The organism is Ancylomarina subtilis (assembly GCF_004217115.1).
Taxonomy (GTDB): Bacteria; Bacteroidota; Bacteroidia; order Bacteroidales; family Marinifilaceae; genus Ancylomarina; species Ancylomarina subtilis.
In genome coordinates, this window is sequence record NZ_SHKN01000001.1 from 2,518,279 (window position 1) to 2,633,621 (window position 115,343).

Below are 115,343 nucleotides of genomic sequence, written 5' to 3' on the forward strand. Positions count from 1 at the left end.
TACTAATCATTTACTTGTAATAGATAAAATAGGACACAGCGCCTACATAACAATAAATATTATTACTTTGCATATCCTTTATCAAAATCAGAAGATATAACAGCCAAATAAAATCATTCAATGCAAAAAAATATCATTTAATATCATTTTAGGAGTATGCTCACCTCTGTTATCTCTTTGCCAAAGTCAAGACACGGTCTATTACGATAAAGGATGGAGAAAAACAGAAAAAATAAAAGCTGAATATTATACCATACCAGTCAGTACTCCCAAAGGATCTTTATATCATGTTAAAGATTATTTCATGACTGGACAGCTACAATCTGAGTATGCTAAAACTTACTGGAAACATTTAGATGAAGGAGCCTGTCTCTATTATTATCGAGATGGTAATAAAAAAAGTATATGCTCATACCACAGGGGCAAAAAAAATGGTTTGGAAATTAATTGGTACAAAAATGGCCAAATAAAATCACAAGGCTCATACAGACATTGTTGTAAAGATGGTAAGTGGCAATATTTTTATAGGAATGGAAAAAAAAGTGCAGAGGAAGAATATACAAGAGGACGCTTATTAAATAGCAAATACTGGACTCAAGCTGGAGATCTTTTACAAGACAAACCAAAAGCAAATATCCGACCTCAATATCCTGATGGTGAAGAAAACCTAAAGAAATTGATCTTAAAAAATTTCAAATATCCATATGTAAACTATTCTAGATCGGCAAGTCGAAAAGCTATTGTCTCATTCATAATTAATCAAAACGGAGAAATGAAAGATATTTGCATTTTAGATCACCCACATCCCATATTTGAAAAAGAAATTTTACGTGTAATGGATGTTATAACCAAAAAATGGTCTCCAGCAATAAATCAGTTTAGAATTGATGAAGCCTGCGTTGAAATAGCTTTTGAGATTAAAAAAGAAAAACTAGAAATAAGGGGAATATCCATTTATTAATACATTCCATATAAAAATGAAATTAAAATATTTGATCATTACTGTACTATTGATATCAGTAAAATTATCATCTTACGCACAAGACAAAACAAGTTTGGATAAGATGTTCCAAACCAGCCTTGAAAAATATAAAGCAAATCAATTTGAGCAAGCCAATGCAATTCTTGATTTCATACTTGAGTCAGATTCTACATATTACAAAGCTTATATTGGAAAAGCAAACATATCCATTGCAAAAAAACAATATAGAACAGCAGTCTTAAATGCCAATTGGGCACTCGATCTGAATCCTAATGACACTGACGCTCTTTGTACTAAGGCAAAAGCCATTTCCCGAACAAGAAATGTATCAGAAGCCATAGAGATCTATCAATCTATTCTTAAAAAAGACCCTAAATCAGTTGCAGCAATAAATGGACTTGCACGCATTGACTATCAACAGAAGAGGTATAAAGAAGCAGCTAAAAAGTTAAACAAGGCCATCAAATACCAATCAGATCATTCAGAAACTCTATTTAATTTAGCATCGGCATATTTCAAACTAAAAGATTATAGCCGAGCTGCCAAATATTGCAATAAGGTCCTAAAAATCAATCCAACTTTTAGGGATGAGAGTGTTTATACAATAAGAGGAGCTTGCAATAATAAGCTAAATAATCCAGTTGGCGCCATTCTTGATTACCGGGAAGCTTTAAAACTAAATCCAATGAATCCGAGCTTGTACAATAATATTGCTTTAATATTCACCAGACAGGGTAAATATGAAAAGGCAATCAAATATCTGGATGCATCCATTAAAATATATGCAAAATCAAGTGTCACTTATTACAACAGAGGTTTGGCTTATAATTTTCTTGGAAAACATAATAAGGCTTACGTCGATTTTAAAAAAGCCTGCGATTTGGGTGGTTATGATGATGCATGTGGTTACTACCAAAGCTTAAAAAAGAAATTGAAGAAATAATGATATAAAACTTATATATTAATTATTATCAACTCACAATGTTGGTTTTCTTTTGTTGATCAATCGATTTATTTCTAACTTCATGTTTGCTTTAATCTAAACACAAAAGCAATATGGTAACGACTCATATTCCCTTAGAGTTTGAATCCTATTATCATGTATATAATAGAGGTATCAACCGATGTGATTTATTTCAAGAGTCAAAGGACTACAAGCATTTCTTAAGGTTGTACGAGAAGTATATTGAGCCTATTGCAGATACTTTTGCTTGGGTCTTGATGCCTAATCATTTTCATTTGTTGATTAGAATAAAGTCTGAGAAGGAAATTGGGGTTTATAAAAATTTAAACTCTGAAGGGGCTAAAGACTCCGTCAGGTTTCAAACCGAACCAGATGGAAACCTATCAGAGTCCGAAGGACCTGATAGAGTTGGTATTAAAAAGCCAAATCCTACCAAACACTTTTCACACCTTTTCAATGCTTACGCAAAATATATTAACAAAAAATATCAGCGAACAGGCTCTCTATTTGAACATCCTTTCAGAAGAAAACAGATAGATGATGAAACTTATCTTATGACATTAGTGCTATACATCCACAACAACCCCATTCATCATGGTTTTACTGATATGGCACTAGACTATCCATGGAGTAGCTATCTGAGCTGTTTATCAGACAAACCAACAAGGCTATTAAAGAACGAAGTTGTTGGTTGGTTCGACGAAATAACGAATTTTAAGTTCATGCATCAGCAGCATATCGACTTTATGAAACTGGAAGAATGGTTAGAGATCTAATCTTATATCATTTTTAAAACTCTGACGGGTCTAAAGACTCCGTCAGGTTTCAAACTAAACCAAACAAAAACCTGACAAGTTTTATCTACATCTCGTAAATAAACCTGTCAGGTTTCTATATCTAATAAACGATAAGATTACTTCTTCAATCTCTCGTTTAGTTTTTTGATGATTTGCTTAGCATCTCCAACAATACCCAAGTCAGCTACCTGAAAAATGGGTGCGTGCTTGTCTTTGTTTACTGCGATAATCAAATCGGAATCTTCCATACCTGCAACGTGCTGAATGGCTCCTGAGATACCGAATGCAAAATAAAGGTCCGGACGTACCGTTTTACCCGTCTGTCCTACCTGACGTTCGTGTCCGATATAACCCGCATCAACCATAGCACGAGAAGCTGAAACTTCAGCATCAAGTGTTTTAGCCAACGAATCCATGGCTTCGAAACCTTCCTGGTTACCAATACCACGACCTCCTGAAACCAGAATACGTGCTTCAGTAATATCAATTAGATCGGTTTCTTCCTTAACGGTTTTAACCAATTTCACCTTAATCTTAGAGGCATCGAAATTCACCTTATAGTCAGTAATAACACCTTCGCGAGCAGCGTCAGCATCCATTGCAAACAATACACCCGGACGAACGGTTCCCATTTGTGGACGGTGATTTTTACAAACGATAGTTGCCATTAAATTACCACCAAAAGCCGGACGTGTCATCAACAACTCACGGTTCGCTCCCACTTCAATCTTAGTACAGTCAGCTGTTAAACCCGTTTTAACACGAGCCGAAACACGAGGTCCCAGGTCACGACCAATAGTCGTAGCTCCGATCAATACTGAATCTGGTTTTCTATCATTAATGATTTGGCAAATAGCCTGAGCATAAGGTTCAGTGGTATAATCTGCCAATTCCGGCGCATCAACAACCAAAACCTCGTCAGCACCAGCAGCAATCAATCCTTGTGCTTTATCGGCAATATTATGCCCTAAAAGCATCGCATAAACCTTATCGTTTAATTCATCTGCCAATCGTCGTGCTTGTCCCAAAAGTTCCAATGCCACATTCTGAACAAGGCCTTCGCGCTGCTCAATAAAAACATATATGCCTTTGTAATCTTCTAAATTCATAGTCTCAACGATTTATAGAATGAATTTTTCTTTCATCTTGTTAATAATGATTCCTACTGCCTCATCGGTTTCCACCTCGTAAAGTTCACCAGCTGGCTTCAAGCCACGAGCAAATGCTTTATGCACACTTGTTGGTGATCCTTTAAGACCCAATAGTGTTTCATCCACTTCAATTTGGTCTTTACCCCAAACTTCAACTTCTTTCTGGTAAGCATCTACAATACCGCCTACACTCATATAACGAGGCGAATTAGCTGAAGCAAGAACAGTTACCACACAAGGTGCTTCCACCTCAAGAATTTGATATCCCTCTTCGATATGACGTTTCATCGTGAACGTTTTGTCACCGTCAAATTTCAGATCTTCAAGGTAAGATACCTGAGGTAAATCAAGGTGCTCAGCAATTTGAGGTCCCACCTGAGCAGTATCCCCATCAATCGCCTGACGACCTGTAATCAAAAGGTCGAAATCAAGCTTTTTAAGCGCTCCTGCAAGCGCATATGATGTTGCAAGAGTATCAGCTCCCGCAAATTTTCTATCGGTCAAATGGATGGCTCTATCGGCTCCCATTGCGAATGCTTCACGAAGAATTAAATCCGCTTGAGGAGGCCCCATAGTAATCACGGTTACGTGAGCACCCTTTTCTTCTTTTAACTGTAGCGCCATTTCCAAACCACCCTTATCATCCGGGTTGATAATACTTGGTACGCCTTCTCTGATTAGAGTTCCTGTTTTTGGATCGATTTTAATCTCAGTCGTATCAGGAACCTGCTTTATACAGACAACTATTTTCATTTTCTTATTCTTTTAGATTCTCGTAACTAATCGCTTTTACCCCCTATGCTTATTTAAGCATGTTAGCTGAAATAACCATTCTCTGAACTTCAGAAGTTCCTTCGTAGATTTCAGTAATCTTAGCATCACGCATCATACGCTCAACCGGATATTCACGAGTGTAACCATAACCACCGTGCAGTTGAACGGCTTTGTTTGTTACCTCCATAGCTGTTTCGGCTGCATAAAGCTTAGCCATAGCTGCATCAACAGAATAAGCTATTTTATTATCTTTTTTATAAGCCGCTTTACGAACCAACATACGAGAAGCCTCAGTCTTAGTATTCATATCAGCCAACTGGAACTGTGTGTTCTGGAAAGCAGAAATGGCACGACCAAACTGTTTTCTTTCTTTCACATATTTCACGGTTTCATTAATAGCACCTTGAGCTAATCCAAGAGCCTGAGCAGCGATACCAATACGACCACCATCAAGGGTTTTCATCGCAATACCAAAACCTTTACTCAATTTACCCAGCATGTTTGCTTTAGGCAATACGCAGTTTTCGAAGATGAGTTCACAAGTTGCAGAACCTTTAATCCCCATTTTCTTCTCTTTCTTACCGATAGAGAAACCAGGTGTTCCTTTTTCAATGATGAATGCTGTAATTCCACGGGTTCCCTGCGACTTATCAGTCATCGCAAAAATCACATAAACATGTGCATATTCTGCATTGGTAATGAAAATCTTAGATCCATTAATGATATAGTTATCACCATCTTCAACCGCAGTTGTTTGCTGACCAGCTGCATCAGTACCCGCATTGGGTTCTGTTAAACCAAAAGCACCAATCCACTCACCCGAAGCAAGCTTTGGTAAATATTTTTGCTTTTGCTCTTCAGTACCGTGCTCTAAAATAGGTGCTGCACACAAAGACGTGTGAGCCGAAACAATAACACCAGTTGTACCACATACTGCTGAAAGTTCTTCAACAGCCATAGAATACATCAGGTTATTTCCACCTGCTCCACCATATTGCTTTGGAATTGGAATTCCCATAATTCCAATCTTCGCCATTTTCTCAACCGTTTCGATTGGGAAACGCTCCTGCTCATCAACTTCTGCAGCAAGTGGCTTCACTTCGTTTTCAGCAAAATCCCTAATCATTTGCTGGAACAACTCCTGTTCTTTTGTAAGGCTAAAGTTCATTAATGTATTATTTCAAAATTAAGTTTCAGATCAAGTTTGGGCTTAATCCGGAAAAATTTCTTTAATTGCTAATTTTCACTACAAAGAAAGCTTAGTAAAAACGAATTTCGATACAACATGATATGTTATATATCAGAAAATTAGAATTTTTCAACACAAACATTACAAGTTGTTAAATATTTAACAATACTTCACACAAATAACTCATTCATCCAAAATATAAAGATCTCCTCTCATTTAATCTTCAAGCGGCCAATTTTCGCAATTCCAAAAAAAATCGGTTGCTGATTTTTTTACAAACCAACAACCGATTATATATAATGCAGTTAAGACTTAAATTATCAGAGATTTAGTCTCAACAATTTATTAAACGTTTTTAAGGATCAAAGCTGTTCCCATACCACCACCAATACAAAGTGATGCCAATCCGAATTGCTTATTGGTACGTTTCATTTCGTGAATCAAACTCACTGTGATACGTGTTCCGGATGCACCAATTGGGTGACCTAAAGCAATCGCTCCACCATTAACATTACATCTTTCTAAGAAGAACTCAGGAGCAACACCATGATCTTCGCACAATTGCTTAACCACACCCAATGATTGAGCCGCAAAAGCTTCATTTAATTCCAACACGTCCATGTCAGTTAATTTCATGTCTGCCTTTTTCAATGCGCTAGCAATAGCTGGAACGGGTCCCATACCCATGATAGCTGGATCAACACCACCCTGACCAGTTGCTACAATTTCAGCAAGAGGTGTTAGGTTATGCTCTTTTACAGCCTCCTCAGAAGCAACCAATACGAAAGCTGCACCATCGTTAATACCAGAAGCATTACCAGCCGTTACCGTACCATCCTTTTTGAAAGCCGGACGTAAACCACCTAATTTTTCTTCGCTGGTGCGACGATTGATAAACTCATCCGCATCGAAAGTAATGGTCTCCTTACGTGATTTGATCTCAACTGGAACAATCTCATTCTTGAAATGACCAGCATCTTGTGCTGCCATAGCTTTTTGCTGAGACGCAAATGCGAAAGCATCCTGCTCTTCACGTGTCAAGTTGTATTTGGCAGCAATATTTTCTGCAGTGATTCCCATGTGGTAACCTTCGAAAGCATCGGTTAAACCGTCGAATACCATGTGGTCAACAGCTTTAAGATCCATCATTTTGTGTCCGCCACGAACTGAACCTGGCATAACAAAACCAGCAGCTGACATATTCTCAGTACCACCGGCAATAATCATATTCGCTTCACCTGATTTGATGTTTGAGTATGCTAAATTGATGGTTTTCATACCTGAACCACAAATCATGTTGATTCCGTAAGCTGGTACTTCTTGAGGCACACCTGCTTTAATTGAAGCCTGACGAGCAACACCCTGTCCTTGACCTGCCATAAGGATATTCCCTACAACAACTTCATCAAGTTTTGAAGCATCAATCTTTGTTTCTTCAATAATATTTTTGATAACACCTGCAGCTAAATCAGCAGCAGTAACCGGAGTTAAACTTCCTAAAAATTTTCCTAGAGCCGTTCTTTTGGCTGCAACGATATATACTTTACTCATGGTGATAACTATTATTTTGTGAGTTTTCAGTTATCAGCTGTCGGTTATCAGTTGATCAAAAACCGATAACAGAAAACCGATAACCTGTTCTTTAAATTAGGCTTGTTTCATTTCAGCTAAATCCTCTGCAATAATCAATTTTGCATCGGTTGCTTCCTGTACCTGCTCAACAGTAAACATTGGATTAATCTCTGTTAAAAGTATTCCTTTTGGAGTAATTTTCATCACGCCCATTTCAGTGATAATCATCTCAACTTGTCCTGCAGCAGTTAATGGTAAATTACACTCAGTCATAATTTTATGATTCCCTCTTGCCGTATGCTCCATCGATAGAATAACACGTTTAGCACCTACAATAAGGTCCATGGCACCACCCATTCCCGGCGTTTTCTTACCTGGAATCATCCAGTTAGCAAGATTCCCTTTTTCATCAACCTGAAGAGCTCCCAAAAAAGTTACATCAACATGTCCGCCTCGGATAATAGCAAAAGAAGCTGCTGAGTCAAAACTACTTGCACCTTGCTTATACGTAATGTGCCCGCCACCAGCGTTTACAAAATCCTTATCTTCTTCCCCTTCGGCAGGAACTGCTCCCATGCCAAGCAAACCATTCTCCGATTGAAGAATCACGTTAACATTTTCAGGTACATAATTAGGGATAAATGTAGGCAAACCAATTCCTAAGTTTACTACATCACCATCTTGTAATTCAAGAGCTGAACGCTTTGCGATAATCTCTCTGATTTCTTTTTTATCCATTGTGGTATGTTGTTTTGTTTATATTCTGTAGAGACGTCATGTATGACGTCTTTACAGAATTATAAGTCTATTGGTTGATTCTTCTATCAAGTTCTTGAGCCAAATACGAAGCCACGTCATCAGCATATTTATTCATACCGAAACCTGCATCATAACCAAGCTCTTTTGCTAATTCGTGAGAAATACGAGGACCTCCACAAATTAAAATTACCTTATCACGTAAACCTTCTGCTTCAAGCATCTCAACGAGTTCAACAAGGTTTTGAATGTGAACATCTTTTTGAGTAACTGTTTGCGAAACCAAAAGCACATCAGCTTTCATTTCGATAGCTTTAGCAATGAACTCCTCGTTTGGTACCTGAGATCCCATATTTAGAGCCTCAATCATTTCGTAACGCTCCAAACCGTAGTGACCTGCAAAACCCTTCATGTTCATAATCGCATCGATACCCACGGTGTGCGCATCAGTACCTGTACTGGCACCAACGACCACAACCTCACGTCCGATATGCTCTTTAATGAAATCATCAGTCTCGTGCATATCCATAGTAGTCGATTCTACCTTTGGTACAACAATACTGGTAAAATCAACAGTGTGAATTGAACTACCATAGCAGTTGAAAAAGGTAAACCCTTCCATTAGCTCCTGAACGAACACCACCTGAACGTCTTCGAAACCCATTTTTCTCATCATCTGCTTAGCAGCCTCAACAGCTTCCTCGCCTTTAGCTACAGGAAGTGTGAAACTCACCTGCGTCTTACCATCGTTCATGGTATCGCCGTAAGGCTTAATTTTAGTTAGATCTAAGGTCTTATCGAAATCATTCGAACTGGTAGAATAAAGTCCTCCACTCATTTTGCTTATCTCCTATATTTTATTTGAATCGATCCTTATTAATTATCGACTCTTTATCATTATCAAATAACTAGTTTTTCTTCATTAAAGCCACAAAAGGATTGAAGTAGTTGCTTCCCTTTTCCACAACACCATCAAGACCTTTACCACCATTCTTTGGACGCTTGATATCAGCGAAAATTCCTTTTTCAAGTGCGGTAAACATCCCTTCTTTTTCAATCTTCTCAAGCAATTCAATTGAATCAGCAAGAATCTTTTGAGCTCTCTTGCGAATGATACCATCCTCTTTAAACTCAACCTCATCACCAATATTTTTCATATTGTTGAAGATGTATTTAGCATTCTCAAGAGAAAGGTAACGGTCAGACATAAAAGGTGTGTGAATCGCTTCAGTCAACATACCCAAAAGTTGGATTCCCTGTCCTGTCCAGATTGAGATTTGGTTAAACAAAGCATCCTGTACGTTTCCTTTGAAGATATTACCTGTCATGAATTTTGTAGGAGGCATATATTTAAGAGGCGCCTTAGGGAATATCTCACGAGTCATTTGTGCTTGTGCCAATTCGTAAAGGAAACCATTCTCTAATCCTGGTTCCATTTCGAAAGCGTGACCCAATCCCATTTGCTCTTCAGGAAGATCAGCAATAAGCGCTAATTGCTCATTGATAAAGTCAGAAGCCAATACGGTATGAGCCTCGTCGAATGCATCAGCAGTTGTTAGGTAATTATCTTCACCTGTGTTGATGATTACACCTGCGAAACCGTTCAATACTCTTGAGAAATATTGATCGACAAGTGTACGTTGCATATTGATATCACGGAAAAGAATTCCATAAAGCGCATCATTCAACATCACATCTAAACCTTCCAATGCACCCATAGCTGCAATCTCAGGCATACATAAACCAGAACAGTAGTTACAAAGACGGATATAACGGCCTTCTTCTTCACCAATCTTATCAAGGTGAGTACGCATGATACGGAAGTTTTCCTGAGTCGCAACAGTACCACCGAAACCTTCAGTCGTTGCACCATAAGGCACATAGTCAAGCAATGACTGACCTGTTGTACGAATTACAGCAATAATATCAGCACCCTGACGAGCCGCAGCTTCAGCCTGAACCACATCTTCGTAGATGTTACCAGTCGCTACAATTACGTATAAGTAAGGCTTAGGACCTTCACCAATGGTTTGGATATAGTTATCTCTTTTGGCTTTACGAGCCTTGATTTTATCAATACAATCGTTGATATATGGCTTAAGAGCTTCATGAGCCTCTTCAACTGAATGACTAGGCAATTGTGTGATATCCAATTCCCCTGCTGCAATTTTCTCTGCAGCTTGTTGTGGGTTTAATCCCGCTTCAATCACTGCATTCCCAAGAAAATACATCACCCCCTGGTTAAGAACACCTTTGTCCTTAATCTCATCAACAACAACATTAGGAAGAGGTACTTCGTTGTTATCAACACCATCAATCCCCAAAAGACGACACAAGGTACGCTCTACAGCTACTGTTGTGTAGCCCTCAACAAACTCCTGAACGTTGTCAGCAATTTTTCTCGAAACGCCCTTTGCGTAGTTAACTTTATCAAAGTCAAGACCTAGTTTACTCCTTTGCATTTTTGTTCTATGTTTAGATATTTGATTCTGTTTTCTTTTCTTTAAAATCAAGCTTCACGGCTTTGATTTACATGACAGAAATAATGCTGTCAGGTTTAAGCAAATTTTCATTTGCCTTTTCTATAATTTGTTGGTTTATTCCTAAAATTCCGGCGATGCGTAGTGCTTCATGCGGCACTGTTGAGGCATCGTCTTCAATCAAGGAATAATCCATATAATCGTTTATATTGTTTTTGTTTATCTCACCAGACTTAAAGTCTTTATCCAAGCCTTTCACTCTCAATTTTCGACAACGGGAATCCAATCCACTGTAGTGAGTTGTAATCACCGACTGGGTTTGATTCTCATTGAAGATTTCAGCCACAGCATTCACAATAGCACGGCCCTCTGTTGGATTCGTTGTTCTGGCCAATTCATCTACAAGAATTAAAACATTCTCCTTTCTAATAGATGCTTCCACCATTTCGTTAATCTTCACCATTTCGGATGCAAAAGACGACAAGCCATTTTGTTCAGACTGATCATCCCCAACCGAAACTAAAACCCTATCAACTAATGCAATGCAAGCCGATTGTGCTGGTACAAAAAAACCAAATTGCAAAAGATATTGACAAAGGGCTAAGGTTTTTAAAATAACTGTCTTTCCAGCCATATTTGCACCTGTTATAAAACAAACAGATTGATTTAAAGCGATGTCTATGGCTTGAAATTTTCTCTTTGATAAAGATAATGTTTCCTTTATTTGCGGATGAAACATGCCCTTGTATTCTGTAATTGAATCACTAAGTCGGGCTCTGGTGAAACCCAAATTCTCAGCAAGAAGGGCTTTAGCCACTATCACATCGAGGTGTGCAACTTGATTCAAGGCTTTTTCAAGCTCAGTTGCATAAGGATACAGCCTCTCACAAATCTGAGCTCTGACATCAGCCTCAATTGCTTCAGCCTGGCTTTTTAGAGCTTCCAAAGACTGCCCCGCACTCATTTCTGGATCAGCTTTTATCGCTGACTTTAGTTCTTTAATTTCCTTTCGAACTTTTGCAAGCTCTTCTGAATAGGAATCATATATATAGAAAGATGGAATTCTGTTATTTTCCGGATCCAGAATTGAAATCATGGGATTCATGTCCGGAATCTCCATCAATGTGGTTTCAAACTCATTTTGAAGCTTCAATATCTCATCAGAAACCAGTGCGAAAGATTTGATCTCGAAAAGCTCAATATCATCCAAAATTAATTTGGCTTTCATATTTTTAATGCTCCCCTTGATGTCTCGCACCTGCATAAGTTTGGTCTGAACCTTACTAATCAGGCCTACCTTTTTCCCTCCTAAGATCGTGTAGATACGAGTCACCAAATCAAGCTCACAATTGATTTCATCAGCCTGATACAACATCGGCATATCAAGTAGGTAGCGCTTTCCCAAACTGGATTGCAGCTGCATACTCTCCACCAAATGTTGAAGGCCTTTGACTTGAGATATGGCAGTTCGTAATTTCATCTGTTCTTAATTCAATTTTCTCACATCATAAACAGGCAGTTTCAGCTTTTCTTCCATTGCTTGTTTTAATTCGTCTGAATTCAGACAATAACCATCAGGTGATACCGGATTAATACAAACCGCTATCAGCTTGGTTTTTTGGAGCACCTTAATGCGTCCTCCACGCTTGATAAAAGCGTAATACGTTTCGGGCGAGGCAAATATTCTCGTAAAATCCCGAACAATAATTTCAATATCTTTTATCTGTTTCTGAACCCTTAAAAAATTCAAAAACTTATCGGTAATCGCCCCGTTAACAAAGATTCGATTGCCTTTTGTAAATAACTTATCTTTTGCCTTTTCAATCAATAGAACCGATTCTATTTCTAAATCGAAAAATTCACCTTCATCTGAAATCGCCCAAATTCCATTCTGTTTTGGCAAAAGCTTTTCTTTTAAATCTTCTTCTACAGCCTCCAAACTGATCAGTTCGTAGGTGTAGTTGGTTTTATAAACCAGTTGCGGGATATTGGCCGAAAGAGCTGCACCTGTAGCCAAAATCATAGCATCGGTTACTGCTGGCGATCCCAAACTTTTCCGTGACAGAGCGCCATCAACCAGAGTCAGATCAACATCGAAGTTTTTCATCTGAGAAATCAAATCTTTTATAGCCGCATTGCTGGCCGGACCTGATATCATCACCTTATCGCTTGATTTTGCTTTTGCCGTTACCAAACGTCCCAAAGAGGTCGTTTGTGTACTAACATCCAAAACTTCAGCAATCAAATTTTTCTTGTGATAATGCAATTCAGAAGTCACAAAAATCATCCCCTCATAAACCTCAATTTCAGGCTTATGTGTTTGAGTCACTACGTCGGTATTTTCTCCATCAACACCTATGGACGTGAGAGCAATTTGTTTTGTGCTGCCGCTCAATCGCGACAGCACATAATTCAAACACTCGGTTTTCCCGGTATTCTTTTCAAGTCCAACAATAGACAGACTTTTGTATTTCTCTATTTCCTTTATGAAAGGCATTCAGTTTTCTTATTTCTCTCTTTACGTTGTAACAGAGATGGCTCAATTGCCAATCGACTACCTTCAAGCAAAGAAGCTACACCTTCTGGTTGTTTGTGATCAGAACATTCCGGACAGTGACAATTTTCGGTGTAACCTTTAGGTTCGGTATAAGTTGTAATTACCCCCTCGAAGTTACGCAAAATCACTTTAGTAGGACTCTGAGAAACAACATACTGAGGCATTACAGGAATCTTTCCTCCTCCACCTGGAGCATCCACAACAAAAGTTGGAACTGCAAATCCAGAGGTATGACCGCGAAGACTCTCAATAATCTCGATACCCTTAGAAACTGGTGTTCTAAAGTGTTCAAGTCCCATTGAAAGGTCGCACTGATAAATGTAATAAGGACGAATACGATTCATCACCAAGTTGTGAACCAATTTCTTCATTACGTGTACACAGTCGTTAATGCCTTTCAACAATACAGACTGATTACCCAAAGGTACACCTGCATTAGCTAAACGAGCAACAGCTTCCTTAGCCTCTGAAGTCATTTCATCTGAATGATTAAAATGCGTGTTCAACCATACTGGATGGTATTTCTTAAGCATATTAACCAAGCCTTCGGTAATACGCTGTGGCAATACAACAGGCGTACGTGAACCGATACGAATAATCTCAACATGTGGAATAGCGCGTAATGAGCTGATAATATATTCCAGTTTATCATCACCAATCAATAAGGCATCCCCACCAGAAAGAACAACGTCGCGAACCTGAGGTGTATTTTTAATATACTCAATTGCTTTCTCGATATTATCCTGTGGTGTAGAAGCATCAGACTGACCAGCGAAACGACGACGGGTACAGTGACGACAATACATTGAACACATATCTGTAATCAAGAATAATACACGATCCGGATAACGGTGTGTTAAGCCAGGAACCGGTGAATCTTCATCCTCGTGCAATGGATCTAAAAGATCGGCATCAGCATGATGAACTTCCAAACCTGTAGGAATAGCCTGCTTACGTATAGGACATTCCGGGTTATTTACATCTACAAGAGATAAATAATATGGTGTAATCGCCATACGCAATGTCGCTAACGATTTCTTAACACCTTCTTCTTCATCAGCAGTAAGGTTGATATACTTTTTAAGATCTTCCAGAGTTTCGATACGGTTTCTCACCTGCCATCTCCAGTCATTCCACTGCTCGTCTGTAACCTCAGGAAACATTTCCTTACGTCCCTTATTTTCAATCATCATATTTTGTTTTAGTCTCAAGATTTAGAATCAAGTATCAAGGAGAAATTCTCTGTTGTATCAAAAATTAAGTCTTGATACTCGATACTCTTATCTTAATTCTATAATCTACACGTATAATTTTTCAAATAACTCTCTAATTCCAGCTGATTCTCTAATGATTTCAAGTGTTAGATCGGCATGACCAATTGCATAACCATTTCCAACAATCATATCAACATCCTTACCTACTCCTTCAGCACCTAGAGCTGCCTTAGAGAAAGAAGTTGCCATAGAGAAGAAATAAACACAACCACGATCTTTAGTGATCAGGATAGATGACATTTCAGTAGAAGCAACGTTTACATTGTTGATCACCACATCACAACCTTCTTCGCCTGTAATTGCAGTCACCTCAGTGTAAACATTCATTACGTCCGTTGCATCGCCAACAATCACATCAGTAGCCAGACCCAGATCCTTAATACGTTTGGCATTCTCTTCAGAATACTCAACGACAATTACTTTTCCTTTAGGACCAACTTTTTTCATAGCCTGGTAGCAGCAAAGTACTCCCGATTTTCCACCACCACCGATGATGCAAACCGTATCGCCTTCCTTCACCAAACGATCAACCTGAGCAGGAGCACCCGCTACATCAAGAGCAGCTAAAGCTAATTTCTCTGGTAAATCAGATGGAAGAACAGCATATAAACCTGAAGCAAAAAGAATTGCCTGACCGTCGATATCAACTTGATCGTTTGATAAGTTGATGTTCTTGATCTTATTAATTTTAAGAGGTGTTAATGATAAAGAAACCAAAGTCGCCACTTTATCACCTACCTTAAGATCTTGATTAGGGAAATTTGGTCCAACTTCTTTAACAGTTCCGATCAACATTCCTCCTGAACCTGTAACCGGGTTTTGCATCTTTCCACGGCTGTTTACGATAGAAAGAATCATCTCTTCCATCTTAGCTGTATCCGCATCACAAGCCCCTTTTACCTGAGTAAAACTTGCTGAATCAATATTTAACGTTTGAACATCAATTAAAACCTCGTTGTCGTAAATTGACATGGTGTTGTCCAACTTTTGAGCTGGCTGTGGAAGAGTCCCTTTTGGCTCAAGGACTCTGTGAGTTCCGTATTTGTTTCCTGCTTTCATTCTATATTAATTATCTTGCTTTTAAACCTAAAATTTCTCTTGCTTCTGCTGGCGTTGCGATTTCGCGACCTAACTCATTGGCCATACGAACCACTTTCTCAACCAACTGACCATTCGATTCTGCCACAACACCTCTCGAAATCATGGTATTATCTTCAAACCCAACACGAACATGACCACCATCGATGATAGCAGCTGCAGCTAGTGGAAATTCGAAACGACCAATACCAGCAACGGTATAAGTTGCATCAGCAGGAATACTACCACGCATGAATACAAAATCGCGAAGTGTACCAGAGATTCCACCGTTTACTCCCATCACAAAATCAAAATGCATTGGCGATTTGATAAAACCTTTTTTACCTAAACGCAAAGCCATGTCGATCATCGATTTATCGAAAACTTCAAGCTCAGGCTTAATGCCTCTTTCAATCATTTTCTCACCGAAATACTTGATTGTATTTTCAGTATTCTCGAAAATCTCGTCACCTCCGAAATTCAATGTACCACAGTCAAGAGTTGCCATCTCAGGGTTCAACTCAGTTGGTTGAAGTCTTTCATCGTTTGACATACCAACGGCACCACCGGTTGATGGCTGGATAATAACGTCAGGATATTGAGCATGAATTGCATCCATCACCAATTTAAAACGGTTTTTATCTTGTGTTGGAGTCCCATCATCCTCACGAACGTGAAGGTGGATGATACTTGCACCCGCTTTGATAGCTGATCCTGCTTCGCGAACACATTCTTCAACTGTATATGGAACAGCAGGGTTATGCTCTTTTGTTACTTCGGCGCCACAAATTGCGGCCGTGATAATTAACTTTTCCATGGCTTAAGTATTTAAAATATGAGTCTAAAGTGAAAAAAATAGTTAGTCGGCATTTCTTTTGGTCAACACTTCAGACCCATATTAATAAAGTCTAATATTATTTACGTTGATTGGCTTTTGGTGTCACACAAGTACCCACTGCACGACAAGTCACGATAGGCTCTTCAAGCACATCACATGCTGAATCAGAAATATCAGTTCTTGGAACGATAACCTTACGCGCTTCAAATTTCATTTTACGGCTAGAGTTACCTTCTTTAATGATCTCACCTACAGCCTCAATATAATCGCCTGCATAAACAGGAGCCAAGAATTCAACGCTTTCGTATCCTGCAAACAAACCTTCATCGCCATCACGACGAATCAACAATTCCGTTGCAACATCTCCAAAAAGCTGAAGCATTTTTGCACCATCAACAAGGTTTCCACCATAATGTGCATCGTGTGAACTCATACGTACTCTAATAATTGCCTGTTCCATAATAGTATAGTGTTAGTATTTTATAGTTTCTAAATCATATGGAAGCTTAAAACTTCCATCAAAATCGAATTAGTTTGCTCTTACAATAAAGTCAACATAGATTGAAGGGGTTTTAACTTCCTCAGGTTTAAATGTTCCTGCCTCAACAATTTCTTCAGGCTCAACAATAACCAAATCCCCGGCAGTCGCCATTATTGGATTGAAGTTTTGAGATGTACCACGGTAAGTCAAGTTTCCATGTGTATCACTTACACTTGCACCAATTAAGGCAACATCAGCCTTTAAAGGTTTTTCAAGAATAAACTCCTTACCATCAACCGTAACAATATCCTTTCCTTCGGCAACCATGGTTCCTAATCCGGTTGGTGTTAGCACACCACCTAATCCAGCACCACCAGCACGAACGCGCTCAGCTAAGGTTCCCTGAGGACTAAACTCAACGATTAACTCACCATTGTTCATCTGCTCAATTGAAGCTGAATTCGCTCCTACATAAGAGGTAATTACCTTTTCAACTTGCTTATTTGCGATCAATTTTCCTAAACCTTTATCGGCAAAAGCAGTATCGTTACAAATGATTGTTAAATTTTTAACATTTGAGGCAACAATGCCATCAACCATTTGGTTGGCAGTTCCAACCGATAAAAAGCCACCAATCATGATAGTCATACCATCTTTAATCTTGGCAACAGCCTCTTCAAATGAAATTATCTTGTTCATTACAGGATTCGTTTTAAATTAATTGCAAAGCATTTCTTAACAGTCATTTACACTTACCTAATGTAAAATCACAGAGCAAATATAATCTTATTTTCCACGCTTTAAAAGGCTTCTAAATCTGCACTCTAAGCTAACTTATTCGGAATGATTCTAACTTATCAATTTAGCTTAAATCCATTCTAAATAGTATCGGAAACCTTTTCGAAATCCGTATCAAAAACAAACTCTATGTTTAGATATAAACACAATCAGGCATATTTCACGCAGGTGTATTTTAAAATGGTTGTCTTTCATCTGCTTAATAACATGGTGAATCAAGAAAAAAAACGAAATTTAGATTCATTCTTAAGTATGTTCCCTGCCTATCGACCTATTTTTCAGCCAAAGAGCCCCTTTGGTCATTTTTACAACTTTTCACATAATCATGATAAGTGCTTCATAATTATTTCCCTAAATTCGTTGACATAATTTGAATTCATCTTCACATGTCGAAATTTCAAAAACTCAATACAATTGGTGGCTGGTTCGTTTTTACTATCTCAGCTCTTGTTTACCTCTTTACAATAGAACCTTCAGTTAGTTTCTGGGACTGTGGTGAATTTATTACTGCAGCCTACAAATTGGAAATTGGACACCCTCCGGGAGCTCCTGTTTTTATGCTGTTGGGACGATTCTTTTCGCTTTTTGCATCAGATAAATCTCAGGTAGCCATGATGCTAAACAGTCTGTCTGCTCTTGCTTCAGCTTCTACAATTATGTTTTTGTTCTGGAGTATTACATATTTAGCTCGCAAACTGTTTAAACCTAAAAATGGTCAATACAATCCGATTCAAACAGGTAAAATTCTGAGTGCGGGTATCATTGGCGCATTGGCTTATGCATTCTCTGACACCTTTTGGTTTTCAGCCGTAGAAGCTGAGGTTTATGCACTTTCATCATTGTTTACAGCAGTCGTGTTTTGGTCTATTCTCAAATGGGAAAGCGAAGCGGATTCGCCACATGCAAACAGATGGTTGATTTTAATCGCATACCTGATGGGTTTATCCATTGGTGTTCACCTATTGAATCTTCTGGCCATTCCGGCCATAGCCATGCTCTTTTATTTCAAAAAATATCCAATTACACCCAAAGGAATTCTTATTGCCTTATCTGCTGCCATACTCATTTTGGCCGGCGTGATGTATCTGATTATCCCCGGAATTGTAAAAATTGGAATCTGGTTCGAATTTGCTTTTGTCAATGGGCTTTCGCTCCCCTTTAACTCGGGTCTAATCTTCTACTTGGTTCTTCTGTTTATCGGATTAATTTTTGCCATTCGATATAGCATTAAACATCAAAAGGTTCTGTTAAACATCTGTCTTACGATTGTCAGTGTCATTCTAATCGGCTATTCGTCGTATAGTCTGATTATGATTCGGGCGGCTGCGAATCCCGCTTTAAATCAGAACAATCCCGAAAATGTTTTTTCACTTCTATCCTACCTCAACCGCGAGCAATATGGGTCTAACCCACTGATTTATGGCCAATATTTCAATGCGCCCATTGATGAAGAGAATCCGACTCGGGTGGATAAGAAAATTTACATTAAAAAAGACGGCAAATATGAGCTTTCGTACAAACTTGAACGCAATAATTTTAGCTCAACTCACAAAACCCTCTTCCCAAGAATGTACACCAAAGGCATGTCAGGAAGGGCTCCTATTGAATATGCAAAATGGACGGGACTTAATCCCAAACAGAAGGAGAAACCAAGCTTTATTCAGAATTTAAACTTTTTCTTCTCCTATCAAATCAACCACATGTATATCCGTTACTTCATGTGGAATTTTGCCGGACGACAAAATGATGTGCAGTCCTATGGTGATAAAACAAACGGAGCCTGGGTTTCAGGAATTCCTTTTATCGATAATCTCAGGTTAGGCGATCAGTCGCTTCGCTCCGATGATATGAAATCGAATAAAGCCAACAACACCTACTACTTTCTGCCTTTAATTCTGGGACTTTTAGGTATGATTTATCAATACAGAAAAAGTAAAACGGGAAGAAATGATTTTTATGTCGTTCTGCTGCTATTCATATTTACGGGACTGGCAATCGTAGTCTATTTAAATCAACCTCCTTTACAGCCTCGTGAGCGCGATTACGCTTATGCCGGATCGTTTTATGCGTTTGCCATATGGATAGGTATAGGTGTTTTGGCTGTAATCAATAGTTTAGAAAAATACCTCAATCCCAAGCTAAGTCTGATACTTGCTACAGCACTTTGCTTTATGGGCATTCCCGCTTTGCTTGCCCAACAAAATTGGGATGATCATGATCGATCAGATCGCTACTTTGCTCACGATTTGGCCTACAATTATCTGAATTCGTGCGCTCCCAATGCGATTTTATTTACCATGGGTGACAACGACACTTTCCCGCTTTGGTATTTGCAAGAAGTTGAGGGCATCAGAACCGACGTTCGGGTTTGTAATTTGAGTTATCTCTCAACGGATTGGTATATCGATCAGATGAAACGGGATAATTACGATTCAGAAAAGCTGCCTATTTCGATGAAAAAAGAGAAATACCTGATGGGAAATCGTGATGTTGTTTACCTTGTGGATGATCCCCGATTTGAAGCCTGGGTTGAAAAGAATAAGGGACTGAATCTTAAAGACGCCTTAGACTATGTGCTTTCTGATAAAGAAAGTACAAAAACGATTTATGGCTACGATCAGAAAATCGATTACATTCCTGCTCGAAAATTCAGAATGCCGGTAGATAAACAACAGGTTTTGTCTACGCATACTGTCACCTTGAAGGATTCTGCTGATATCGTCACTCAAATGGAGTGGAAACTGGATCAGAATGCCATTGAAAAATCGGGTTTAGCGCTTTATGATCTGCTTTTAACCAATAATTGGGAACGTCCGATTTACTTCTCTCAAACGGTGCCTAAATCGGGTTATTACGGCCTTCAGGATTACTTCCGACTGGAAGGTCTGGCTTATCGGTTAATCCCGGTTAAAACAAAAGATTCGTCAGGCAATATGGGACAAATTGATAGCCATATCCTGTACCAAAATATGATGAATAAATTCAAATGGGGCAACATCAATCAAGAAGGGATTTATGCCGATGAAAACATCAAACGCATGTGCCTCAATCTGAGAAATAACTTTTTAAGCTTATCGAATGTATTAATCGCTGAAAACAAAAAGGATAAAGCCCTTGAAGTGCTGGATAAAAGCAGAGAAATACTACCTAATGAATTAAGTCCTTATGACTATATCGCCTTGCTGATGGCCGAAAACTATCTTAAACTTGGGAAAGAGCAAATTGCCATGGAAATGATGGCGAAAATTCGCAAGCGATTAAATCAGGAGATCACTTATTATGAGAGTTTAAAACCGACAAGTTTATCTGAATTCGTTCGCTCAGCAAGACGAAATCATGCTTTGATTCAAGAGATGAATCGGATTATTAAGGTGTATAAAAAAGAAGGAAGCGAACTATAGGCTCGATATAAAAAACAAAGTCGGAATGTTGATACATCCCGACTTTGTTTTTTTTTTAGATCTGATCCAACTCGCCAATCGCTTTCAGATAGACTGAATACTTTTGCTGACAGGCAATTTTTGCATCAATAAATTTGCTGTAGGACAATTGCCACGAAACCTGTGCATCCAAAACCTGAGTGACAGAAGCCACACCCACACTGAAATTATTACGAGTAACATTTAAATTCTCTTCGGCTTGTTCCAGTGAGGTTTCCATGAAACTCATCTTTGAAATCGCTTCCTTTAAGGCATATAAAGACTGTTGGACATCAAGAGCTATTAGATCTTTATTCTTCTCTAATTCAAGAACAGCCTGCTCACGCTGCATTTTACTGCGTTTCACAGCTTGTCTTTTCTCGCCCCAATGCAGAACCGGTATTTTAACCATGGCAGTTGCATTCCATGATTTTTCACCCTCATCAACACCAAAATGATTGGGGTTGCCATAATAGCCATTCACTCCAACATTCACACTGGGTAGTTGATCAGCTCGGGTCATTTTAACTCCCAACTCTCTCATATCAACGGCAAGTTGGCTCATCTTTAACTCTGGTCGTTGCGCCAAAGCTTTTTTATGTGCCACTTCAAAATCAGGAAGCGTGGCTTTATTCACCACAGAATCTTCTAGTTGAACTTTTTCCCAAAGAGGTAAGCCAATCAAACGATTAAGAGACATATTGGCCAAATCGAATCCATTTTCAGCTTCAATATTCGCTAGGGTCACATGATTGAGATTCACCTGAGCCTGAAGCACATCATTCTTCGTTGCCAATCCCACTTCATAAAAGTTGTTGATATCCTTTTTAAACTCTTCAAGGAATTTAATACTCTCACGGGTCAAAATCAATTTTTCCTTCAGGGAAACAATCGTCCAATAGGTCTCATCAGTTGTCAATAAAAGATCGGATTGCTCCAATCGCAGATTCTCTTTTGACAGATCGACTTGCTTTTGGCTGAGTTTATTCAAATTCCTCAATTTTCCTCCCATATATATGGGTTGAATCAGAGATAAATTCAATTTGTATAAATTCTCCGGAGCTTCGTAAAGTTTGCCGCCAGGAAAAAGAACCCCACTTGGACTGAAATCTACCTTGGGTAATTCAAAAGCCGGCATCTGAATCACCTGAGGATCTCCTAATCGAGTCAATGAAGCCGAGAAATCAAGTTTCGGCAATAAATTGGTCTTATTCGATTTCAGTTGGCTCTCGTAAATAGCAACATTAATTGCCGCATTTCTCACATCCTGATTGTGTTCCTTTGCCAGTGTTCTGCATTTATCCAAACTCAATACTTCTTGAGAGATTGAGGGCTTAGTCATGCAAATGGCAATCAGAACTGCTAATATTATTTTATGTCGCATTGTATTATCAATTTTAATGTAGATGTGAGACAATCCTGTCTCACATCTATCGCTTATATCCTATTAGTCAACAATCTTAATTTTGTAGAACAAACAAAAGAACAAAGGCACTACAAATAGGGTTAAGATGGTTGCGAAAAGCAATCCAAACATGATGGTTGCTGCCATCGATCCGTACATGGCATCGTTGATCAATGGGATCATCCCCAGGATGGTCGTTAAAGCGGCCATCATAACCGGGCGCATTCTTGAAATTGCAGACTCAACCACGGCTTCAAGCGGCGACTTATCCACAATCAAAACATTAACCTGATCAATCAGAACAACCGCATTCTTAATCACCATTCCCAATAGACCCAGGAAGCCAACAATAGCCATAAATCCAAAGGCCTTATCGAATACAAAGAGCCCATTGGCCACTCCAATAAACGAAAGAGGCAACATCAGGAATATAATCAAGGTTTGACGGAACGAATTGAACAGGATCACAATGATAATCATCATCAAAATAATTGCCAGTGGGAAAAATGCCCCCACATTTTCATTTCCCTCAACTTGTTTACGATGTTCGCCATCCCACATCATATAATAGCCTTCAGGCAAAGGAATCGCTTCGATTTTATCCTTCAATTTCGCCAACAACTGGTCTCCGGTCACATCTGAACTTATTGGATCGCACTGAGCTGTAATAGAACGACGACGATTGTAACGACGAATCACAGGATCTTCCCATCCCATTTTGGCTCCATCCAAAACCTGATCAAGTATGGTAGAAGTCGGACCACCACCCCAAACTGGCAGGTATTGCAACTGGTTGTTCTGATCATGCGTATCATCTACCATTTTCAGTAGAATACTCTGCGCACGCTCACCATCATAAAAACGCCCCACTACTGCACCATCATTAGCCGTTTGCAGCGCGATTGACATTTGCTGACGGGTTACATTGGCACGTCGGCCTTTTTCCTGATTGTAAACAGGCTCCCAGGTCATCACCTTTTGTCTCCAGTCGTCTCTAACATTAATCGCCAACTTTTCCTGACGCATGATGTCCTTAGCCTGATCGGCTAATTTGTGTAAAACTTCAGGATCAGGTCCCATAAACCGGGCTTCAATCTTAAATTCCAATGGAGGTCCACCCAGCAAGAGTTTAGAATGCTCAGTGGCAGCCGGATAATTCTCTTTGATATAGGTATCAATCTTCTTTCTGACTCCATCCAAATTGTCGAATTCATCGGTTCGAACCAATAATTGAGCATAAGACGAATTGTTTTTCACTACTTCAGCCATCAGGATATAACGAGGCAAAGACTCCCCAATGGCGGCAGTCACACTTGTTACGTGCTCTAAGCCCATCACATATTTCTCAATCTCTTTGATATCAGCTTCAACCTTTTGAATATCGGTTCCTTCAGGCATCCAGTAATTCACCGTCACCAAAGGTTTGGTCAGTTCAACAAAGAAGGGCTTCTTCACTTTAGTAAAGACCATTAAACTGCCAATCAAAACAAGGATAACAACTCCCAACGAAATAAAACGATGACTTAGCACTTTCATTAAAAGCTTCTCAAATATCTTATATCCTTTGCCAGAGAAAGGTTCCTTATCCTTAGAATTTTTACTCACCTTAAGGAAAACATCACTGAAAAGCACATTTTGGGTCACCGCAAAAAGCCAACTCAATCCTAGCGAAATAGCCAAAACCTGGAACATCGATTTACAGATTTCACCCACACTACCCGGAGCCATAAAAATTGGAAGGAAGGCTAAAATGGCAATTAGAGTTGCACCAAATAAAGGCCAGATGGTTGACTCAGCCCCCATTAAAGCTGATTTCCGTCTGGAATGCCCTCTTTGCAAAGCAACCAGAGCCCCGTCTGTCACCACAATGGCATTATCAACCAACATCCCCATCGCCACAATAATAGCGGCCAGTGAGGTTCGCTGAAGAGCAATATCTCCAGCCAACATGACAATAAAAGTTGCCAATATCGTAAGTATCAAACCACTCCCAATCAGTAAGCCCGATCGCAATCCCATAAACAAAAGAAGGATCAGAACAACAATGGTTACCGATTCCGCAAGATTGGTCATAAACAACCTGTTGGACTCGGCCACTTCATCTGATTGAAAATAAACCTTTTCAATATTTAAACCAACCGGCAATTGTGCATTCAACGCTTCCAGACGCTTGTCGATATCCTCACCAACATCCATCACATTCACCCCCCATGACATGGCTACGCCAATACCAATAGATTCTTTTCCGTTAAAACGCATCAGGTTTTTTACGGGTTCCTGGTAGGACTCTTTAATCTCAGCAATATCTTTCAATTTAATTTGCTGCTTACTGTAATCCTGAATCACAAGTTCCCCAACTTCTTCAACTGTTTTGAAACTGCTTCTGTCCCGAATCTTAATTCGCTGACCATCTACATCCATCTGACCATTATCCCATCTGGAATTCAAATCAGTTAAAATGCCAATGACCTGACCAGGATTAATTCCAAAACTAGCCATTCTAGAACTCAACAAATTAATCTCGATACTTTCGGTTTTGGCTCCGAATAGTTTAACTTTTGCCACCCCTTTTACGGTTAGAAGCTCACGCTTCAACATTGCCGAATAGTCGTGTAACTCCGCATACGAATAATCATCGCCTGAAAGTGAAAGAAAAACGCCAAACACATCACCAAAATCATCCAAAACCATCGGATAGGCGGTACGAGGCAGATGGACTCTGCAATCATTCACCTTTCGTCTCAAATCATCCCAAATTTGAGGCATTTCAGCGGTTTTCTTGTTCCCCTTTATCTCAACGGTAACAATGGATAATCCTTCTTTCGACTCCGATTCAATAAAATCAAGTCCCTGAGTCGCCTGCACCGCTTGCTCAATCACATCGGTAACCTCAAGTTCTACTTCATGAGGTGAAGCTCCCTTGTAAGACGTTACAACCAGTGCTGTTTTCAGCGTAAACTCAGCATCTTCAAGCTTTGCAAGTTTTGTGTAAGAGAAAACTCCTCCAACAAGACTAAAGAAAACGGCAACCCAAATAACAACCCTATTGTTTACCGAATACTTTGCAATATTCATAATAAGCCTCCTATGTTTGAGTTAGTCTTTTCTGTCAACAATTTCACGGCTTGTTTATCGATTAAGAAAGTGGCACCTGCAATCACAACTTGCTCACCTTCGTTAAGTCCCTTACGTACCAGGATTTTATCATTTGCCAGTAGACGAATCACATCAACCTCACGCTGATTCACCACCTGCTCCTTAGGATTATAAACCCAAACAATACTCTTTCCTTTATAGTTAACAACCGAATTCACAGGAATTTCGAAACCTGAATCGGTACTTTCTTCACTGATCTCGATATTTAAACTGGCATTCATGCCCGGACGTAGATTTTTAGCTTCATCCTTATTTAAATAAACAGTAATCGGATAAACCTGATTGTAACCAGCCGTCTTTTTACTAATCTCCTTAAGTTTAGCACCAACAATTCGGGTTCTGCCATTTTTTATCGTACAGCTAAATGATTTAAACTGATCAGAATGACTGGCAATACTTTCAGGTACACCAGATTTCACCTCAAGAACTGAAACATCAAGCAGGGTTAGAATTGGATAACCCGCAGCAACCTTTTCGTAGTTTTCAACTAATTTTGCTTGCACGTAACCATCAAAAGGGGCAAATAATTTGGTGTCATTTAAGGCATTCTTCACCTTATTATAATTCGATTCAGCCATAGCTGCTGCAACTTCAACCTTTTCTTTCGTGCTCTCAGGTACCGATTGTTTCTCATACAATTCCTGATAACGTTTGGCATCCTGCTTGGCATGCTCCCAATTGGTTTTTGCAGCTTCCAAACTAACCTGAAAATCGCGTGGATCAATTTGAGCCAATAAATCCCCTTTTTTCACAAACATGCCTTCCTTTACATTAAGCTGAACCAAAGGACCCGGAACCCTGAAAGCCAATTTCACCTCACGCGATTCCTGAACTTTTCCAGGGAAGGTGTGCGTTATTGTATTGTTTCTACTCTCAACAGTCATAACCTTTACAGGTCGTACTGGCTTTTCCACTGCCGTTTTAGGCTTGCATCCAAAAAGGAGGCTGGATAATATTAAGCCTGCTCCTAATAGTCTTATTGTTGTCATTTAATTCTGATTTAAATATTTCAGTTTATAAATTCGCTTCAACTAATTAAACGTTTGTTTAATTTGTGTTTCCAAAAAAAACACACAATATCATTGCGGTTTAGTTATCAATTCTAATTTGCCTTACCCAACTGTAAATCCAGATAATCCTGAACAAACAGATGTAAATATCTTCGGATCTCATTATTATTCTGACTTGAGAAACTCGAATTTCCAAGTGCAATATCCATTGCCCTGGGGGTTGACAAGGCTTTATTAACCATTCCCATCACCATTACGGGCAACATCCTGCAAATATCATCATCCAAATCAGGTTTACAAGCTTTTATACAATTGTAGATATAATCGTTGCTTCTCGATATTATAGCCAGGATAAGATCGACAATAGTCTGATTTCGATTCAACGATAATTCAGTACCAAAAACATAGCTCACCAAATCATGATCAACAAAATGATCCACATAAGTTCGAAACAACAGAGATATTCTCTCTCGAGGTTCCAAATCAAGATCCTTAATATGCTTTGTTTTTTCCTGCATGTTATTTGATGTTTGATTAATTAAATCAACCAAAACACCTTCCTTCGATTTAAAATAATAGGAGATCATCGCAATATTAACCCCTGCTTCCCTGGCAATTTGCCTCACACTGGTCCCATCGAAACCATTCTTAACAAATAACTGCGCCGAGGCATTCAAAATTTTACTTCTGCTATCTTCCATTATTTCTAAATTTGCCTCAAAGTTAAACGTTTGTTTAAATTCGACAAATATTTTTTTGAAATTTTAACCATTCCATCTAAATCACTCAATATAAAAGGACTAATCAAACCAATAACAAGCATCTCAATTTCTAAATAGGATCGATAGAAATGGTAAACTCACAATTTCAAAACCGATCTCAATTTGGTATTACAAGCAAGTCCATTACTTTTGAGGGATTCAAACAATTATATTTTATGCGATTTGTTGGCGTACCACAATTTTTAAAAAGACTTTTCTCCCGTCTCATTTGGGACTACAATACAGGAGAGAAAATTGTTTACATCACCTTTGATGATGGGCCTATTCCAGAGTCCACACCCTGGACCCTAAAGCTTCTTAGCGATAAGAATGTAAAAGCGACTTTCTTTTGCGTAGGCGATAATGTGAGAAAATATCCGGAAATTTATCAGCAGATTTTGAAGGAGGGTCATGCCGTTGGTAATCACACCCACAATCACTTAAGAGGTTTTACAAATCAAACGCAAAGCTATGTCAATAATGTAAGACTGGCGAGTCAATATATCAATTCCGAACTCTTTCGCCCTCCTTATGGCATGATTAAACGCTCCCAAGCCAAACAACTTTTAAAGAATTATAAAATCGTCATGTGGGATGTTCTGAGTCAGGATTATCGACAAGATATCAGCCCTGAGTCATGCTACAAAGCGGTATTAAAAAACATCAAGCCTGGTTCCATTATTCTTTTCCACAACCATGTGAAATCTGAGAAAAATATGCGTTATGCCTTGCCTCGCTTGATTGATGAACTAAGAAACAGAGGCTTTGAATTTGGGGTTTGTAAATAAAAAAAAGAGCAGAACCCAATTAAGATTCTGCTCTTCTTATATTTATCTCAACGAGATCTAATTCTCTGTCGTCTCTCCTCCAAATTCCATCAAGTAAGCTTTGATAGAAGCATCCAAATCGCCATCTAAAACAGCCTGTACATTTGAGGTTTCGTGGCCTGTACGCACATCTTTTAGCTTTTGTAAGTTTTTATCTGATGATTAAATAGGCGTAAAGAATATTCATCAGATAATTTATCTCAACAGTAAATCAATTTATCTGATGATTTTCAGGATGTAGACTATTCTTTGGATAAAATTAATGTCTCCCAAAGCTGCAGTTCAGATTTATCTGATTCATGAATGTTCATCAGATAATTTACATCGACCGTAAACGAATTTATCCGATAAATTTTCATCTTCTAAACGATTTATCGGATAAATAGACTCGGTTAATCCTTCTTAATTTTTCAAATCATAATCTTTTCTTAAGTCAAGAATTAAACTTATCTTCCTGTTAAACTTAAACATTAAGATATGGATTTTGAAAGTGGACATATCTATCATATCCTCAACCAAGGAAATAACAGAAGGAAAATTTTCTTTAAAAGAGATAACTACCTCTATTTTATTAAGAAAATAAGAACACACATTCTCCCATATGCAGATATTATTGCATGGTGTTTAATGCCTAACCATTTTCATTTAATGGTGCACGTCAATAACACAGAGATTACTGTTAATCCCAACACTGGAAATGAAAAATTAAGAAGTATCAACAGCTCTATAGCCATAATGCTTCATTCATATACAAGAGCTATTAATAAAGTTGAAAATACATCCGGTTCTCTTTTTAGAGCAAGAACAAAAGCTTATTGTTTGGATAAAATTGAATCTGCAGATCACGTCTGGTATTCTGATAATGGTATAAGCATGATAAATACAGATCACTCGACAAGATATCATCTGCAAACCTGCTTTAATTATATTCACAATAATCCAAGTGCAGCGAAATTGGTAGAGTGTAATACCGATTGGGAGTTTTCTTCTGCAATTGACTATGCCGACAGACGAAATGGTAATCTGGTGAATAAAGACATTGCTATAAAGCTAGGGCTAATATAATTGAGAGTTATCTGATGAATTGTTTTTTAAGTCTATTAATTCATCTGATAACTTTTATTTCTCAATATCAATATACTCTAATCTAGATTTATCCGATAAATTCTCATATTGTAAAAAATTTATCAGATAAATGAATTCGGTTAATCCTCCTTGTTCTCGCCTCCAAATTCCATTAAATAGGCTTTAATAAAACCATCCAGATCGCCATCTAATACGGCTTGTACATTTGAGGTTTCGTGACCTGTTCGAACATCTTTCACCATTTTGTAAGGCTGCATCACATAGGAACGGATTTGAGATCCCCACTCTATTTTTTTCTTAGTGCCTTCAATCTTATCTAGCTCTTCCTGACGCTTACGCAATTCCAGCTCGTAAAGCTGCGATTTAAGCAAGCGTAAAGCGTTCTCACGGTTACCAAGTTGCGAACGGGTTTCGGTGTTCTCTATGATGATGCCAGTGGGTGCATGCCGCAAGCGAACGCCCGTCTCCACCTTATTCACATTCTGACCTCCTGCTCCCCCCGATCGGAATGTATCCCAGGTGATATCAGCAGGGTTGATTTGAATATCAATCGTATCATCAATAGCGGGATAAACATAGACCGAAGCAAAGGTTGTCATTCGCTTATTGGCCGCATTAAAGGGCGATAAACGCACCAAACGATGCACGCCTGTCTCCGATTTTAAGAATCCGTATGCAAAATCACCTTCAAATTCGAGAGTTGCTGATTTAATTCCAGCCTCATCGCCTTCCTGATATTCCAATTGTCGAACCTTGTAACCATTAGCTTCACCATAGCGCAAGTACATGCGATAAAGCATGCCTGCCCAATCTAAACTCTCGGTTCCTCCAGCCCCGGAATTGATCTTTAGGATGGCTCCCATCTGATCTTCTTCCTTGCGAAGCATATTCTTCAACTCCAACTCTTCGAGCAATTTCTTTGTTAAAGCATATTGCGCATCAACTTCTTCCGGAGAGGCTTCCCCCTCTTTTGCAAATTCGTAAAGCACCTGTAAATCATCTTCTGAAGCTTTCACCTCATCATAGGATTCAACCCAGGATTTCAAACTTCTAACCTTCTTCATTTGCACCTCAGCCTCCTTAGGATTGTCCCAAAAACCGGGTGCCTGTGTGCGCAAGTCTTCTTCTTGTATCTGGATTAATTTGGCATCAATGTCAAAGATACCTCCTCAGCGCTATCGTGCGCTCCGCTAAATCTTTTAGCTGGTCATTTGTTATCATATGTATGTGATTTTATAATCGAGAATCAAAGTTAACAAAATTCATTTGTTATACCCCACAAGACGCGATTCATCCTCACTCTTTAAAAGTGAAGCGATGCAAAATTTAATCTTAAGAACTATGATTTTAAGGTACTGGATCGTGCCCGTGTCCGCCCCAGGGATTACAGGACAAAATGCGTTTTATAGCCAGGTAGCTCCCCTTAAATGGGCCGTGAGCCTTTAGGGCTTGAATAGCGTATGTAGAACAAGTCGGTGTGTATCGGCATGCCGAAGGAGTCATGGGGGAAATAAACATCTGATAAAACCTAATCGGCAGTATCATGACGAAAAGTATCGCCTTCTTCAATTTGCTTAACAAACTTGTCATATTCAGGTCCTATACGCCGAAGAGCTTTTACGAGTTTCGTATCCATCTCGGCTGATTTCAGAATTGTTTTAGGCAAATATACAATCATAAACGATATTTGTGCCTCTCTGTCATTCAAATCCTTATAAAGCAGGTGTTTATTCAAACGGTAAATTTCACGAATTCTTCGTTTCAATAAATTACGTTTAACCGCCTGCTTAAAACTCCTTTTAGTGACTGTAATAGCAACCTGAGCTGGAAAGTCAACATCAAGTGGTGTACTTTTCCACACGATACGGAAAGGATAACACGTAAAGCCTCTGCCTTCAGCAAACAAGCTCGAAATGCGCTTTTTGTGACAAAGGCGTTCCTCTTTTGTAAAACGATAGCGTACAGAATCGGTCATGTATAATGGATAAAAGGAGCTTGAAGCTTAAATTTACTAAAAAAGTATCTATATCAGAAAGATGCCTTGGGGATAATAAAAAAGGGGAAAGCAACTTTCCCCAATTCAGTTTGAAGAGATCTTCTACAATAGAAAAATCATCTTTCAATATTTTATTTGTCCTTGTTCTCTTTGTTGTATGCCTTAATAAATTGATCCAAAGCCATGGTCATTGATGGTGCCTGTGGCATTGGAGCTTGAATATCAAGACGAAGGTTTGCGTCTTTTACAGCTTTTGATGTTGCTGGACCAAAGGCTGCTATTACTGTCCCATTCTGTTCAAAATCAGGGAAGTTTTGTAATAGAGATTTAATTCCAGATGGGCTATAAAAAGCAAGAATATCGTAATTTACATCAGCCAAATCTGACAAATCACTACTGACTGTCTTATAAAGAATAGCTTTGGTGTATTTTATCTTATTTTTATTCAATAAAGCTGGAATAGATTGCTTATGAATATCTGAAAGAGGCAATAAGAATTTTTCTTTTTTGTGCTTTACGATTGTGTCAATCAGATCTTCAAAAACTCTTACTCCAAAGAAAATTTTTCTTTTACGATACACGATATATTTCTGAAGATAAAAAGCCGTTGATTCCGAAATACAGAAATATTTCATATCATCTGGAATCGTAACGCGCATTTCTTCAGCAATTCTAAAGAAATGATCAATCGCCGTTCTACTAGTAAAAATTACCGCAGTATGGTCTAGAATATTGATTCTCTCTTGTCTGAATTCTTTGGCACTTATACCTTCAACTTGAATGAAAGGGCGAAAATCAATTTTTAAGTTGTACTTTTCTGCCAGATCGAAATAAGGCGATTTTTCCGTTTGGGGCTTCGGTTGCGAAACTAATATTGTTTTGATTTTCAAGGCTATAATCTTTAATTAAAACATTATTTTCCACTCTTAGATTACTATCCTACTAATAATTTGTAAATCATTAGCAAAGGGAGTATTTCCAGAGCGCAAAGATACAAAATCATATAAAATATAGAAACATGTTTACGCAATAATATTTTTAAGCCCCTTGCAATTCTTAATATAAAGAAGAAGAAAACCATGAAAAGACCTATGTTTACGAGCCATTCCATCGCTTGAGGCCGCACAAAAGGCAGTGCAATAATCACCGGAAAGAGGAATAATCCAAGGTTCTTATTGTATAAAAACACCGTAAATAGGTATTCTTTACACTCATTTTTCCCCTTAAACACATAACCTAAACTCCTTATTACAATACTTTTCCCAACATATAAAAGAAGAATAGCAAGAAAAATTAAAGCGAATTCTTTAAACCCATTATCCAAACCCGAACTTAGGGAAACGTAGTTGAGAATGTTGACAGCAAACAATGAAATATTAACAACAAATAAAAGGTTAACGATCATTGACCCCTTCACCATATTGATATTCTTTTCCAGAAAAAGATTATTCGCTGTGTGGGAGTTAAAAATAGATTCAACAAGTTTCGACAAATATTTCCCAAACAAAAATTTAGCTGAAGCGAGTAAAAACAAAGAAAACAGAATAATCCCTACGAGCCAGTCATTTCCAAATCCAATATTCTGAAAGCGTGCAATTTCCTTACCCCCATACTTAGGCGCATGCTGAATAAATGCCTGCCTTGTACTATCAGCAAGAGCTAGAGAGTCCTTCACTAACAAACTTGAATCGTTTATAATTGAATCCGACTCATACAAAGCCGATTCTGCTGATAAGGAATCTTTAAGCATCAAGGTCCCTTGAGCCAGAGTATCACTATTGACAGATTTCTTTTGCGAGTTCCCAACCGTTGCAGTTGTATCAACACGTTCAGCATGTTTTTGAATAAAATCAGGGGAACAATTGGTCTTCATAGTTAATAAAAAATCTTTCAAAATTTGTTTTCACAAATATACGGGAATAAAAGAAATCTAAACTGGGAAATAACCCTTGAAATAACATTTCTTTGCTCAGTGCCCTATACATATTAAAAACACAACGAAACATCAGGTGAATGGATTAGCAAATCCTAATAAAATAAAAAGCATTTGGGTCCACCGATGCTCAAAATCCCTAACAATTTTAAAACAAGCTTTTCAGTTTGAAACTTTCTTTGGGTTTAATACCTCGGGCTGTTTTCTCCAATGAACAGCATTCGTTCTGAATATCGTGCTGAAAAAAGAGCGTGTAATTTTTCTCTACGGCTTCCTTCAAAAAGTCTTCTTTTTCCTTAAGAACAACAGTCGGAAAGAGATCGTAAGCTGCTATCCATTTCAAATTCACATTAGCCAAAGTCGGAATAAAGTCCGCAGTAAAAGCAATGGTTTTATCTGTATCATGAACAAGAACTGCCATCAAACCCTTTGTATGTCCATTAAACTGTCTAACTTCCACATTAGGAAAAAGTTCTCCATCCTTCTCAACCAGATTTAACTTACCCGCTTCGAATATTGGCATCATGTTTTCAGGGAAATAACTGTCACCTTCGCGAACATTAGGGTTTAGGTAATTCTCCCACTGTGCTTTGCTCACCCAATGTGTCGCATTCGGAAATACCAACTCCAATTCTTTTGTTCCCGCCTTATAACGAGTCGCACCACCACAATGATCAAAATGAAGATGTGTAAAAATCACATCTGTAATATCCTCAAAGTCACAACCCAATTTACTAAGTGACGATTGAAGCGTATCGTCTCCCCAAAGGTGATAATGGCTGGTGTAAGAGTCAGCCTGCTTGTCGCCTGTTCCATTATCAATTAAGATGCGGCGATCACCATCAACAATAAGCATACTTCTCAGGGCGCAATCACAAAGATTATTTTCATCAGCAGGATATTTTTTATTCCACATGAACTTAGGAACAACACCAAACATTGCACCACCATCGCATTTAAAATTCCCGGTTTCTATTGAATAGATTTGCATTTTCTTCATTATTTTTTTTCGAATTGCAGAAGCAAATAATACTAAAACAAGCCGCTTGATAAATCAACATTAAACGATTAATGCTTAAAGTAAGAAAGAAAAAATAATACTGCCAATCACAGAGGATTTGATTATATTTAACTTTCATTTGTTTTCAGTCAGTATTACTTCATAAAACCAATAAAATCCATTCAAAACAAAGGTTTTAATTTAAAGTAACAGATAAGACAGATCTTATTAACAACCTGAAAAAAAACACAAAACACATTTAAATACAATTCGTTCAAAATTTTTGATTGATGCCACCATTAATCAAGCTAAAAATATTATCAATGCGAGTACATTTTATTGCCATTGGCGGAGCTGCTATGCACAATCTGGCGCTTGCCCTACACAAAAAAGGATTTAAGGTTTCAGGATCAGATGATGAAATATTTGACCCTTCGAAAAGTCGATTGGAAAAATACGGTTTGCTCCCTGAAGAATGGGGCTGGTTTCCAAACAAAATTACATCAGATATTGACGCCATCATTTTAGGCATGCATGCCAGAATTGATAACCCCGAACTACTAAAAGCAAAAGAACTGGGGCTAAAAATCTACTCATACCCGGAATACATCTACGAACAAACCAAGGACAAAACCCGCGTTGTGATTGGCGGATCACATGGCAAAACGACCACCACATCGATGATTATGCATGTTTTAAAGTGCAATCAGATCGACTTTGATTATATGGTTGGAGCGCAAATAGAAGGCTTTGACACCATGGTAAAACTCAGTGAAGATGCAAAGATCGCTGTTTTCGAAGGAGACGAATACCTCGCCTCGCCTATCGATCCTCGTCCGAAATTCCATCTCTATCACCCGCATATTGCTCTGTTGACTGGTATTGCATGGGATCATATCAATGTCTTTCCTACCTTCGAAAACTACTTAAGTCAATTCGAGACCTTCATCAACTTTATTAAACCTGGTGGTAGCCTCATCTATTTTGAAAACGATCAGCATATTGCTAAGATGGTTCAAAAGAAAAGAGATGACATCTCATACAGACCTTACAAGTCGCACCCCCACAAAGTGGATAATGGCATCAGTTCATTAATTACAAAAAATGGCGAGTTTGAATTATCAATCTTTGGCGAACACAATCTCCAAAACCTACAAGGGGCCTACCTAATCTGCAAGGAATTAGGTCTAAGTGACGAGCAATTTTATTCCTCGATAAAAAGTTTTGGAGGAGCAGCCAAACGTTTACAAAAATTAGCCCAAAACAAACAGACCATCGTTTATCAGGATTTTGCCCACTCGCCTTCTAAACTTGAAGCCACGACCCAAGCTGTGAAAAATCAGTTTCCTGACAGAAAGCTTATTGCCTGTATGGAACTTCACACATTCAGTAGTTTGAAAGAAGAGTTTCTGCCTGAATACAATGGCAGCATGTCATTTGCAGATGTTGCCATGGTATATTTCAACCCCAAAACAGTTGAACACAAAAAATTGACACCCATCACCATTCAACAGGTTCAAGAAGCATTTGGCGGCGATAACTTGAAAGTTTATACGGACTCTCAAGTTTTATTAACAGATTTAATGCAATTAAACTTCGAAAAAACGAATCTCCTTCTAATGAGCTCTGGCAACTTTTCCGGTTTAAACCTAAAAGAAGTCGCTGATAAAATTATCATGAAGGCATAAACGACTCAGTCTTGATACGAATAATAGTGGGAGGTGCTAAAAACGGCACCTCTTATTTTTATCCTGCTTTTATGATTGATCTAAATTCTTCAAACATTGATGGTCCTACCACAAACAAAGGTCTTCTTACTTAATCTCTAAAAGTATTCCAACATCTCTTATGTCAGAATTAAGTACAACTGATAGTGATAACAGCACTCTGTACTCAATTTATAAAAAATCAAAAAGGACGCTAAATACCAGACTGTTAGAAAAAACAGTTAAAAAACATAGAGAATATTTCTCTAGATATACTTACATTTGCGCTCAGCTAATTTTTAAATACGACATCATGGTGCATACTATTGGGGACAACAATTCCCTTTTCAACCAATTTATAGCTGAAATTCGCGACGTAAATGTTCAAAACGATCCTTTACGATTCAGAAGAAACCTAGAAAGAGTAGGTGAAATCTTTGCTTATGAAATCAGCAAAACTTTTAATTACTCTGAAAAAGACGTTCAAACGCCACTTGGAACTGCAAAAATGAATCTTCCTGAAGATGAAGTTGTGGTTGCTTCTATCCTTAGAGCGGGTTTACCATTACACAATGGCCTGTTAAACTACTTTGATCGTTCAGAAAATGCTTTCATTTCAGCTTACCGTAAGTATAACGAAAAGGGTGAATTCGAGATTAAGTTCGAGTACATTTCATCTCCTTCTATCGATGGGAAAGTTGTTATTTTAGCTGATCCTATGCTTGCTACTGGTTCATCAATGGAATTAGCTTACAAAGCTTTATTCACCAAAGGAACACCTAAGCATGTACACATTGTATCCGTTATTGCAAGTGCTGAAGGAGTTGAATTTGTGAAAGAAAAACTTGCCGGAGAGAATATTACACTTTGGATGGGAGCTATCGATCCAGAATTGAACTCAAAATCGTACATTGTTCCAGGTTGTGGTGATGCCGGCGATTTAGCTTTTGGTGCAAAACTATAAGAAAAATCATTTATCAGATATAAAAAAAGACCTGCAAATTGCAGGTCTTTTTTTATATCTCAACACAAGCTCTTCAAGCCTATTTTTTTAATATCTCTTTATATTTCTGATGATCCTTGAGCGTATTCATTGCTTCTTTTAAAACCTTATCATCACGAAGTGCATACAAGATTCCTCCGGTTTGATATTGGTATCGCTTCACAATTTCATGTGCCAGGAGAGTCTTAATCTCTTTTTCAAACATATTCAAGTCGCGATCAAGATTTGGAGTCAATTTCGCCGTTATATGGTCAAACTCTTCCTCTGCTATCTTAAAATATTTTTCCTCTTTTGCGGCCTTTTTAAGTGCTTCTAAAATTTCTGTACTTTCTGATTCATATTCAAATTTTTCCGCTTTCAAAAACTGCTTAAAATCTTCATAATCTTCATCTGAAATCTCAAAAGAAGTCGCATCTGCAATCTCAGAATGCTTATTGGCATAAAGTGTTGCGTAATCGAAGATCTTGAACTTGCGAATTAAACCAACCGACAAGCTGCTATACAGATCAAGATCAACTTTCACATCTGGCAGAATACCCCCTCCGTCACGAACAATACGTCCATTTTTGGTTTTAAACTCGCTAATAAGCGTATCAGGTACTTTCCCTACACTCCCATCTTTATTTCGATGGGTATAATCCAATGCTTGAATACATCTTCCACTTGGAATATAATACTTTGCTGTTGTAACCTTCAACTTTGAGTTATAGCTTAAATTACGAGTTGTCTGTACAAGCCCTTTCCCAAAGGTGCGTTGCCCAACAATCACACCTCTGTCTAAATCCTGAATAGCCCCTGAAACAATTTCAGATGCCGAAGCCGACCCTCTACTAACAAGAACAGCGATTGGAATATCAGTATCCATAGGAACTTTCTCTGCTTTATAGTCTTTATCCCACTGGCTGACTTTTCCTTTTGTACTGACAATACTTTCACCCTTGGCAACAAAAAGATTAACAATATCAACTGCTTGATCCAATAAGCCCCCTGGGTTACCTCTCAAGTCAAGAATAATTGATTTTGCGTGCTGCTCCTCTAATTCACGTAAAGCATTTCTAACTTCACCGGCCGCCTTATTGGTGAACTGATTCAAATTGATATAACCAATTGAATCCTCCAGCATCCCATGATAAGGAACCGATTTTAATTGAATTTCAGCTCGAACAACCTCTTTTTCAATCAACTTATCCACACCCGGACGACGAATCTTAATGGTAAGTGGCATGTTAGCCTGACCTTTCAGAAGATTGCTAACATCAGCTGTTTCCTTTTTATCGATTTTAATCCCATTAATCTCAACAAATATATCACCCGCCTTTAGGCCTGCTTTATCTGCGGGAAGATCCTTATATGGTTCAGCAACAATAATATCATCCCCATGCTTACTGATTAATGATCCAATTCCAGCATACTCGCCCGTTGTCATCAACTTAAAATCTTCCATTTCAGACTCCGGAATATAGGTTGTATACGGATCAAGAGATGCAAGCATAGCATCCATACTTTTTTTAATCAGATCACCAGCATCAATCTCATCAACATAAAACATATTTAGCTCTCTAAAAAGAGTATGATAAATGTTTAGATTCTTACTGATTTCGAAATTCTTTTCGTCCCTGTTGAATCCATAAAAAGCCCCACTACAAAAGAGTATGGCAGCCAACATTATCAGGATTCCTTTCTTCTTAAATACCTTCATATTTCGAGATTTGAATTTGTAGATTTCTATAAGTGAATTCAGATGTTTAAATAGCAGGTGCCAAGAACAATTTTACAAAATATTCACCAAACATCTAATTCCACAGCTTCTGAGCAGCTGTAAGTCAAAGATAGAAAATATGATTAAAGCTTGGGGTTTTTATTAACATTTATTAATGATGCTGATAATGATACTAAAGTTAAAGGGAAATTTTCGCTACCATCCTACTAAACAAAAACTTAGCTCCCTTATCATGTGAAAGTTAATTTTCATCAAACAAATGAATAAATAATCTTTCAACATTCAATTTCAAATAAATACCCGAAAGTCTTATACTTAAAGGGCTCAGGTAGAAACGCCCATCACAAACAAGCCCTAAACACCCAATTCTCAGACAATTATATTTTGAAAACTCAAATATATTGCCTAACTTTTTTCTAGAATTGGATCATTATCTAATTCTTTGGGTTAGTATTTATTAACTCCTTACTTGTTCGGAAGTTAATAACGGTTAGTGGTTACAAAGCGATGAAGTTTCTTCATCGCTTTGGTACTTTATAACAGTCTGCAATATTTTTCACTAGAAATAACTAATTTTAGGGCAAATTAATTCTGATAATTAATCTATGCACAGCCTTCTTTCTTATCTCAAATATTTCCTTTTCCCCTTTAGTCTCATTTATGCAGTCATCCTTTCGGTTCGAAATTTAATGTTTGATTGCGGCTATTTAAAATCTAAATCATTCGATTTGCCAATTATTTCTGTTGGGAATATTTCTGTTGGAGGTACGGGTAAAACACCACACACTGAATACCTCATCAAACTTTTGCAAGACAAATACCGCTTGGCCAGTTTAAGTCGAGGTTATAAACGTCAATCGAAAGGTTTTGTATTAGCAGATCAAAACTCGAATTCACACGATTTGGGTGATGAGCCGATGCAAATGAATCGAAAGTTTCCAAAACTGAATGTTGCTGTTGATGCCGATAGAGTTAATGGGGTTAAAGAACTCCTCTCTGCTAAAAGAAATCTAAAATTGGATTGCATTCTCCTTGATGATGCCTACCAACACAGGTATATTAAACCCGGCTTATCTATTCTACTGATCGATTACAATCGCCCCATTACAACTGATTTTGTAATGCCCATGGGACGCCTTAGGGAAAGATCAGCCGGAAAGAAAAGGGCAGATATTATCATTGTAAGTAAGTGTCCGGCTAATTTAAGCCAGTCTGAAGCCGAAAAATTGAAAAAAGAAATCAGACCTCTTCCACATCAAAAGTTGTACTTTACCTGTCTGGATTATGCTCCCATAGAGTCTGTATTTAATGCCGATACTGAAACCCAAAGCTTAAGTGATTCGAAAAAAGAATCATTGGGCATTGTTCTGGTTACAGGGATTGCAAATCCTTCTCCTCTGAGAAAGTATTTGAAGCATTTTTGTTCTGAATTCGATGAAATTCAATTTCCGGATCATTACACATTTAAAGACAAAGATCTTGATCAGATCGAGAACACATTCAATCAGCTTAAAGCAAAAAATAAAATCATTATCACCACAGAAAAAGACGCTGTTCGCTTTCTGGATATGTCGATAAAATCAAATGTTCTCAAAGAAAACATGGCTTATATTCCTCTGCAAATCAAATTCCTGAATCAGACAAACACCATTTTTGACCAACAAATCACGGAATTTGTAGAGAGTTACAATTAAAAGCTGATTTTAATAAAGGCTCATTGGAAAAGGAAGCTTATCTAAAATAACAGCCCTCTGGCTTTGAAATATTTAATAAATCAAAACTCTTTCTTAGCTTTGTCGAAATTAATCAAAATTTAGACAAGCTTCTTGAACTATAGCGTAATACAAAACCAAGTATTACACTGGTGAATCATCATCGAGTTGAAGGACTAAAAACAAGTAAACATGTACGAAAATTTAAAGCAAAGCATCGAAGCTGCCTGGGAAGACAGAAGTCTTTTGAAGACCCCTGAAGTTCAGGAAAATATTAACACCATTATTGAATTGCTTGACAAAGGCACATTACGAACAGCCGAGCCTGTTGAAAATGGTTGGCAAGTGAACGAATGGGTTAAAAAAGCTGTCATCCTGTATTTTCCAATTCGCAAAATGGAAACCATTGAAGTAGGCCCTTTCGAATTCCACGATAAAATGGCTCTTAAAACCAATTATGCAGAGCTGGGTGTACGTGTTGTTCCTCACGCTGTATCACGTTACGGTGCATTCCTAGCCCGCGATGTGGTTATGATGCCTTCGTATGTGAATATTGGTGCTTACGTTGATGAAGGGACCATGGTTGACACCTGGGCAACAGTTGGTTCATGCGCACAAATTGGCAAACATGTACACTTGAGTGGTGGCGTGGGCATTGGTGGTGTTTTAGAGCCAATTCAAGCTGCACCAGTGATTATCGAAGATAACTGTTTCATTGGATCACGCTGCATTGTGGTTGAAGGCGTACATCTTGAAAAAGAAGTGGTTCTGGGAGCAAATGTTGTTCTTACAAAATCGACTAAAATTATTGATGTAACCGGTGAAGAACCCGTAGAGTATGATGGTTTTGTACCAGCTCGTTCAGTTGTGATTCCAGGTACCAGAACCAAGAAGTTCCCTGCCGGCGAATATCAGGTTCCTTGTGCCCTTATCATCGGAAAACGAAAAGCTTCAACCGATCTTAAAACATCATTGAACGACGCTCTGCGTGAGTACGATGTTGCCGTATAATTATTATCTGATAGAAAGATGCATAACGATATAAAACAAGCTTTAGAGGTCCTTAAAAAAGGAGGCGTAATTCTTTACCCAACCGATACGATTTGGGGTATTGGCTGCGATGCAACCAATGTGGAAGCTGTAAAAAGGGTGTACCAAATAAAGCAACGCGAGGATTCAAAGTCGATGTTGGTTCTAATGGAAAACCCAAACCGCATAAGCTCCTATGTTGATGAAGTTCCGGAGATTGCTTTGGATTTAATTGAAGTTGCAGAAAAGCCAACTACAATTATCTATTCAGGTGCCAAAAACCTTGCTAAAAATCTAATAAACTCAGATGGAAGTATTGGTATTCGAATTACTGAAGAAGCCTTTACGCAGCAGTTGATCCAACGCTTTCGCAAGCCAATTGTATCTACTTCGGCAAATATTAGCGGTGAGAAACCTGCACAAAATTTCACCGAAATCAATCAGGATATTATCGACGCGGTTGATTATGTGGTTGAATACCGTCAGAATGAAATGACAAAAGCTCAGGCATCAAGTATTATCAAAATTGGAGCCGATTGGGGGATTCAGATCATACGGGAATAAGGCATGCCCGAAAAATAAAAAAAACAACAAGCCCTTAACTTTCAAAAGTTAAGGGCTTGTTACTTGATGTAAATATCAAACTTAAATCAATTCATTTTAACGACTTTAATTCTGCGTTTTAAAAGAGAAACATTCAAATCTTGAGTCATTGCCATAGGTTCTCCATCAAGGTGATAGGTTTTTGAATTCGACTGGATATTCAGTTCACTCGCTCTTAAATAGGTCATATATTTTGAATTCTTAAGCTTACCTGTAAACATCTTGTAAACCAAAATTGGAGATAAAATCAATGGGTATTTCTTCATCAGCACCACCTCTAACAAACCATCGTCGTATTTTGCCTCGGGTGCAATAATGGCATTATTCCCAAACTGCCTTGTATTAGCCAAATAGATTCCCCAAAAATTTCCAGTAAGCTTAACCTGCCCTAAAGAAAGTTCAACGGCAATCGGCTTATAAGAAAAAAGGCCTTTTAAAGTACAGTAGATATATTTCTTAAGCCCACGAAACTTACTCCCATCAAAGAGGGACGCGACATGACTATCGAAACCCAAGCCGGCCACATTTATAGAATAATCATTATTGATCTTTGCAATATCAACCTCACGAATTTCCCCTTTTAGCATATTGCCAATAAGCTGTTCAACATTGTTTGTAAAACCCAGTTCTCTGGCAAATCCATTCCCCGATCCGTTAGGCAAAACAGCTAAAACGAGCTCATCATTGGCGACCAGATGTTTTAGAGTACAATTCACGCTACCATCTCCACCACAAATGACAACAATCTTATAATTCTTTATCTTATCGATAAAAAGATCATGAAACTCCTGAAGACTTTGGGTTAAAACATAATCGATATCATGCCCACTATTTTTTATTTGCCTGATAATACTATCTGGCTTCTGCTTTCCAGAATTTGGGTTGATAACAAAAAGGATATCACGAGCTTCGATTTGCATGGAACTGTTTTTAATTCAAAATATTGGGACTCAAACCCTCCTTGACATAGACAGAAGGGGCTTGTCTATTGACAATCAAGGCCAAAAATAAAAGATTTTTCAATTAAGTCAAGCTCAATTGGCTAATAAGAAATTTTAAACGGAAAATGAGATGCTTCTGCAGATTGGGATCGTAACGTACCTAATTTTTAACACGTACTTCTTTTTGCCCCACATAAATATTGTGATCAGAAGTTCTATACTTTGCAACAACATTCACAAGGGTATCAAGAACTTGCCCCTTATTAAAAAGGAAATCAATTCGACCAGATCCTTTTTCAGCAGATATGACTTTTGCTCTGACAGGAATGTATTTATTCTCAACCAAACGCGTGATGTAAAACTCCACATTCTTTGAATAATTATTCAGAAACATTTTCAACGTGACTCTATCGGACCGAACAAACTGTTGCGATTCTATTGATGGGAAGACTTTTCGTAAACTTCCATTACGTTTGTATTCTTTTAGTCCAATTCCTGGCTCCCCCCTTTTATAAGGCGTTTCAGCCCAAAGTCTCCCATTGGAATAAAACTTCTTTTGTATGCCGTCTTTTTTATCATTCACATAAGGAGTTAGGGAATAAACCTGTCCATTCTTATGATATTTTTTGGCCATTCCGTTCAACTCATCTCCTACATATATGACCTCATCACTCAGTTCTCCAGTATCATAATAAACACGGGCAACACCTTCTCTTATCCCATTTTTGTAAAAGGTCTCAGATTTTAACTTATCCCCATTATATCTTTTTACCCAACCTTCCAATACTTCGCCATCCTCATTTTTGATGACCGTTTCTTGTGCGTTCTTAGACTGGCAAGCAAATAACAGGAATATTGAGAGAATATAGAGTAACTGTTTCATTATTATAAATTCGGTTATTTCATAAAAATAAATAAAGCTAGTGAATAATAAAATTTAGGGATCGAATAATAGATTATCAATAAAGGATATAAGCATCAGAACTACAGCTTGAAACTTAACCTCACCCCATCCGTTTCCGCTTTATCAGATAAGCTTGTAAGACGTCTTTAAAGGGTTTATGGATATCAGCCTCAACAAAATCGATAGCAAATTGACTACACAGCAGTTTCATTTCATCGTAAAAAGCGGCTTGCTTTTGAATAAAAGCATCACGAACCTCTGATGGATTCAATTTTAAGCTCTCCCCAGTTTCCATATCAATAAACCTGGATGGACGATTGGCATATTTAAAGTCATTTTCCAAGTCATGATCCGTTACAGCAAACAAAACCACTTCATGCTTATTGTAACGCAAATGCTGAAGAGCTTCCAGTATTTCCTGAGGACTATCATCCCCCATCAAATCGGAAAAAATAACGATTAAAGAACGCTTATGAATGGCCTCAGCTAAGTGGTGAATATTTTCAGAAAACTTCGTATTTCGGTTTAAACCAATCTCTTCCTTATTATAAATCTTTAACAGCTCAGCATAAAGTCGCTGCGCGTGTGCAACAGATAGTTTTGCTGGGGTTAGCAATTCAATCTCATCTGAGAAAGTAGCCAGGCCTACAGCATCGCGTTGGTTCCGTAAAAGATGGATCAAAGCCGCAGAACAAAGCACCGAAAAGGCCATTTTAGAGACTTTCTTGTCCTGATAAGGGAAAAGCATAGATGATGAGGTATCAATCACTAAATGCGCTCTAAGGTTGGTCTCCTCTTCGAATTGTTTCACAAAAAGTTTATCACTTCGTGCATAAAGTTTCCAATCGACATGTTTCGTGGATTCGCCCTTATTATACTGGCGATGCTCAGCAAACTCAACCGAAAAACCATGATAAGGACTTCGATGCAAGCCTAGAAGAAAACCTTCAACAATTTGTCTGGCCATTAGCTCCAAATTGTCAAATGCTTCAAATTCTATTAAATCAGATAATTGCTTCATGATTGTACTTGCCTAATTGTGATAAACTCAACAAATCCTTTTCAGATTAATCATTCAAATTTGACAAAAAAAAGGCATAGAAAAGAATTCTATGCCTTAAATATGATTGCAATGTTTTACTATCGATTAAAGTAAAGCATTCATTTTTTCAGCTATTGCTGTTTTTGGTACAGCACCCACTTGCTTGTCAACAACCTCACCATTCTTTAAGAAAATAATGGTAGGAATGTTACGAATACCAAACTTAGCAGCAGTTGCAGGACATGAGTCAACATCAACTTTAGTTACTACAAATTTGCCATCGTAATCTTGAGCTAATTCATCAACAATAGGTCCAACCATTCTACATGGTCCACACCATTCAGCCCAAAAGTCAACCAATACAGGCTTATCAGATTTTAAAACAATCTCTTCGAAATTAGTATCATCTACTTTAATAGTCATGGTTTTTTTTATTTTTTGGTTTATATCCGCTAGATACATCCTATTGAAAGTCTCATATCTAGCTATCTAAAAATGTTAATTTTTAAAGACGCAATTTAGTTAATTTTGAAATCAATTTCAGAATTATTTTTAAAATATTCTATCAAATCAGAAGAAAGTTTCACTTTACAAGTGCGTGAAAACATTTTTAATTTCATCTTTCCCTCATCAACAATTACAAAATCAACAATCAAATTTCCTTTATTATCTTCGTGAGTCAAGCAATTCTCCATCTCGTTTACAATTTCCTGAGTCAGACTCATCACCGGAATTGTCAGAGTAATTCGTTTCACTCTTTGTTCTAAAACGTCAGATAGCAAGCCAATCGACTTGATTTTATATTCTAACTCAGTGGAATCCTTAGGCCAGGTTCGTTGCTGAACACGTCCGTTTATGAAAACCGAAAGTCCCTCAACAAAATAGTTGTTGAATTCCACAAAATCCTTCCCAAAGAAAGGCAACTCGTAGGAATCCGTAAAATCTTCGATATTAACGATAGCAAACGGGTTACCGGTACGTGTAATACCTCGTCGAATTGCCGTAACCATCCCCGCAATACTGATATCCTTATCTTTAAACTGAAACATATCTGTCGAAAGCTCAGCTAATGAAGCATTACAAAAAGAATCAATCTCCAAACGATAATCGTCAAGGGGATGAGCTGAAAGGTAAATCCCAATCAAAGCCTTCTCCTTATTCAATCGCTCAAGTTTATTCCACTCACCCGAACTCGGCACTTTAGGTGGTGTAACCACATAGTCCTCAACTCCTCCAAAGAGGGTTTGTTGAGCCATGGCCTTTTCAGACTGCAATTTATTTCCATATTTGGATAAAAGCTCAATAAAAGGCGTATCGAACTCATCGCATGCAAAATACTGGCTGCGATTCAATTCAAAACTGTCAAAACCTCCGGACATAGCCAGATTCTCAAGTGTTCGTTTGTTGACAGTTCTTAAATTGACACGTTCAACAAAATCGAATATATCCTTAAATTCACCATTTTCTCGTTCTCTGATGATATCCTCAACAGCAGCCTCTCCAACACCTTTAACCGCTGCCATTCCAAAACGAACAGCACCCTCCTTATTCACTGTAAAACGGAGATATGATTCATTCACATCAGGTCCTAAAACGGGCAAACGCATGCGCTTACACTCATCCATAAAGATGGTTACCTTTTCGATATCAGACAGGTTACGACTTAGCACTGCTGCCATAAATTCAGCTGGATAATGTGCTTTCAGATAACCTGTTTGATAGGCAATATAAGCGTAACAAACCGAGTGCGATTTATTAAAAGCATATTGAGCAAAAGCTTCCCAGTCGGCCCAAATTTTGTCGATCAAATCTTCGGGTTTCTCAATTTTACGCGTCACCTCTTTGTCATCGCCTCTGGCTGTGAATTTGAAGGTTTTACCTTTTCCTTTCACCTCCTTCTCAAAACCTTCGATAAACTGATCATTTGCCAAACAACCTTCGATAAACTTCTCTTTCAGCTTATCCATCTCGGCAATTTTTTTCTTACCCATTGCCTTACGCAATGAATCTGACATACCTCGTGTAAATCCACCTAAAGCTCTCGACTGGAGCATCACCTGCTCCTGATAAACCGTAATACCATAGGTATCCTTCAGGTATTTTTCCATCATAGGATGATCGTATATAATCTCCTCAGTACCGTGCTTACGATTCACAAAGTTAGGAATGTATTGCATCGGTCCCGGACGGTAAAGCGCATTCATGGCCACAAGGTCCTCAAAACGGTTGGGTTTAAGTGCCTTCAAGTGTTTCTTCATCCCGGGTGACTCAAACTGGAAAATACCCGTTGTTTCACCATGTGAGAAAAGTTCAAATGTTTTCTCATCCTTAATCGGAATGCTATCAATATCGATATCAATTCCCTTAGACAGCTTAACATTGGCCAGCGTATCCTTAATAATGGATAGGGTTTTCAGTCCCAAAAAGTCCATCTTTAGCATGCCAACATCTTCTACAAAACGTCCATCGTACTGTGTTACTAACAGGTTAACACCTTTTACCTGCATAATAGGAATATGCTCAGTCAGAGCATCACGGCCAATGAGAATACCACAGGCGTGCACTCCGGTCTGACGAACCGATCCTTCCAAATTTTCAGCAAACCCCAGAGTTTGAGAGACCAATTGATCATCAGATGTTCTCTCCCTTTCCAGCTCCGGTTCTTCCTTAAAGGCTTTAGCCAAACTAACTTTAGGCCCATCAGGGACTAATTTAGCCAAACGATTTGCCTCTGATAAAGGGAGTTTCAGAACACGCGCCACATCCTTAATGGATGATTTGGCCGCCATGGTTCCAAAGGTTACAATATGTGACACCTTTTCGTGTCCATATTTTTCAGTCACCCAATCCAAAACCTGCTGACGACCATCGTCATCAAAGTCGATATCGACATCGGGCATGGAAATACGATCCGGATTCAGGAAACGCTCGAACAGCAAATCGTATTTAATTGGGTCTATATTGGTAATTTTAATGCAATAGGCTACAGCCGATCCCGCCGCAGAACCACGACCTGGCCCCACAATAACGCCCATGTCACGGGCAGCTTTAATAAAGTCCCAGGTAATCAGGAAGTAACCTGGAAATCCCATCTTCTTGATGGTCTCAAGCTCAAAATCCAAACGCTCAACAATCTCTTTAGGCAGATCTTCTCCCCAACGCTCGTGAGCACCCTCATAGGCTAAATGACGTAAGAAACTATCGGCATTCTCAAAGCCTTCCGGAATAGGAAAATCGGGCATCAATGGCGGAACATTTAACTCATAGTTCTCCACCTTATCAGCTATTTCCTGCGTATTGGTAATCGCTTCAGGAACATCCGCAAAAAGCTCACACATCTCGGCTGTGGTCTTCAAAAATTCCTGTTTGGTATATCGCATTCGAGTGGGATCATCCAAATCCTTACCTGTATTCAAACAAATCAGAAGATCATGTGCATCCGCATCTTCTTCATTTAAAAAATGAGAATCATTGGTCGCAATTACCTTAACATCATGCTTTTTCGAAAGCTCTAATATCTTCTTATTACATAGCTCCTGATTATCGTATATATCGGCATTCTTTACGGGGTCATCCGTCTTGTGACGCATGATTTCCAAATAATAATCTTCCCCAAACAAATTCTTATACCAGGTAATGGTCTCATCCAACTCAGCCCATCGCTCATTCATAATATGCTGAGGGACTTCTCCTCCTAAACAAGCTGTTGAAATGATAAGGCCTTCATGATGTTTTTCCAAAAGCTCTCTATCGATACGAGGTTTGTAATAGAATCCATCCACATATCCCAATGAAGCCAATCGCATCAGATTGTGATAGCCTTCCTTGTTCTTAGCCAAAATTATTAAATGATAACCTGATCGATCTTGCCTTTCACTCTTATCGAAACGCGAACGACGCGCCACATAAGCTTCAATGCCCAAAATGGGTTTAATTCCACTAGACGTTGCTGCTGCATGAAATTCCTTAATTCCAAACATGTTGCCATGATCAGTCAGGGCAACAGCAGGCATGCCATCTTCCTTAACCTTGTCGATCATGCGTTTGATTTTTGACGCACCATCGAGAATGGAATATTGTGAGTGAACGTGTAAGTGTGTGAATTTGGTCATCGATTCGGTTTAATAAAATTTCGGTTCCCATCTGAATCTGTAGATATTCAAAACATTAGAAATATCATCTTTTCAAAATGGCCTTCCGACAAATTTAAGCTTTTCTACGGTTTTATTCCTGTGAAATCAATCGAAAAAATCAATCTCTTGATAGGTTCTACTTTAAAGAAACTTCAACTCGAAAATTAGGAGATTTCAATTGCTCCGGCATGTTTCGTAAATCGGCAGTTTTCACCTTGAATGACTCAAGATCAAGATTCAGGCTATCCTGCATATAGACCTGTAAAACAGTATTCCTTTTTTGCAGTAGATCTGAGAAGGATTGATTCAACTGTTCCTCGCCCACAAACTTGATACAGATGGCTGATAAACTAGCTCCTTCTTCCAGACTTGTATTGCTTTTCAGGTAAGCCAGAAAGTCCAAATTAGCCATAGCCCAGACTTTTAGCTGATCATCTGAAACAATCGGATAAGCCATCCCATTTGTATTGCAATAGGTTGTAACAGCACTTTTAATCGCAAGCAATTCCTTTTCTTGCTGAAGACTGGTTTGTTGAATGAATGAGAAACTCAATTCCTTTTTCTTAGATAATATGGTCGCAATCTTAGTCAGATTCTTCTTCTGAACCGCATCTAAACTATCCTGTAGAAAATGGAACGGAATCGTTTTGATACTCTCGGGATCTCCACCTGCCAAATTACCCAGGATATTGAAAGGCTGACTGGCTGTTTTAATCAGAAAATTCATCAAGGTTTTCCAAATGATCTTTCCGATTCTGAAATCAGGATCCGATGGATTGCCCGATACCGGCAGATCAAAATCAATCAAATCATCTTTATCTTTCAAGAGATAAAGTCCCAAACGAACAGGAGCTTTTATGGTGTTTTTATCCTTTGTTTTCTCACCAAAATCCAATTCCGAAATGCGAATATTATTCTCATTTTTAAGCTGGGTACTCGTCATTTCGATGCGGGTTTTATAATTAAACTCCCCTTGTGTGATGGGACGAGCAATATAGAACTCGGTGTAAGGCGAAAAGCTCATCATTTCAAGATTCTCCACATGACTTTTAAAAGACACTGCCTTTAAATCTTTCAAACTAAAAGTGCCTTCTCCGGCTGATCTTCCAGATCCTTGTAACTTCATTTCATATTTTAAAGGGATGGCATCTACCTGTTCTGAGAGTTGTCCCATGGCAATATTAATGTCTGTCAGATCGTATACAAAATCACGATTCAAGGTGTTATCTGTAAAACTCAACAGTCCATTACTCACCGAAATACTATCGACTTGATAAAATAAGTTTGTTGTTGTATCCGACTGAACTTGTATGGTATCCGTCGCCAAAGAGTCGACTTGCATCATAGGACTTAAAAACCTTTCAAAATTGCTCGACTCCTTATCCAAACTGGCATAAATCTCAGGAGAATCAACATGAACCATCCCAATCTCGAAATGGGAAGTTCCCAGATTTAACGAATCCAAAGCAACATCAATACTTTTAGCTGCGAATAGCTTTTGCTCATTCCCGTCTTTCATATCGAGACGATCAAGATTCACCTGTCCCGACACAATTAAATCTGTCGGTTTATCCAAACTTCCCTTAAGTTTAATGCTCGTATTTAGCTGCCCAGAAACAGACGAAACATTAATAAAATCGGTCAAATAAGCCTTAATCGGTTCCAGATCGATGGCCTGCATAAACAGATCAATGGCATAGGCATTTTTAGTATGATCCACATCGGCATTCACGCGAACCTTACCCTGATTTCCCATGGCAAACTCCACCCCCATCTCCGACTTTTCATTGTTCCATGCGATCAATGGGAGTTCCAAATCCATCTGTTTAAATTCGATGGTATTCTTCTTCAAAACATCGGTATACTTAAACGATCCATTCTTAAAATGAATGTTCTCTATGGCAAACTTTAAATTCTTTTTTTCACCTGGCTCTTCAACCACTGAATCTTGCTTAGGTATCATGCTATCGAAATTGAAACCCAAACTATCCTGAATCACCGAAACGTCCAATCCATCGAGATAAATCTTCGAAAACGCATATTCCCCACTAAGCAAATGCCAGGGCGAAAAGTTGACATGCAACTCATCAAAAGCCACAAAGCTGTTCATTTTATCCGCTTCGTAAAGTTTGAATCCTTTTATTCCCAAGGCTACTTGCGCATAATTAAAATGCAATTCTTCAATGGTAAGTTTACGCCCTACTAACTTTTCTGAATTTTTCACCACCCAATATTTTACGAATGAAGAAAGAAAAAAGAAGAGTATAAAAAGGAACGCACAAATTGCAAGAAGAATCTTTCTGCCCTTGGATAATTGAAATTTCATAATTTAGAATTGGAATCGAATTAAATAAAGAATACTCTATATGACTGAATTAAACCTATTCTGAATAGGCTGAAGCTAGTCAATAGATTTAAGTACAAAATTAAGTTTTTATTTACTTCTTTCTGCGGGTTTTTGATTGAAAAAACTGATCCGGTCATAGACAGTTGTCTTCATTAATTGCCATTGTAGGCGGGTTTATGGAAGAGAGCCTTATTTCAAATAAAAAAAGCTTTATTAAGATCAATAAAACACTCCGTAATCAATACATAATAAAATTATTTACATAACTTCGCAGTTAAATATTTTCATTATAGACTTTAATACTCATATACGCCATGAACAATCTTTTTAAAATTTCATTGTTTATTCTTCTCCTCACTCTTGTAGCCAATAAAGGTTTTTCACAAACCAGTCTTGCCTACTACAACTCTTCAGATTCGAAAATTGGGCTAGCTCATAATTTCACCCCAAAACTATGGGGCGAAGCCAGGCTTTCTCTTACTTTTAAAGATCTCAATACCGAATTCGTTTTATGCTATGATGCACTTAAACTGAAGGATTACAACTTCTATTTAGGCCTGGGAGCTCAAATTAGAGATGAAAGTGGTCTTGTTATTCCCATTGGCGTTCAAGTAGCTCCATTTGAAAAATTCAAGAACCTTTCGCTTCAGGTGGAATTACTGCCCATATTCACCGATTATGACACTATGCTGCAAAGTTCAATCGGTGTCCGTTACACATTTGGAAAGAAATAGAGATTTGGTAAATAGATAATGTATAAACGGGCTCGTAAGGGTTCGTTTTTTTATACAACCCCAAACATTTTTATGTATCTTATTTTAAATACATAACATAAACTATTTATTGATAAAATAGTTATATTAGCGAATCATTTAACCCTACACAATAAAAAATATGAAACGAATTTTAATCATCACACTTCTACTTTTTTCAAGCACAATCATCTTTTCACAAGAAAAACTTACAAATCAATCTATCATTGAATTTATAGAGTTAGGATTTGGCAGCGATGTCATTAAATCCAAAATTAATTCATCCCCTGTTAAGTTTAATACCTGTATAGAACAGCTTAAAGTACTCAAGAGTAAAGGAGTCTCATCTGACATCTTAGCGTTAATGATTGAAAAATCCAAAGTGGTTGTCGAAACTGGACTTTTTTTCAACGATAACGATAATCTTAAAAAAATTGAACCATCAGTCTTTTCAGGAACCAAAACTAGCGCTCTTGCTGCTGGATTGACATACGGAATTGCCTCAGCAAAAGTTAAGTCTTATATACATAACGCACATTCTTCAAATAAATTAAATTCTAAAGATCAAAGTTTTATTTTTCAGTTTGATCTACAAAACAAACAGAACCTAGGAAGTGGTAACTGGTGGTTTAAAACTGCATCATCACCAAATGAATTTGTTCTTACAAGTTTAAAACAAAAAACGAGAAAAAATCAACGAGAATTAATCACTGGCAAAGTCTCTGGTATAACAGCTTCAACACAAATGGGTATTGATACTAAGAATACAATCCCTTTTACAATAGAAGATTTAGGTGATGGCAAATACAAAGTCAAACCAGAACAAAACTTACAACCTGGTGAATATTGTTTTTTTTACCAAGGAACTATACCTGTTGGAGGGTTTAATAACCAATCTATATTTGACTTTTCAATCCAATAATCCCAATAAAGAATACAATAAAGTTTAAAAAGCCGCCAGAATTGATATTCTGACGGCTTCTATATTTTATTGGAATCCAATACTTAATCGACCATTTCCACTACTATAGGGCAATGATCCGAATGCACCACATCAGCCAAAATTGAAGCGCCTTTTAGCTTCTCTCGCAAGCTTTCGCTCACCATATGATAATCGATGCGCCAACCCAGGTTTTTGCCACGAGAACCGGCTCTGTAGCTCCACCACGAATACTTTTCAGCAGACTGATCGAAAACTCTAAAGCTATCGATAAAACCTGAGGCAATAAACTCAGAAACCCACTCGCGCTCTTCGGGAAGGAAACCGGAAACACCTTTCTTCTTCTCAGGTTTGTTGATATCAATAGGCTTGTGACAAATATTGTAATCTCCTGCAATAATCAGATTAGGAATCTCCTTTTTCAATTCCTGAATATAGCCATGAAAATAGTTTAGCCAATTCATCTTGTAGTCCTGACGAACAGTTCCTGTCGTTCCCGACGGATGGTAAGTCGACATCACTGAAAAACCATCAAAATCGGCACGAATGGCACGTCCTTCCACATCAAATTCAGGATTATCAACACCAATATAAATCTTATTCGGTTTGATTTTAGTCAGAATCCCAACTCCTGAGTAGCCCTTTTTAACAGCCGAATGCCAGTAGCAATGATAGCCCAATTCTTCAAATAGGTGGGATTCGATTTGCTCAGGTTGCGCTTTTGTTTCCTGAATGCATAAAATATCTGGGTTCTCAGCTTTCAACCAGCCTACCAAATCTTTACTAAGTGCGGCACGTATGCCATTTAAGTTATAGGATATAATCTTCATAATCGGATGATAATTTAAACTATTAAAGCCCATTTTTGAGCCTCAACTTGAATTTACAAAAGCTAAAAGTAAGAAAAATAGATCGAGATCGAAATACAGATAGATTCAATATCGGCAATCTTTACTTTCTTTGTCGTATGAAGTCAAATCAATACCAAATGATCCTTGGTGCCATTGAAAAAATGGACATCTCCCAAGTTGATATCACAAGAAAACAGACCTCAGCATACGACGAATTTCATGTGCGAGGAAGAGCTGTTAGTGAAGAACTCTTCTCACAAATTGAGCTAGACTGTAATTCCCAAGTTCTTGATTTAGGTTGTGGTTTGGGCGGAACCTGTCGCATGCTTGCTGAGAAATTTGGCTGTCAGGTGAGTGGTATTGATTATTCAGATCAACATATCGAAACGGCTAAATCTCTATCAAAACTTGTTAATCTTGACGATAAAACCGAGTTTATTCAAGGCGATGCCACTCAACTTCCCTACCCTGCTGATCATTTTGATTTGATTATCACACAACATGTACAAATGTGCATAACCGATAAAGAAAAACTCTATTCCGAAGCCAAACGGGTATTAAAAAAAGGAGGTCGTTTTATCTATTACGATGTGCTTAAGAAAAACGAGGGCACACTCATATTTCCCCTCCCTTGGGTGGATGATGAAGTTTTCAGTTTCCTGATCTCGTCTGAGGAATTGGAAAACAAACGTTGTTCACTTGACTTCAAAAAAATCGACTCAGAAGACCAAAGTCAAAAAGGCTTGGATTTCCTCAGTTCTTTCATTGCAAAAGCGAATGACAAACCAGCCATACTCACTGGTCAAAAAATACTAATGGGCGACAATGCTCTGGAGAAAATCACAAATCTTTATCAAGCATTGAAAGATGAGACTGTTAGTCTGGAAAGTGGGGTTTGGATAAAATGATGTGATGATATGTTAGTTTGAAAATATGCTAATTATTAAAATCTTCGGGTATTTCTTAGGTCTTTTTGACTTTAAATAAAAAATGGTGCCTGCATCGAGCAAACACCACTTTATATTTTCTTTATTTAATTCGATCAGTGAGCTTCAAGCCAGTTATCACCCACTCCCATTTCTACTGTCAATGGAACGCTTATTTTCACAGCATTCTCCATCTCTTCGCGAAGAATACGTTTCATCTGATCAAGTTCGGACTTTAAACAATCGAAGTTCAATTCATCATGTACCTGAATCAGCATCTTAGATTGCATGCCTTCGGCTTTCATTCGCTTACTGACCCCAATCATAGCCAACTTGATGACATCCGCTGCAGAACCCTGTACCGGCGCATTAATGGCATTTCGCTCAGCAATAGATTTCATCATTCCATTGCTTGAATTAATATCTTTTAGATAACGACGGCGCCCTTTAATCGTAACCACATATTCATTCTCGCGCGCATCATGAATTGCTTTATCCATAAAGGCTTTAACACCGGGGTAGGATTCAAAATAGCCATCGATCAAAGCTTTACCTTCCTTACGGGAAATTTTCAGATTCTCAGCTAGACCGAAAGCAGAAATACCGTAAATAATCCCAAAATTTGCTGACTTAGCATGCGAACGCATATCGCTGGTCACCTCCTCCATTGGGACTTTGTATATTTTAGCTGCAGTTGCCTGATGGAAATCTTCAGCCAAATTAAAGGCATCAATCATCGCCTGATCCTGGCTCATATGGGCCATCAAACGCAATTCAACCTGAGAGTAGTCTGCTGATAGAAAAACATGATTCTCATCAGAAGGAATAAAGGCTTTACGCACATATCTCCCTTGTGGTGTCCGAATCGGGATATTCTGTATGTTTGGATTGGTAGAACTCAAACGACCTGTAGCTGCTTCGGCCTGATTAAATGAGGTATGAATTCGACCGGATTTTTTATTGATATAAGTTGGCAAAGCTTCTACATAAGTAGAAATTAACTTTTTCAAACCACGAAAAGTAAGAATCTTCTCGATAATAGGATGCTTGTCCTTCAATTTACTCAACACTTGTTCTGAAGTAGAATATTGCCCCGACTTGGTTTTCTTAGCCTTAGGATCAAGAGCCATATGCTCAAACAAAACCTCTCCCAGTTGTTTGGGCGATGCCACATTAAATTCCTGACCAGCCATTTCGATAATCTCCTTCTCTATACCTTCTACTTCGGTATTCAATTCTAATGCGTAAGACTTAAGCATTGGCACATCAATCTTCACACCCGTGAATTCCATCTCAGCCAATACTAAGACCAATGGCATCTCCATATTGTAGAATAGATCCAACAGATTGTTATCGGTCAATTCATTCTCCAGAGCTTCGACCAATTCTAAATTCACCAAAGTCTCTTCACAATATTTATCATGCTTGATAGGTTCGGGCTCCAACATCAAACTCAACTGCGCCTTCTTTTTCTTCTCTGGCTTTTCTTCCTCCATTATTTTGTAATGGATACTCGCCTTGGCAATTGTTTCCAAATCATGTTTCAATTCGGGTTGAATCAAATAATGAGCAATCATGGTATCGAAAATGGGCCCCTTCAATTCAACCCCACACCAACGCAATGCCAAAATATCACGTTTAATATCATGAGCTATTTTCAAGATCTTGTCATCTTCAAAAATAAATCGGAATTCCTGAGCCACTTTTTTTGCTTCGGATGGATTTTGAGGAAAAGGAACGAAAAATGAACGATTATTTTTGAAAGCAAAAGCCAAACCTACAATTTCTGACTGATTGGGATCCGAATCACTCAAAATTGTTCTAAATGAAAAAGATTTTTGAACACATAAATCGGCTCTTAAATCAGCTCTAACTGCCGCATTATCAAGCACAAAAAATTGCGAACCCAGGTCTTTAAGCTCTCTGAGAATAACATTTTTTTCTTCTATCTGACTCTTACCCACAGATTTGGCACTGTCAGAAGTCCCCTTATCGGTAATATCTATTGATTTAGCATTTACATTAGACAAAACCTTTTCTCTTAAACTGAAGAACTCCAAATCAAGAAAAACACGTCCCAAGGTGTCTTCATCAATATCTATCAATTTAAATTTATCTTCAACATAGTCTATGGGAGCATCCAAAGCAATTTTTGCTAGTTCTCTCGAAAAACGAACCTGCTCTTCAGAATTTACAATATTTTCCTTTTGCTTGCCTTTTAACTTATCGGTGTTTTCGTAAATCCCATCTATCGATTTATATGCAGCCAAAAGTTTCTGAGCCGTTTTGGGTCCAATCCCAGGACAGCCCGGAATATTATCCGCAGAGTCACCCATCAATCCCAAATAATCGATAATCTGTTCAGGGCTTTCAAGCCCGAAATTGTTTAAGATCTCAGGAATCCCCAACACCTCCGTTTCATTTCCAGATCGGCCGGGTTTATACATGTAGATGTTTTCACTCACCAATTGGGCATAATCCTTATCAGGCGTCATCATATAAACCGTGAAACCTTTCTTCTCAGCTTTCTTAGCTAGAGTTCCAATGACATCATCCGCCTCATAACCTTCAACCTCAATTTCGGGAATATTAAAGCCTTTAATAATTCGCTTAATATATGGAATCGAATTTCTTAAATCGTCAGGCATAGGCGGTCTGTGAGCCTTATATTCCTTAAACATTTCGTGACGAAAGGTTTTACCCGGAGGATCGAAAACAACCGCAATATGAGATGGTTTTTCTTTTTCAAGTACATTCAGAAGCGTATTGGTAAATCCCAACATGGCTGAAGAATTAATACCTGTGGAGGTGTATCTTGGGTTCTTGATAAAAGCGTAATACGATCGGTAGATCAAAGCAAAAGCATCAAGTAAAAAGAGCTTCTTGTAAGGGTTACTATCTAATGAATACATATATTCGAAGTGTGTTAATGACTCGTTTCAATTATTACGAACAAAAGTAAGAGAAATATTTTGAGGCTTTCTTTTGCAATCAATTATTATTGGCTGTCACCCAACCAATCCTCAATTTCCTTTAAAATGAGATCCTGATTCAAATTTTGCCTGTAAAATTGGCTTGCAAAAAGAACCAATTTCCTGGAACATGATAATTCGAGATCGGCCGCACAAAAATTACCAAAGCGGAAAGCATCGAGAGACAAAGCATCCTTTAAAACTTTTAATAAAAGAATAGCTTCTTCCCTTTTGTCAATTTGATATTTTCCCAAATGATTCTCAAGCTCATCACGACTTATCGTTTGGCACTGCATCAAAAAACGACAGCGTTCATTATTAAAACGAGTTTTCCCTAAAAAATTGCGTTCTCTTAATTTTTGATACGATTTAAATCCATAATGTGCATCCATCTGGTTCCCTTCTCTTCCAATATCAATAAAAAGAGCAACGAATTTTAAGACTTGTCGATTTTCTAAACCAAGCCCTTCAAAATCACAAATTTTATCAACCAACTTAAAAACCCGATAGGCATGCTCAATCCCATAGGGGCCAATTGAAAAAATTGCCATTAAAGAATTCACGGGCTTTATCTGATCGAAATTGAACGAACCTGAAATCATCCTGATCTGTTTTTATTAAAACTATGGGTACAAAAAAGTCCGGAACAAAACCGGACTTGAATTTATATATTTTATTTCGAATTAGTTATCCTCAGCAAACCATTCAGCAAAAGAAGTGGCTGTCTCATGAAGTTTAAGGGAATGCAATTTTACCTCTTCAGGTAAACGTTTGATGATTCTTTCTGCAAAATCAGCAATCATATTCTCGCAAGTTGGCTGATAGTCGAAAACAAAAAAGCGTTCAAACATCTGAGGAATATTCAATTGTTCGAGCATTGGTGTTCTGTCACTCAAAACAACTGCATGATCCAGTTTATCAACAATCTCCTGGTTCACGATTCTTTTTAAATCCCCAAAATCCATCACCATTCCCAATTTCGGATTACTTTCATCGGTAATGGGTTCACCAATAACAGTGACATAAAGAATATAGGAGTGCCCATGAATATTCTTACACAAGCCATCGTAATTCCAAAGGGCATGTGCCATTTCAAAACGAAACTCTTTGGTCAATCGTACTTTTGCCATCGATACTATACTTTCAAATTAGAGAAAAAAGCGTGTTTATCCCATTGTGCATTTGCTCACACAATCAACAATATTACTCAAACTACAATGTTTTAAAAAATAATATGTGTTTTTACCTTCGCGTTTCGATTGCAAAACACCCTTGTCTTTTAAAATGCCCAAATGGTGCGAAGTTGTTGATTGTTCGATGTTCAACAATTCATGTATTTCAGTAACTGTCAACTTTTTACCATCATCAAGATAACCCAAAATTGCAATACGCATTGGATGCGCAATTGCTTTTAGCATATTGGCTGCTTGTTCTAATTTCTCAGGTTCTAATTCGTTAATTTTCATACACTATACTTAAACTCGTATTTATTAATTATGCAAATATATAAATATATTCTATTAAGAAAGAAAACTCTCATATCGAAATAGTTAAATTTGTTAATTTGATCCTAATTTATGGGTATTCTGAATAGAATATACCCATAAATATGCTGAAGAATATCTTTTACACCATCCTGTTCTATCCTTATCAAAATTCAAAAGTGTGCCAGGGGGCCCCCACTTAAACTGAAGGCTTGATAAAGACCATAGGGTCTTAAAATTTATATTTTTTTTGGCTGTTGATAGCTCGAAATTTTTACCTTTGGTTTCTATGACAAAAGCTTCAACTTTAAAAACCATAAAGGCTCCAATTGAAAAAGAGTTAAAAGAGTTTGATCCCTATTTTCGCGATGCCATGCGGACTAAAGTTCGCTTGCTAGATGTTATTAACCGATATATTATCAAGCGCAAAGGGAAAGAAATACGCCCCATATTAGTCTTTTTAACAGCTAAACTTTGTGGCGAAATCAATCCATCGACCTATACGGCTGCAACCCTTACTCAACTTTTACACACTGCAACCCTGGTTCACGATGATGTGGTTGATGAAGCATACGAAAGACGTGGATTCTTTTCAATCAATGCCCTTTGGAAATCAAAAGTTGCCGTTTTAGTTGGCGACTTCCTTCTTTCCAAAGGTTTATTAATTGCTTTGGATAATGATGAATTCAAGCAATTGAAAGTTGTTTCTGAATCTGTAAAAGAAATGAGTGAAGGGGAACTCTTACAGATTGAAAAATCAAAAAAACTAGATATAACAGAAGAAGTCTATTTTGATATCATTTATAAAAAAACAGCCAGCTTAATTGCAGCTTGTACCCAACTGGGAGCCCTTTCAGTAAACGCTGATGCCGAAACTCAGGAAAAAATGAAACAATTCGGGGCTTACCTGGGAATTGCTTTTCAAATTAAAGACGATTTGTTTGACTACGACAAACAAGCTGCCATAGGAAAACCAACAGGCAACGATATCAAGGAAAAGAAACTAACACTCCCCCTTATTTCGGTTTTAAGAAATTGCACTCCCAAAGAAAAAAGATGGGCGCTTAGAAGCCTGAGAAAGCATAATAAAAACAAAGACAAAGTTCAGGAACTAATTGCTTTTGTGAAAGAAAAAGGCGGCATTGAATACACCCGGGATAAAATGTTTGAATACAAAACAAAGGCGGAAGCTATTTTGACGACATTTCCTGATTCAGAAATCAAAAATGCCATGTTAGCACTTGTTCATTATACAATTGATAGGGAAAAATAAAATCCATACTTAGGTGTATGGACAAGCTTAATTTGAGTTAATAACTAAATTCACTCTTATTTTTAGGGATCATAAATGAGAAGCAACTGCCCTCTCCATTTTCACTTTCAACCCAGATGTCACCATTATTACAATCAATAAATTCTTTGCACAGAATCAGTCCAAGCCCCGTTCCGGTTTCCATGGCTGTCCCTTTACTTGAATATTGATTATCCAAATCAAATAGTTTGGTCTGGTTTTCCTGACTGATCCCTTTTCCGTCATCCTTGATAGAAAGACCATAATACTTTTCCCCTTCAAGAAGGTTAATTTCAATATTCCCATCCATATATGTGAATTTAACCGCATTAGCCAGTAGATTTCGGATAATGGTGTCAACCATATATTTATCTGCGAAAACAGTTTTATTGTTCTCAGAGGTGAAATGGATATTAATCTGTTTTTTATGAATATTGGCTTGTAGTAAATTAATATTGGATTCCACGAGTTCGATCAAATCAAACTCTTCCGGCTCGCATTTGATATTCCCTCTTTGTGAGCGTGACCAATCTAATAAGTTCTCAAGTAAATCATATCCCTGGCAGGCCGAAGCATGAATAATTTCAGCGAATTCGGCTATTTCTTCTTTAGTAAGATCATCGTTCAGCTGCAACGCTTCAGAAAGTGCTCTTAACGATCCAAATGGATTTTTTAGGTCGTGAGCTATAATCGAAAAGAATTTATCCTTGGTTTTCAATGCCTCTTCCAAAGCCTTTTCGCTCTGCTTCCGTTTGGTAACATCTCGTGCCACTGCCAAGAGGTAAGGAATCTCATCCTCTTCATTAAATTCCGGGATTAGTTGCCATTCAAAAGAGATTTCACGCCCTTTAACCTCAATTGAAAAATCAATTATATCAGCTATCCCCGATTCAAAAACCTTTTCAATCTCTTCTTCCCAGAACTGACATAGATCATCAGGAAACTCCATCTCATAATGAGTTCTGCCAATAAAATCTTCAGGAGGAATTCCCAGTACAGGTAGTGAAGCTGAATTTACAAAAACATGACGGTGTTCCCGATCAAATCTCATTACAAGATCGGTGGCATTTTCAACCAAAGTTCGAAACCGAATTTCACTTTCATGCAATTCCTTTTCGGTCTCTTTTCTTTCCTGAATATTTCTAAAACTGGTGAAATAAACCGTTTTATCATGATATTTTATTGGACACAAACTGCTCTCAACTGGAATAAGTCCTCCGGATTTCGTGATTAAATCTGTCTCAAAAATCGCCCCTTTTGTTTTCTGGACTTGACTCACTCTCTCTTCGAAAGTAAGGGAGTTGGACGGATCATCAATATCGAAAACAGTCAGTTGGGAAAATTCTTCTTTGCTGTAGCCCAACATCTCATTCAGCTTATCTGTAAATTTCAAAACACGTCCTTTACAATCCAGAATTAACAAAGCATCACCTGTTGATTCAAACAACTGCTGGAAAAATAAGTCTGTTTCAACCAAGTATGGCGCATTCGGTTCGCTACACTCCACTGAAGCGATGATATGCTTTTTACATTTTCGCTGATTATCAGGCAACTGAGATTGCAAGGAGTACCACGCCAGCTTACTGGTGCGCTTCTTTAAAATTGTACAACCCTCACAAGGTTCGTTCGAGTTACAAAAAACAGAATAACATTTCTGTCCGGACAATCTATCTTCTTTTCTCTTTCTGAAACTATTTGATTTCTCATCAAATGACAGAAGGTTAAAATTCTGATCAATAACACCAATGCCATCAACTAATTTTTGATCTTCATTCAAGATACTTTTACAAGGCGATTCCGATTCAACTAGACTCAACTGTTGCTTCAATTCAAGAATCTCTTTCTCGAGCTCCCGAATTTTTTCATCCTTATACAAATCAGTTTTTAATTCCATTGTTTAGAGAATTTGTCTTAATACCTTTAATCAGATCTTAATCAACGCTTCTTTCTCCCTACTTTAAATAAGTATATCAATCATGAACTGCTGGAATAACGCCCCTTTTGAATCTTGTTATTTTACCATAAATGATCGAAAATAGTCGATAAACTAACATATTTCAATGCCAAACAGATAGTTAATCCAAAAATGAAATTACATAATAATTTTTAATAAACAAGTTAAAATTTTGAATAAGTAATTTTTAGGCAAAAAAAAACCGGAACATGTCCGGTTTTTTAATATTGTATTAGAATCTGATCTAGAAATACTTAATCTCTTTTTCTTCGCCAGTTTCCAATTTATGAATCTCTGTAAGTAGGTTATTTGCCAGACTTGAAGCTCCAATTCTAGACCATTTATTATTTAACCATTCCTCACCCAAGTTGTTTTTTGAAATTGAATAAAATTCAATAGCATCCTTCGCAGTCGAAATGCCTCCGGCTGGTTTAAAACCAACCATTCTACCTGTTTTTTCGTAATACTCTGTAATCGCTTGAGTCATGACGTACGCTGCTTCAAGAGTCGCATTCACAGGTACCTTACCCGTTGATGTTTTAATAAAATCAGCACCAGCTTCCATTGCAATAATCGATGCAGTACGGATGTTCTCTGCAGTCTTCAGTTCTCCTGTTTCAAGAATAACCTTCAAGTGGGCATCACCACATGCTTCTTTCTGAATCACAATTTCATTAAACACGGTTTGATAGTGTCCTTCAAGGAAAGCTCCTATCGATATCACAATATCAATATCATTAGCTCCTTTTTCAACAGCCATTTTGCATTCTAATGCCTTAACTTCAACATATGATTGAGAAGATGGGAAAACACCTGCCACAGAAGCTATTCTAACGCCCTCAGCTTTTAAGTTTTCATTCAATGTAGGTACCTGGTATGGATATACACAAATAGCAGCCACATTTGGCATGTCAAAATCGTTCTGGAAGTTATTTACATTGTCAGCAAAACTTTTAGCCTTTGCGTGCGTGTCTGTAGAGTTCAGAGTCGTTAAATCAATAAAAGAAAAATTCTTTTTAAGATTCTCAATTGTGTATAAAGCTTCGAAATCTTTATCCAAAATTGATTTGACATTTGCCTTTACTTCTGCATCGCTAATCTTAAGATCGTATGATTTTAAGATTTCTAAAATGTCTCTCTCCATAATGTAAGTAAATAATTAATAACCAGTTGCGAATCTTTATCCGCTGATTTTTCCATCAATATCCTTTCCTTAGAGGGTCAGAATATTGTCTTAAGAGCACAAAAATAGGATAATTTTAGTTCATCCCCTATTTCTATAACATTAATTTATTTACCCTTAGCGATGGATTTAAATGCTACCGGAGTTTCTTATTATCCAAGTGTCGATTCTTATCCCGTGATGTTTTCTTTTCGATGTTCTTTTTGAAGGCTTCAGTCAGATCCACACCTGTTTGGTTGGCTAAACAGATCAGCACCCAAAGCACATCAGCCATTTCGTCACCCAAATCTTTGTCTGAATCGCTGGCTTTAAAGGACTGATCGCCATATTTTCTGGAGATCAAACGGGCTACTTCCCCAACCTCTTCAGTCAGAATAGCCATATTGGTCAACTCGCTGAAATAACGTACACCATATTCTTTAATCCAGGCATCGACCTGCTCTTGTGCTTCCTTAATACTGATTTCGTTCATGAGTTATGAGTTTATTGGTACAACGTATGGAAACATCAGGCATTTCACCGCATCCCCCAATCATCGTATCAACTATTCTTTATTCTTAGTATCAATCGTAATAGTCACAGGCCCGTCATTAACCAAAGCAACCTGCATTTCAGCACCAAACTGTCCCCTTTGTGGTTGCTTTCCACTCTCCTTTTCCAAAGCCAATAAAAATGACTCATAAAGTGGAATTGAAAGATCTGGTTTGGCCGCGTTAATATAAGATGGACGATTACCCTTTTTTGTTCGGGCATGCAAAGTAAACTGACTTATAGCCAGAATTTCACCACCTACTTCCATTAGTGATTTATTCATCACACCCTCTTCATCATCAAATATTCTTAGGTTACAAATCTTCTTACAAAGCCAATCAATATCCTCTTGTCCGTCGCCATTTTCAATCCCTACTAAAATCATGAGTCCCTTTCCAATTTCTCCGATAACTTGATTTTCGACTTCTACTGAAGCCTGGCTCACTCTTTGAATGACTACACGCATTTTCTTCTGTTTTTTAAATTCTAATTAACAAAGTTAAATCTTTGTTCCTGCATCCCATCATCCCAAGTCAAAAAACACTATTAAAATTGAATCTAAATAATAAATCTCGAATTTATTCAGCATATTTGCATAAAATGCTTAATTATTAAGCCTAAATCAAAGATTCCGAAATTATAAATTATCCATGTTCTATTATATCAGCAAAAGCAATCAAGCCGCATTTAATCAGGCAACAGAAGAATACTTCCTGAAGAATTTCGATGAAAATTTTTATATGCTCTATAGAAATAAAGCAGCCATCGTTATTGGGAAACATCAGAATGCTCTGGCTGAAATTAATCTGAATAAATGCGAAGAACAGGGTGTTGAAATTGTACGCCGCCTATCCGGTGGCGGGACTGTTTTTCATGACGAAGGAAACTTAAACTATTGTTTTATCAGCAAGGGAGAAAAAGGTGAGTTGATCAATTTCAGAAAATACTCACAACCTGTAATCAATGTTCTCCAGAATTTAGGGGTAGATGCCAAATTTGAAGGCAAAAGTGACTTGACCATTGCGGGTATGAAATTTTCGGGGAATGCATCCCATATCTACCGAAACAAAGTCATGCAGCACGGCACCATGCTTTTTTCAAGCGATTTGAGCCGTTTAAACAGCCTTTTAAAGGTTAACCCACTCAAGTTTCGTGACAGAGGTGTCCGGTCTATTAGAAGCCGGGTAACCAATATCAGCGATCACCTCTCCGCTCCATTGAGTATAGATGAACTTCAAAACAAAATTGTGGGTCACGTTCAAAACCAATTCCCGGGAATTAAAGCCTACGAATTAACAAGCTCAGATTATGAGGCGATCCAAAAGTTGATGGAAGAAAAATACCTGAAATGGGAATGGAACTTTGGTTATTCCCCGAAATACAAGTTCGAAAAACTCATTAGTTTCGACAATGGAAATATCTTAGAAATAGAGCTCGACATCGAAAAGGGACGAATTGCAAAAGCTGAAATTTTAGGTAATTGCGTTAAAAAAGAAAAAATTACCGAACTCGAAAACAAACTCATTAACATCCCCCATCACAAAGAAAGTTTGATGCAGGTGTTAAGCCATTTGAATATGAAAGATTACTTCAATCAGTTGAAAACAGAAGAATTGATACGAGCCATCTTTTAAAAAAGGAAACTCCTCTGTAAAAAATTAAACAAACGCTATAAATTAAGACCTCTAATTGAAATGATTCCAGAGTTTTAAAGCCTTTGACTTACCCACACATTTCTCAAGATCTTCCAAATTGGTATTTTTTATATTTTCTACCGATTTAAAGGTCGAAATCAGACTCTGTTTGGTCTTGGGTCCAATTCCAGAGACCTCGTCCAGTTCTGAAGTAATAAAGGCTTTCGACCTTTTTTGTCTGTGAAAGGTGATCGCAAATCGGTGTGATTCATTTCTCAAATGCTGCACTACTTTTAAACTTTCCGAATTCTTGTCCAGATATAAGGGATAAGGATCGCCTGGGAAAAAGATTTCTTCCAAACGTTTTGCAATACCTACAACTGCAATCTTCCCCCTTAAATTAAGCTTCTCCAAAGAATTTAAAGCAGCTCCCAATTGCCCTTTCCCGCCATCAATCACTATCAACTGAGGCAAGGACTTCTCCTCCTCCAACAAACGTTTATATCGCCTATAAATGATCTCTTCCATCGAGGCAAAATCGTTGGCTCCAACTACTGTTTTGATATTAAAATGGCGATAATCTTTTTTATAAGGTTTGGCATTACGAAACACCACGCAGGAAGCAACAGGATGTGTCCCCTGAATATTCGAATTGTCAAAGCACTCGATATGAACTGGCAATTCTTTAAGACGGAAATCTTTTTTCATCCCCTCCACTATTCGATCTGAATGCTTCTTGGGTTGTCTCTTTTCAAGCTGTTTCAATTTTTCCTGACGGAAGTACTTCACATTACGCAATGATAAATCCAAAAGCTTCTTCTTATCTCCTCTTTGAGGAACCGTAAACCCCACATTATGCATTGAAAGATCTAAAGGGAAAGGCACAATAATTTCTTTAGCTGTACTGAAAATCTTTTGACGAATTTCAATAATCCCCATCACCAAAAGCTCTTCCTCACTCTCATTCAGTTTTTTCTTAATCTCTATAGTGTGAGCCTGAATAATTGCTCCATTCACAAGCTTTAAAAAATTAACGTAGGCCGTTTCTTCATCAGCCAAAATAGAATACACATCAATATTATCAATGGTAGGACTTACGATCGTTGATTTGCTCCTATATCTCTCAAGAAGATCTAACTTTTCCTTAATTAAATGAGCGTCCTCATATTTATAATCGAGAGCCAGAGCCTGCATTTTTTCCTGAAGAAAATCTGTTACATTTTTAATATTCCCCTTAAGAATATGTCGTATTTCAGCTATAGTCTGGCGGTACTCTTCAAATGACTCTTTGCCAACACAGGGCCCCTTGCAATTCCCTATATGATATTCCAAACACACCTTAAACTTTCCCTGAGAAATACTCGCCTCGTCTAGTTTAAGATTACAAGTTCTCAGCTTATACAAGGAACGAATTAAATCCATAAGTGTTCTCACCATACGCACACTGGTATAAGGTCCAAAATATTCAGATCCGTCTTTCACCAATTGTCGGGTAATAAAAACTCGTGGATAAGTCTCCTTTTTTATACAAATCCAGGGGTAAGACTTGTCATCTTTCAAAAGGATATTGTAGCGAGGCTGATGCTTTTTAATCAAATTATTTTCGAGCAGCAGGGCATCCTCCTCCGTTTCTACAACAAGGTGTTTGATATCGGCAATCTTTTTCACCATCACATTCGTTTTGGCAATATCATGCACCTTATTGAAATAGGAGGCAACACGCCTTTTCAAACGCTTGGCCTTTCCAACGTAAATGATCTTTTCATGTTCATCAAAAAACTGATAAACTCCAGGCTCCTCTGGCAAGGCCGCAACAAGCTCTTTTAAACGTATAATGTGTTTATTTTTTATCACAGATAATAAATTCTAATGGATCGGAAAGCAATATAAACAAGACTATTCACAATACAAATCAATCAATTTAAATTGCTCAACATCGAAAAGCCCTTTATCTGAAAGTTTCAATTTAGGTATAACCAGTAAAGACATAAAAGCCAGTGTCATAAATGGAGAATGAAAAGAACTTCCAAAACTGAGGGCAAAATCGGATAATTCTTTATAATCTAACAATAAATCCTCACCTCTTTTGTTAGACATCAGCCCTGCCACGTCAAGCTTTACCATTTTGAATTCATCTTGCGCATGGGCTACCATCCCACCCTTTATGGCAATAAGAGTATTTAAGGCATTCAACAAATCAACATCATTAGTTCCTACAGCGATAATATTATGACTGTCATGAGCGATACTTCCTGATATCGCGCCCTTTTTAAAGCCAAACCCCTTAGCAAAACCAACAACCGGCTTATCGTTATTATAACGACTCATCACAACCATTTTCAACACATCTTGTCCTGTATCTGAAACAAACTTGTCATCTTCAATTTTAGGCCGTGCGCTTGTCCAACCCGTTAATAAATCACCATCACTAACTGTCATCACATGCACATCACAATCCTTAGCGTCAACCTGAAGATCCTTAAGCTCTATTTCCTTTCGGTAAAAATTATTCAGGAGAATCTCATTATGACTATCAAAGGACACCTCTCCGTCTTTATAAATGCATTCACCTTTCATATAAGACGATTTCACATTAAACGACTCTAAATCGTCAACAATTATAAAATCTGCAGAGTCTCTCACTTGAAGTAATCCTAAATCAAGACCATAATGTTTGATGGCATTATAAGATCCAGCTCGCAACAAATTCATAATATCACACCCCTTCTCTAGCCCTTTGCGAATAAGATGATCAATATGCCCACGTTCAAATAAATCATCGGGATGTGTATCATCCGTACACAACATGACGCGATCAGAATGTGTTTCGATCAGAGAATACAATGCATCAAAATCTTTAGCTGCACTCCCCTCTCTAATCTGTATCATCATCCCCAAATGTATCTTATTAAGTGCTTCCTCCAAAGTCGAACATTCATGATCCGCAGAAATACCTGCCGCAACATACTTTCTCAACCCTTCACCATTTACACCAGGAGCATGTCCATCAATTTTCTTGCCTAATCGCTTCGTTGCTACGATCTTTTTCATGATATCCAAATCACCTCGAATAACTCCGGGATAATCCATAACTTCAGCCAAACAAACAACCTCTTCACGTTTCAGTAAACTCTCAACCTTATTCGGCCCCAATCTAAACCCGGATGTTTCAAAAGGAGTCGCAGGCACACAAGATGGCACCCCGAAACGAATTTCAAGCGGCGTCTTACGTGCATCATTAATCATGAAGTCTATTCCTATTTCTCCCAACACATTTGCAATTTCATGAGGATCGGTCACAATACCCAGGGTGCCTTTCCTAACAACCAAATCTGCAAAACGACTTGGAATCAAAAGTGAACTCTCTATGTGTACATGTGAGTCAACCAAGCCTGGTAGAATATAACAATCGGGTGCAGACTCGACTTCCCTGATCGATATAATCTTCCCGTCTTTAATCTCAATCTCGCCCTTATATATTCTTTTTGCAACTACATCAACTATGTTTCCGGCAATAGTAAAATTAGACTTATCCATATCATTCAATTTTCAAATTATAATACAAGATACTAAGTATCCAGATAAAAGGAATTGCGATTAAAATAATCATGACGTTTTTTTCTCAAAACCCATCATGCCAAGAGCTCGAAAACACCCATCTCACAATCAAGACAAGGCGTTTTCGAGCTCTTTAAAGGGCGTTTTTCAGACAAAACACCTAGCGTTCCACGTGGAACATTAACGTCCCATAAGGACTAAAAGCACGTTTATATCACTTGGCGAAACACCAGGAATACGCGAAGCCTGTCCTATTGTTTCAGGTCTTATCTTATCTAATTTCTGACGTGCCTCGGTTGATAAAGACTGTAGGGTCGTGTAATCAAAACGATCAGTAATGACAATTCTCTCAAGTCGAGTCAGCTTATCCGCAATTAATTTTTCTCGCTCGATATAACCCGAATACTTTATTAAGACTTCAGCGGCTTCAACAATCTCATCTCTCCTATTGGGAATAGAATCGACAATCTCTTTTAGAGGAAGAATTGTGTCCATCAAATCAGAAATATGAACCTGAGGTCGCAAAATAACATCATAAAGTTTTACCCCTTGCTTAAGAGGACTGGTTCCTAAATCTTCTAAAACAGCATTAATATATTTAGGTTTCACACCAAATTCTTTACAGAAATCAATGAGTTTATTTCGATATTCAATTTTCTGATTCAGCAAATCCATTCGCTCCTGCCCAGCTAAACCTAACTCAAAGGCACGAGGTGTTAGTCGCATATCGGCATCATCTTGTCTCAAAAGAATTCGATATTCTGCACGAGAAGTAAACATACGGTAGGGCTCATCGACGCCTTTAGTAACCAAATCATCGATTAAAACACCAATATAAGCTTCATCACGTTTCAGAGTAAAAGGCTCTCTTCCCTGAACTTTCAGACTCGCATTTATTCCCGCAAGTATACCCTGAGCTCCTGCTTCCTCATATCCTGTTGTTCCATTAATTTGACCAGCAAAATAAAGATTCTCGACCAGCTTTGTTTCCAAAGTATGATGCAATTGCGTCGGAGCGAAATAATCATACTCAATAGCATAACCAGGGCGATACATTTTCACATTCTCTAATCCTGGCACTTTCTTTAAACCATTCAATTGGATATCCCAAGCTAAACTTGATGAGAAACCATTGATATAATATTCATGTGTTGTTTCCCCTTCTGGTTCCAAAAACAAAAGATGTTCATTCTTCTCTGCAAAAGTCGTTAACTTCGATTCGATACTTGGACAGTAACGCGGTCCTGTACTTTGAATGGTTCCATCGTACATCGGCGATTCCTCAAAACCAAGTTCCAGTTCGGAATGCACCTCGGGATTGGTATAAGTAATGAAACAGGGGCGCTGAATCAACTCCTTATCCACATGATTATTCAGGTACGAGAACTGATGGAAATCTTCCTCCCCATCCTGTCGCTTCATTACCGAAAAATCAATGCTTCGTCCATCAAGACGAGCAGGAGTTCCAGTCTTCATACGACCAACTTCAAACCCTACAGATTTTAATTGTTCACTTATGCCGAGTGATGCGGGTTCAGAAGAACGGCCTCCCATCTCTTGTTTTTTGCCAACGTGCATCAACCCATTCAGGAAGGTTCCATTGGTTAAAACAACTGTTTTCGATTTAATATCGATCCCAAGTTTGGTTTTTACCCCAACCACTTTATCCTTTTCGAAAATAAGTCCCATTACGGCATCCTGCCACATATCCAGATTATCAGTATTCTCAACAACCCTTCTCCATTCTGCAGAAAAAACCATTCGGTCACATTGTGCTCGAGGACTCCACATTGCAGGTCCTTTCGAGCGATTCAGCATTCTAAATTGAATGGATGATCTATCGGTCACAATACCGGTATACCCTCCCAATGCATCAATCTCTCTTACAATTTGTCCTTTCGCTATCCCACCAACAGCCGGATTACACGACATTTGTGCAATCTTGTTCATATCCATGGTGATCAAAAGCACCGAGGATCCTAAATTGGCTGCTGCCGTTGCGGCCTCACATCCTGCATGTCCAGCACCAACTACTATTACATCATATTCCGCTAACATATACGCTTTCAGTATTTTACACCAACACTTCTCATCAAAATGTCAGGTAATATATTAGATATCAACCCTTTAAAATCACTCTAAAAAGCTAATAATCAATTTTTTAATTGAAAAAATTTCACAAATTTAATGAATCTTGGAAAGTAAAGCTAATGATTCATCCTCCTTTTGGGTCATTATTTCCTGATCCTCATCACATTTATCGTCAATCCCAAGCAAGTGAAGGACACCATGTACAATCACCCGATGTAGTTCCTCAAAGAAATCCACCTGGTACTCTTGCGCATTATCACGCACAGTATCTACAGAAATAAATAAATCCCCTGATATCATATCCGCAACGGTGTAATCAAAAGTGATAATATCAGTAAAGTAATCGTGATTTAAATGCTCACGATTCATCTCCAACAAATAATTATCCGAGCAGAAATAATAATTAATCTCCCCTATTTCACATTCAAAACTCTCCACAACCTGAGAGATCCAAGAACTGACTCTTTCCTGATTGATTTCAGGCATTTCAGTTTCACACGTATTGTAACTTATCTGCATTTCTTATAGATTGAAAACCATTTTAACATGTCGGCCCTCAGCACTATAGTGGACTGAATCGGCCAAATGATTCATCAAAAATACGCCTCTTCCGTGAGTTTTCTCAATATTTTCGGGAAGAGTTGGGTCCGGAACGCATAAAAAATCAAATCCATCACCTTCATCCTTGATAACACAGGAGATACAGCGCTTACTCACCTGAAAATGAATTGTAACATTTTTCTTGTGATCGAGCTTATTGCCATGGAGAATAGCATTATTTACAGCTTCCAAAACGGCCAAACTAATTTTCTCGGAAGCCTCAGGGCTAATTTGATAATGTGAAGACAGGTTACTAATGAGGTTCTCGACACGTTTTAAGTAATGCATTCGAGAAGGAACTCTTAATAAGTTATCTGCTTTTGCCATCGTTCAATCGAATAAGATAATCCAAATAAATTTTATTGTAGTAGTCTATGAGTTTCACATTCGAATCATTAAACAAATCATCGAAGTCGGTATCTGTTTTCTTATACTCAAATATAGCTTTTGGGTTACTCAATTTATAATCTTTGCCCGATTTACTTTCCCTTTTCTTATCAAAATCCTTCTCACGTGTGGCGTTTTCAGCCTCCAACAATCGAGTCATAATCTGATTCTGACGAATAATAGTCTGTCGGTTAATCGAAAAATTAGAGATTTCGCGTTCCGTTTGCTCCATCATCTTCATCACCTCTCTCAATATTTTTTCAGTCTGCTCACCATATCCGCCATTCTGAATCATCTCATTCATCTTCCGCCTGAACATCTCTTGCTCTTGCAGGTATTTACCTAATTTTTCACTCTTATGTCCGCCTTTACCTTCACCATCTTTCATGCCTTGAATCATTTGCTCAAGCATCTTTTTCAAAGACTCTTGCTGCGACTTCATTCCCGAAAAAGAGGGCTGGTTCCCTTTTTTATCCCCCATCTGACTCCCTGGCATACCGTTAGCCATTTGCTCCATGAGTTGTTTCAGTGCTTCTGATAAAAAGACGGCCAACTCATTAATCTCGGTCATCGATTTTTGCTGTGTCACTTGAGCTTGATAGACTCTATGAGCGTTCAACTCGTCTAAACTCTGCCTTAAAAAATCCTCCAATTCGAAAATTCTATTCCCTATCAGAGCAGCAACCTGAGGTGTACGGCTCGATAAAGACAATAAAGAATCCTGTAACAATTGATATTCTTCAGCCAAAACCCCTTGCCTGTCGATAATATTGACATATAATGGATTAAGGTAATTGATTTTTCTCAAATCTAAAATAAGCTTTTCTTGTTGAAAAGAAAAATCAATGAGATTGTACAGCAATTTACTCAACAGATCGGTATCAATACTCATTTGCATCGACATACTTCCGGCCATAGCCGAGCCAAGTTTCTGAGCCAAATCAGATTGTTGACGGGAACTTTTCTGCATGCTCTTTCCAGCCTTACCCATTTTATTTTCGCGCAACTGATCGAGGCTTTCCTGCATGCTCTTCATGATCTCATTTTTCTCATTCTGAAAATCGCCGAGCTGATAAGGTTTTGCAATGTTTGAATTCTTCTTCAACAATTCATCCAAATCTTTTTCAATTCGCTCCCACTGCATTTGTGCACTCACTTGTTTTCGAATGGTAGACTCCTGATCTTTTCGCTTAGCTTGAGAAAGTGTTTTTTGTTCCTCCGCCAATTTTTCAATTCGTGAAGAAAGTTGTTTCACCCCCAACTCAATTTCGTAACGCTCCAACAACTGAAGGTTACGATCGAGTTGCTTCTGAAAATCCGACATAGACATTTTCAATTGATTTCCCAATTTATTAATCTTGTCTCTATCCAACTCTTCAGACAATTTATTGAACTCATCAAAAAGTTTTTTCAACTCATCGTCCATAATTTTCTCCATCAAATGCTCAATCTTCTTTTGCTTGTCAAGAAGTATGGAATCCTGCAATCCAGCCGCCTTCATAAGCTGATTTTTACGGGCATTATCCTTCTTAATTTCTTTTAAGAGATTCTCAAGCTGCTTTTTTCGGGCATCAATCTCATTAAACACTTGATTTTGTTGCCATTGATCACTTGAATTGTCCAATAAACTTTTCTGTAATTTATGAACATCCTGTTGAATTTCACGAGAGATTTCCCGAGTCTGATCAATTTTACGACTTAAGCTATCTTGTATAATAGAATTCAGTTCAAAAACCTGTTCGGCACTTGGTAAGTAAAATTTTAAAAAATCTGATTTCGTAGATTTAAATTTATTGATCGCATCATTGTCAAAAACTTCAAAATAATATTGCACTTGACTTCCCTGAGGTAAATTCGCCGATGAAAAATCGAAAGCAAAATAAAATTCCTGACGCGTTCTGTTTTTCTGAATTGGAACGGGCAAAAATTTAGCGACATCCCCTTCCGGTTTATATACAAATCGTAATTTACTAAAACCGTAGTCATCCTTAATAATACCTTTAAAATAATAGACCGAAGCAGATACCGTATCGGTTTGTATACTTACACCTATAGATGGAAATTGGTCGGGTATAGCATCCAGTTGATAACGGGTGTATATCGATTGGCTATAATCAGAATTTGCAAGACTAATTGAATAAGTGTCTGATTCAAAAAATTGATCGGCGAACGTCAACTTCGAATTGGGTACAAATACAAGAGTGTCTTTTTTCGCAAAACTTAGTCCGATACTATCCGCATTACAAGCCTCTATAAGCCAACTTAATTTTGAACCGACAGGAAAGCTTACATCCCCTATTTGTTTCTCTGTACGGGCAGGTAAATTCGTATAGGATGGTGGCTGAATACTGATCTCCAACTGATCCAGTACCGGTTTCGATTTAACTCGCAATTGATAGGTTGAAGATTTAATTTGCCCCGATTGTAATGTGAAAAAAAGCTCAGAATTGATATTTCGAAACTCATAAGTAAAAATCCCTGCGCCGTCAGAAAGCATTAAATACTTTTGTCCCCCATAAATCAACTCGACTGACTCCGGAATGTATTTGCCATCCGTATGAAGGCTTAAGATATAATCTGCACCTTTTTCAGCAATCAATTCAGAATCGATAACAAACTCAAAATCTGCTGGTGCCTTATAATCCTTCCGAAAATGTATGAGGCGCTGATTGCTACTGGGATAAAAATCAGGATAAGCAAAATATATAAGAAGACACAAAAGAATAACACTCAAAAGATATTTGAGATAGATATAGGTGTCTCTAAAAGAAATACTCTCCCTAAAAGATAAGACAGAAAAAGAATCGATACGCTGATTGATACTGGCAATAAGCAGGGCATTATCCTCAGAATTCGCTAACGAATTTTCACTAAGCTCGTATGTATTTAACAAGCGATCTTCGAGTTCGGGAAAGTGCGAGGAAATCAGAGAAATCGCTTTTCGATATGAAATACGTGAACCTTTATATAACAAGCTCCTTAATGGGAGAACAATAAGTGAAATGAATACAAAAAGCTGTAAAACCGATCCAATAAGAACCAGAATCGTCTTCGTACGTGCGGAAAAATATAGGTGATATTCAAAAACGCTTATCCCTAAATAAAGCACAATCAAAAAAAGGATTGTAATCAGAAAGCCTCTTAAGAGTTGATACTGGTAATACTTCCGGATAAAATTATCCAGTTTCTCAATAAATATCTCTCTGTTGGATTCCATTCACAAGAATTATAGATAAATTGATTGAAACGACTACTGTTTTAATAACCAAAGAGAAGGGTTCAGTTTGGTTGTCTCCTTCCACATTTGGAATTTAAGTATGGTTTGATTTTCTTTCTCGTCGGTATAAACCACCCCAATCTTCTCCTTAGCCGAAACCAAATCACCTTTTTTAACCGTAACTTTTGCAAGATTGGAATAAACAGTCATATATGCACCATGCTTTATAATAACAACCATATTTAAACCCGGCATAGATAAAATATGAGTAACCTCACCTTTAAAAATTGAACGGCAAACAGATTGAGGTTTAGTCGTGATATCAATACCATCATTGTTTACCCTCACGTGTTTTAATACCGGGTGAGCATGTTGACCAAACTTCTGAGATATAAAGCCCGTAGGTGTCGGCCATGGGAATTTACCCTTATTTTGACCAAAAGTCTCGCCAAGCACTTTCTCTTCAGGCGTCAGACCATATGCGCCACTAACATTCTTTTTCTTTCTAGCCAAACGTGCTTGTTCTGCAATAATTTTGCGAATCTTTTTCTCAAGTTTTTGGTCATTACGACGCTGAGTCGCTAAATTCTGACGAAGTGTTTTTTCCTTCTTTTTTAATTGCGCAAGTACACCTGATTGCTGATTCTTTTGAGAAGACAATTCAGCTGATGCCTTTGTATTTAAAGCCAGTAAAACTTGTTTCTCTTTTTTGGCAAGCTTTAAACCATCCAGCTTTAAATCAAGATCAACTTTTGTTTCCACCAATTCTTCTCCCCGCTTGCGGGTAAATTCAGAAAATTGTTGCAAATACTTGTATCTCTTATAGGCCTGATTAAAATCTTTAGAAGCAAATAGAAACATGAGTTTGTCACGAGAATTCTTTTGACGATGTGCATACACAATCAATTTTTCGTACTGTTTCTGAAGCTGCTTGTATTTTTGCTCTAGTCGTGAGATTTCCTTTTTAGTTTTCCCAATCTTAGAGTCTGTATAATCCAATTCTTTTTGGATATTACGAATCATATTCTCCTGAAGTTTTATCTTTCTATTGAGAACAGATAAGAGCCCCAGGCTGGCTTTTTGTTTCTTTTGAGTCTTTTGGAGTAGTTTCTGAGTGTAAGCAATATCCTTTGCATTTTGCTCCTTTTGCCTCTTTAGTTTAGATATATCTTGTGCATTTACCGAACAATTCAGCAGTAAAAAAATAAGACTGAGAAATAGAAATAACTTCTGACTTTTAAGAAATCCCATAATTTATTGTGGATAGATTCTTTTAAATTTACTAGAAACCTTAAATGGAAACTTAATTTCCTGATCCAATACGAGTTTATTATATTTTAATTTACAAGATAAGGATTGTACTGAGTCTTTCACCTTAAAAACCAATTCGCTTGGAAATTTCTGCCCTTCCAAATTAATAAAGTCCCGATATTTTAAGACCATATCCCTCTCCTCACCAAATAAGCGAACCAAGACATCGGTAATTTTCATCAGTGAAGGATCAATTTCGAAACGTTGGTAATTGAATTTATAAAGTTTCTCGTATTTATCCTTTCTCAACTTTCGCTCAACCTTAGAAGCCTTATCTGAAATAAAAACATATTTATCGTCAATTGCTTTCCCTTTAAAGTTGCGAATAAAAGGGCGTTGCTTTTCGTAAAGCTCACGTAACTGAAAAATTGAATTGGTTAAGATACTTTGTAATGTATAAAAATCAACATCCATATTGAGTTTCTCCGACAAGAAAAAGAAATCGCTGGCAAGGTATTCCTTTTTCAATCGATCGATGATCTTAACCGAGTCAGGCGTAATATAAATACGAGCTACCTCAAGGATTCCGGTTGGTGCATTCAACTGCACCATAATAATACTATCGCGTAGAATTTTAATTGATCCCTTTACGTTTTGTGTTTTTTCGTTTGATTCGTAATGTGCAGAAAAACGTTTAATCCAAAGCGTATTGTATGACAGACTGCTATCCACAATCTGATTGTATAACCTGTTATCACTTATCCAATGAGCTCTTTTCCGCCCAAGCTCATAAGTTGACTTACACGAAAATTGCAACAATAGCAGAAGCAAAAAAGTACCACCCAACAGGCAATTTTTCATTCGAAATATTTTCATAAACTATTCAGGAATCACCCCTGTTTTAATCTTTTCTAATAATTGCTTAGAACCTTCACCAAGCTTTTGAGCATTTTCCCACTCGGTCATTGCCGCTTTCTTATCTCCCAAACGGTAAAGAATATCGCCATAGTGTTCGACGATAACAGCAGATTCCCGTCCTCCAAACTGAAGGGCTTTTTCCATGGCGCGTTTCGCATCAGAAAACGAGCCTAGTTTAAATAAGACCCATGCGTGTGTATCAAGATAAGTTGAATTTTCTTTTTCAATCTCAACACATTTTAAGCTCATCTCCTTAGCTTTTTCCAATCTCTGATCAAGCACAGACAAATAGTAACTGTAGTTGTTTAAAACCACCACGTTATCAGGATCAAAAAGAAGAACCTCATCGTAGGCTTTGAATGCTTTCTCGGTATGACCAAGTTCGTATTGCGCGTCGCCCAAATAGGTGAGAAATTGAATTCTCATGGGGATATTATCTCCCACGTAATTAAACCCTGTTGTTAGCGATTTAACAGCCCTTTCATAATCTTTCTTTTGCGCTGCTGCAACCCCGTTAAAAATATACAACATCGGTTGAGTTGGAAAATACTTAATAGCCTCTTCACTTTCAGTTAGCATGCTGTCAAAATCCAATAACTCATTGTCAATAAACATCAACTCTTCCCAAATGACATAGTTCGTTTTCTCTTGCGCAAGAACTTTTCTCAGTAGTTTTCGAGCCCCTGCACTATCTTTCTGACGTCGCAAAAAATCGGCATAAAGTGCATTGACATGGATATGGTCGGGATGGACTTTTATCAATAAATCCAACAATTCTTTTAGGGTTTCATCGGTGACCTTATTTTCCGGATCTGCCATAATCACACCCATCAGGTATTGAATCTTCTTATCCGGATCCACCATGTCACTGGCAAAAGCCTTCTTCAAGGCGTTTTGAGCTAAGTCATATTTCTTTTCTTTTCGGTAATACTCAGCCAAATAGAAATGAACCAGCCCATTTTCAGGAGCAATCTCTACAATCTTTTTGTACAGATCCAATGCTTTTTCACCATCCCCATCCTGAAGATACATATCGGCAAGCAAACCGTAATTCTCAACCTTGAAGGGGAATTTTTTTATGAGTTTATTCAACTCTGAATAGGCATTCTTTCTCTTATCTAAACGAAGAAAAAGTGTGTGTTTGTTTAAGCTAACCTGTTCAGTTATGCCAATCTTCTTTTCAAGCTTTTGGTAGACTTCCAGAGCCTCTTCAAACTTTTCAACCGATGCATACAACTCGGCCTGTATGTGATAAAAATCATTACGCTTGGGGAACTGATTTGCCAAATTTGCATAAACCTCACAAGCCTGTTCAATCATACCTTTGGACTTATAAATACCTGCTAATTGAACCTGATACCACATATTTTGGGGCTGTAAAGCCACCGCTTCACGAGCTAATGCAAGCGCAGAATTAAGATTCTCTTTACCGATGTAAATATTAGCCAACTCGTAACGGGCCACCGCACTCGTATTATCAAGCTTAATGCAGGTTACAAACCAGGAAATAGCTTTCTCATACTCACCAAGGACCAAGGCCTTTTCGCCTTCATGAAATGCAAAATCGAACTCAAGACGTTTCTCTTCGGTCAGTTCAGTCTTTGTCTTTCTTTTATCCTTCCCTTTCTTTTGACCCAAAGCCACCGAAGAACTTAAAGCAAGTGCTCCGGCAACGATATAAACTATAATTTGTCTTTTCATCATTCTATTTGTATTTCAATCCGATCAAATTTACAGACACGAATCGATTCTAAAGCCAGAATCAACTGGCTTCAGAATCTAAACTTTGATCAAATTAATTAGCAATTGGTGTAATCACCAACGCTGTATTCTTTTGCTTCACCAGTAACTTCAACAAAATTTCCTAACATGGAATTCTTTATATTACCGCCAGCAATTTTGGTATTTGTTTGTACAATCGCATTAGAAACCAATGAGTTCTCAACGAAAGAATTATCTCCCAATGAAACATGAGGCCCCACAACGGAATTCCTGATCACTACATTTTCTCCAATATAACAAGGTGGAATAATGACTGCATTCTCATTAATCAGGTTCTCAGCAACCAATTTATCATCTTTATGATATTCAAGAATACGCTGATTGGTATTTACGGTTGCATCCTTATTACCACAATCCATCCACTCAATCACCTGCCCGGGAACAAAGCTCAATCCCTTATTTTTCATGTTTTCAAGAGCATCAGTCAACTGATATTCCCCATTAACCACAACTTTATTATCTAAAAGATATTGCAATTCAGACTTAAGGTTCGCACCATCCTTGAAATAGTAAATCCCGATAATAGCCAGATCTGACACAAATTCCTGAGGTTTCTCAACAAAATCGGTAATCTTGTTGTTTTCATCCATTTTAACCACACCAAAAGCTGATGGATCTTCAACTTTTTGCACCCAAATAACAGAATCGGCCTGATCGTCTAAAACAAAATCGGCTTTAAATAATGTATCTGCAAAAGCCACAACCACCTTACCATCAAGTGAATTTGCTGCACAGTGAATAGCATGCGCTGTTCCTAATGCTTCCCTTTGGTAATAGATACTTGCTTTTGCATTTAAATTGGCTGCAATCCCTTTTAGCTGATTCTCTACTTCAGCACCAAAATCCCCAATAATGTAAGCGATTTCTTCAATCTCCTCTCCTGAAACCTTGGCTATCTCTTCTAATAAGCGTTGAACAATCGGTTTTCCAGCAATTGGAATTAATGGTTTTGGTACCGTTAATGTATGTGGGCGCATACGCTTACCCATTCCGGCCATTGGAACAATAATCTTCATTTTATTCTTTAGTTTTTTATATTTTTCTCATTCATTGCCCACCCCAAACCACACAAAACAAGGGGCGTTTACAAGGCAATCTCAAAGTTACTGAATAAGTTTTAGTAAACTCAGTCTTTAATAATTATTAACGCTTAACGAATTTATTCTTTTCCTGTATGACCGAAACCTCCCGCTGCTCTAACGGTTTCTTCCAGCTCCTCAACAGCTTCCCACTCTACAGTTGCGTGAGCTGCAACAATCATCTGACAAATACGATCACCATCGTTAATCTCGACCATAGAATTAGACAGATTAGCTAAAATCACACGAATTTCACCACGATAATCGGCATCAATCGTACCAGGAGTATTTAAAACCGTAATCCCTTCCTTCAAAGCCATTCCGCTTCGTGGACGAATCTGCGCTTCATATCCTGCAGGTAATTCAATAAACAAACCCGTTGGAATTAGAGTTCGCTCAAGTGGCTGAAGCATCACCCTTTCATTAATATTAGCACGCAAGTCCATACCCGCTGATAAGGCTGTGCTATACTTCGGTAAATCGTGTTTCGATTTATTAATAATCTTAACCTTCATTTTTATATTTGTTTCGTTTTTATTCGATTTCTATTCACATATTATCCCCAAAATCAGGAAATTAATCCACTATCCTTTCTTTCTAAGCAAAGTCCATAATTTTTCCTTCTGGAAAACGACCATTAAAAATAAAATAATTAATGGAGTTTTAACTAACATTTTAAGCCAATGGTTTTCGAGCTGGATAAAGGTGCTAAAAAAATAAAGCAACATTCCCAGTCCAAAATAAGTCGCAATACGTTTTAAATTATAAGGAATTGGATAATAGATCTGTCCCAGAATATAACTTGTAATTGTCATTAAAACGGAGCAGACCAAAATGGCAATGGCTGCACCATAATAGCCCATTGAGGGAACTAAAATAATATTCAACATTAATGTAATTGCAGCCCCTCCAAGGGCGATATAAGCCCCCAAACGGGTTTTATCAGTAAGCTTGTACCAAAGCGACAATGAAAAGAAGATACCGAGAAATAAATTCGCCAACAGGACTATGGGGACCACATCCAAACCTGCATGAAACTTAGGCCCGATAAGTATCTTCACAATATCCAGATAAAACATTACACCTAAGAAAATCAACAAACCGAAAATCATGAAATATTTCAGAATATCTGCATAGAGTTTCTTGCTGCTCTCATCTTTACTCTGCGAAAAAAAGAATGGTTCAAAAGCAAAACGAAAAGCTTGTATAAAGAGAGTCATGATAACGGCCAACTTAAAGTTTGCGCCATAAATCCCCGTCTGTGCTAAAGCCTCGCTTGCATCAGAAATCAACTTAGGCATCAGCATTTTATCCACATTCAAATTAATCTGTGCAGCAATACTAACCACCAAAATAGGAGATGCATATTTGAGTACTTTACGAAGCAAAGTCATATCGAACTGCCATTTCACCTTAAGTAAATCCGGTAAAAGCAGGATCAGATTAAAAAGACTTGCCACAAACATCGCGATAAAAATATATCCAATCCCAATATCCGGATTCCAAATACGGGTTATACCCCATTCGGGGAACCAAGTATTTAACTTCGGACAAAGCACCAAAAAGAGCAGATTCAAACCTAAATTAATCCCAATATTACTCAGCTTAATAAAGGCATATCGCAAGGGTCTGTTCTCTTGACGAAGCTTAGCAAAGGGTAATGAGGTAATGGCATCAAAAGCTAAAGTAAGTGCCAGCAGAATGATATAGATTGAATGATCACCTACGTTCAAAAACGAAGATATCGGATTTAGAAAAAAGAAAACTCCCAGCAAAAATAGGAGACTTGTTGTCGTTACTGACAAGAATGTCGTAGAAAAGACAGTCGACTTACAATCATCATCATTGGCATAACGAAAAAAACCGGTCTCTAATCCATAGGTCAAAATAACCAAGGTCATGGCAACATAAGCCATCAGGTTGGTGACTATCCCATATTCAGATTCTACAAATATATTGGTGTAAAGTGGTACCAAAAGCCAATTTAGCAGTCGTCCGAGAATGGAACTTACACCATAAATGGCTGTTTCGCCAGCCAATTTTTTTAATGGATTCAAAATTTCGTGTGTTGGAGTTAAAATCTACTTTTAGGATAGCCTTAAATCCTCATCCTGTTCAAAACAAAATACTGTAACAGATTGAGCTTATAGACACCCCCATAAGAAGACAAATATAACGAAATTTAGGTTTTAAGCCCTCGGATTTTCCGATTTGGACAAATGAAAGGCTATAACGCTGTTCATGCAGAATGATCTAAACATTTTTACTGATGTGCCACATCAATAAACTTGAATTTAGTTTGCCAGAACAATCAAAATGAAAATGGAATTATTGCTCCACGTGGAGCAATTCACAATAAATAACAGATAAGGAGCTCTTTATTTAAATTGAATACAAATAGAGTCACTACAAACGTTTCCGAGGGCACTCTAAAACGTTTGCACTCATATCTGCCTGAAAATCACTTTCAAAAACCGTTTTTAATGCTCACCTTTGTGGCGTACGCGTTTAAGGAACGTTTATGTTAGTGTTTGTTGTTTAAGTATTTTGTGAGCATCCCGATTGGTATTCCCAGTCGGGATGTTTCATTTTATATTACTCATATCTCAAACTCTCGATAGGATTCTGTTTGGCACTCCTAGTGAAATTTAAAACAGTAACAAGTGCTACAAGCAATAGAATAATCAAACTACAAATCAAAAATATTCCCCAATGTAGCGGTAACTTATATGCAAAATTCTGCATCCATAAGCCTGCTGAAAACCAAGCTCCCCAAGCACCGAGCAATACGGCAGGAACAGCCACAATCTCAATGTCCCACAAGAACACCTTAAGAAGGGTTGAAAACTTGGCTCCATTTATTCTTCGAATTGCCAACTCCTTGCGTCTCCTAACCGCCTCATTAGTTGTATACCCGAGTAATCCAATAATCGTAATGAGTAAGATTACAGCACTCCCAGCCATCATCGCATTTCGAAATCCACGTTGTTGCTCATAGGCTTTTTCCTGCTCCGTTTCGAGACTCTTGATATTCGCATCTTTATAGGGTAGTGCCTTATTAAAAATCTCTCTTATTTTACTCATCATTCCTGCTTGAGTAGTAGGATATGTTTTTACCAAAATATTAAACGAATAGGATGGTCGCTTAATCACTTTTTTTATAAAGTTCGATTCTGACCTATAGAAGAATACAGCAGGACGGGTGTCTGGTTCTGCTTTTGACCCTATGGTAAAATCATCGAATATCCCTCTTATATATGTACCTCCATGCTCACTAAGAACAATATGTTTCCCTAAAAGGCCACCTTTCCATCCGTTATACAATTTAAGCATATCTGCACCCTTCTGACTAATCAGTAGATCACCATCAAGGGTCTTTTCATTCGTAAAATGATTACCTGTGGTCACAGAAAGACCTAAAATCGATAAATAATTTTCATCTATTGAATAAAAATCTGCCACATTAAATAATTCACTTTGCTTATCCTGAGATTGAATATTATTCCCTGAGATGCCGTTACATGGCATCATAGTACCAAGCCCCACCATCTCAACTTCAGGCATGGACCTTAAATCATGTAATACACTTGCAATTTTGTTACCATTCATACCACTAGTAGATCCATAAAAAACGCCCTCTGAATGGTAGCCATGAGAACTATTTTTCATTTTATCATACTGCAAACTAACGATAACCAACATAGATAAAATAAAAGAAGCTCCTACAAATTGAAAGGATAACAAAAACCGTTTCCATTGATTTCTTTTCTGCTGATAATGTCTAAAAGCATTCGCAACAGGTATTCGCGAAAAAAAACGGGCTGGTAAATAGCTCATTAGTGCAAGCATAAGTATCAATATTGCAAGTAGAGGCAAAATAACATAGGGGTTTAATTCTGAAACCAATTTGTGACCAACTTGATTTTCGGCTGCTGGCTGCAGTACCATAATCATGACAAAAGCTGCGAATAAAGAAATAAGAAAAAGAATCACAGATTCAGAAAATATAAGTTGTCGTAAATGACGTGCATGCGCTCCAAAAGTCTTATAAATAGCCGATGATTTGGAGCGTTCAACCAATACACTTAAAGTCAGCAGAATGTAATTCAACAACGAAACAAGCAAAACAGCAAAAGCAATCGTGCTCAGAATCAAAATCATATCTTTTAAATTCCCAATATAAACTTTCTGAATAGGCATGAATGAATATTTCAAAACCAGTCCGCCTTGCTGTTCTTCCAATCTTTCAATGTCCTGATGGACTTCCTGCATTTTTCTAACCGCAGGAGCAAGAGATTCAGCTTTAACCCCTTTAGCCAATTTCACACAAGCATAATAACAATCATTACCTAACCATTGGTCAGATCCATCCCACCGAAACTGACCTAAAGAAACCATAGAGATTAAAATATCATACTTATAGTTCGTGTTTTCAGGCAAAGCTTCAAACACACCACCAATTGATAATTTCTTACCTGGATACTCTTTTAATTCAATCAGCCTACCCACAACATCGCCCCCCATATTTTCAGCTATTTCACTCGAGATCATACAAGTCATAGGAGCTTTAAGAATATCTGTGGATTCGCCTTTAATCATGGTTCTTGGCAAAACATCAAAAAGATACTCATCAGTAAAGGAGAATTTTGCCCTGTAACTTTTTTTATCATCAGTATAAAATATTGAGTAATCAATGTCTAATAAACGAGCAGCACCTTCGACGCCAGGCACCTCGGCTTTTAAACCTGGAGCGATTGCTCCACTGACCCGATTATAACTTTCCATTGTCTCAGCCGATTTATCCATTTTGAAATTTTCATGAACGACATAAATTCTATCGGAATCAGGATAAAAGCTATCGAAACTGTAATAATAAAAAACCTCAGATAAAAGCAAAACCCCAAATGCCAAACCAGTTGCTAAAGATATAATACGGGCAGTGCTGTGCTCTCCTTTTCGAAACAAACGACGAAATGCTATTTTTATGAAATTCATGAATCTTATTTTTTAATTTTACTCATATTATTCTATATATCAACCTATTACTCATATCTCAAACTCTCCACAGGATTCCTCGTAGCTGCCCGCCACGATTGAAACGAAACCGTAAACAAAGCAATACCCATCGCTATAAGTCCTGTCAGAACAAATATCCACCAGCTGAGTTCTGTTTTATAAGCAAAATTTTCGAGCCATTTATTCATTGCATAGTAAGCAATTGGACAGGCAAGCACAAATGCCATGGCAACCCACTTAGCAAAATCTCGATTTAACATTGCTATAATCTCATGGTTTTTGGCTCCGTTAACTTTTCGAACACCAATTTCTTTGGTTCGTTGTGCGGAGATGAAATAAGAAAGAGCACTAATCCCAATGATTCCGATAATAATTCCAAGAATAGAAAAACTCATTAAGATTCGTTTCAGAATACTTTCAGATTTGTATTGTTGAGCAATCTTATCATCCATAAAGAAATAATTCATTTTCTGGTTGGGATAATATTTATTCCACACTTCCATAATACAATCCAGTCCTGTTCTGATATTTCCATGAGATATTCTAACATGAGTAAATCTGGCTCTGCTTCGAGATTCATCTAGGAGGAAAACATAGTCACCAATCTGATCGTGCGCAGAACTGTAATTGAAATCTTCCACAACGCCTATGATATCAACTCGTCTTTGATCTGCTTCCAAAGGTATTCCTGACCTGTATGAATTCATATTCTCTAAGCTTTTGTGTTTTTCCATCAATCTCTTGTACAAATGATTGTTGATAACCATCCCTTGAATAGTATCCGTTGACGTATTAATATAGTTATGAACAAATTGAATATCCATGGTTTTCAGGAAGTCATAATTAGCAAAAGACATTTCAGCATTTCCTTCAATACCAAATCCATCTAGTGAAAAGGTTTGAGTTGGATGCCCAAAATATTGCATTGTAAAACCAACCGATTCCACCTGAGATTTCTTTCTTAACTCATTGGCAAACACCTTGGGGTCTTTTGAGAAATCTCTCAGATTCAGAACAACAATATTCTCTTTGGTATAGCCAAGAGGCTTGTCCAATAGAAATGATATTTGTTTATTAACCAACATTGTAGAAGATATCAAAACAATGACGATCAGAATCTGAAATATCATTAAGGGTTGCAAAAGGCGTCTGCCTGTGAAAGGGGTTAAACCTTTGATAATATCGCTTGTGGAATTGTTTTTCAAAATAAAGAAGCGCACAAAAATCAAACTTATACTGCCACTAAAACCAAAAACAAGCAAAATAGCTAAGTAAATAATGGGTTCATTATAAAAAATATCAAACTGAATATCAAAGAACTGATTAATATAGGGCTTAATCAATTCAATTGAAAGCAAAGAGAGTAGAATTGATATGGAGCACAGGAGTAACACTTCCAATAAAACCTGGATCATCAAGTGTTTACGGTGAGCACCAACTGATGATTTCATGCCAAATTCTTTAGATCTTCTAAAGAGGTTTACCGTAACTAAACTGACAAAATTGACCAATGAAACCAGCAAAATGACAAAAGAAATAATCGTGAATAAATTGATATTGATCTTAGTGCTGCTCTCTTTTAATTCAAACCTGCAATTTGATCTTAAATGAATATCGGTGAGACTGGCGAGTTTGAATTTGTAATCCTTAGGACCTCGTGTTTGTCTAAAACTACTTTTATTAAAATGTGTCAGGATTTTATTTGCAATAAAAGATGGCGAAACACCCTTTTTCAATTTCAGATAGTTGTAAACCCACTGAATTTTTCTTGTTGATAATGAGGCATAACGTTCTTCAAGAGCCCCCTTTTGAGAAAGAAGTATTTCGCAATTAAAATGAGTTTTAATGGGGGTATTTTTAATGATCCCAACAATCTCAAATTTGCCAGGCCCCTCTCTTGATCGCAATTCCTCTGTTTCAATGTATTGCCCAATTGGATTCTCATTTTTAAAATATTTCATCGCAAATCTTTCAGAGATAAATGCGACATTGGGTTTTATGAGCTCGGATAAGTTTCCAACCAAGCTTTCAATACCAAACATGCTTATAAAATTTGTATCAACAGATAAAACATCTTCCTGCGATACCGTTTGGTCATGAATTTTAATGGTTTCAAGCTTTGAATGCGAAAACTGTGTTGCATTCTCAACTTCAGGAAATTGCATTGCAGCCTCTTTGATAAAGCCTAAACTCCTTGCCCATGGATCATTTATATGAGAAGGGGATGAAATCACCCTGTAGATATTTTGATGATCTATTATATGCCTATCGTAGCTTCTTTCATTTTGAACATGAATGAACAAGACAAAAAAGGACGCTATACCAAAGCTAAGTCCCAAAATATTGGTCAGGGAAAAAACGCGATTCTTAATCAAACGTAGAACTGATAATTTTAGATGATACCAAAGCATAATGCAGTTTTAGAATTATTCATACCTCAAACTCTCCACAGGATTCCTAGTAGCTGCTCGCCACGACTGAAACGAAACCGTAAGCATTGCAATGCCCATAGCAATAAGCCCCGCTAAGGCGAATATCCACCAGCTGAGTTCTGTTTTGTAGGCGAAATTTTGCAACCATTTATTCATAGCATACCATGAAATTGGACAGGCGAGTACGAAAGCAATAATAACCCATAAAGAGAAATCTCGATTTATCAATTTTAATATCTCTGAAGTTTTTGCACCATTTACTTTACGAATACCAATTTCCTTTTGTTTTTGCTGTACATAGTATAACGACATTGCAAATAATCCCATCACAGAAATAATTACGGTAAGTATCGCAAAATACTTTACAATTTTTCCTGTTTTTTCTTCTTTTGCATACCAATCGCGAACCACCTCATCAAAGAAATCGATTCTTAAAGGTATACCATTAGTAAAATCACTGTGTGCCTTTTTTATTTTTTGAATCGTTTCGTAGTTATTCCCAGATTTCAATTTAATCACATAAGTCCAGGCATCACGATCTGGTTTAAGAATATGAAAATAGGCTGGTCCTAACTGACTTTTTAAATTTTTGAAATGAAAATCCTTTACGACACCATAAACAGGATATTCCTTATTATAAAGTTTAAAAGTTGTTGGATTTTCAGGGAGTTCCAATTTCTTTACAGCAGCTTCATTTAACCAGCAGACATCTTGAGAGAAGGCTACCCCTGTTTTTTTTACAGGTATATTCAATAATTTAAAGAAGTTTGTATCAACAAAGAAATGTTGAAAGCTCAACTCTTTATCCTTATAGGTAAAGCAATTATTGTTCCCTCCATCAAGAGGAGTTCCACAACTTAAACTAACATCTTCTACGCCAGGTATCTTTTCAAGAATTTCTTCAAGTACCCGCTGTTTTTTATTGGAAACCTCATATTCAAAACAAAGCATATTTTCCTGTTCAAAACCAAGTTTATAATTACGAAGGAAATTAGTCTGCTTACTGATAAAAAAAGCACTGGTAATCAGAATTATAATAATCAGATACTGAAAACATATCATGATTTTAGAATAGATATTTTTTTCCTTCATCTTAGATTCACCTTTTACAACCTCAATAGGATTGAATTTGGTAATTTTCAGTGCAGGAATAATTCCAGAAATGATACCAATCAACAGCATGAAAACAAAGGCAAAAAACAGGTTCCTCATTGTGAATTCATCAAGCAAATTTATTCTGGTATCCAACAAATAATTAAAAACTGATACCATCTGAAAACTTAAAACCAGAGCAATGATAAGCGAGATGAAACTTAAAAGTATTGACTCAGATAAACTTTGTAATAACAAACCTGCTTTTTTGGCACCTATCAATTTCTTGACGGCTATTTCTTTATTTCGAAACGAGGATTGTGCTACCGTTAGGTTCACATAATTGATAATAGAAAGTACTAAAATCAAGAATACAATACCTGACAAAATTTGAACAAAACGCTTACTCTTATTCTTTGAGTTACTGGAATGGGAAGTACTAAAATACGAATCAACAATAGGTTCTAATTCAACAGACTTTGCATATTCTTTCTTAAACATCCAATTAACCTCTTTGAATAGTTTTAATATCTCAGGAGTTTTCGATTGAAAATTGGTATTGCCTTTAGTTAACACATACAAACCGTATGAATTACTATTATATGAGTCCAAAAAATCACTCATTCCAAAGGCTTTACCCAGGCTTGGAAAATTAGCCAGCAAATCAAATTTATTAAAATGAGAATTATCAGGTACATCTTCCATGATACCCGTAATGACAAAATTAATGTCATCATTAATCGTGAAGGTAAGTCCTAATTCCGGAAGTTTTCCAAACAGTTTGTAAGCAAATGATTTCGTCAGAACAACAGTATTTTCTCTATTCAAAGCCGTTTTCTTATCTCCTTCAAGCATTTTGTACGTGAAAATGTTGAGAAAGGATGAATCAGCAAACAATATTTGCGACTTCAACTTCTGAGTTTCGGGTGCACAGGCATACATTTCCAAATAACGGGTTCGGGTAAAATTCTCCACCTCTGGAAATTTTTGCATCAGCAAGGGACCCGATGGTGGTGCAAAATCAGATTCATCTCCATGTGTCAAACGAAAAATTCTTTCCTTATTAACATGAAATTGATCAGCTGAATATTCATTTTTGATGTAAATACTCAATAAAAGAATAAACATTAAGGAAATGGAGAAACCAAAAATAGTAATGCTGCTATAAAGTTTGTTTCTCAAAAGATGTTGAACAAAAGTTTTCAGGTTTTTATATATCATGATTTAAACTCTTAGTAAATGGCTTTTAAAATTCATATTCTACTGATAATATGAGCTATTCATATCTCAAACTCTTCACAGGATTCCTCGTTACTACTCAATAGAACTAAGAAAATTGATATAAGCGCACTTATAATTGAGAATACTCCTCAACCAAAACCTCTTCGGTGACAACCTTCCCATCAAACAGGTTGATAATTCTATGAGCATATCCCGCATCTTTTAAAGAGTGCGTTACCATGATAATGGTTGTGCCTTCACGGTTCAACTCGGTTAATAATTCCATAACTTCCTGACCGTTTTTAGAATCCAAATTACCGGTAGGCTCATCTGCCAGAATTAAACCCGGATTGGATACTAATGCACGGGCTATAGCGACACGCTGCTGTTGTCCACCGGATAATTGTTGAGGGTAATGCTTAGATCGATGGCTCATATTCATTCTGTCAAGTACCTTGCTTACCATCTCTTTGCGCTTCTTGCTACTAAATCCCTGATAAACCAAAGGCATTTCAACATTTTCGAAAACATTCAGTTCGTCAATCAGATTAAAACTCTGAAATACAAATCCAATATTTCCCTTACGTAAATCGGTTCTCTGACCTTCTTTTAGTCCTGCAACCTGCTTATCACCAAAAAGATATTGCCCTTCAGATGGATTATCAAGCAAACCTAAAATGTTTAATAATGTTGACTTTCCACAGCCAGAAGGCCCCATAATAGCGACAAATTCCCCTCGCTTAATTTTTAAGTTGATATCGTTCAGAGCTAAGGTCTCTATTTCACTTGTTCGAAATACTTTCGTTAATTTTTCAATTGTGATCATATCTTTTAATTTTATTATTTGTTTGTACACTTAATACTTATGAATAAATGGATGTCGAACATCTCTTATAATTTTATTTGAACTCGATTCGATCGTTATCCCCAAAACTATCATAATTATTTGTAATCACTTTCTCACCCGCTTCGAGCCCATCCAAGACTTCAAAATATTGGGAATTTTGTCTGCCAATTTTAATGTTTCGCTTTGTAGCGAAATCTCCCGATGGGTCAAGCACAAATACCCATTGGCCTCCGGTACTTTGAAAGAAGCCTCCCCGTGGTAACAAAATGGCGTCAACGGGTTGTCCCAGTTCAAGTTTGATGTGATAAGTCTGACCTGTTCGAAGTTTCTCTGGTGATTCTCCATCGAAAATAAAATCAACCTTAAATCGTCCGTCTCTAACTTCAGGATAAACTTTTTTGGTCACCTGATGGTACGATTTGTCGTTACGTGTAAAGGAACCTGACAGACCTCTTCTAACCCTATCGATATAATGTTCATCCACTTCAGCTACGATCTTAAAATCGTTTAAAATATGCAACTGACCGATGCGTTGCCCCCGATTGATTGATTGACCAATCTCAACTTCAAGACTGCCCAACTGTCCATCAGCTGGTGCTTTGATATTCAGATTTTCCAGGCGTTGGCGAACCATTTCTAAGTTCTGTTCCATATTCTTCAAACTGCTGTTCATTTGTACTTTCTGGTTTTCACGAAAAATGGAATCCTGAACCATACGCTGATATCTCAAATCCCTGTCACGACGGGAGAACTCGTAGTTTTCTTTTGAAATCAGATAATCTTCCTTTGATATAAATCCTTTTTCATACAGCTTTAAGTTCTGCTCATAACGGCGCTTTAATCTGATAATATCGGTATCAATACTTAACAGCTGTTGCAGATTATTAATCTTCTGTTGCTCCATACTGATTAGGGTATTTCGTAACTCATTCGATTGGTAGGCTAATGAAGATTCGGTATTCAGAATTTGTAGTTTTAAATCATTATTAACCAACTTAACAATGACATCCCCTTTTTTTACCGTTTCCCCTTCGTCTATTAATTTTTCAACGACCTTACCGCCCTCTTCCAAATCAAGATAAATGGTCGTCTTAGGCTCAACCATACCAATTATCGAAATATAATCTTTAAAACTACCTGAGGTAACTTCCGCAATGTTGAGTTTATCTTCCTCTGCTCGGAAAGTAGACGTCTGAGCACCAAAAATCATCTTCATGGACAGTCCAAAAACTAAAACAATAACAATGACGATATAAATATGTTTCGCTTTTAGGCCCTTCTTTTTTTCAATTTTTCTATCCATCGACATACAAAATCCTTTTTTTAATTAATCAATTTTAAAATATTATTGATTTACAAATTCAGACTTAATTATAACTAAACCTATGCCATGTTTTATAAATGACATATAACTAGTGTTTTATATATTATAGGTTAATATCAAGTGTCAAAATATTTGACAGGGGGTGTCTAATTGTTTGAAAAGCTTTCTACTTTAGATAAATATTTTCCCAACGTCTTCGTTGGTGATCCGAATTTTATAGCATATCCAAATGAAAGAAGCCAAAATTTTAATCGTGGATGACAACAAAAGCATCCTTTCAGCATTAGAATTGTTATTAAGCAATACCTGCAAGAAGGTGAAATGCCTGTCTAACCCCAATGCTTTACTATCTGATTTGAAAATGGACAACTACGATGTTGTGCTTTTGGATATGAATTTTAAGGCCGGAATCAATACGGGTAACGAAGGCATCTATTGGTTGAATCAGATCCTGGAATACAATTCAGGAATTAGTGTGGTGATGATAACCGCATATGGCGATGTGGAATTGGCTGTAAAGGCTGTTCGATCAGGTGCTGTGGATTTTGTGCTGAAACCCTGGGAAAATGAAAAAATGTTAGCCACTATTGAAATGGCTTGGAAATTAAGTCATTCAAGAAAAGAGGTGAAAAAACTCAGATTAAAAGAGCATGAACTGATTGCTGAAATTAATCGAAAAAAAAATCACTTAATAGGCTCATCTTCCAAATGGAAAAAGGTGATGCACTTGGTTCAAAAAGTTGCGGTTACCGATGCAAACATACTCATTACAGGAGAAAATGGAACGGGAAAAGAACTGATAGCCAGAGAAATTCATCGCCTGTCAAATCGTTGCCAGAATGTCATGGTAACCGTAGATATGGGTTCCATTGCTGAATCACTTTTCGAAAGTGAATTATTTGGACACAAAAAGGGTGCCTTTACTGATGCGCATGATGATAGAATGGGGAAAATTGAAACGGCAAATAAGGGAACGCTATTTCTCGATGAGATTGGCAATTTGTCCTTACCCATGCAAGCCAAGTTACTATCAGTACTGCAAAACAGATCCTTAACCCGACTGGGAGAGAATACCCCCATAGATATTGACGTACGTTTGGTTTGCGCGACCAATTGCAAGCTGCAACAAATGGTTGGGCAAGGTACATTTCGCGAAGATTTACTTTATCGAATAAATACCATCCAGATTGAATTACCGCCTCTGCGCGATCGAAAATCCGACATACCTGAATTGGTCGATTTTTTTATAAAACTGTATACCGAAAAATATAATAAGAAAGGCCTAAAAGTTTCGAGTACGGCAATTGAAAAACTGCAAAATTACACTTGGCCCGGTAATGTTAGAGAATTACAGCATGCCATAGAAAAAGCCGTTATTCTGTGTAACAATTATAAAATTGAACCTGAAGATTTTGCCTTTAAAGCTGATGAATTTTCAAAAGTTGAAGCCTTTGGAGGGACGCTTGAAGACATGGAAAAACAATTGATTGAGTCCGCAATAGAAAAACAAATGGGTAACCTTAGTGCCGTTTCAACACAATTAGGTATATCGCGTCAAACCTTATACAACAAAATCAAAAGATATGGCCTATAGACACTACAACACCGCCCTAATTTTGAGGCTGGTTAGTTTAATGATAATTGCTGTATTGATGGGTTACACCTTTTCGAATCAAAGTTATTACAGTTTTGGAATATGCTCGCTTTTGCAAGTGTTTCAAACTTGGGCATTTGTTCGTTTCATGAATAAAACCCATAAACAAATGAACTACTTTGTTCAGTCCATAAAAAATAAGGATACCACTTTACACTTCCCTCAAAAGTCAGGTAATGGCATCATTGATGAATTAAATCAGAGTTTAAATGAACTGAATCACATTGTTCAAGAGGTTCAAATGCAAAGTAAAATTAAAGAAACTTACTTTGCTGAGATTCTTCAAAATATTGCCACAGGTGTTGTCGTCGTCAGGCAGGATGGTTTCGTTACCGATGTCAACTCATCCGCACTCGATTTAATTGGTTTAGAAACATTCACGCATATCAAGCAGCTGAATCGCGTCGATTCGAAATTTGCGCTGGAACTGTCAAATCTTAAAAACCGACAACGAAAAGTTCTGAATTTGGTTTCGAACAAAGAACGTATTCAGGTAATGAGCAGATGCTCGTTTATACGACTTGAAAATGAAAATGTGAAGCTGATAACCCTTCAAGATATTCGGGGCGAACTGGAACGCAAAGAAATTGATGCCTGGGTCAAACTCATTCGTGTTTTAAGTCACGAAATCATGAATTCCTTAGCTCCTGTTACTTCAATTTCCCAATCCTTAAAGAGACTCTGGAAAGAAAAACTGGAGAAGAAGCCCGTTAATCAGCAAGATACCGATGTAAGCAAAACCCTTGACGGATTATCCGTAATTACCCAAACCAATGAAGCTCTAATTCGATTCGTTCAATCCTACCGCGTTTTATCAAGAGCTCCTATTCCGGAATTGAAAAACATCAGTACTCACAGTTTTTTTGACCGTTTAAATATTCTATTATCCCCCATAAAAGAAAGCTTTGCTGGTCATCTAAAACTTCAAACCCCAAACCAGGATTTCATCTTCACTGCTGATGAACAAATGATGGTTCAAGTGATTATCAATCTGGTTAAAAATGCCTCAGAAGCTTTTAACGGCCAAACAAATGAGCCTGACTACAATCCGGAAATTGTTGTGAGTGCCAGTAAAAAAGGAAAAATTACAGAAATAAAAGTCTCTGACAATGGTCTGGGTATTCCCGAAGAAATACAGGATGAAATCTTCATTCCCTTTTTTACCACCAAAGAAAGTGGTTCCGGCATAGGCTTGAGCTATTCACGACAAATAATCCGCGCACATGGTGGCAGTTTACTCAGTCAGTCAAAGCAAGGTGAAACGGTATTTACGGTGAGGTGGTAATACCAGAAGTTACCGCTTAAAACTGAATTTAGTTCAATGATTTACCAAAAGGCGTAAGTGCAAAACCAGCTAACTTAATGTGCTGAGCTGCAAATGGAATCCCAATGATGGTTATCGCAAACAAAATTGCAAACAAAAGATGGGTTACAGCAATCCAAAAACCTCCAAAAATCAACCAAAAGATATTTAAGAAAATACTTAGGCAGCCCCCTGCGCTCTCGTTAGGGACAACTTTTTGTCCAAATGGAGCCAAACCAAGCACCGATAGTTGAATCGCTTTTAAACCGAAAGGAATACCCACAATGGTACAACACAGCAAAACACCTGCAATAATGTATTCAAGAAAAATAAAAATACCTCCAAAAATAATCCATATAATGTTTCCGATAATACTCATATGCTTTAGCTTAAATATTGTTTATTAAAATGTGTAATTCATTCCCAAATGAAAAACAAAATCAGGTGAATTGTTGATTTTTACATCCTCAGAAAAACCAGCTGTTAAGATAAACTTTTTACTCAAAATAAAATCAGATCCCAGAAGAAATTGCAAACCATAACCACTTAACTCCTGCGTTTGAGAATTTTTAAAGATTCGAGAGTGATAATCAAATTGCATCTTGGGCGCTAACCATTTATTAGCACGTACCGCCAGGGCCAAGGAACCAAACATGACATGATGCACTTGAATTTCGTCAAGCAACGATCCTTTTCCAATATTAAGATAACCTAATGAATAGAAAAAATAGACCGGTCGCTCACCTATGCTCTTGGTTTGTCCTGAAAGTTGAAATGACAAGTCAAAGGTCCCACTCCCAATCAAATTTTCCTTTTTACCCGTATTAAACTTCAGATTGGTTCTAAAAGCCAGATTATGTCTCTTCGCTCTAATGAGTTGATAAGCCAAACGCAAACTCAAATCCCCTACACCAAAACTATCTTCGTATATATTAAAATAGGAGTTCTCATCTTGAATGTATGCGTACCAAATTTCTCCCTGTGGAGTGCCGGCTCTTGCCCCACCAGATAGACCTAAAAAACTGTGAAAACCATCGATACTCGAATCCATGAAACCACTTGAATGCTTAACAATGGGAATATTCAAGCCAATCTCAAAATTTTCAGAAAGTCCATATCTAAGGTCTAAATCTAAGCGAAACATTTCTCCATCAAAATAAACAATTTCATTCGGGGTTTGCGCATTCGTACTATTGCTTGCCAAATTAATTGTAGAGATCAATTGGAATTTATTTTTAGCCGTTAGTAAACCACTCTCTGCACTGAGTAAACCAAACGAGTGAATGAGTGGACTTTGATTGTGAGATTCAAAAGGACGTACATCACTTTGAGCGATACCAAAGAGGGTACTTAAACAAAAAACGAAAAGGCAAAACCATCGAGCCATAAGTCATTTTAAATTTTTAATAAATGGGCTGACAAGATATGATATTATGCTGTAAACAGATAATAATCAGTTTAAAAAGATGTTAATCAACCAGAATAAATCCCATGGAATACAAAAAGCCATGAGATTCTAATTTTAGTTAGTCGATAAGTGAGAGATCAATTCTTTATTTTGAAAATACAAAAACATCGAACAAAAAATAAAATTATGAGATATTTATTCTACTCTGAACATACAACTTTATTTAAGTTTTAAATGAAACACCTAAATACAAGAGAACTAAATGGTATTTATATCAAGATTATACTTAACTTTTTTTTAGCAATATTCAGATAATCAATTTACATAAAACAATCCTTCAAAATACTAGAAACACATACAAACTGAAACTTCTTAATCTAAGTCCTTATTTCAATAAAAATTGAATATGATATCCCCAATCAAGCATTTAAATTCAGAATTTCAACTAAAATCCTATTGGGTTTTAACCATAAAATAAATAAAAAGATTAAACAACAACCTTACATATAAAAGCATGATGAGTGCATATTTTTCATCCATAAAAGATTGATTTATGTTGATTAATAAAAGAACAATGTATTTTTTTTATATATTTAGGCTAAGAAAAACAATATTATATCATATAAAATGAACAAAATCACCTTGGTCAATGTTGAATTTTTACGTCCTAAACGTTGCATTGAAACTTACGAATTGTCGATAATGGAGGAAAAGGAAATTTGCTACATCTACAATTTCGAAGATAAATTTTATCGCTATTTCAAAACACTTCGTTCATTAATGAACTATCTAAAAGATAGAATTGAACCCAAAATTAAATTTAAAGTGAAGAGCGAAATGATGGAATTTCTACATTATAAAAATATTGTAGCTATCAGTCAGACAGAAGACGTTCTGATTGAAGAAGATGTGTAAGATTCATCCAAATGAGAGAAAACCAATGCCGCTGCCCCCATAACTCCAGCATTATCTTCAAGGGAAGAAATCTCAAGTTTTATTTTCCCACGAAGCACCGAAAGTAAATTCTCTTCCATGTGATAGAAGGTCGGTTTTAAAATCAGATCACCTGCCTTAGCTAATCCTCCTGATAAAAAAATCGCTTCAGGGTTATTTATTGCAGCAACATTTGCAAGTGCCTTACCAAGTAACTTCCCTGTATATTCAAATGATTCTATAGCAACTTTATCGCCTCCATAAGCGGCAATTGCAAGTTTCTTTGCCGAGATTTTATTGAAAGGAATATCACGCAAAACTGATTTATCATCATACTTAGCCAGAAATTTACTGACAGTCCGTTTAATACCTGAAGCCGATACATAGGTCTCAAGACATCCTTTACGTCCACAGGAACAACTGCGTCCCTGATCGCGAATTATAACATGCCCTACTTCGCCGGCATGACCGTGATGACCATTATAAACCTTGCCATCCATAACGAGCCCGCAACCTAAACCTGTACCGAGAGTAATCACCATAAAATTTTGCATTTTATTAGCACCTCCATAGTACATCTCACCCAATGCCGCAGCGTTAGCGTCGTTGGTTATAATAACAGGCAATGGAAAATAATCTTTCAACAATTGAGTCAAAGGCAATTGCTTATCCCAGGCTAAATTGACAGCATGCTCAATACAGCCGGTTTTAAAATTTGCATTGGGAGCACCAACGCCAATCCCTATCATTTTGTATTGGGATGAGAAAGATTTAAAATTGAGTTGAATATGATTGGATAATTCGCGAACAAAATTCTCGAAAATTGGATAATTAGGTGTGTAAAACGACGCATGAAAAATACAAACACCCGCTTCAGTAACGAAACCATAAACGGTATTTGTACCTCCTATATCGATGCCTACCCCGAGATTTTGCATGATTCTATTCTTCTGTTCCCATCTAATTTAGAATAAAAGCATGAGACGAACAAAGAATCATATTAACAATTCGTGATAACAATGAGTAATTAGCAATAGCTAATTGTTCATTGATAATTACTAATCATCAGTCGTCACAACGTGTTCTTTCAATAAAGCTTTCAAAGGGTTAAAGACGCGTTGAAACAAGCGCTGATCTTCAGTAATAATCTCAGCAACACCTTCAATCTGTTGTGCAAATTTGAGTTCAATACCATAATTCGTCACAAGCCCGTTTGACAGCTCTACATCTAAGCTGTAATTATCACCATCAGGAACCTCAGATATAGAACGTATGACTCCCTGAAGCATCCCATATTCCGTGAAAGGGTAATTGTTGAGCTTAATATTCACTCGTTGTCCCAACTTCACCTTTCCGGAACGATTCATTCCCAAATCAACACGTACAACAATACGAGTTGAATCAGATGGCAAAACTGTAAAGACCTTTTCACCCTGCTTCACATTTTGATTGGCAGACCAAAAACGATTAAAACTAACAGCCCCATCAATTGGAGATTTAAGTAAATAATTCTGCTCCCAAATATCAATCTGGGCAATCAGATTATCGTAAGTATGCAGAATCTGATCCAGTAATTCCTTCCTTTTATTTTCTTTATCCAGATCCAAATCGATAATTGCCTGATCAACCTCATTTATCTGAATCTGGGTGGCTGATAGAGTCGAGCGTGAGCCATGAAAAGCATAGCTTTGTTGCAAGTAATTCTTTTCAGCTTTTTGGTATTCCGATTTTGAGATAACCCCACGTGTATAAAGCAATGAATCCCGTTTAAATTCCTTGGAAACAATTGCAAGTTCCTGCTCCAAAATAGTACGCTGCTTATATTGTCGATTGTAATACATCCGATAATTACTCCTTTTCTGGATCAGAGAAGCCTTCTTCTTTTCGTGATATTTCAAATCGACAAAACGCTTATAATCAGAGCAGGTTTTTAAATAAGAATTAAATGGCGCTTGCACTTCACCTAATCGATAATTCTGATTAATAAATGCCGTGGTTAACTGCTCACTCCCATCTAACTGAGGAATATCATGATGAAGTTGTTTGCGTAAAGCAAACACATCTTCAAAATTTGCAGGATTTTCGATAACAGCTAACAAATCGCCGGAATGAACTGACTGATTATCGCTCACTCTTAAGTCAACAATCTTTCCATTTACACGAGAAATCAGTTCTGCCGGGGGATTCTCGGTAGTTAAAACCAACTTAGATGCTATAATCTCTGGATAAGAGAAGAACCATGAACCAATTACCAAAATCAGCACCACTAAAAACACCAATCCAGACCCCACGCGCACAATCCACGATGGCATTTTACCAAGGATCTCTTGAACGGATTCCGAACGCAACTCTATGTTTGTATCTTTTTCCATAACACCTAATTAGTTTCCAAGTTCTAACTGATTCTTAACCAACTCATAATATCTTCCTTTCAACTTTGTCAAGTCATTATGGCTGCCATGTTCAACAATTTGACCTTTATCCATAACGATGATTTTGTCCGCATTACGAACAGTGCTTAAGCGATGCGCAACAACCACAACGGTACGCCCTTGATTGAACTCATCCAAATTTTCCATAATGGCTCTTTCATTGTTGGCATCCAAAGCATTAGTCGCTTCATCAAAAAATAAGAATTCCGGATTTTTATACACAGCACGAGCAATTAATATACGTTGCTTTTGTCCCTGACTCAAGCCATGACCATTAGCACCAATCTTCGTATTATAGCGCAAAGGTAAACTGTCAATAAATTCATGTATACAAGCTACCTGAACGGCATAAAGCAATCTTTTTTTATCAATAACCTCATCACCTACAGCAATATTTTTGGCAATGGTATCTGAGAAAATGAAACCATCCTGCATCACGACCCCGCAATTCTGACGCCACATAGCCGAACTGTAATTTTGAATAGAAACACCACCCAAATTGATTTTCCCTTTGGTTGCAGGGTAAAAACCAAGCATGAGCTTTATCAAAGTTGTCTTTCCACTACCAGACGCACCCACAATAGCCGTGGTTTTTCCTTTTGACACATGTAAATCAACCTCATTCAGCACCATCTCAGAATGCGGTCCCTCGTATTGGAAGCTAACCTTATCGATATGTATGGATTTATCTTCAGGTAATTCAATTAACTTTTCATCTTTATCAACTTCCTCATCCTCCATTTCGTGAATTTCGCCCAAACGCTCAAGTGAGATTTTGGCATCTTGCCAGGAATGAATAAACTGAACCAAATTATCGATAGGCGAATTCAACTGACCAAGAATGTATTGAACCGCCAGCATCATACCCAAGGTCATACTCCCATTAACAACAGCTTGCGCAGCTAAAAAGGTGATAACAATATTTTTTGTTTCATTAAAAAACACCGAACCGGACACCTGATATTGATTCAAAGCCAGACCTTTGGTTCTTACCTGAAAGAGTTCTGCCTGAATATTTTCCCACTCCCATCGCTTTTGCTTTTCACAGTTATTCAATTTGATTTCCTGCATACCTGTAATCAGCTGAACAAGCGAATTCTGATTGCTGGATAGTTGAGCAAAACGCTTGCCATCCAACTCCCGACGCTTTTTAAGAAAAAGGTTAATCCAAATGATGTAAAGACTCGATCCCAAAAGGAAAACAAGGAATATGGTCGTGTTGTAGATGGCCAATACCACCCCGAAAATCAAGAGATTCACCATAGAGAACAGAATGTTCAGTGTGGATGATGTCAGGAAATTTTCAATTCGGGTATGATCCTGTATACGTTGCAAAAGATCGCCAATCATCTTGATATCGAAAAAACCAATAGGCAACTTCATCAACTTGATTAAGAAATCGGATATCAAGGAAATATTAATACGGGTTGAGATGTGTAAAAGAATCCAGGAACGAATAAACTCAACTGATATGCGAGAAATAAAGAGTACCATCTGTGCTATCAGAACCAAATAGATAAAACTCAGATTCTGAGTATTGATACCGATATCCACCACCGATTGGGTAAGGAATGGAAAAATAAGCTGCAACATACTTCCGAAAAGCATGCCCAAAAACAATTGAAATAGAAATTTTTTATACGGTTTCAAATAACGAAAAAGAAAACTGATACTCTTTTTCTTGCTCCCACTCTCATCCTTTGCCTTATAAAAATCAGGCGTTGGTTCCAAAAGCAAACACAGGCCTTTCAAGTCGCCATCCACCTTGGTTGATCCCCATGCCTTTATAAATTCCTCCATGCTGAATTTGAGTAATCCGGAAGCCGGGTCAGATACATGAACAATGGTTTTATTCTTCTTTTTCTCGATTTTATGAACCACCACAAAATGAGCTTGGTTCCAATGGCAAATAGCGGGTAGTGTCGCTTGATCGGCCAACTGCTCAAAAGTAATTCGCACGCCCATGCTACGAAAACCAATGCTCTCAGCCGCATCCGCAATACCCATCATCGACACACCCTCGCGGGTAATGTAGGATTTATCTCGCAGCGACTGCAAACTATACGTTTTACCATAAAACTTCGATATCATGCGCAGACAGGTCGGTCCGCAGTCCATAGCATCGAGTTGACGAAAATGGGGGAATTTTTTTTTCAAGGCAGAATAATCGTTAGCAACAAAAAATAATTAAGCATAAAAATAGCAAAAACTACTAAAACGATGCGATTTTTAAAATGGTAAAATCGAATTAATTAAGGATTTAAATCTGCCTACCAATGTCATTGCAATAAAACACGACGTGCAGAAGTTACCTAAGTGTAAATAATCATAAACATCCAAACAACGATTTACAAAGTACAAACTATCTACTTCGAATAAACCAGCAAGTTAACAACTCAAAGATATATATACTGAAAAATCAGTTGATTTTTGAATATGTCATTCTTGCGATTCTAGATTTATAAGCACGCCACATAAAATCATAAACAAGCAATTCATAAAGTCGTTGATCGGCTCTAAAAACACGATTCATCAGCATGTGCACATGACTTTGTATTATAGACTCAATCGTATATTTATTACCTGATTGAATTTCCAAAATTTCAGAAATATATTTTTTAATCACATGATTATCTAATGATAGCAAATTTGTAATTGAGGCGGATTTGTCAGCGAACAAATATTGGTCAATTATATTACGGTAATTTCGATATTTAGATTCAATCTGTCTTTTTAAAGGATTGTTAATATTAAATTCAGATCCAAAAGCATCTTTTAATTTCTGAAAAAACGCCTTTTTAGTATTAAAATCAAATTCGAATAATGTAAGATAATTATCAATCAAGGCAATTACAAAAAATAAACGCTCTTCATAATTTTCATTATTTCTCATAAATTGCAAAATCAAACGACTTTCAGCACAAAAAAGCTTTTCTGAGATTTCTATAGATTCAATGGCATATCTTTCCAATTCTCTTTCGTAAGTATCTAATTGTAATTTATGGATAACATCCGATTGAACTAAAGGTGCAAAAATTTCATTCATTGAACTCATAGTATCTAATAGGGCATCTTGATTAGATAGAAATAATCTCAATCTAATATGTGCATGAGGATCTGAATATCTAATAAAGAAGAACCTCTCAATTAATCCTTGAGCCTCTAATTGCTTACAAAGAGAGTAAATCTCATTAATTAAAATATCATCAGCTGTTTTTACACCACAATATATTTTATAATATAACCATTGATCTCCTGGAAGATATGATCTGGAAATTACATTTTTCATCAGGGAATTAATTATTCGTGACTATAAAATGACAGAATGAACTCGTTAGAATATGAGCCATCAGAACCTTTTACAAGATGTTCTTGGTCAAAAGTTTCAAGTAACTTTACAGATTTATTACGATGGAGAGTATTAATTAGAATTTTAACACAATTAGAATCATTGAGATTAAGAATTAGCTTTTTATCACCCTCTTCCATATTAACTAATGTTGGAATATTGTTTATTTCTCTATATTCTTTAAATTTTTCAACTATTAAATCTTCTTTTAAATTCAAAATTTGGAGATCAGAATCAAGAATAATCCAGGTAGCTGGTGAAAAAATTATATTCTTATAGCTCACTCGAGGTAGAAAAGTTGCGACTCTTTCTACTTGTCCCCAAGTAAAACTTAAATTTGTATTAACATCTTGATACTGCATATCACCCAAAAACTGATACACATGCTGTGTATTGTACATATAATTAAATGCTGAACTTAATCGAGGGATGATTTCTTTTTTCAATCTGGTAGAAAACAATAGAATACGATCATTCTCTATACTTACCATTATTTCATTCAACTTAATCTGATTATCAATGTCTACACTTGATTTTGACAGAAAAGGTATTTCGTATTCACGTAACGTAGGTCTCAATAAAACATTCCCAAATCGAGATTCAGGTAAATGAACAACCTCTGCAATAATTTTATTATTTCCTATTAATTCTTTCTCTTTATCACAAATTTCACAAGCAAATGTTTTTATCTTATCATTAGAACTACCAAACCTACTTAATAGGTTACTAGCACTAGATCCCCCTACCTCACCTAGCCCAATTTTTAGTTTTTTATCCTTAGAATACGATAACTCAATTACAGCTGAAAAAGTAAGTGGCAGATTACTGCCTACATCTTTAAAATCTTTCAAATCATCTTCAGTAAGCTGTATTTCCATCTGTCGCATAGAGAGAGCTTGATTCATTTTCCGGTAAAAGAATACTTCTGCCTCAGAAAGAACCATATTATCTTTGGAAGTACTAGGAATTTCAATTCCTTCAATAATCTCTGAATTATCAGATAATAAATTTAAATAACTGTTATAACCGATTCCTGACTCAACATCTAAAGCATCTAACAGTGGTATTTGCCTGTCTCCATAACGTTCTCTAAATTGATTTTTAAAATTTATCAGATTTTGGGGCGAACCATGAGTATAATTATTAATCTTATCAATAATCATTATCCCTTTTTTTACATCTTCAACAATATCTTGAGACAAGATGCATTTTTTAGTAGGCTTAAATGAATCCACTTGTAAAAAATTTTTAAGAGATATATCAGGTATTAAACGTCGAAGTTCCTTTTGAATGAGATCATATCTTTTATAGATGTGATCACTACTACAACTATCAATACGAACTAATTCATTTTGTATTCTTACCAAAGAATCCAATATATTAATCTTTGGTTTAATATGACTTAAAATATTAATCATCCTTTTTAAGGGATTACTACCTGTGACTTGTAAATCAAGTTCACTGACTAATAATTGAGACCTAATCAATTCGTGAATAAATTCCTCTGAATCATTTATAGGAATATCATTACTCACTAACAGATTAACTAAGTTTATAAAGGTAGAACCAGAAGACGCTTCATCAAGAATAAGTTTTAGATATTCTGAAAAATTAACGGATATTAGTTCATATCTTCTAATTAATTTCTCATCTATTTTACACTCAATATATCTTAAATTATCTCTTGATTCATAAATACTCGAATTCGCAAAGAATTTTACCCCATATATAACTTCAGGGATTTTTTTTAATGTTTCAGTAATCAAATCTAGACATCTCATATCTAATCTTGATTGTCTCTCATAATTTTCTCTTTTTTTAAGGAGAATATTATTTTCGTCACTTATTTTACCTATGGAACATCCTGCAAATAAACCGAAAGGAGTACAACGACAACAAGAGCGACGCCAATATTTGAAAATGGCGAGCTGTTGCTTCTCTGATGGTTTATAATTCTTAATTCCTAATGTATAAAGATCTGGTGAGGATAAATAAACAGCTTCCTCAAACAAAGAATCTATTTTTAATTCTCCAATATTATCAATTGGGAAAAGGGGTGTTCTTAATATAAATTTATTAAAAGCTTTTATTTTCATAATTTCTAAAACAAAAAAGATTCATCCCAATGAATAAATTCCTCATCTATATGGGACATTAACGCCAAGCCAATTCCAGAAACACCTAACAAAAGATTATTGTCTATAACAAACTTATCTCCATCCCATGTTTTAAATCCAGCAACACCATCTTCATAGTCAGCAAAATTCAATGTGCTTTCTAACCAAAATTCTTTTGCCTTTAAGAACTCATCGTTACCGTACAAATTATACAACCTACTGAATATCTGTAAATTACCTGCAGAACCATGACAAAAACAAGCTTCATTAATTCCACCTAATCCATTACCCCTAAGCATAGAAGCATTTAAAGCCAAGCTAGTTATTTTAGCACTTAAAGTAGGATAAGTCAAATTAGCAACTCTCAGTAAGGCATATATTATTCCTGCATTACCATTACACCAAATAAACCTCTTTTTTAAATCGAAATTATTAAGAACAAGGTGAGCAATCTCGTTAATGTAAGCAACAGCTTTTTCCCCATGTATGTTTTGCTCGACAAATCGATTTAAAACAAGAAGCAAGCCAGATATTCCGTGAGCTAATCCACAGTCAAATGAATCATTATTAGAGTCTATCCGATTAGTAACATTCTTTGTTTTGACTATTTTATTAGAAATATTTTGAAAAATATCCTTTACAAAAACTCTATTTTCTGGGTGATTTTCTAAGTCATACAGTAAATAATATATATTCCCCAAAGCTCCATGCAAAAAATCTAGATTATCATTCTCTAGAAGTTTAGTTGTTACATTAAATATATCACTCTCAATCCCAATATATATTTGTCGATAATCCGAATGAATATATTTATACTTTATCAGATGTTTAACAAACCAAAGTATACCTGTAAGGCCTTCTGAAATTCCTAATCGCATAGGCTTGCTATGCAAATCACTTATAACATTTTCTAAAATAGATAAACCTACTTTCTCAAATTTTTCATCATGCAAAAATCGGCTTGCGTAAAAGAAAAATAAAGCATGCCCTATTTTGCCATTATGAAGGGAATCAGACTCTTCATTATTATAGACTGATAATAAATGACAGCTTATCGTTTCAATTTTTTCTTTAATTTCTAAATTCATATAATCAGAAGCCAATAAATACTAATAAATTACATCATAAAAAATAAGGCTGTTCTATTCAAACAGCCTCATTATGTTTTCATGCTTACTTTTTATCAGTCACTTTTTTTGTCTGCATGGCTGCACAAACAGCTGTATAAGTTGCATACCATCCCCCCTTAGTATTTAACATTTCAGGTTTACTTAAATTTGCGATCGATTTCTTTCCTAATTCTAACTTGTTCTCTTTTTTCATAATAAAATAATAAGTTGGCATAGCTCCATTCCCCACCCAATTGCCAATTGTACAGGTTATCTCAATTTAGTAGCTTTGCCTTCGACTAAGAGTAGCTCTGCTACCAGGCCGCATCCGGTTTGAGAATGGATTTACATCTGTTTTTCCGGGGTGGCTTTTTATTTATATGTTACAAATAAACTATTGGAATAATTAATTTATTGTGCACAACCAAAAGCTTAATTCATCACACATAAATGTTGATTATATTAAATCGGAAACGAATGTATGATAATTAAAATAAGAATCAAAATCCCCCCCATTAAATTTACATACAATAAATAGCACTTTGTCAGGATAAAAACGACATCCACCACAAGAAGACTAGTAAAAACAGGCGTTTCAAATAAATGAATAGCAACAAGAGCAAGACAAGTATTGTAGTGTTTTAATATTTAATTTATATTAAATAAAAATGCGATTCAACAAAGCATGTTTTATAATACTGATAAATATCACAACTTAACATACTATAGAGCATATAGCAAAAAAGCACCACCTTATCAAGATGATGCTTCTTGGTTTGATTATCCATTCGAAAATTATTGCTCCATAAAAATATCTTCTTTGAGTTTTGAAATTCTCGATGTAGAAAAGTCACGAATAGAAGCTGTTAATAAATCAAGGCCTTTCTTCTCATCAATGCCATCAATCACTTGCTGATAATATTTTAGAGCTTCTTTCTTTTTATTCAAAGCATCGTATTGTTCCGCAATCAAATACAAGTAGAATTTCTTCTTTGGGTTAAATTGATGAGCAATAAGATAATTTTCAAGAGCTTGTTTATGATTCCCCTTCTCATTATAAATGACGGCCTTTTCCTTATGGATAATAGAGAAAACTGAAGAATCAGGTTTAAGTAGATTCAAAGATTGATCAAACAAGGCTAAACCCTTGTCTGCATTCAGAAGCTGAGTCTCGGCCATCGCTAAATAAAACACCACTTTAACATCGGTGCTATCAACCTGATAAGATTTATTTAAAAGTTTTAATGCCAAATCGTTTTTTTGCGATTTTTGAAAAAGTATACCCGCATTGCGAATGGTATTAAGAGTTGAATCTCCTAAACTTAAAGCCATCTTGTAGTTTTCAAGCGCTTCTTTCTCTTTATCGAGCTTAATATACGCTGATGCTGCAATTTGAATAAACCGAATATTAGTCGAATCTTTTTCTAAAACACCTTCACAAATATCCAAGGCAGCATCGGGGTCTACATTCAAATAAACACGTGCAAGTTTACTGCTGGTTTGATAATCAAGCGGGTTGATTGCCAAAGCTGATTCATAATATTTTATTGCTTCATCAAGCTCACCCAATTGACTATAATTATCGCCCAAATGTATCCAATAAAAGGCATGTGAAGCATCATTGTTTTTTGCGCGATGAAGCAAATTGATGGCGGCAATACGCTCCTTTGAAAACTCATGAATCTGAACTCTTTGTTCGAACGTTCTGAAATCAGGTCTTTGTTCTTTAAGTAAGATATCCAACTCGGTTTTTGCTTGCAAATACATACCTTGCTGAAAATAGAGGTTTGCCAATTCGGATCGGATTTCCAGCTTGTTTTCACAACATTCAAAAGCTGTTTTCAAAACTTCTGTGGCCTCTGTATACTTTCCTTGCTCAAGCAGAGCATATTGTTTCCAATAATAGGCTTGATAGTTACTATTATTGGCTTCGATCTGCTGGTTTGAGGCTGTGATTAAGGTAGTCCAATCTTTTTTTTGCCAAAGCGTTATTAATTCTGTAGTCTGGGCAAAACTCGTAACTTGAACAAAAGTTACCAGGATGATTAAGTTTAGAATTTTCTTCATGATAATGAATTGGGTAATGGGAAAATGGGTTAACAAAATCAAATCTACTATTTTTGTAGTAGAATCGAAATATAGATAACATTTTTTAACATAGTATATCATAATAAAACCTGACAGGTTTATTTAGATCTCGTTTATAAACCAGTCAGATTTGGATGTAAAAAAAACACCATCCGAATAAACGAACAGTGCCTTGGTATATTTTATCAAATTAAAAACCTCAATCTGATATCATGCAAACTAATTAATAAACCCCGCCAACTCTTTTAAGCGAACGAACATCAACAATCTTAATTTTTCGTCCTTTAATCTCAATTAAACCATCGTTTTTAAATTCTGAAAGTAAACGGATGACTGATTCGGTAGCAGTGCCAACCATATTGGCCAATTCTTCGCGAGTTAGTGAAATTTGAAGCGTATTATCCTGGGCTAAGCCAAAGGTTTCCATAAGCTGCATTAAAACCTCTGCCAGACGCTCACGAACTGATTTCTGAGCAATGTCAGTGATATAACTATTGGCCTCTCCAAGTTCTTTACAAGTCATCTTAATCAACTCCAGTGAGAATTCAGGATTCTGCTGGATCAACTTGGTTAAAGTATCGCTAGGGATAAAACATACAATGGCATCTTCAATCACTTTTGACGAAGTGCAGGCAGGCTCTTGACTAAGGGCAGATCGGAAACCAATAATATCACCAGGCTTAGCAAATCGAATAATTTGCTCCTTTCCTTCAAGCCCCGTTTTAAAGACTTTTAATACACCTGAATAAACAAAGTAACACCCTCGTGCGGAATCGCCTTCAGCGTATATGACCTTTCCTCTTTTTAACAATTCACATTCTTCTTCCCAGAAAAGAAGATTCATCTGATCGCTATTTAAATGTTTAAACGTTTTAGCAAAACATTCAGCTAATTGATCACAATTGGGAAAAGTTTGATTCTGGTTCATTTTCAAAGCTATTAAAATCTAAAAAACTAAATTTTCAACACATCAAAAAAGCCCATTTTTATATACGCGTTTCGAATGTGAAAGATTATTTTAGACTATAATTTCACCTCCTAAATGGGCAGATAAATATAGCAATTATAGTTTGAGAAACACAAGATCAAAAACTTTACTTAAAAAAAAATCCCGAAAGCATAAAAGCCCTCGGGATCTATATAATAGGATTAATCCAATCTAGAATCCTGCAGCAGAAAATTGCTCAAGGAAACGGATATCATTTTCAAAAAACAAACGAAGATCTTTAATACCATATTTCAACATGGTAATTCGCTCAATTCCCATACCTAGAGCAAAACCAGTGTATTTCTTACTGTCAATGCCATTCAGATCCAATACATTTGGATCCACCATACCACAACCTAAAATTTCAAGCCAGCCGGTTCCTTTACATACATTACAGCCATCACCTCCACAAAGCGAACAGGTTACATCAACCTCAGCCGATGGTTCTGTAAATGGGAAATAAGACGGACGTAAACGGATTTCCGTTTTTTCACCAAAGAATTCTTTAGCAAAATAGCTTAGTGTTTGTTTCAAATCAGCAAAAGAAACATTTTCATCGATGTACAAACACTCAATTTGATGGAAGATACAGTGTGCTCTGGCTGAAATAGCCTCGTTACGGAAAACACGACCAGGGGTTAAACAACGAATTGGCAATTCCATTTCCGACATATCATGAGCCTGAACCGATGATGTATGGGTACGCAATAAGATATCAGGATTTTTCTCGATAAAGAATGTGTCCTGCATATCACGCGCCGGATGCTCCTCAGGGAAATTCAGAGCTGAGAAATTATGCCAGTCATCTTCAATTTCCGGACCTTCAGAAATGGTGAAACCTAAACGAGCAAAAATCTCAATAATTTCATTCTTAACCAATGACAATGGATGACGAGATCCAAGCTTTATTGAATCAGCTGGAAGACTTAAATCAAGACCTGATTTATCAAAATCGGAGTTGGTAAAACTATCTTTCAATTCGTTTACCTTATCAAGTGCAGTTGTTTTCAACTCATTTAGAAGTTGTCCAACAGCTTTTTTCTCTTCATTAGGCACATTCTTAAAATCACCAAAAAGAGCCGCAATTGTTCCTTTTTTACTCAGATGCTTAATTCTGAATTGCTCTACTTCGTCGAGATTAGTCGCTGTAAAAGCTCTTAATTCCTCTAATAATTCATTTATCTTACCTACCATCATTGTATTGTTTAGTCAACTAAATAGGGCGGCGAAGTTACAAAAGATTGTTGAATATTAATAGAGTGCACATACAAGTCTTAAAGGAGATCTTTGTGATAATCATGATTACCTCACTGCAAAAGAAAAACCAGCTTTAATATTTTAAAATACGAACTTTCATTTTCACATCCTGATAGGGTCTGTCATGCTTATCTGTTTTAAGACTGGCAATTTTATCAATCACATCAAAACCCGAAATGACTTCACCAAAAACAGTGTAGTTCTTGTCCAGATGCGGAACACCTCCTACCGTTGTGTATGCCTTTTTCTGTGCTTCAGTAAAAATTAATTTATCGGGAGAGCTTTGAAAATCGAAACTGATGTTTGTCTTAATTTTATTCGCAACCTCTCTAAACTCCTTAACTTTTTTATTTTTTTTCAACGAATCGAGCAACTCACGTTTTTGGGGTGTCAGATAGCGCTTTACAATTTGATTTCTCAAGGGTTTGTTTACAGCCTTCTCCATAGCGGTTAATTCTTCCATCGTATAAACTCTTCCTTGCGCAATATAAAATTGTGAAACATCCGATTCCTTGAAGACATTCACCTTATCGGGCTGACGTGCTGCAGCTAATGCCCCCTTTTTATGGAAATATTGTGGGAGAAATTCAGATTCAATCGTTCTGTTCGAACTGCCATAACCAATTTGTCGACCAGGTGCAGCTCCTCTTGAATCCTGTGAACCTCCCTGCAAAACAAAACCTTTGATAACCCGATAGAATAGCGTCCCATCGAAATGTTTATTTTCGATAAGCTGCAAAAAATTCTTACGATGCTTAGGCGTTTCCTTGTAAAGCATCAATTTAATATCACCTAAATTGGTTTCGATCAGTATAATTGAATTGGAGCTATTATACTGAGAAAATAGCTTAGTTGATGAAAAAAATAACAACAACAAAAATGTGAGAAATAGAAATCGCTTAGTCTGTTTCATGTCGAAAATTAGCTTTGTCAATTCAAAAAAACAAAAAAGCTCCGATGATTCGAAGCTTTTAAGAGTTATAAATTAAATCCAGTTATTGAATAATCGTAATTTTCATCTTAATATCCTTAAGTGGACGATCATTATCATCCGTTTCTTCTGCCGCAATCTTATCGATAATATCGAGACCTTCAATCACCTCTCCAAAAACGGTATAAGCCTGATCCAAATGAGGAATACCCCCTACTGTTGTGTAAGCCTCTCTCATAGCATCGGTTAAAACAAGAGTCTGAACTTTAGAAAGGGAGTCAATTTTGTGTTTCATCTCCTCCATTTTATCATTGAACAAATCGAACTCACCCCCTGTTTGAAGCTTGGTTAATTCATCTTTATACTGGGCTCTTTGATTCTCAAAAATTGCGTTCGCACGTTTTTTGTTAATACTGACTACAAGAGCCTCCAAAGCTTCCGGTTCATAAACTTTCCCCTGAGCAATATAAAACTGAGAACCCGAAGACATCATTTTTGGGTTCACACGATCACCTTCACGAGCTGCTGCTATTACACCTTTCTTATGAAACAAATTCGGGTTGAATTCAGCAGGTATATCATAACCAGGTCCTCCTTCACCAAGCATAACGCCAGGTTTTGCCCCTTTAGAATCGGGATCGCCACCCTGAATCATAAAACCATCAATCACTCTGTGAAAAAGGGTTCCATCGAAAAAACCTTTGTGAGCCAACTTAATAAAATTGTCGCGATGTAAAGGTGTTTCATCATATAACTTGATTTTAACAGCACCATATTCCGTGTCGATCTGAACGATGCGATCTTTCTTACCAAGCTTGACAGGCGTCTTGCAAGAGTAAGCTCCGGCTAAAAGAATAATTAAACTAAGAGTGATAAGTTTGTTCATAGCTTTATATTTCGTGTTTATTTAGGTTAGAATTCAAAATTAATTCTCAAGATAACCGTTCTCTTTAAAATATTCGACGATTGAGGATTTCAAAAGTAATTCTTCTTTTTCCTTAGAAAAAGGAGGTATCATTTTATTTTTTTTGAAAATTGGCCACTTATTTTCATCATACCCCTCAATCGAATAATAGTTCCATTTCATCAACAAACGGCAAGTCGCTAAATTAATATGTGCCATTTTATCGTCTTTTGAATAAAATTCTTTGAAGCCTTCTTCGCGCTCTTGTATGCCAATTAGCAGCAAAGTGCCATTTAAATCTGCATTCACATTAAAATCTTCAGAAATTTTATATAAAAGTTTGTTCCAGTCGCTTTCTAAATTATTGTCCATGTAATCAATTTTTTATGAGTCCTAAAAGTAGAGATTTTCAGCAAAAACAAAGGGCTGCACAGATCTTTTTTTATTTTTTTTTCAATTAGGGCTTGCGTATAAAATATTTCCCGCCTATATTTGCATCGCAATTAAGGGAAAGGGCGATTAGCTCAGTTGGTTCAGAGCACTTGGTTTACACCCAAGGGGTCATAGGTTCGAATCCTATATCGCCCACAATTGTATAACATACACACAGTCTTCTCGGGCGATTAGCTCAGTTGGTTCAGAGCACTTGGTTTACACCCAAGGGGTCATAGGTTCGAATCCTATATCGCCCACACCGAGAAATAAAAAGGAAATTTTCAAATGAAAATTTCCTTTTTTTTATTTACAAATCTAAACGAATATGTAAATAGAATTTATTTAAATCCTTATCAAATCTGTCTACCCCATAAATAGATCATATTTCAATGAAACCATTGATATTAGCCGAAATAAACACGTAAAAACCAAGACTGAAACTAATATATTTATGTCAATATGAAAAAGCCATAGAATATATATCAGAACCTGTTTATTTTTTACATATATTTACATTCACACAAATAAAGCAAGAATTCATCAGTATTTTAAGCAACTTCGTCACATATTCATTACCCTTGATATAAGTTAATGTTTTAATGAAATTATGTATAAATTATTGAAAAAGAGACATCTTTTCATTAATTTGTAAATAACTGGCAGTAAGTGTGATAAAAGACCTGATTAATTAATTGTTATTTTTTTTTCATTTCATTGGGTTACTTTTTGCAAAAAAAAGGAATAAAGGGGTAGATAACATGGATTACACAACAGAAGCAATTCTGGAAGGAATTGGAACAAGCAATAATGATGTACTAAATTACATCTATCGCAAGTTCTTTCCTGATACTTGCAGATTCGTTGAAAACAATAGTGGAACCAGTGAGGACGCACGCGATCTTTTTCAGGAGGCTATTATTGTAATCTATCGAAAAATGAAAAAGTCACCGATTGTGTTGACTTGTAATTTTCGAACGTATATCTACTCTGTATGCCGCCTATTGTGGCTAAAAAAACTTGAGAAAAGAAATGATAATCTTGACATTATCAAATCAGACGTTGTACTCGATCAACAGGTTGACGATGTAAGTAAGTCTTACGAACAAACTGAAAAGTACCGCCTGTATCAGAAGCATTTTAAACAATTACCTCCTGATTGTCAAGAGATCATGAAACTGTATCTTGAGAAAGTTTCTGCAAAAGAAATTGCAAAAAGAATGGGCTTTGCCGGAGAAGATTACGTAAAATCTAGGAAGTATAAGTGCAAGCAAACACTTATAACGAATATTAAAAACGATAATCAATTTACCGAAGTATGATGAACGAAAAAGATTTTGATCGTATAGAGAATTACCTAGACGGTCAGCTAAACGAAAACGAAATCTTAGATTTTGAAAAAGATCTAATGGATGATCTTGACCTGGAGATGGAACTAAATCTTCATAACGAGATAAACGAAGCTATAATGGAAGACGATGTCATGGAGTTGAGAAGTAAGCTCGAGGCCATCGATATTCCTGCAACTACTGAAGAAAAACGCAAGGCTAAATTCCATGGAAAATGGAGAATAGCAGCAGCCTCTATGATTCTTTTCATTGGAATGGCGAGTGTCTATTACATGTTGGGCAATAAAACCTACTCCAATGAGGAAATTTTCATGAATTACTACAAACCGTACG

Annotated in this window: 93 protein-coding genes, 2 tRNA genes and 1 pseudogene (1 of these 96 running past the window's edge); 23 read left to right on the top strand and 73 right to left on the bottom strand. The window is 37.1% G+C overall.

Annotated elements, in window-relative coordinates; translation table 11 throughout:
* Nucleotides 1–304: 304 nt before the first annotated feature.
* The 3 genes from EV201_RS10350 (at nt 305) to EV201_RS10360 (ending at nt 2,722) form a co-directional block, all read left to right on the top strand.
* Nucleotides 305–961 carry a toxin-antitoxin system YwqK family antitoxin gene (locus EV201_RS10350; RefSeq protein WP_130307491.1) on the top strand — a complete coding sequence of 219 codons (657 nt, stop codon included), beginning with the start codon at nt 305–307 and terminating at the stop codon, nt 959–961.
* 16 nt (nt 962–977) lie between these two features.
* The gene (locus tag EV201_RS10355; protein WP_130307492.1) at nt 978–1,925 is read left to right on the top strand and encodes a tetratricopeptide repeat protein; all 948 of its coding nucleotides are present in this window, start codon (nt 978–980) and stop codon (nt 1,923–1,925) included.
* Nucleotides 1,926–2,038: 113 nt separating this feature from the next.
* On the top strand, nt 2,039–2,722 hold the full coding sequence (locus EV201_RS10360; protein ID WP_130307493.1) for a transposase: 684 nt from the start codon (nt 2,039–2,041) through the stop codon (nt 2,720–2,722).
* Between the two features lie 137 nt (nt 2,723–2,859).
* On the opposite strand, the gene EV201_RS10365 is transcribed toward EV201_RS10360, so the two are convergent.
* From EV201_RS10365 to EV201_RS10430, 14 genes are all read right to left on the bottom strand, one after another.
* The gene (locus EV201_RS10365; RefSeq protein WP_130307494.1) at nt 2,860–3,852 is read right to left on the bottom strand and encodes an electron transfer flavoprotein subunit alpha/FixB family protein; all 993 of its coding nucleotides are present in this window, start codon (nt 3,850–3,852) and stop codon (nt 2,860–2,862) included.
* A gap of 12 nt (nt 3,853–3,864) precedes the next feature.
* The gene (locus EV201_RS10370) at nt 3,865–4,647 is read right to left on the bottom strand and encodes an electron transfer flavoprotein subunit beta/FixA family protein (RefSeq protein ID WP_130307495.1); all 783 of its coding nucleotides are present in this window, start codon (nt 4,645–4,647) and stop codon (nt 3,865–3,867) included.
* 49 nt (nt 4,648–4,696) lie between these two features.
* Complete coding sequence (locus tag EV201_RS10375; RefSeq protein ID WP_130307496.1) at nt 4,697–5,836, bottom strand: acyl-CoA dehydrogenase; 1,140 nt, start codon at nt 5,834–5,836, stop codon at nt 4,697–4,699.
* 366 nt (nt 5,837–6,202) lie between these two features.
* A complete protein-coding gene (locus EV201_RS10380; protein WP_130307497.1) occupies nt 6,203–7,408 on the bottom strand; it encodes an acetyl-CoA C-acetyltransferase in 1,206 nt (401 codons plus the stop codon).
* A 96-nt stretch (nt 7,409–7,504) separates the two neighbouring features.
* The gene (locus EV201_RS10385; RefSeq protein ID WP_130307498.1) at nt 7,505–8,167 is read right to left on the bottom strand and encodes a 3-oxoacid CoA-transferase subunit B; all 663 of its coding nucleotides are present in this window, start codon (nt 8,165–8,167) and stop codon (nt 7,505–7,507) included.
* 67 nt (nt 8,168–8,234) lie between these two features.
* A complete protein-coding gene (kamE, locus tag EV201_RS10390; RefSeq protein ID WP_130307499.1) occupies nt 8,235–9,023 on the bottom strand; it encodes a lysine 5,6-aminomutase subunit beta in 789 nt (262 codons plus the stop codon).
* A 70-nt stretch (nt 9,024–9,093) separates the two neighbouring features.
* A complete protein-coding gene (gene kamD, locus EV201_RS10395) occupies nt 9,094–10,647 on the bottom strand; it encodes a lysine 5,6-aminomutase subunit alpha (RefSeq protein WP_130307500.1) in 1,554 nt (517 codons plus the stop codon).
* 67 nt (nt 10,648–10,714) lie between these two features.
* A complete protein-coding gene (gene kamC / locus EV201_RS10400) occupies nt 10,715–12,145 on the bottom strand; it encodes a lysine 5,6-aminomutase reactivase ATPase KamC (protein WP_130307501.1) in 1,431 nt (476 codons plus the stop codon).
* Nucleotides 12,146–12,151: 6 nt separating this feature from the next.
* Nucleotides 12,152–13,162 (bottom strand): lysine 5,6-aminomutase reactivase subunit KamB, encoded by a 1,011-nt coding sequence (kamB, locus tag EV201_RS10405; RefSeq protein ID WP_130307502.1) that lies wholly within the window; start codon nt 13,160–13,162, stop codon nt 12,152–12,154.
* Nucleotides 13,150–14,412 carry a lysine 2,3-aminomutase gene (gene kamA / locus EV201_RS10410; RefSeq protein ID WP_130307503.1) on the bottom strand — a complete coding sequence of 421 codons (1,263 nt, stop codon included), beginning with the start codon at nt 14,410–14,412 and terminating at the stop codon, nt 13,150–13,152. Before kamA ends, kamB begins: the two co-directional genes overlap by 13 nt.
* Before the next feature lie 108 nt (nt 14,413–14,520).
* The gene (kdd, locus tag EV201_RS10415; protein ID WP_130307504.1) at nt 14,521–15,555 is read right to left on the bottom strand and encodes an L-erythro-3,5-diaminohexanoate dehydrogenase; all 1,035 of its coding nucleotides are present in this window, start codon (nt 15,553–15,555) and stop codon (nt 14,521–14,523) included.
* 10 nt (nt 15,556–15,565) lie between these two features.
* A complete protein-coding gene (kce, locus tag EV201_RS10420) occupies nt 15,566–16,390 on the bottom strand; it encodes a 3-keto-5-aminohexanoate cleavage enzyme (RefSeq protein ID WP_130307505.1) in 825 nt (274 codons plus the stop codon).
* A 97-nt stretch (nt 16,391–16,487) separates the two neighbouring features.
* The gene (gene kal / locus EV201_RS10425; RefSeq protein WP_129254182.1) at nt 16,488–16,871 is read right to left on the bottom strand and encodes a 3-aminobutyryl-CoA ammonia lyase; all 384 of its coding nucleotides are present in this window, start codon (nt 16,869–16,871) and stop codon (nt 16,488–16,490) included.
* 69 nt (nt 16,872–16,940) lie between these two features.
* Complete coding sequence (locus EV201_RS10430) at nt 16,941–17,591, bottom strand: CoA transferase subunit A (protein WP_130307506.1); 651 nt, start codon at nt 17,589–17,591, stop codon at nt 16,941–16,943.
* A gap of 485 nt (nt 17,592–18,076) precedes the next feature.
* Here EV201_RS10430 and EV201_RS10435 point away from each other — a divergent pair, with 485 nt between their 5' ends.
* Complete coding sequence (locus EV201_RS10435) at nt 18,077–21,091, top strand: DUF2723 domain-containing protein (protein ID WP_130307507.1); 3,015 nt, start codon at nt 18,077–18,079, stop codon at nt 21,089–21,091.
* Between the two features lie 55 nt (nt 21,092–21,146).
* Here EV201_RS10435 and EV201_RS10440 read toward each other — a convergent pair whose 3' ends face one another.
* The 4 genes from EV201_RS10440 to EV201_RS10455 form a co-directional block, all read right to left on the bottom strand.
* Complete coding sequence (locus EV201_RS10440; protein WP_130307508.1) at nt 21,147–22,493, bottom strand: TolC family protein; 1,347 nt, start codon at nt 22,491–22,493, stop codon at nt 21,147–21,149.
* Between the two features lie 63 nt (nt 22,494–22,556).
* Nucleotides 22,557–25,589, bottom strand: coding sequence for an efflux RND transporter permease subunit (locus EV201_RS10445; RefSeq protein WP_130307509.1), 3,033 nt, complete (start codon nt 25,587–25,589; stop codon nt 22,557–22,559).
* The gene (locus EV201_RS10450) at nt 25,586–26,659 is read right to left on the bottom strand and encodes an efflux RND transporter periplasmic adaptor subunit (protein ID WP_130307510.1); all 1,074 of its coding nucleotides are present in this window, start codon (nt 26,657–26,659) and stop codon (nt 25,586–25,588) included. Before EV201_RS10450 ends, EV201_RS10445 begins: the two co-directional genes overlap by 4 nt.
* Nucleotides 26,660–26,772: 113 nt before the next feature.
* On the bottom strand, nt 26,773–27,381 hold the full coding sequence (locus EV201_RS10455; RefSeq protein ID WP_130307511.1) for a TetR/AcrR family transcriptional regulator: 609 nt from the start codon (nt 27,379–27,381) through the stop codon (nt 26,773–26,775).
* A gap of 149 nt (nt 27,382–27,530) precedes the next feature.
* Here EV201_RS10455 and EV201_RS10460 point away from each other — a divergent pair, with 149 nt between their 5' ends.
* The gene (locus EV201_RS10460; RefSeq protein WP_207224434.1) at nt 27,531–28,229 is read left to right on the top strand and encodes a polysaccharide deacetylase family protein; all 699 of its coding nucleotides are present in this window, start codon (nt 27,531–27,533) and stop codon (nt 28,227–28,229) included.
* Between the two features lie 57 nt (nt 28,230–28,286).
* Here the strand turns inward: EV201_RS10460 and prfB (EV201_RS16560) are convergent.
* A pseudogene (prfB, locus tag EV201_RS16560) lies at nt 28,287–28,406 on the bottom strand (peptide chain release factor 2); the annotation flags it as partial.
* 339 nt (nt 28,407–28,745) lie between these two features.
* Between prfB (EV201_RS16560) and EV201_RS10465 the strand changes: the two are divergent.
* Nucleotides 28,746–29,333 carry a transposase gene (locus EV201_RS10465; RefSeq protein WP_130307512.1) on the top strand — a complete coding sequence of 196 codons (588 nt, stop codon included), beginning with the start codon at nt 28,746–28,748 and terminating at the stop codon, nt 29,331–29,333.
* 140 nt (nt 29,334–29,473) lie between these two features.
* Here the strand turns inward: EV201_RS10465 and prfB (EV201_RS10470) are convergent.
* The 6 genes from prfB (EV201_RS10470) to EV201_RS10495 form a co-directional block, all read right to left on the bottom strand.
* Nucleotides 29,474–30,575, bottom strand: a protein-coding gene (prfB, locus tag EV201_RS10470; RefSeq protein ID WP_130307513.1) for a peptide chain release factor 2 whose coding sequence is annotated in 2 segments (ribosomal slippage) — nt 29,474–30,511 and nt 30,513–30,575 — 1,101 coding nt in all. Because the reading frame shifts where the segments join, the coding sequence is not laid out codon by codon here.
* A 126-nt stretch (nt 30,576–30,701) separates the two neighbouring features.
* Nucleotides 30,702–30,872, bottom strand: coding sequence for a membrane protein insertion efficiency factor YidD (gene yidD / locus EV201_RS10475; RefSeq protein ID WP_262707916.1), 171 nt, complete (start codon nt 30,870–30,872; stop codon nt 30,702–30,704).
* A 10-nt stretch (nt 30,873–30,882) separates the two neighbouring features.
* On the bottom strand, nt 30,883–31,329 hold the full coding sequence (locus tag EV201_RS10480) for a ribonuclease P protein component (protein ID WP_130307515.1): 447 nt from the start codon (nt 31,327–31,329) through the stop codon (nt 30,883–30,885).
* A 152-nt stretch (nt 31,330–31,481) separates the two neighbouring features.
* Nucleotides 31,482–32,240: a uroporphyrinogen-III synthase gene (locus EV201_RS10485; protein ID WP_130307516.1), complete on the bottom strand. Its 759-nt coding sequence runs from the start codon at nt 32,238–32,240 to the stop codon at nt 31,482–31,484.
* Nucleotides 32,241–32,284: 44 nt separating this feature from the next.
* Nucleotides 32,285–33,223: a DUF4271 domain-containing protein gene (locus EV201_RS10490; protein ID WP_130307517.1), complete on the bottom strand. Its 939-nt coding sequence runs from the start codon at nt 33,221–33,223 to the stop codon at nt 32,285–32,287.
* A 208-nt stretch (nt 33,224–33,431) separates the two neighbouring features.
* Nucleotides 33,432–34,283: an MBL fold metallo-hydrolase gene (locus EV201_RS10495; protein WP_207224435.1), complete on the bottom strand. Its 852-nt coding sequence runs from the start codon at nt 34,281–34,283 to the stop codon at nt 33,432–33,434.
* 323 nt (nt 34,284–34,606) lie between these two features.
* On the opposite strand from EV201_RS10495, the gene EV201_RS10500 reads away from it, so the two are divergent.
* Both EV201_RS10500 and upp read left to right on the top strand, forming a co-directional pair.
* Nucleotides 34,607–35,971, top strand: coding sequence for a UDP-N-acetylmuramate--L-alanine ligase (locus tag EV201_RS10500; RefSeq protein WP_130307518.1), 1,365 nt, complete (start codon nt 34,607–34,609; stop codon nt 35,969–35,971).
* 331 nt (nt 35,972–36,302) lie between these two features.
* Nucleotides 36,303–36,953 carry a uracil phosphoribosyltransferase gene (gene upp, locus EV201_RS10505; protein ID WP_130307519.1) on the top strand — a complete coding sequence of 217 codons (651 nt, stop codon included), beginning with the start codon at nt 36,303–36,305 and terminating at the stop codon, nt 36,951–36,953.
* 79 nt (nt 36,954–37,032) lie between these two features.
* On the opposite strand, the gene EV201_RS10510 is transcribed toward upp, so the two are convergent.
* Nucleotides 37,033–38,691, bottom strand: coding sequence for a S41 family peptidase (locus tag EV201_RS10510; RefSeq protein WP_130307520.1), 1,659 nt, complete (start codon nt 38,689–38,691; stop codon nt 37,033–37,035).
* 626 nt (nt 38,692–39,317) lie between these two features.
* Here EV201_RS10510 and lpxK point away from each other — a divergent pair.
* From lpxK to EV201_RS10525, 3 genes are all read left to right on the top strand, one after another.
* A complete protein-coding gene (lpxK, locus tag EV201_RS10515) occupies nt 39,318–40,406 on the top strand; it encodes a tetraacyldisaccharide 4'-kinase (protein WP_130307521.1) in 1,089 nt (362 codons plus the stop codon).
* A gap of 210 nt (nt 40,407–40,616) precedes the next feature.
* Nucleotides 40,617–41,435: a 2,3,4,5-tetrahydropyridine-2,6-dicarboxylate N-succinyltransferase gene (locus EV201_RS10520; protein ID WP_130307522.1), complete on the top strand. Its 819-nt coding sequence runs from the start codon at nt 40,617–40,619 to the stop codon at nt 41,433–41,435.
* An 18-nt stretch (nt 41,436–41,453) separates the two neighbouring features.
* Entirely contained in the window at nt 41,454–42,017 is a 564-nt protein-coding gene (locus EV201_RS10525; protein ID WP_130307523.1) for an L-threonylcarbamoyladenylate synthase, read from the top strand.
* 86 nt (nt 42,018–42,103) lie between these two features.
* Here the strand turns inward: EV201_RS10525 and EV201_RS10530 are convergent, their stop codons facing one another.
* The 6 genes from EV201_RS10530 to EV201_RS10555 form a co-directional block, all read right to left on the bottom strand.
* A complete protein-coding gene (locus EV201_RS10530; protein ID WP_130307524.1) occupies nt 42,104–42,976 on the bottom strand; it encodes a diacylglycerol/lipid kinase family protein in 873 nt (290 codons plus the stop codon).
* A gap of 181 nt (nt 42,977–43,157) precedes the next feature.
* The gene (locus EV201_RS10535; RefSeq protein WP_130307525.1) at nt 43,158–43,880 is read right to left on the bottom strand and encodes a toxin-antitoxin system YwqK family antitoxin; all 723 of its coding nucleotides are present in this window, start codon (nt 43,878–43,880) and stop codon (nt 43,158–43,160) included.
* 121 nt (nt 43,881–44,001) lie between these two features.
* Entirely contained in the window at nt 44,002–44,922 is a 921-nt protein-coding gene (locus tag EV201_RS10540) for a DUF58 domain-containing protein (protein ID WP_130307526.1), read from the bottom strand.
* Nucleotides 44,923–45,048: 126 nt separating this feature from the next.
* Entirely contained in the window at nt 45,049–45,366 is a 318-nt protein-coding gene (trxA, locus tag EV201_RS10545; RefSeq protein ID WP_129254205.1) for a thioredoxin, read from the bottom strand.
* Nucleotides 45,367–45,461: 95 nt separating this feature from the next.
* Nucleotides 45,462–49,055 (bottom strand): DNA polymerase III subunit alpha, encoded by a 3,594-nt coding sequence (locus tag EV201_RS10550; RefSeq protein ID WP_130307527.1) that lies wholly within the window; start codon nt 49,053–49,055, stop codon nt 45,462–45,464.
* A gap of 157 nt (nt 49,056–49,212) precedes the next feature.
* Nucleotides 49,213–51,402 carry a DUF748 domain-containing protein gene (locus tag EV201_RS10555; RefSeq protein ID WP_130307528.1) on the bottom strand — a complete coding sequence of 730 codons (2,190 nt, stop codon included), beginning with the start codon at nt 51,400–51,402 and terminating at the stop codon, nt 49,213–49,215.
* Between the two features lie 335 nt (nt 51,403–51,737).
* On the opposite strand from EV201_RS10555, the gene EV201_RS10560 reads away from it, so the two are divergent.
* Both EV201_RS10560 and EV201_RS10565 read left to right on the top strand, forming a co-directional pair.
* The gene (locus tag EV201_RS10560; RefSeq protein WP_130307529.1) at nt 51,738–52,157 is read left to right on the top strand and encodes a hypothetical protein; all 420 of its coding nucleotides are present in this window, start codon (nt 51,738–51,740) and stop codon (nt 52,155–52,157) included.
* 160 nt (nt 52,158–52,317) lie between these two features.
* Nucleotides 52,318–53,097 (top strand): hypothetical protein, encoded by a 780-nt coding sequence (locus tag EV201_RS10565; RefSeq protein ID WP_130307530.1) that lies wholly within the window; start codon nt 52,318–52,320, stop codon nt 53,095–53,097.
* 83 nt (nt 53,098–53,180) lie between these two features.
* On the opposite strand, the gene EV201_RS10570 is transcribed toward EV201_RS10565, so the two are convergent.
* On the bottom strand, nt 53,181–53,945 hold the full coding sequence (locus EV201_RS10570; RefSeq protein WP_130307531.1) for an exodeoxyribonuclease III: 765 nt from the start codon (nt 53,943–53,945) through the stop codon (nt 53,181–53,183).
* A gap of 137 nt (nt 53,946–54,082) precedes the next feature.
* On the opposite strand from EV201_RS10570, the gene EV201_RS10575 reads away from it, so the two are divergent.
* Nucleotides 54,083–54,874 carry a class I SAM-dependent methyltransferase gene (locus EV201_RS10575; RefSeq protein WP_130307532.1) on the top strand — a complete coding sequence of 264 codons (792 nt, stop codon included), beginning with the start codon at nt 54,083–54,085 and terminating at the stop codon, nt 54,872–54,874.
* A gap of 134 nt (nt 54,875–55,008) precedes the next feature.
* Here the strand turns inward: EV201_RS10575 and polA are convergent, their stop codons facing one another.
* The 4 genes from polA to EV201_RS10595 all read right to left on the bottom strand — a co-directional run bounded on the left by polA (nt 55,009) and on the right by EV201_RS10595 (nt 59,330).
* On the bottom strand, nt 55,009–57,804 hold the full coding sequence (polA, locus tag EV201_RS10580) for a DNA polymerase I (protein WP_130307533.1): 2,796 nt from the start codon (nt 57,802–57,804) through the stop codon (nt 55,009–55,011).
* Between the two features lie 86 nt (nt 57,805–57,890).
* Nucleotides 57,891–58,466: an HD domain-containing protein gene (locus EV201_RS10585; protein ID WP_130307534.1), complete on the bottom strand. Its 576-nt coding sequence runs from the start codon at nt 58,464–58,466 to the stop codon at nt 57,891–57,893.
* An 81-nt stretch (nt 58,467–58,547) separates the two neighbouring features.
* The gene (locus tag EV201_RS10590) at nt 58,548–58,994 is read right to left on the bottom strand and encodes a 6-pyruvoyl trahydropterin synthase family protein (protein ID WP_130307535.1); all 447 of its coding nucleotides are present in this window, start codon (nt 58,992–58,994) and stop codon (nt 58,548–58,550) included.
* Between the two features lie 36 nt (nt 58,995–59,030).
* On the bottom strand, nt 59,031–59,330 hold the full coding sequence (locus EV201_RS10595) for an ArsR/SmtB family transcription factor (protein WP_130307536.1): 300 nt from the start codon (nt 59,328–59,330) through the stop codon (nt 59,031–59,033).
* A gap of 307 nt (nt 59,331–59,637) precedes the next feature.
* Between EV201_RS10595 and EV201_RS10600 the strand changes: the two genes are divergently transcribed.
* On the top strand, nt 59,638–60,621 hold the full coding sequence (locus EV201_RS10600) for a polyprenyl synthetase family protein (RefSeq protein ID WP_130307537.1): 984 nt from the start codon (nt 59,638–59,640) through the stop codon (nt 60,619–60,621).
* Between the two features lie 37 nt (nt 60,622–60,658).
* On the opposite strand, the gene EV201_RS10605 is transcribed toward EV201_RS10600, so the two are convergent.
* From EV201_RS10605 to dtd, 4 genes are all read right to left on the bottom strand, one after another.
* Nucleotides 60,659–62,533 carry a PAS domain-containing sensor histidine kinase gene (locus EV201_RS10605; protein ID WP_130307538.1) on the bottom strand — a complete coding sequence of 625 codons (1,875 nt, stop codon included), beginning with the start codon at nt 62,531–62,533 and terminating at the stop codon, nt 60,659–60,661.
* Between the two features lie 304 nt (nt 62,534–62,837).
* Nucleotides 62,838–63,737 (bottom strand): deoxyribose-phosphate aldolase, encoded by a 900-nt coding sequence (gene deoC, locus EV201_RS10610; RefSeq protein ID WP_130307539.1) that lies wholly within the window; start codon nt 63,735–63,737, stop codon nt 62,838–62,840.
* A 175-nt stretch (nt 63,738–63,912) separates the two neighbouring features.
* Nucleotides 63,913–64,248: a nucleotide pyrophosphohydrolase gene (locus EV201_RS10615; protein ID WP_130307540.1), complete on the bottom strand. Its 336-nt coding sequence runs from the start codon at nt 64,246–64,248 to the stop codon at nt 63,913–63,915.
* Between the two features lie 72 nt (nt 64,249–64,320).
* A complete protein-coding gene (gene dtd / locus EV201_RS10620; protein WP_130307541.1) occupies nt 64,321–64,773 on the bottom strand; it encodes a D-aminoacyl-tRNA deacylase in 453 nt (150 codons plus the stop codon).
* Between the two features lie 184 nt (nt 64,774–64,957).
* Here dtd and lplA point away from each other — a divergent pair, with 184 nt between their 5' ends.
* The gene (lplA, locus tag EV201_RS10625) at nt 64,958–65,941 is read left to right on the top strand and encodes a lipoate--protein ligase (protein WP_130307542.1); all 984 of its coding nucleotides are present in this window, start codon (nt 64,958–64,960) and stop codon (nt 65,939–65,941) included.
* Between the two features lie 51 nt (nt 65,942–65,992).
* Here lplA and uvrC read toward each other — a convergent pair whose 3' ends face one another.
* The 17 genes from uvrC to EV201_RS10710 all read right to left on the bottom strand — a co-directional run bounded on the left by uvrC (nt 65,993) and on the right by EV201_RS10710 (nt 92,741).
* Nucleotides 65,993–67,795 carry an excinuclease ABC subunit UvrC gene (uvrC, locus tag EV201_RS10630; protein ID WP_207224436.1) on the bottom strand — a complete coding sequence of 601 codons (1,803 nt, stop codon included), beginning with the start codon at nt 67,793–67,795 and terminating at the stop codon, nt 65,993–65,995.
* Between the two features lie 42 nt (nt 67,796–67,837).
* On the bottom strand, nt 67,838–69,478 hold the full coding sequence (gene ade / locus EV201_RS10635; protein WP_130307543.1) for an adenine deaminase: 1,641 nt from the start codon (nt 69,476–69,478) through the stop codon (nt 67,838–67,840).
* Between the two features lie 201 nt (nt 69,479–69,679).
* Complete coding sequence (gene mnmG, locus EV201_RS10640; RefSeq protein ID WP_130307544.1) at nt 69,680–71,557, bottom strand: tRNA uridine-5-carboxymethylaminomethyl(34) synthesis enzyme MnmG; 1,878 nt, start codon at nt 71,555–71,557, stop codon at nt 69,680–69,682.
* Nucleotides 71,558–71,683: 126 nt separating this feature from the next.
* Nucleotides 71,684–72,109: an rRNA maturation RNase YbeY gene (ybeY, locus tag EV201_RS10645; RefSeq protein ID WP_130307545.1), complete on the bottom strand. Its 426-nt coding sequence runs from the start codon at nt 72,107–72,109 to the stop codon at nt 71,684–71,686.
* 3 nt (nt 72,110–72,112) lie between these two features.
* Nucleotides 72,113–72,517, bottom strand: a complete 405-nt coding sequence (locus EV201_RS10650) for an ATP-binding protein (RefSeq protein WP_242610475.1) — start codon at nt 72,515–72,517, stop codon at nt 72,113–72,115.
* Nucleotides 72,501–75,794, bottom strand: a complete 3,294-nt coding sequence (locus EV201_RS10655; RefSeq protein WP_130307546.1) for a CCDC158 family protein — start codon at nt 75,792–75,794, stop codon at nt 72,501–72,503. Before EV201_RS10655 ends, EV201_RS10650 begins: the two co-directional genes overlap by 17 nt.
* A gap of 33 nt (nt 75,795–75,827) precedes the next feature.
* Nucleotides 75,828–77,045, bottom strand: coding sequence for a murein hydrolase activator EnvC family protein (locus EV201_RS10660; protein ID WP_130307547.1), 1,218 nt, complete (start codon nt 77,043–77,045; stop codon nt 75,828–75,830).
* A gap of 3 nt (nt 77,046–77,048) precedes the next feature.
* Complete coding sequence (gene lolB1 / locus EV201_RS10665; RefSeq protein ID WP_165389630.1) at nt 77,049–77,906, bottom strand: lipoprotein insertase outer membrane protein LolB1; 858 nt, start codon at nt 77,904–77,906, stop codon at nt 77,049–77,051.
* An 18-nt stretch (nt 77,907–77,924) separates the two neighbouring features.
* Nucleotides 77,925–79,667, bottom strand: a complete 1,743-nt coding sequence (locus tag EV201_RS10670; protein ID WP_130307549.1) for a tetratricopeptide repeat protein — start codon at nt 79,665–79,667, stop codon at nt 77,925–77,927.
* A 95-nt stretch (nt 79,668–79,762) separates the two neighbouring features.
* Entirely contained in the window at nt 79,763–80,761 is a 999-nt protein-coding gene (locus EV201_RS10675) for a sugar phosphate nucleotidyltransferase (RefSeq protein ID WP_130307550.1), read from the bottom strand.
* A 143-nt stretch (nt 80,762–80,904) separates the two neighbouring features.
* Nucleotides 80,905–81,339: a dUTP diphosphatase gene (gene dut / locus EV201_RS10680; protein ID WP_130307551.1), complete on the bottom strand. Its 435-nt coding sequence runs from the start codon at nt 81,337–81,339 to the stop codon at nt 80,905–80,907.
* Nucleotides 81,340–81,408: 69 nt separating this feature from the next.
* Nucleotides 81,409–82,881, bottom strand: coding sequence for a lipopolysaccharide biosynthesis protein (locus EV201_RS10685; RefSeq protein WP_130307552.1), 1,473 nt, complete (start codon nt 82,879–82,881; stop codon nt 81,409–81,411).
* 538 nt (nt 82,882–83,419) lie between these two features.
* Nucleotides 83,420–85,819 carry an FtsX-like permease family protein gene (locus tag EV201_RS10690; protein WP_130307553.1) on the bottom strand — a complete coding sequence of 800 codons (2,400 nt, stop codon included), beginning with the start codon at nt 85,817–85,819 and terminating at the stop codon, nt 83,420–83,422.
* A 47-nt stretch (nt 85,820–85,866) separates the two neighbouring features.
* Nucleotides 85,867–88,251 carry an ABC transporter permease gene (locus EV201_RS10695; protein WP_130307554.1) on the bottom strand — a complete coding sequence of 795 codons (2,385 nt, stop codon included), beginning with the start codon at nt 88,249–88,251 and terminating at the stop codon, nt 85,867–85,869.
* A 15-nt stretch (nt 88,252–88,266) separates the two neighbouring features.
* Nucleotides 88,267–90,585 (bottom strand): ABC transporter permease, encoded by a 2,319-nt coding sequence (locus tag EV201_RS10700; RefSeq protein ID WP_130307555.1) that lies wholly within the window; start codon nt 90,583–90,585, stop codon nt 88,267–88,269.
* Nucleotides 90,586–90,715: 130 nt separating this feature from the next.
* Nucleotides 90,716–91,411: an ABC transporter ATP-binding protein gene (locus EV201_RS10705; protein WP_130307556.1), complete on the bottom strand. Its 696-nt coding sequence runs from the start codon at nt 91,409–91,411 to the stop codon at nt 90,716–90,718.
* Between the two features lie 73 nt (nt 91,412–91,484).
* Nucleotides 91,485–92,741: an efflux RND transporter periplasmic adaptor subunit gene (locus tag EV201_RS10710; protein WP_242610476.1), complete on the bottom strand. Its 1,257-nt coding sequence runs from the start codon at nt 92,739–92,741 to the stop codon at nt 91,485–91,487.
* Between the two features lie 244 nt (nt 92,742–92,985).
* On the opposite strand from EV201_RS10710, the gene EV201_RS10715 reads away from it, so the two are divergent.
* Both EV201_RS10715 and EV201_RS10720 read left to right on the top strand, forming a co-directional pair.
* Entirely contained in the window at nt 92,986–94,350 is a 1,365-nt protein-coding gene (locus EV201_RS10715) for a sigma-54-dependent transcriptional regulator (RefSeq protein WP_130307557.1), read from the top strand.
* Nucleotides 94,340–95,695: a sensor histidine kinase gene (locus EV201_RS10720; RefSeq protein ID WP_130307558.1), complete on the top strand. Its 1,356-nt coding sequence runs from the start codon at nt 94,340–94,342 to the stop codon at nt 95,693–95,695. The genes EV201_RS10715 and EV201_RS10720 overlap by 11 nt, the downstream gene beginning before the upstream one ends.
* Nucleotides 95,696–95,723: 28 nt before the next feature.
* On the opposite strand, the gene EV201_RS10725 is transcribed toward EV201_RS10720, so the two are convergent.
* Complete coding sequence (locus tag EV201_RS10725; protein ID WP_130307559.1) at nt 95,724–96,092, bottom strand: YccF domain-containing protein; 369 nt, start codon at nt 96,090–96,092, stop codon at nt 95,724–95,726.
* 24 nt (nt 96,093–96,116) lie between these two features.
* On the bottom strand, nt 96,117–97,100 hold the full coding sequence (locus EV201_RS10730; RefSeq protein WP_130307560.1) for a DUF3187 family protein: 984 nt from the start codon (nt 97,098–97,100) through the stop codon (nt 96,117–96,119).
* A gap of 648 nt (nt 97,101–97,748) precedes the next feature.
* On the opposite strand from EV201_RS10730, the gene EV201_RS10735 reads away from it, so the two are divergent.
* The gene (locus tag EV201_RS10735) at nt 97,749–98,036 is read left to right on the top strand and encodes a hypothetical protein (RefSeq protein ID WP_130307561.1); all 288 of its coding nucleotides are present in this window, start codon (nt 97,749–97,751) and stop codon (nt 98,034–98,036) included.
* Here the strand turns inward: EV201_RS10735 and EV201_RS10740 are convergent.
* The 13 genes from EV201_RS10740 to EV201_RS10795 all read right to left on the bottom strand — a co-directional run bounded on the left by EV201_RS10740 (nt 98,000) and on the right by EV201_RS10795 (nt 113,601).
* Nucleotides 98,000–98,992 (bottom strand): ROK family protein, encoded by a 993-nt coding sequence (locus EV201_RS10740; protein WP_130307562.1) that lies wholly within the window; start codon nt 98,990–98,992, stop codon nt 98,000–98,002. The genes EV201_RS10735 and EV201_RS10740 overlap by 37 nt on opposite strands.
* Nucleotides 98,993–99,112: 120 nt before the next feature.
* Nucleotides 99,113–100,426, bottom strand: coding sequence for an HlyD family secretion protein (locus EV201_RS10745; protein WP_130307563.1), 1,314 nt, complete (start codon nt 100,424–100,426; stop codon nt 99,113–99,115).
* A gap of 9 nt (nt 100,427–100,435) precedes the next feature.
* Nucleotides 100,436–102,643 (bottom strand): peptidase domain-containing ABC transporter, encoded by a 2,208-nt coding sequence (locus EV201_RS10750; protein ID WP_130307564.1) that lies wholly within the window; start codon nt 102,641–102,643, stop codon nt 100,436–100,438.
* A gap of 262 nt (nt 102,644–102,905) precedes the next feature.
* Complete coding sequence (locus EV201_RS10755; RefSeq protein WP_130307565.1) at nt 102,906–103,775, bottom strand: thiopeptide-type bacteriocin biosynthesis protein; 870 nt, start codon at nt 103,773–103,775, stop codon at nt 102,906–102,908.
* 11 nt (nt 103,776–103,786) lie between these two features.
* A complete protein-coding gene (locus EV201_RS10760) occupies nt 103,787–105,931 on the bottom strand; it encodes a lantibiotic dehydratase family protein (protein ID WP_130307566.1) in 2,145 nt (714 codons plus the stop codon).
* A gap of 5 nt (nt 105,932–105,936) precedes the next feature.
* Complete coding sequence (locus EV201_RS10765) at nt 105,937–107,040, bottom strand: lanthionine synthetase LanC family protein (RefSeq protein WP_130307567.1); 1,104 nt, start codon at nt 107,038–107,040, stop codon at nt 105,937–105,939.
* Nucleotides 107,041–107,125: 85 nt separating this feature from the next.
* Nucleotides 107,126–107,275 (bottom strand): hypothetical protein, encoded by a 150-nt coding sequence (locus EV201_RS16380; protein WP_165389631.1) that lies wholly within the window; start codon nt 107,273–107,275, stop codon nt 107,126–107,128.
* Between the two features lie 581 nt (nt 107,276–107,856).
* Nucleotides 107,857–109,128 (bottom strand): tetratricopeptide repeat protein, encoded by a 1,272-nt coding sequence (locus EV201_RS10770; RefSeq protein ID WP_165389632.1) that lies wholly within the window; start codon nt 109,126–109,128, stop codon nt 107,857–107,859.
* Between the two features lie 244 nt (nt 109,129–109,372).
* Nucleotides 109,373–110,077, bottom strand: coding sequence for a Crp/Fnr family transcriptional regulator (locus tag EV201_RS10775; protein ID WP_130307569.1), 705 nt, complete (start codon nt 110,075–110,077; stop codon nt 109,373–109,375).
* Nucleotides 110,078–110,308: 231 nt separating this feature from the next.
* Entirely contained in the window at nt 110,309–111,331 is a 1,023-nt protein-coding gene (gene pheS / locus EV201_RS10780) for a phenylalanine--tRNA ligase subunit alpha (protein ID WP_130307570.1), read from the bottom strand.
* A gap of 136 nt (nt 111,332–111,467) precedes the next feature.
* Nucleotides 111,468–112,307, bottom strand: a complete 840-nt coding sequence (locus tag EV201_RS10785) for a peptidylprolyl isomerase (RefSeq protein WP_130307571.1) — start codon at nt 112,305–112,307, stop codon at nt 111,468–111,470.
* Between the two features lie 82 nt (nt 112,308–112,389).
* Entirely contained in the window at nt 112,390–113,211 is an 822-nt protein-coding gene (locus EV201_RS10790) for a peptidylprolyl isomerase (RefSeq protein ID WP_130307572.1), read from the bottom strand.
* 39 nt (nt 113,212–113,250) lie between these two features.
* A complete protein-coding gene (locus EV201_RS10795) occupies nt 113,251–113,601 on the bottom strand; it encodes a hypothetical protein (protein ID WP_130307573.1) in 351 nt (116 codons plus the stop codon).
* Nucleotides 113,602–113,742: 141 nt separating this feature from the next.
* On the opposite strand from EV201_RS10795, the gene EV201_RS10800 reads away from it, so the two are divergent.
* The 4 genes from EV201_RS10800 to EV201_RS10815 form a co-directional block, all read left to right on the top strand.
* Nucleotides 113,743–113,817, top strand: a tRNA-Val gene (locus EV201_RS10800).
* A 29-nt stretch (nt 113,818–113,846) separates the two neighbouring features.
* A tRNA-Val gene (locus EV201_RS10805) sits at nt 113,847–113,921 on the top strand.
* 501 nt (nt 113,922–114,422) lie between these two features.
* A complete protein-coding gene (locus EV201_RS10810; protein ID WP_130307574.1) occupies nt 114,423–114,983 on the top strand; it encodes an RNA polymerase sigma factor in 561 nt (186 codons plus the stop codon).
* Nucleotides 114,980–115,343, top strand: the beginning of a protein-coding gene (locus tag EV201_RS10815; RefSeq protein WP_130307575.1) for a tetratricopeptide repeat protein. 392 nt of this gene lie beyond the right edge of the window; only the first 364 of its 756 coding nucleotides appear in the window; it begins with the start codon at nt 114,980–114,982; the stop codon falls past the right edge of the window. The genes EV201_RS10810 and EV201_RS10815 overlap by 4 nt, the downstream gene beginning before the upstream one ends.

Bases quoted from the DNA above. Each gene is read 5' to 3' on its own strand.
- EV201_RS10465 (WP_130307512.1), top strand. From the start codon at position 28,746: ATGGATTTTGAAAGTGGACATATCTATCATATCCTCAACCAAGGAAAT.
- kamE (WP_130307499.1), bottom strand. From the start codon at position 9,023: ATGAGTGGAGGACTTTATTCTACCAGTTCGAATGATTTCGATAAGACC.
- EV201_RS10550 (WP_130307527.1), bottom strand. From the start codon at position 49,055: ATGACCAAATTCACACACTTACACGTTCACTCACAATATTCCATTCTC.
- EV201_RS10710 (WP_242610476.1), bottom strand. From the start codon at position 92,741: ATGTCGATGGATAGAAAAATTGAAAAAAAGAAGGGCCTAAAAGCGAAA.
- yidD (WP_262707916.1), bottom strand. From the start codon at position 30,872: ATGTTTATTTCCCCCATGACTCCTTCGGCATGCCGATACACACCGACT.
- trxA (WP_129254205.1), bottom strand. From the start codon at position 45,366: ATGACTATTAAAGTAGATGATACTAATTTCGAAGAGATTGTTTTAAAA.
- EV201_RS10725 (WP_130307559.1), bottom strand. From the start codon at position 96,092: ATGAGTATTATCGGAAACATTATATGGATTATTTTTGGAGGTATTTTT.
- EV201_RS10765 (WP_130307567.1), bottom strand. From the start codon at position 107,040: ATGAATTTAGAAATTAAAGAAAAAATTGAAACGATAAGCTGTCATTTA.
- dut (WP_130307551.1), bottom strand. From the start codon at position 81,339: ATGAAGGTTAAGATTATTAATAAATCGAAACACGATTTACCGAAGTAT.
- EV201_RS10650 (WP_242610475.1), bottom strand. From the start codon at position 72,517: ATGGCAAAAGCAGATAACTTATTAAGAGTTCCTTCTCGAATGCATTAC.
- EV201_RS10500 (WP_130307518.1), top strand. From the start codon at position 34,607: ATGCGAGTACATTTTATTGCCATTGGCGGAGCTGCTATGCACAATCTG.
- EV201_RS10370 (WP_130307495.1), bottom strand. From the start codon at position 4,647: ATGAAAATAGTTGTCTGTATAAAGCAGGTTCCTGATACGACTGAGATT.
- EV201_RS10555 (WP_130307528.1), bottom strand. From the start codon at position 51,402: ATGAAATTTCAATTATCCAAGGGCAGAAAGATTCTTCTTGCAATTTGT.
- ade (WP_130307543.1), bottom strand. From the start codon at position 69,478: ATGGATAAGTCTAATTTTACTATTGCCGGAAACATAGTTGATGTAGTT.
- EV201_RS10600 (WP_130307537.1), top strand. From the start codon at position 59,638: ATGACAAAAGCTTCAACTTTAAAAACCATAAAGGCTCCAATTGAAAAA.
- upp (WP_130307519.1), top strand. From the start codon at position 36,303: ATGGTGCATACTATTGGGGACAACAATTCCCTTTTCAACCAATTTATA.
- EV201_RS10575 (WP_130307532.1), top strand. From the start codon at position 54,083: ATGAAGTCAAATCAATACCAAATGATCCTTGGTGCCATTGAAAAAATG.
- kamB (WP_130307502.1), bottom strand. From the start codon at position 13,162: ATGCCTTTCATAAAGGAAATAGAGAAATACAAAAGTCTGTCTATTGTT.
- EV201_RS10480 (WP_130307515.1), bottom strand. From the start codon at position 31,329: ATGACCGATTCTGTACGCTATCGTTTTACAAAAGAGGAACGCCTTTGT.
- EV201_RS10785 (WP_130307571.1), bottom strand. From the start codon at position 112,307: ATGAAACAGACTAAGCGATTTCTATTTCTCACATTTTTGTTGTTGTTA.
- kal (WP_129254182.1), bottom strand. From the start codon at position 16,871: ATGGAACAGGCAATTATTAGAGTACGTATGAGTTCACACGATGCACAT.
- kamC (WP_130307501.1), bottom strand. From the start codon at position 12,145: ATGAAATTACGAACTGCCATATCTCAAGTCAAAGGCCTTCAACATTTG.
- EV201_RS10385 (WP_130307498.1), bottom strand. From the start codon at position 8,167: ATGGATAAAAAAGAAATCAGAGAGATTATCGCAAAGCGTTCAGCTCTT.
- EV201_RS10740 (WP_130307562.1), bottom strand. From the start codon at position 98,992: ATGCAAAATCTCGGGGTAGGCATCGATATAGGAGGTACAAATACCGTT.
- EV201_RS10360 (WP_130307493.1), top strand. From the start codon at position 2,039: ATGGTAACGACTCATATTCCCTTAGAGTTTGAATCCTATTATCATGTA.
- EV201_RS10660 (WP_130307547.1), bottom strand. From the start codon at position 77,045: ATGGGATTTCTTAAAAGTCAGAAGTTATTTCTATTTCTCAGTCTTATT.
- EV201_RS10695 (WP_130307554.1), bottom strand. From the start codon at position 88,251: ATGCTTTGGTATCATCTAAAATTATCAGTTCTACGTTTGATTAAGAAT.
- EV201_RS10525 (WP_130307523.1), top strand. From the start codon at position 41,454: ATGCATAACGATATAAAACAAGCTTTAGAGGTCCTTAAAAAAGGAGGC.
- EV201_RS10655 (WP_130307546.1), bottom strand. From the start codon at position 75,794: ATGGAATCCAACAGAGAGATATTTATTGAGAAACTGGATAATTTTATC.
- EV201_RS10670 (WP_130307549.1), bottom strand. From the start codon at position 79,667: ATGATGAAAAGACAAATTATAGTTTATATCGTTGCCGGAGCACTTGCT.
- EV201_RS10705 (WP_130307556.1), bottom strand. From the start codon at position 91,411: ATGATCACAATTGAAAAATTAACGAAAGTATTTCGAACAAGTGAAATA.
- EV201_RS10570 (WP_130307531.1), bottom strand. From the start codon at position 53,945: ATGAAGATTATATCCTATAACTTAAATGGCATACGTGCCGCACTTAGT.
- EV201_RS10520 (WP_130307522.1), top strand. From the start codon at position 40,617: ATGTACGAAAATTTAAAGCAAAGCATCGAAGCTGCCTGGGAAGACAGA.
- kce (WP_130307505.1), bottom strand. From the start codon at position 16,390: ATGGAAAAGTTAATTATCACGGCCGCAATTTGTGGCGCCGAAGTAACA.
- polA (WP_130307533.1), bottom strand. From the start codon at position 57,804: ATGTATTCATTAGATAGTAACCCTTACAAGAAGCTCTTTTTACTTGAT.
- EV201_RS10460 (WP_207224434.1), top strand. From the start codon at position 27,531: ATGGTAAACTCACAATTTCAAAACCGATCTCAATTTGGTATTACAAGC.
- EV201_RS10490 (WP_130307517.1), bottom strand. From the start codon at position 33,223: ATGAAGACCAATTGTTCCCCTGATTTTATTCAAAAACATGCTGAACGT.
- EV201_RS10350 (WP_130307491.1), top strand. From the start codon at position 305: ATGACTGGACAGCTACAATCTGAGTATGCTAAAACTTACTGGAAACAT.
- EV201_RS10560 (WP_130307529.1), top strand. From the start codon at position 51,738: ATGAACAATCTTTTTAAAATTTCATTGTTTATTCTTCTCCTCACTCTT.
- lpxK (WP_130307521.1), top strand. From the start codon at position 39,318: ATGCACAGCCTTCTTTCTTATCTCAAATATTTCCTTTTCCCCTTTAGT.
- EV201_RS10715 (WP_130307557.1), top strand. From the start codon at position 92,986: ATGAAAGAAGCCAAAATTTTAATCGTGGATGACAACAAAAGCATCCTT.
- EV201_RS10720 (WP_130307558.1), top strand. From the start codon at position 94,340: ATGGCCTATAGACACTACAACACCGCCCTAATTTTGAGGCTGGTTAGT.
- EV201_RS10585 (WP_130307534.1), bottom strand. From the start codon at position 58,466: ATGATTTCAGGTTCGTTCAATTTCGATCAGATAAAGCCCGTGAATTCT.
- kamD (WP_130307500.1), bottom strand. From the start codon at position 10,647: ATGCAAAGGAGTAAACTAGGTCTTGACTTTGATAAAGTTAACTACGCA.
- ybeY (WP_130307545.1), bottom strand. From the start codon at position 72,109: ATGCAGATAAGTTACAATACGTGTGAAACTGAAATGCCTGAAATCAAT.
- mnmG (WP_130307544.1), bottom strand. From the start codon at position 71,557: ATGTTAGCGGAATATGATGTAATAGTAGTTGGTGCTGGACATGCAGGA.
- EV201_RS10380 (WP_130307497.1), bottom strand. From the start codon at position 7,408: ATGAGTAAAGTATATATCGTTGCAGCCAAAAGAACGGCTCTAGGAAAA.
- EV201_RS10435 (WP_130307507.1), top strand. From the start codon at position 18,077: ATGTCGAAATTTCAAAAACTCAATACAATTGGTGGCTGGTTCGTTTTT.
- EV201_RS10355 (WP_130307492.1), top strand. From the start codon at position 978: ATGAAATTAAAATATTTGATCATTACTGTACTATTGATATCAGTAAAA.
- EV201_RS10790 (WP_130307572.1), bottom strand. From the start codon at position 113,211: ATGAACAAACTTATCACTCTTAGTTTAATTATTCTTTTAGCCGGAGCT.
- EV201_RS16380 (WP_165389631.1), bottom strand. From the start codon at position 107,275: ATGAAAAAAGAGAACAAGTTAGAATTAGGAAAGAAATCGATCGCAAAT.
- EV201_RS10755 (WP_130307565.1), bottom strand. From the start codon at position 103,775: ATGAAAAATGTAATTTCCAGATCATATCTTCCAGGAGATCAATGGTTA.
- lolB1 (WP_165389630.1), bottom strand. From the start codon at position 77,906: ATGAAAAATTGCCTGTTGGGTGGTACTTTTTTGCTTCTGCTATTGTTG.
- kamA (WP_130307503.1), bottom strand. From the start codon at position 14,412: ATGATTGAAAATAAGGGACGTAAGGAAATGTTTCCTGAGGTTACAGAC.
- EV201_RS10760 (WP_130307566.1), bottom strand. From the start codon at position 105,931: ATGAAAATAAAAGCTTTTAATAAATTTATATTAAGAACACCCCTTTTC.
- EV201_RS10795 (WP_130307573.1), bottom strand. From the start codon at position 113,601: ATGGACAATAATTTAGAAAGCGACTGGAACAAACTTTTATATAAAATT.
- lplA (WP_130307542.1), top strand. From the start codon at position 64,958: ATGTTCTATTATATCAGCAAAAGCAATCAAGCCGCATTTAATCAGGCA.
- EV201_RS10440 (WP_130307508.1), bottom strand. From the start codon at position 22,493: ATGCGACATAAAATAATATTAGCAGTTCTGATTGCCATTTGCATGACT.
- EV201_RS10450 (WP_130307510.1), bottom strand. From the start codon at position 26,659: ATGACAACAATAAGACTATTAGGAGCAGGCTTAATATTATCCAGCCTC.
- EV201_RS10430 (WP_130307506.1), bottom strand. From the start codon at position 17,591: ATGAACAAGATAATTTCATTTGAAGAGGCTGTTGCCAAGATTAAAGAT.
- EV201_RS10540 (WP_130307526.1), bottom strand. From the start codon at position 44,922: ATGAAGCAATTATCTGATTTAATAGAATTTGAAGCATTTGACAATTTG.
- EV201_RS10365 (WP_130307494.1), bottom strand. From the start codon at position 3,852: ATGAATTTAGAAGATTACAAAGGCATATATGTTTTTATTGAGCAGCGC.
- deoC (WP_130307539.1), bottom strand. From the start codon at position 63,737: ATGGAGAGAGACATTTTAGAAATCTTAAAATCATACGATCTTAAGATT.
- EV201_RS10615 (WP_130307540.1), bottom strand. From the start codon at position 64,248: ATGAACGAAATCAGTATTAAGGAAGCACAAGAGCAGGTCGATGCCTGG.
- EV201_RS10445 (WP_130307509.1), bottom strand. From the start codon at position 25,589: ATGAATATTGCAAAGTATTCGGTAAACAATAGGGTTGTTATTTGGGTT.
- EV201_RS10770 (WP_165389632.1), bottom strand. From the start codon at position 109,128: ATGAAGAAAATTCTAAACTTAATCATCCTGGTAACTTTTGTTCAAGTT.
- EV201_RS10565 (WP_130307530.1), top strand. From the start codon at position 52,318: ATGAAACGAATTTTAATCATCACACTTCTACTTTTTTCAAGCACAATC.
- EV201_RS10675 (WP_130307550.1), bottom strand. From the start codon at position 80,761: ATGAAGATTATTGTTCCAATGGCCGGAATGGGTAAGCGTATGCGCCCA.
- EV201_RS10530 (WP_130307524.1), bottom strand. From the start codon at position 42,976: ATGCAAATCGAAGCTCGTGATATCCTTTTTGTTATCAACCCAAATTCT.
- EV201_RS10595 (WP_130307536.1), bottom strand. From the start codon at position 59,330: ATGAAAATTAACGAATTAGAACCTGAGAAATTAGAACAAGCAGCCAAT.
- EV201_RS10700 (WP_130307555.1), bottom strand. From the start codon at position 90,585: ATGATATATAAAAACCTGAAAACTTTTGTTCAACATCTTTTGAGAAAC.
- EV201_RS10735 (WP_130307561.1), top strand. From the start codon at position 97,749: ATGAACAAAATCACCTTGGTCAATGTTGAATTTTTACGTCCTAAACGT.
- pheS (WP_130307570.1), bottom strand. From the start codon at position 111,331: ATGGTAGGTAAGATAAATGAATTATTAGAGGAATTAAGAGCTTTTACA.
- EV201_RS10495 (WP_207224435.1), bottom strand. From the start codon at position 34,283: ATGAAGAAAATGCAAATCTATTCAATAGAAACCGGGAATTTTAAATGC.
- EV201_RS10730 (WP_130307560.1), bottom strand. From the start codon at position 97,100: ATGGCTCGATGGTTTTGCCTTTTCGTTTTTTGTTTAAGTACCCTCTTT.
- EV201_RS10690 (WP_130307553.1), bottom strand. From the start codon at position 85,819: ATGAATTTCATAAAAATAGCATTTCGTCGTTTGTTTCGAAAAGGAGAG.
- EV201_RS10455 (WP_130307511.1), bottom strand. From the start codon at position 27,381: ATGGAAGATAGCAGAAGTAAAATTTTGAATGCCTCGGCGCAGTTATTT.
- EV201_RS10605 (WP_130307538.1), bottom strand. From the start codon at position 62,533: ATGGAATTAAAAACTGATTTGTATAAGGATGAAAAAATTCGGGAGCTC.
- EV201_RS10775 (WP_130307569.1), bottom strand. From the start codon at position 110,077: ATGAACCAGAATCAAACTTTTCCCAATTGTGATCAATTAGCTGAATGT.
- dtd (WP_130307541.1), bottom strand. From the start codon at position 64,773: ATGCGTGTAGTCATTCAAAGAGTGAGCCAGGCTTCAGTAGAAGTCGAA.
- EV201_RS10375 (WP_130307496.1), bottom strand. From the start codon at position 5,836: ATGAACTTTAGCCTTACAAAAGAACAGGAGTTGTTCCAGCAAATGATT.
- EV201_RS10590 (WP_130307535.1), bottom strand. From the start codon at position 58,994: ATGGCAAAAGTACGATTGACCAAAGAGTTTCGTTTTGAAATGGCACAT.
- EV201_RS10535 (WP_130307525.1), bottom strand. From the start codon at position 43,880: ATGAAACAGTTACTCTATATTCTCTCAATATTCCTGTTATTTGCTTGC.
- EV201_RS10810 (WP_130307574.1), top strand. From the start codon at position 114,423: ATGGATTACACAACAGAAGCAATTCTGGAAGGAATTGGAACAAGCAAT.
- EV201_RS10745 (WP_130307563.1), bottom strand. From the start codon at position 100,426: ATGGAAAAAGATACAAACATAGAGTTGCGTTCGGAATCCGTTCAAGAG.
- EV201_RS10510 (WP_130307520.1), bottom strand. From the start codon at position 38,691: ATGAAGGTATTTAAGAAGAAAGGAATCCTGATAATGTTGGCTGCCATA.
- kdd (WP_130307504.1), bottom strand. From the start codon at position 15,555: ATGAAAGCAGGAAACAAATACGGAACTCACAGAGTCCTTGAGCCAAAA.